Consider the following 115,343-nt stretch of genomic DNA (forward strand, 5'->3'; position numbering starts at 1 on the left):
GATCTCGGGGAGCACTTCATCCTACCAATGAGGAGAACCGAACGAATTTATCCACGAGAAGTGCGATCCAAGCAGGTCAAATACCCCGTAAAAAAAATGCCAGTCAGCTCTTAACTGACTGGCATTAGGCACGGGATGCCGCTCTTTTTTTGTCTCAGCTTACGCCGTGCGCCTCGGCAACCTTATCGAAATACTCCAGCACCTGTTTGGCATAGCCACGTTTTGCCAGATAATCCTGCGGAAAGAAATTCTTTTTAAAGCCGTAAGCGACCATGTCTTTTAACCGTTTCAGCGGAATATCTGCCGCCTGATTAGCGAGTTCGTACTCGCGTGTCACGGTGGTGCGCGAGACCAGGCGGTTGTCGGTGCAAATAACCGTCGCCAGGCGATGGTTAAACATATGCTTAAAATTGTGACGGGTCACATCACCTATGTTCGGATTGGTCTGTAAATTACTGGTAATGCAGACCTCAATAGCAATACGCCGGTCGGCAATAAACGAGGCAAGGTGACTGGCATAGCTCTCTTTATCAGTAATTGACGGATCCTGAATCATCTCCGGCGAGAACAGTGAGTAGCCATGACCTAACCGATCCGCGTAACACTGGGTTAGCGCTTCAAAAATACTCTCCGCACCGTAGGCCTCACCGGCATGGACAGTTTTGAGTAAGAAATTCTGATGCGCGTATTCATAAACGTCTTTAAAGTCGTGCGCAGGATAGCCCATTTCCTCTCCCGCAATATCCAGACCGACAATCGGCAGGCCTTCTTCGTCACGCAGGCGAATGCTGGCGCGAATCATTTCCATCGCGGCGATCTTGATGACCTGTTTCGGCTGATGATCACGTAAGGTCTGAAACAACTGAGAGTAGTAGGGCGAGAAGCCTTTTTTGCCGAACATGCGCATGGCGCAGTTAATAATACCGTAGTCAAACGGTGGCTTGTCACCGTTACGCACCTCGGGCTGACTATTGTACTCATCTTTCGCGCGTTTCAGGCCCGCGTTCGTGGTATGCATCACCCGGTCAAAGTCGATTCCGCGACTGGGATCCATCATCAGCTGCGGTGCGAAACGTACCTCGATATAAACCACGCCCTCGGCCAGATTATCGACCGCCAGTTCGTAGGCTGCCTGCTCAAGGTTCTCCATATCCCGCAACACTGCGCAGGTATACTGAAAGCCATTAAGGTATTCGCCTAAGTCGTTATAGCTTTCCTTGAAGACCTGCTCGTACAGACCTTCAACGGTGTAAGAGGGAAGTTCTACCTTGCTGCGTTTGGCCATTTCAATCAGCCCATCAGGGCGCAAACTACCGTCCAGGTGCAGGTGCAGGTCTGCCTTTGGCATGGCTTTTAAAAATTCATGCGAGTAACGCTGTGACATATCAACTCCTCTTATTCATTTGCGTTATAGTAGCAAAAATCATCTTTGCATTCAGCGTTTAAACTCAGTATAAACCTCAGTCAACAGCATTAGTTTAGCGGAAGAACCAACGATTATGGCCTCACTTTATTTTACTTACTCAGCCATGAATGCGGGCAAAAGCACCTCGTTGCTACAGGTTGCCCATAACTACGAAGAGCGTGAGCAAAAGGTTTTGTTATTAACGCCCGCGGTTGATGAACGTGCCGGCAAAGGTATGATAGCCTCACGTCTTGGGATTGACCGCCCGGCCCTGGCGTTTACTACGGGCACTGATCTTGCCGCATTGATTGAGGCGCGCCACGGCCAGAATACGATCGACTGCGTGCTAATAGATGAGGCACAGTTTCTGACTGAAATCCAGGTCTGGCAACTGACGAATGTGGTCGATCGGCTGGATATCCCGGTTATGTGCTACGGTATACGTACCGACGCTTTTGGCCACGCATTTCCTGGTAGTGCCATTTTATTGGCCGTTGCCGATAAAGTCAGTGAAATGAAGACCATTTGTTCTTGTGGCCGCAAGGCAACGATGAACCTGCGCATCGACGAACACGGTGAAGCCGTCAAAGTGGGTGAACAGATCGCCATTGGCGGAAATGAACGTTATATCTCGTGCTGCCGTAAACACTGGAAGGAAAAGTTAGGCTTACGCTGAAAGCCTGAACGTTATGGACGATGTCTGCTACGCTTATAAATGTTAGTTAAGCAAAGGGGTACATATGAGCCAGATTCCGGTGCCAGAGAACGAAACGGCACGCCTGCAACTGCTACACGAGCTGGAGCTTGTTGATAGCGAATCTGAACCTCTTTATGACAATATTACTGAGTTGGTCAAAGAGGTATTGGGCGTTGATGCGGCACTTATTACCCTCATTGATGAAGAGCGCCAGTGGTTTAAAGCCAAAGTTGGCATGTCAGAAACTGAAACCCCGCGTGAGCACTCTTTTTGCACCTATGTCGTAACGTCCGGCCAAACGATGGTGGTAGAAGATGCCCGCCAGGATCGTCGTTTTCAGGACAATCCCTACGTTATTGCTGAAAATGGCGTGCGCGCTTATGCCGGCGCACCTATTACCTTATTTGGCGAGTACCACCTGGGCAGCCTTTGTGTGGTGGCGACGGAGCCACGCAGTTTTAGCGCGCGCGAAGTGCGTTATCTGGAAATCCTCGCCGACTGGATCGCAACCACCATCACCGATCGCTACGAACTGAAGAATTACCGTGCCGAACGGGATATTTTAGCCCAGGGGCCCGTATGCGCAGTCGTCTGGCGCCTCGAACCCGACGTACATCTTAGTTACGTTGCTGAAAATGCTAAACGGGTTCTTGGTTATGACGACGATTACTTGCTGCGTCCCGACATCAATTATGAATCCATTGTCCATCCCGATGAGCGACAAGAGCTATTGGACCGTATGCAGCGGCTTATTGACGGCGAGGCCAGCGCGCTTGAAATGGACTACCGTGTGATTGGGCAAAAAAATGGCCAGGATGTTATTCGCTGGGTTTATCATTTTGCCCGCGCCGATCTTGATAAAGACGGCAACGTCTTACGGGTCCGCGGTTACTTGCTGGATGACAGTAAAGGTAAACTGCTTGAGCTGCAGTTACGTGAGACCAATCAAAATTTTGAATTGGCGTTAACCGCAGGTGACCTTTACACCTGGTCCTGGAACCTGCAGTCGAACCAGTTACACACTAGTCAGCCCTGGCAGCTGGTTTTGGGCTATCCGGGGGATACCCCGGAACGGCTTGACTGGCGTGAGCTAGTGCATGCGGAAGACTTTGAGTTACTGAAACACAATCTACGCAAGTATTTGAATAGTGGTGAAGAGCGCTTTGAGGCACGTTTTCGGATCCGCCACCGCGACGGGCATTATGTCTGGGTTCACAGTGTCGGTCGGCTGGTCGATACTGATCATGACGGGCGTCCGCTAAGAATGACCGGCATTCATCATGATATTTCTGAACAGGTGGCGAACGAGCAGTTTTTGCAGCAACAAGCCGAAATTCTCGAGCTGGTCTCGCATATTCAGCATGACTTTATGCTGGCAAAAGACTTCAGTGACGTCTGCGATGAGGCCTTACCTAAACTGATGCGGATGACATCTACAACGGTTGGCTTTGTTGGCGAGTTACCACCCGGCTCCAGCCGCTATAATTTGGTGCTGGCCCATGGCTTACGAATTGCAGCGGATCAAAAGCGAACCGAAGGCTATCAACAGCTGATTCGTCAGGGGCTCGAGGTTGAGGTAAGCGGTGATGTGATCGACAACGTCCTCAAAAAAGGCCAACCCCAGGTATGCCAGCAGCCAATTTCCAAACTGGAGCTACATTGTCAGCCGCCGGCTTTTCCGGAGTTAAAAAACGGCCTGGTATTGCCTTTGTACTTTAAGCGGGACGTGGTCGGGCTCATGATTCTTGGCAACAGTGACGAGCGCTTTAAAGCACACTTTTTAAACCTTTTACGGCCGATGCTCGATACCCTTGGTACCTTGATGCATATGCGTCGCATGGACGAAGAGCGCCGCGCGGCAGTAAATGAACTGCGACGTCTCGCCACCACGGATGAATTAACTGGTGTGGCCAACCGCCGGGTGTTCTGGGAGGCCGTTGAGCAGCGTTATGACGAATTTATGCGGTATGACGCCCCCATGTCGGTAGCGATCATTGACCTTGATCACTTCAAGAAGGTAAACGATTCCTTTGGTCATGCCGCAGGTGATGAAGTATTACGGGTATTTTGTGCACGCGCGAAAGAGCAACTGCGCGACATTGATTTGCTTGGACGTCTTGGCGGTGAAGAGTTTGCTGTGCTCTTCCCTTATACCAGTAGAGATGATGCGCTTAAGGCAATGGAGCGCGTTCGTAAGGCTGTGGCGCGAGCGTCGATAAACTTTGCTGGCAAAGAACTGCAGATTACGATGAGCGCGGGTATTACCGAGGTTCGCCGCAGCGACGACAAACTTGATCTCTGGCTGGCCCGCGCTGACGCAGCACTCTATCAGGCCAAAGAAAAAGGCCGTAACCAATGCGTTACGGGTTAAGCCGAGTAGGTTATACTAATTCTTATCGAAGACAGAAAAGCATCCAACGTACTTTGAGGTAAACATGCAGCAATTGACGCTTCCCCGCCCTGACGACTGGCACTTGCATTTACGCGATGAAGACTTACTGGCGACCACGGTACCGGCATCTGCCGAGGTTTTCGGCCGTGCCGTAATTATGCCCAACCTGGTGCCGCCGGTTACCACCGTTGAGCTGGCGATGGCGTATCGTGAGCGTATTCTTCAGCATTTGCCTGAAGGCAGCGACTTCCGGCCGCTAATGGCGCTTTACCTGACCCAGCAGACGACCGTAGAGATTGTCGAGCAGGCAGCGCAGAACGACGAAATTATTGGCTTTAAATTGTACCCATCAGGCGCGACAACGAACTCTGCGGCCGGGGTGACGGACATTGAAGCGTTAGATGCAGTCTTCAAAGCCATGGCTGAATTGCAGGTACCTCTACTGGTACATGGCGAAGTCACTGACAAGCAAATTGATATTTTTGACCGCGAAAAAGTTTTTATTGATACCAAATTACGCCCTTTGCTCGCGCGTCATCCAAAGCTTAAGTTGGTGCTGGAGCACATTACCACCAGCGATGCGGTCGACTTTGTCCTGGAGCAGGGACCGAACGTCGCGGCCACTATCACCCCGCAACATTTACTGATGAATCGCAATGACCTGCTGGTCGGCGGTATCCGCCCCCACAATTACTGCCTGCCAATTCTCAAGCGTCGTGAACATCAGGAAGCCTTGCAGAAAGCCGCAGTGTCGGGCAGTCCTAAGTTCTTTTTGGGGACCGACTCGGCACCCCATGGACAGTCGAAGAAAGAAGCGGCCTGCGGTTGCGCCGGCTGTTATTCCGCACCTGCAGCGTTACAGCTGTATGCTGAGTTTTTCGATCGCATGAATGCACTCGACAAGCTGGCTGATTTCGCCAGCCACTTTGGCGCTGACTTCTACGGTTATCGGCGCGCTACGGAAGAAGTGACCCTGCAGCGCGAAAGCTGGCAGGTGCCTGCTACTGTTGACACAGCAATAGGGCCGATGGTGCCTTATTGGGCGAATGAACAACTGAGCTGGCAATTAGTTTAATTAACAGTAATACTACAAAGCACTGTGAGGTATTGCAGTGCTTGTTTTTCCGGCAGAAAGTGTCAAACTTGCGTTAATAGGCCGCGTCCGGCATTAATAAAAATTATAAAGCTAGCAGGGACAAGAACTTGTTAAATCTATTTCGTGCGCGCAAGAGTAGCTCCTACACGCTCGCCTTTGCTTTGCGAAAGGCCGCGCTTCATCTGGCAGTGATTGAAGCGCCTGGCGACGACGGTGAGCCGAGCCTGGTGGTGAATGATGAAGTAGAGGTTAAAGACGAGGACTTCGCCACCGCAATTCGCAACATCTCGCATAACTATTCCCGCTATTGCCGCCATAACCCGGCGGTGAGTGTCATTCTGAGTGCCAACTATTATCAGAGTGTCGCGCTTGATCGCCCGGAGCTGGAGCAGCAGGAATTAGCCGAAAGTTTACGCTACAGTCTGCGCGACCTGGTGGCCTATGAGCCGCAGGACTGCGTTGCCGATTATTATGAACTGCCGGTGCAGGTTCCCGGGCAAAACAAGATTAACGCCGTCGCCGCCAGCAAGATGTTTTTAACGCCGGTCATGCAGGCGATTTTCGAGATCTCCGATAATGTCGTTGCCGTGCTCAGCGAAGAGCAGGCCATCGCCGAATTGTTTAGTGACATCGAAGAGCCTACCGTAGTTGCCTACCATCAACCTAATCAGCCCGCATTGCTGCAGGTTTACCGTGACGGAACCTTGCAGGTGAATCGTGCGGTACGTTCCCTCGAGAAGCTCAGTGAGTTGACGCCCGATGAAATAAAAATGGGCGGCCTACAACCATTGAGCGTTGAAATTCAGCGTTCTGGTGATTATTTCGAACGCCAGTTGCGGCAACGGCCGATCAGCGAAGTGCAATTAGCGTTGCCCCTAGCCAAGCAGGATGAAGTGACTGAGAACCTGAATAATGACTTAGGACTGACCATCAACTGGGCGAGCTACCCGCAGTGGGCGCGCGAGCTTGGCGCTGGTGATTACAGTGACTTCGCTGCCATCGGCGGCGCCTTAGTCACACTGAAGTTACAGGAGGGGGACGCATGAAGAACTATGCCAACCTCTATGTCGATGAGTTACGCCCGAACCGGGAATGGCTGACCTTCAACCGCTTCAGCGCTTATACGGGTGCCTTACTGGTACTCATCGTGGTGCTCTGGGTAGTGTTAACACTCATCAGTCAGCAACAAAATGAGGCCTACGTAGCCAGTTATCAGCGCGCCAACCAGCTCAATGCGGAATTGCAGGCAAAGCAGCGCCAACTTGATGCGGCCTTGAATGACTCGGAGCTCACCGAGCAACTGAACGACGTACAGCGCACGTTGAATTTGCGCCAACGTCTGTTGCTGCAAATGCAGCAGATAACCGGCCGCAACCAGTCGAGTTTTTCCGCATTATTTAGTGATCTTGCCGCCGTCGACCAGCCCGATGTCTGGTTACAGCGCATCTTATTGGCTGATGATCATTTAACGTTGCAGGGACATACTCTGTCCGCGCAACAGTTACCGGTCTGGCTGGCGGACTTCGGCCGTTATGACACGCTGCAAAATCGTCCTTTTGGCGTGTTCGAATTACGCGACGAAGGAGAACAGGGTCTGAGCTTCACGGTCGGTCATCTCAACCATGAACGTGAAGTGACCAATGCCCTCGGAGGACGACAACCATGACCCTATGGCAGAATCTACAATTGAAGTTCAATGCCATGCCGCAACGGCGACGCAAGTTCTGGTTTATTCTGACGCTGGCGTTTATTACGTATATGGGCGTTTGGGTGGTGTTATTACCACAGTTGCAGGCATATCTGAATGAGCAGGCGAAGCTGGAACAGCAGCAAACCACCAATCGTCTGACCCAGACCCAGATCGAAGCGCTGGAAATACGTCTGTCGGGTGATCCGCAGGCACCACTGCGCAACCGGCTGGAGCGACTGGAACAACAGCTCAGCGAGGTAAACGCCACCTTGCAGGCCGAAACCAATTACGTCAGCGCCGCCGATAACCGACAATTATTAAAGGCATTGCTCGGTCATGCCGAGCAGCTTGATGTGCAATCAGCGCAGGCATTACCCGCCGAGCGGGTCTATGGCGATGGAGAAGCGACCGCGGGGGCTATCTATAAGCATCGTCTGCAACTGGTCTTCCACGGCAATTACAACGAAGTCTTTGGCTACTTTCAGCGGCTGGAGCAGTTGCCCTGGTCATTTTACTGGCAGCGGCTTGACTATCGGGTGACAGATCATCCGCAAGCTGAGGTCATGCTGGAAATTTACACCTTGAGTCTGGAGCGTGACTATGTGGCGAGTTAGCGCAATCATAGCGGCGCTGAGCGTCATCAGTGCTGCGCAGGCACAGCAACTGAATGACCCGACGGCACCGCCGCAAGTGACACAGACCACGACGCCAGGTGCGATGACTCACGATTTACGCCTACAGGCGGTACAGCGTCGGCCGGAAGGCATCGTGGCCTACATTAACGGCCAACGACTGCAGGAAGGCGATACGCTACCACCTTATGCCATAACGAAAATAACAATGAATCAGGTGGTCGTGCGCCACCAACAAACCGGTGCAGAAATGACGCTGTTCATCTTTGGTGATGCATTGGGTTCAGGGGGACAGGAATAATGCGGATTGCAACACTTTTAGCGGCAAGTTTGCTGCTGGCGGGCTGTGCCCATCAACCGGAACGCTCGCCCGCAGAGGCACATCAGGCGTTGAACCAGGGCCAAAAGACAAAACCCACTGAGCGACCACCGCTACCAGAGTCAGTGCAGGCCACTTTGCGGCCTAATGCTCTGGTTACCGCGCAAGTCAGCGAACAGTTATTGGCGGAGCCACGGTTTTCAGTGAACGCCAATGGTATTCCGGCACAGGAGTTTTTCGCCGGGCTGGCCTCTGACTCACCCTATAATATTGTCGTGCATCCGGACGTAAGCGGCCAAATTACAGTCAGCCTTAAAGAAGTGACGTTGACCGAAACGATGGAAGTCATCGGCGATATTTATGGCTATGATATCCGTAAAGAGAACCGCATGATCCGCGTCTTTCCGGCAGGCTTGCGCACCGAGACTATTGCACTCGACTATCTGTCCCTGCAACGTATGGGGCTGTCGCAAACCAGCGTCAGTTCCGGTGGAGTAAAAGACAACGATCAGCAAAATGGTCTGTATCGCGGCGCCGGCACCTATAACAACGCACTTCTTGGCAATCAGGGTGGTCTTGCCGGACAGGGACTGCTACCCGGTAGCGGTTTGAATGGCCTGAACAGCGCCATGCAGACCAACGGCTCTTCCATAGCTACACAATCAGAGACCAACCTTTGGGGCGATTTAAAAGAAATCGTGCAGGGCATTGTCGGTGAAGGCAACGGGCGTCGTGTCGTGGTGTCACCCCAGGCAGGCCTGATTACCGTTACCGCATTACCCGGTGAACTGCGCGCCGCACGAGACTTTTTACGCGCAGCCGAGAGGCGTCTGCAACGTCAAGTGATTCTTGAAGCGCGTATTGTCGAAGTGGCATTAAACGATGATTACCAGCAGGGCATTAACTGGAGCGATCTGTTTAGTCTCGGTAATGCCAGTGGCAGTATTGGCTTTAGCGGTGGCAGCGTGCAGGGCACGAATGGCGTGTTTGGTATGTCGCTCGACGTAGGTGACTTCAGCGGCGTGCTGAATCTGCTGCAAGATCAGGGCAATGTGCAGGTACTGTCGAACCCGCGGGTGAGCGCGGCGAATAATCAAAAAGCGGTCATTAAAATTGGTGAAGATGAGTATTTCGTGACCGATGTCTCTACAACGACCGTCACCGGAACCGCGACAACTTCAACGCCAAATATTGAATTAACGCCGTTTTTCTCGGGCATCTCATTAGATATTACACCGCAAATCAGTGACACGGGCGAAGTCATTTTACACGTCCACCCGTCCGTTGTAGAAACCACTGAGCAGAACAAAACCGTGACGCTGAATGAAGAGTCATTTGTGTTACCGCTGGCGCAGAGCAATATTCGTGAGAGCGATACCATTGTGCGCGCGCGCAACGGCGAGATCGTTGTGCTGGGAGGGTTAATGCAAACCAGCTACACCGACAATGTGTCAAAAGCACCGGTGCTGGGTGATATTCCGGTGGTCGGCAACTTATTCAAGAACAAGCGTCGCAGTGAACAGAAAAAAGAGCTGGTGATTCTCATTCGACCTATCGTGGTTGGCGTGGATACCTGGCAACAGGAGCTGGAGCGTTCCAGCGAGCTACTCAAGCAGTGGTACAACGACTAAAGAGTAAGGCATGTATCAAGCGCACTTTGGACTGACAGAGCTTCCTTTTACCCTGACTCCGAATACCAGTTTCTACTGTGATCTCGAGAGTCATAAGGCGGCTTTTGAAGTGCTGGTGACCGCACTTGAGGCGGGCGAAGGGTTCATTAAAGTGGTGGGCGAGGTCGGCACTGGCAAAACACTGCTCTGCCGCAAGCTGCTCAATGAGCTGCCGGAGCGCTACGTGACTGCTTACATTCCGAACCCCTATCTGGAGCCACGCGAAATGCGTGCCCACATTGCCCGGGAGTTTCAGGTACCACAACCGGCAGAGCAAAGTGAGCAGTTACTTACCCAAGCCATTCAGGAGCGTCTGGTCGAGATCAGCCGCGCCGGTAAACTGGCGGTCATCATTGTCGATGAAGCTCAGGCGCTGCCAACGGAAACTCTGGAAGCATTGCGCCTGGTGTCTAATTTAGAGACCGAGTCACGCAAACTGCTACACATTGTTTTATTTGGTCAGCCGGAACTGGATGAGCGACTGGCAACCCGTGAACATCGCCAGCTGCGTCAGCGCATTACCTTCAGTTATACCCTGCAGGCGATGACCCTTCCTGAGATGGCTCGTTATATTTCGCACCGTCTGCATATTGCCGGATACGAAGGCCCGCCGCTGTTCTCAGCACGGGTGGTGCGGTTATTACATCAGGGCAGTCGTGGCGTGCCACGACTGGTTAATATTTTATGTCATAAGGTCTTACTGCTGTGCTATGGCGAGGGAGTTCATCGCGTGCAACCAAGCCACGTGCGTTTTGCGGTAGCTGACACTGAAGACGTCACACTGTCCGGGCGCTTGCGCTGGTGGTGGGCTGCTGCAGCTGTTTTGACCGCCATCGCTGTAGCCTGGTGGTCCTGGCAGCAAGGTTGGTTAGCGGAGTATCTGGTATGAGTGTGATCAACCGTATGTTGCGAGATCTCGACAAGCGTCAGCAGCAGGAACCTAAGTCGAGCTATACCCCGGCTGCCGCAGCGCCAACGCCCTTCCCGTGGGGCTGGATTCTGGGGGCTTTTGTGATTGCCGCAATCAGCGTAGTGGCGGTGATGGTAATTTGGCAATGGGCCAGCGACACCGAAGTGCAACAGCAAGCAGAACAGGTGACACCGCAACCGGTTCAGGTTAGCGAAACAGCCGATGTTGCAGATACGCCGGCGACCGTAGATGTGACGCCACCAGCACCGGCCGCAACACAGCCACAGCGACGGATGCAGCCCGAGCCTGTCGCAGCAGAACAAGCGCCGGCATCATCAGCGCCAGAGCCAGCATCACCAGATCCGGAGCCGACACCACCAGAGCCGGAGTTAGCAACGGCAGAAGTTGTCGATGACACCACTGCAACGCAGCAGATGGCAGTAGAGCGGGTGGAACTGACTGCCGCAGAACTGGCCGAAGTGAAACTGAAGCAGGCCCGGGAAGCGTTGCAAAAGGGCCAGCGCGAGCGCGCCGCCAGCTTGTTCGAACAAGTGATTGCCCTGGCGCCGGATCATGTCGCCGCGCGCAGTGAACTGGCGGCTTACTGGTATGGTCGCGGTCAGATTGCTGCTGCGCTTGCCGTGCTGGAGCAGGGCCTTGCCGCACAGCCGACCCAAAGTCGCTGGCAATTACTCTATGCGCGTATTTTGCTTGAGGGCGGTGCCTATCAACAAGCCTATCAGGCACTGGCCACGATCGACCTTAGTAGCGCACAAGCGAACGATTTATTGCAGTTGCGGGCCACCGCGGCAAATCAGCTGGGCTTGTTTGCTGAAGCGGCAACGGACTATCAGGCCTTGGCAGAGCGCACTGAAGAAGCGCGTTGGTGGCTGGCAGCTGCCGTCGCTTACGAAGATGCCAACGCCCGCGACGCCGCGCTTGAAGCTTATCAGCAAGCCTTGCAGCGAGGCGGCCTGAATCAGGACGCGCGCCGCTACGCTGAGCAGCGAATCAATTATTTAGGAGACCTGTAACAATGCGACCGCGATTAAAGATGCGCCTCGGGGACCTGCTGGTTCAAGAGGATATTATCAGCGAACAGCAATTGCAGCAGGCGTTGGAAGATCAGCGTCGCAACGGTCGCAAACTGGGTGTTACACTGGTCGATCTGGGCTTTATTTCAGAGCAGGAACTGCTTGAATTTCTCGCCCGTCAGTTAAACATTCCTTTCATTGAACTGAGCGATCGCAAGATTGCTGATGACGTGGTGAATCTGTTGCCAGAAGTACAGGCGCGGCGGCATCGCGCCCTGGTGGTCGAGGCCGATGACGAAGAAGCACTGGTCGCAATGAGTGACCCGGCCGATCTGACCGCAGTGGATGCGATTAGCCAGTATCTACAGCCGCGTCAGATAAAGCTTGCGGTTGCGCCTGATCATGAGTTGTTGGAAGCCTTTGATAACCTGTACCGGCGCACGAAAGACATCGCGCAATTTGCCAGTCAGTTGCAAACCGAATATGCCCGTGACGAAGCGGTGGATATTGCGGCTTTGTCGCTCGAAGATGATACCGATGACGCAACCGTTGCAAAGCTATTGCAGTCAATTTTCGCCGATGCAGTGCAAGTGCGAGCCTCCGATATTCATATTGAGCCTGACGACCGCGCGTTGCGCATCCGCATGCGGGTCGATGGCGTGTTGCAGGAAAACGTACTGAACGAAACCACCATCGCCAGCGCCCTGGTGTTACGACTCAAACTGATGGCGGGCCTGGATATTTCAGAAAAGCGCATTCCTCAGGACGGGCGTTTCCATATTAACGTGCGAGATCACGCCATTGACGTGCGGATGTCGACCATGCCAGTGCAATATGGTGAGTCATGCGTGATGCGTCTGCTTGACCAGTCTGCCGGGGTACTCGAGTTAGAGCAGACCGGTTTGCCGGAGCACCTGTTAAAGCGCGTCCGTAATCTTATTCATAAGCCCTACGGTATGTTAATCGTCACCGGGCCAACAGGCTCGGGTAAAACCACAACGCTTTACGGCGTATTAAATGAGCTGAATAAGGCCGAGAAAAAAATTATTACCGTGGAAGACCCGGTGGAGTACCGCCTGCCGCGTATCTCGCAGGTGCAGGTGAACAGTAAAATAGGACTAAGTTTCTCCCGCGTACTGCGCACCACGTTACGTCAGGATCCCGACATTATCATGGTGGGCGAGATGCGTGATGGCGAGACTGTTGAAATCGGCTTACGTGGCTCGATCACCGGTCACCTGGTATTAACCACCCTGCACACCAATGACTCTATTACCAGTGCCCTGCGGCTGATTGATATGGGCGCAGCCCCTTATCTGGTGGGCGCGGCGGTAAGAGGCGTGCTGGCGCAGCGGCTGATACGTAAAGTCTGCGACAACTGTAAGGTGAGTGATGAGGTTGAGCCGGGTGACCTGACCTTGTTACGCCGTATGTCATCGGAAGTACCTGAAGACGGTAGCGGTTTTGTACGGGGTAAAGGTTGCCGCAACTGTAATCACACCGGCTATAAAGGCCGCATCGGGGTGTTTGAGCTGCTGGAACTCAACGAAGAAATGGTCAATGCCCTGCGTGACGCCAATATGCGGGAGTTTGCCGCAGCGGCGCGCAACTCGCAGCATTTCCGCCCGTTGGCGTTGGCGGCGCTTGATTATGCACGGGAAGGTGTAACCAGCGTTGACGAAGTATTATTCCTGGCAGAAACCGTGGAAGAGGAAGAGCTTAAGGGCACGCTGACTGAAGACGCGGAGGACGCCCATGGCTGAGTATGACTATCGTGGTCGTGACGCTGCCGGTGAGCTGGTGACCGGGGCGCTGGAGGCGAATTCCGAGCGCGCCGCGGCAGATACGCTGATCCGGCGCGGGGTAACACCGCTGGCAATTCAGTTGCGTACCGCGGGTGACGAATCCACACCGTCATTTCGTTGGTTTGAGGACAAGATTACCCTTGATGATCTGATTGTCTTCACCCGACAGATGTACTCACTGACCAAAGCTGGTATTCCGCTGTTGCGCGCAATTGAAGGTCTGGCTGAGAATAGTCCGAAGAGGCGCATGCGTGTTGTGCTGGGGGATGTGGTCGAGCAACTTGAGCGGGGCCGCGAGCTGTCTTCTGCGTTGAGTCTGCATCCGAACGTTTTTCCGCGGTTGCTGGTGGCGGTAGTTCATGTAGGTGAAAATACCGGACAACTTGAGGAAGCGTTCGAGCAGCTTTCGATGTATTTCAGTAAGGAGCAGGAGACCCGCAAACAGGTCAAATCAGCATTGCGCTACCCAATGTTTATTATTTCAGCCTTGGTTATCGCAATGTTTATTTTAAATATCTGGGTGATACCCACGTTCGCCCGGATGTTTGAGCAATTTAACGCTGAGCTGCCATTACCGACCCGTATTCTGATTGGTGTGTCAGATTTTTTTGTCAGCTGGTGGCCTTTATTACTGCTGGCAATCGGCGCTGCGCTGGTCGGTGTTAAACGCTTCAAAGACAGTGAGCAGGGCCGGCGGCGATGGGATCGCTGGAAGACACGTATACCAATTTTTGGTGACATTGTCTTACGCAGCTTGCTCTCAAGGTTTTCCCGCAGTTTCGCGGTCATGTTGCGTGCCGGTGTGCCGCTCACCCAGTCACTGCATCTGGTCGCCGACGCGGTCGATAACGTCTGGATGCATGACCGCATTGAAGAGATGCGCCGCACCATCGAAAAAGGTGAAGGCCTGACCCGCGCGGCACAGGGCACCGAGTTGTTCACCCCACTGGTGATGCAGATGATCAGCGTCGGCGAAGAGACCGGCCGCGTCGACGAGTTGCTCAACGAGGTCGCGGATTACTATGAGCGTGAAGTGGATTACGACCTGAAAAGTCTCACAGCACGCATTGAACCCATTATGCTGGTCCTTGTCGCTATTATGGTTGCGATTATGGCACTGGGTATATTTACGCCAATGTGGGGTATGATGGACGCATACAGAGGGCGCTAGACATGCACAATAAAATAATGAAAACTAACCCTGAACACTGCAAAGAGGACGTGATTATGAATGCCGAGCAAGCACAGCATCAGCGCGGCTTTACCCTGATTGAGCTGATCATCGTGATTGTCATTTTAGGGCTGTTGGCGGCGTCGGCATTGCCACGCTTTACCAGTGTCACCGCCGATGCTGAAGACGCCGCGCTTGAAGGTGTCGCCGGCGGTTATGCCAGCGCCGTGAGCCTGGTGCGCGCAGAATGGGAGCTGCGTGGCCGACCCAAAGGTAATATTGATGGCTCAGGTGCAGTGATCGTTATGGACGGTGTGCCCGTAAACGTGGATGGCAATACCGGTTATCCGGTCAGCGGTAATACCAATCCCGCTGCCCATGATCAGAACATGAGCAGTGAAGACTGTCGCACATTAATGCAGGCTATTTTGCAGGGCGCCCCCACCGCGACCACCAATTACGCGTTGCTGGGGGAAAATCGCTATTACGTGACCCGCGAAAATAATGGCACCAACGATATTTGTGTGTATTATCTGGCCAATACCATTAAGAATCTGAATGCCGCACCGGCCGGTAACGATTATTTAAGTGTGGGGAATGCTTTTGTGTATAATCCGCGCACCGGTGGCGTGAGCATTTTTAGTAATAATTAATCGTTGAATTCGCATGCAGCTGATTTGCCAAACAAAAACATTACAGAAGTGCTTGCTAAAAAGCGGCAAGAAATTCTCCGATGGTTTTGTTATATTCAGCTCTACAATAAAGCAGAGACGCGGATAAGCAGTTTTTGGTTTGAGTAGTTTCGGGTTGTTATTTTTTTTATTAGGGAGAGGTTCATATGAAACGCCAACAAGGTTTTACATTAATTGAGCTGATTATTGTGATTGTCGTGCTGGGCATCCTGGCAGTAACAGCGGCTCCGCAATTTATCAATTTTTCTTCTGATGCACGTGAGTCAACCGTGAAAGGTGCTCAGGCTTCAATTCAGGGTGCAATGCAACTGGTCTACGCGCGTAGTCTTGTAAATGGTACCGAAGATCTGTCTGGCCAGACGGTGAGCACTGAGGGTGGCGATGTTGATGTCGAATTTGGTTATCCTGCCGCTGCTGTAGGTGGCATTGATGAGGCCGCAGGATTAAGCTCTGCTGACTGGACGCGTTATGATAGCACGGATTCAGGCGATCTTACTGCTAACCAGGCCGCATTTGCTCCGGAAGGCACGACCCCGTCTTTTGATGGCACTGACAGCTGCCACGTGCTGTATACAGAAGCAGCTAATGCAGATACCGCCGCAACAGTTTCAGTAAACGTCGCTGGTTGCTAAGAAAAGCACGCACTAAGCAAAATTAAAAAGGCGCTCCGAGAGCGCCTTTTTTATACCTTTACGTGTCAGTTACTGAGTTAAATCCCGCTCCACGGTTTTCCGGACATTGCCGCGATACTCGCCAAAGCCGCCAAAGGCTCTTGGGTTGTTAAAGGTATTGCCGTCGGCATCCTGCCAGGGGTATTGCAGGTAAGGTGGCGCGTTAAACTCGAAAATAAACTCCCCGCGGTCGGGCGTTCCTGTGGGTGGGTTCCAGAAAAGTGGCGAAGTGCCCACGGTTCCATCAGTTAACGTGCCAGCCGAGCCGCCAGCGCTGGTGGTGATAGGGTCAATGTACACAACCACAGCTAATTCTGCCGGCGCGTAGCTGGTGCACTGGTCATTCGTTTGAGTGACAAAAAGCTCACCGTTCCAATACTCTGCGCGCAGTGCGACCGGCAGATTCGCGGTTTCCGGCCCGTAGCTATTGTCCAGTGCCAGACGTCCGTAGACAAAGGTTAGCTCATCATTGAGTGGCACCGCATCACCACTTTGTGTGGTGAGCGTTTGTTGCGCGGAAGCAAAGCCGCGATTATCGATTTCACTGCTGACTTGCAGCCCCACCGCGACCGTATCATAGGGGCCATCGGGTGTTGCATCGGCACGTTTTTGCAAGGTGGCGTCGGAACTGGCGATGATCAGCTGCCCTTCGTTCCAGGTGTCAGTTAAGGTTGCCTGCCAGCGTGTCGCAAAGTTATCCGCGGCGGTGTCGGCAGGGGTATTACGTGCAACCGAGGTGAGTACTGCTGTGCCGTTGTAGTTCGCGCCGTAGTTGTACAGACGTAAACCGCCGACACTACGGGCCTCAACGGTGGCATCGAGGGTGGCGGCGTTGTGATCCATATAACTGAAGTCACCGGCGCTGCAGCTGTTACCGACCTGGCCCGTCAGCAGTACCAGGCGATCCGGATAAAAGCGCCCCACCGGACTTGATGGGCGCTCAAAAGCATCGCCGCCGCCAAGATAATCATCGCCTGGCAAGGCCGCGACGATATTAACGGTGCCTGCTTCATTCCATACCAGATCGTCCGACTGGTAGGCGCCGCTAAGACTGCTGCTCTGGCTAAAGCCGTCGTTGATCACGAGTTTACTGGCGTCGGCATTAGTGTGTGACGGCAACGGATAGGCCACCGAGTCGAATTGCGCGGTCACATTCACCGGTGACACTTCGTTGCCGAAGTTGGGAGTCACTACCCCGTTGGCATTGAAGCTACGAATGACCGCGCTGACCGACTCGCCGGCAGCGGCAAGGCCGGCGCCGGTATCTGTGGTCGCGGCCCACGGCTGCCCGCTGCTATCGAGCGCCTGTACCGACAGCGTGTAGGGTTTCACTACATAGTCCATCAGGCTGGTACCAGTGAGTTGTAACGCAGGATCATTGATCGCGCTGGTATCGCCAGGTTCGGCACTCAAGCTCACACGCGCGTGCATACGTAGTAACCCGACATCGGTGTAATTATTCGTCAGGGCGGCGCTGCCATTGCTATCAAAATTAAGGGTGACGGTGTTGTAACTGAGTGACGCTCCGGCATCATTTAGCGGAATGGCGGTACCGTTCACGGTATACGACTGACCCGCCTGACAACTGACCGGATTGGTACAAGAGACTGCGAGCTCGATGCTCTGCTGGCCGCTCAGCCGCGCTTCACAGGCACCGGTGGTGGTATTGGTGCGCACCGCGCGCAGGCGACTGGGAAAGTCTACTGCAGCAAAGGCGCCGGGAATTGGGCTTTGGCCATCGGCGGCGGTCACAATGAGCCCCGCGGTGTTAAATTCGACATTACAGTTGGTCGCGACATTGCCGCTACTGTCCACGCACTGCGTGGGCGCTGTTGGTGATGGCGAGCTGGCAGTGGTGCTGAGTGTGGCGGTACCGCCGTCAACCCAACGCAGTCCCGCGACGCCGCTACCATTGGTAAAACTAAGGGTGGCGTTGGCGCCGCTGCTACTAACAACATTACCGCCCTGCCAGCTGGGGCCGCTACCGCCGGCGCTAACATCGACGCTGGTGGAGCCGGTGTACAGTTGTGAACAACTGGCGTCGGCGCAGGCCAGCACCTCAACGACGGCACTGTAGCAGCTGACAATGCTTTGCGGATGACGAATACGCAGATGATGAATACTGGCTTGTGCATCACAGCCGATGGCGTCGAGTAGTTCGTCTTGCACCTCGGGACCGTAATTGAAGGTGGTATTATTGCCAACGTTCACTGTCCCGGGGGTCAAAATGCCGCCCTGGTAATTATTGTTGTTGCCCAGGGTCACCGAGGTGGTGTCATAAGGACTATAGATGAGACCATTAAAGTTAATAACCGTATTGCTGGCGTTGCCTTCGTTGAAATTGCCGAGATCAACGTAGGCATTGTCATAAAGATAAACAATAAGGTCGCCCACCGGTCCCGAGCTATTCATGAAAATATTGTTGTTACCAATGATGTAGTCACGGATAAATAATCTGACTTGTCCCTGCGGCTCAATATTAAGATAGGATCTATTGTCCATGTCCACTCGCTCAATAAAATAGTCTCCGGGTGCCATACGAACTTCTGAATCGTTGCCGTCGAGAATGAGCTCTTCAATATAGTAGGTGCCGCCACCGGTAAAGGTTACCAGCGGCGCCGCATTGCCTTGTTTGGCGGTTTCGATGGTGCCATAACTCCCGGCGCTGATGTTTTGCGCATTGGTCCGATCGGGTCCGCCGGTCATATTGCTTGGAAAAGTACTGGGATCCAGAGGGGGGAATTGCAGATTCACGATATCCACCTGGCCATCGGGTGTTGGTGTATTACCCGAACCCTCAATGTCGTTACCGTTAATTTCGGAGTTGTTACCGTAATTGAATCCGTTCTCGCCGATAATACCGTAATCCAGAAGGTCGCCGTATTGCTCGCACTGCGTGGGTGTCGGTGAAGATTGTGCCTGCGCTGGTGGCTGTCCGAGCAGGCCGACACTCAGCACCACCAGCGCAACACCCGTTGTTATGCCCATGCGTTTATTCAAGGCCATCACCGATCTCCACTAGAATACGTTTTGAGTAAGTAAAGCTACCTGCGTCACAACTGCCACCGGAAATAATCCGGATGTGGGTGCCACGATAAGGGCTGTTTAATTGTAGTTGATTACAACGCACTTCTGCCTGGCACTGGGTCAAACCTTCGGCAGTGAACGTATAGGTTCGGACTACGGGTGGCTCGGCGCTACTACGACTAGGACAGAGTGCGGTATTAAGTGTACTGTCCAACGGATAAAGCTCGGTCATTAATGCCTCGATACCGCTTCGGGCCGCCAGTTGCGCGCGGGTGCCTATGACATCACTGGCGACCGCAGTGGCGGTATCGTTCAGCGCACGCACCAGCGTAAGCCCCAGTAGTGCGACAATCAGTAACACAAACAAGGCGATAGCTAATGCGGCGCCGGCCTGTTGCCGTGACGTTGAATGGTTAGGGCACATTGGGAACATAGACCTCATGCGTGATCTCAATCGCAGCTGCGCCCTCCTCACTGGACGCAAAGGCAAAGAAGATTTGAATCAGATTATTGCGCTGCAACGTCGGCTCGCTCACTAGAAAAGGGCGTTGCCCGGGGCTCGCGTCATTCACCAGATCAACCGCCATGACTTCCTGGCTTAAAGCATTGGTTACCAAACTGCCAAGACTCGGCTGACTCAGGGTTAAAGGGTAATCAGTGAAACGGATCAGTTGCCCGGTCGCGCGATTCAGACACCAACTAACCGGCGCGCCACCAAGATAAAAAGAGCGACTCGGGCTATCAGTGAAAAATTCACCGGGAGACGCGCTCAGAGTCAGCGTACTGAGCCCGTTTTGCGGACTGTCATCAGCAGCGGCGGTGACCAATTTCCGCCGGCTTTCGTCATTGCCGTAAATGTATTCTGGACCAGTGGCATACACCAGTACATAGCTGCCGGCAACACTGTTCCCTGGCATGTAGGGGGTGACCACGACCATTGGGTTTGCCCCGCCAGGCCCCGGCCTTGGTAGTGACAAATAAACGTTGGTACCTTTTAACGGCATGTACTCCAGACAGTCGGCATTCGCCCGCGAACTGCGCGGCACCGAGTTACTGGCTTCGCGGGTCAGCCGCTCAATCGCGAAGCGCTGCTCGGCGACCAGCTGGGTACGTGCGCTTACTGAGGCGACAATCTCGCTGCCAATCCCCAGGAAACTGAACGAATAAATGGCCAAGGTGGCCAGTAACACCACTACCACGATAATTTCTATCAAGGTAAAGCCGCGGTATCGGTTCAGCGCTAAATTGTGCATTAGTAATTACCCACAATAGTAGCGAAGGTAAAGTCCTGCGACTGCGAGGTACGCAAAGTCACCTGTACCCGTTTGAAACGGGTAATTGCGCCCGCGCAGGTACCCTGTACGTCGCTGTAACAAACATCGATGGCGTAACTGAAGCCGCGGTAATCCTGCTCAATACCGGCACCGAACGCATCTTGCAGGTCGGGCTGGGTGAGGTGCAGCTGATGGTAATCGTCGACATCGTCAAAACGCTCGCGGCTTTCACCGTCAGGGCCCAGCGTGGAGCTACAGGCCGGTGCACCGCTTTCGCCGCAGCGCAAGCTGCCACCGGAGCGGTCACTGTTCTCGTCAAATGATTTACCCACAATCTCCTGCATAAATGCCTGTGCCAGATTTGCCGCGCGCACCTGCAACACGGGTTCAGCGCTACGCAGCGCCTGCGGGAAAATCAGCGTGGTAACCAACGATAAGGCAAAGGCAAGCACCACCACGCCAATGATCAGCTCAATCAGCGTAAAGCCGTTTTTCAGCGCGCGTGACGGTGTGCCGGTAGCTGCCGTCCTGGTGGTCTGCGTTATCATTCGTATTGATCTGTTTTTGATTGATTTATCGCCAGTTTATCAACAATCTTTGACTTGTTAAGTCAATACTATACTCTTTTTTAGTATTTCGCATCGCAACCCTGAGCGTGGCTATGACTCAAATGAAAAGTGTAAAGAACATGCAAGGCTTCTCGGTGATCGAGCTGATCATCGTTATTATCTTGCTCGGTATTCTTGCCGTTACCGCGGTGCCGGCGTTTTTAAGCCGCGATGGTATTGCGGAACAACGCATTCAACAGGAGCTGTTAAGCGCGTTGCGACTGAGCCAGGAGCGTGCCATGCAAGACGTTAACCAGCGTTGTTACGGTATTGAGTTTGCAGCGATGAGTATTCGCCCTTACGAATGTGGCACTGCTGTTCCGCCGGAACAGGTAATCTCAGTCGCCGGAGATGTAAATGTGACGGTCAATTCAAGCGTGCCAAATGCAAGTACACGATGGCTGTTCAACAGTTGGGGATGCCCGGTGTCAGAAAATCACACTGTGAATGCGGAACCTTGTGGCCAGAGTAGCGTCGAAATTGTCATCACCGGTACCACCATGCGGTACGTTTGTGTGCAAAGTCAGGGCTATATTCGCAGCGGTGCTTGCAGTACATAATTTCACCGTGATTAGCAGTGTCAAAGCAGGCAAAAAATATGCAATAATAGGCGTACAAAGAACGGAGCGGGCTTACTGGCACTTCTGACAGTTGCGAAAGTAAGCGCGTTTTCCCACCGACCAGACAGAATTAAAGACCAGTAAAGGGAACACCCCTGATGTTTAAGAAATTGCGCGGAATTTTCTCAAATGATCTTTCCATCGATTTGGGTACAGCAAACACACTTATTTATGTCAAAGACGAAGGTATTGTGCTGAATGAGCCGTCGGTTGTTGCGATTCGACAAGAGCGCTCGGGTGGCCCGAAAAGTGTTGCGGCCGTAGGCCATCAGGCCAAACAAATGCTGGGTCGTACGCCTGGCAACATTAAAGCGATTCGGCCTATGAAAGACGGTGTGATCGCCGACTTTTATGTGACCGAAAAGATGCTGCAGCACTTTATTAAGAAAGTTCATGACAGCCATTATTTCCGACCCAGCCCGCGTGTTCTGGTCTGCGTACCCTGTGGTTCGACTCAGGTAGAGCGACGCGCTATCCGTGAGTCGGCATTAGGTGCCGGTGCGCGTGAAGTCTATCTGATTGATGAGCCGATGGCGGCAGCGATTGGTGCGGGTTTGCCAGTGTCAGAAGCAACGGGCTCCATGGTCGTTGATATCGGTGGCGGTACCACTGAAGTCGCGATCATTTCACTGAATGGCGTGGTTTACTCGTCATCGGTACGTATCGGTGGTGATAAATTTGATGAAGCCATCGTCAATTATATCCGTCGTAACTTCGGCTCATTAATTGGTGAGGCGACAGCAGAACGTATCAAACACGAAATTGGCTCAGCGTTCCCGGGTGACGAAGTACGTGAGATTGAAGTGCGTGGCCGCAATCTGGCGGAAGGTGTACCACGGTCATTTACCCTGAACAGCAATGAAATTCTGGAAGCCTTGCAAGAACCCCTGATGGGAATCGTCAGCGCGGTCATGGTTGCCCTTGAGCAGTCGCCGCCGGAACTGGCCTCAGACATTTCCGAGCGCGGTATGGTATTAACCGGTGGTGGCGCCTTGTTGCGTGACCTCGACCGGTTGTTAATGGAAGAGACAGGTATCCCGGTGATTATTGCGGATGACCCACTCACCTGTGTCGCTCGTGGTGGCGGTAAAGCGTTAGAAATGATCGACATGCACGGTGGTGATCTGTTCAGCTATGAGTAATCCGCTATGAAGTCGCTGTTTGAACACGGCCCTTCATTACGCACGCGCCTGCTGCTGGCTCTGGTCGTAGCAGGGGCGCTGATGTTTCTCGACCACCGGCTGCAGACCATGCAGCCGGTGCGTTCGTTTTTAAGCACTGCTACCGCCCCGGTCCAGTATCTGGCTGTTTTACCTGAGCAAATCATGGACCGTCTGGTGTATCTGGCGACCACCCGCTCGGCATTACGCGAGGACAACCAGCGTCTGCGCGACGAGTTGCTGGGGCTGCAAATGGCAGTACAGCGGCTGAACTTTCTGGAGAACGAGAATGCCCGTTTGCGGCAACTGCTCGACTCCGAAGTACGCGCAGCCAGCCGGCGCATGGCTGCCGAAGTAGTGTCGGTTGCGACCGATCCGTTTTCCCATCAGTTAGTGATCAATAAAGGTTACGCCAGCGGTGTCTACGAGGGGCAGCCGGTGCTCGATAATCGCGGCATTGTCGGTCAGGTGGTGAACGTCGCGCGTACTACCGCGAGGGTGTTGCTGATTTCCGATCAAAGCCATGCTATTTCGTTACGCGCTGAGCGCAATGACATACGCGTAATTGCCCAGGGCACCGGTGATCTGAACCAGCTTGCGCTTAATTTCATTCCCCACAGCACCGAACTGCAGGAAGGCGATGTGCTGGTGTCGTCAGGTTTAGGCGGGGTGTTTCCTGAGGGCTATCCGGTGGCGCAAATCAGCGTGATTAACCGTGACGAGCGGCTGCAGTACGCAGAAGTTCTGGCGACACCTTTTGCTGAGCTGGATCGCGTTCGCACGCTCTTGCTGTTATGGCCAGCCGATGCCAGTGAAGCACCGATTTATGACGAGGCCGAGCCCGATGCCGAGGCCGCACCTGAGCCATTACCGCCGATAACTCAGGGAGTGAGCGATGTGGATTAAATCGGGACTGTTTCCGTTACTGCTAAGTTACCTGGTGGCGCTGGTGTTGACCGTCATGCCAATGCCGGCGGTGCTTGAACCCTGGCGCCCTGACTGGGTCAGTCTGGTGTTGATTTACTGGCTGATTGCGATTCCGCATCGCGTGGGCTTTGCTACCGTGCTGGTGATGGGCCTGCTGACCGATATTCTGATGGGGAGTACCTTTGGTATTTATGCCACGGCGCTGGTCATTATCGCTTATCCGGCCTTGCGCCATTTTCAGCGCATACGTAATTACTCACTGACCCAGCAAGCCCTGGTAGTAGCGGTGCTGGTGTTGGTGAAACGCATTATTGTCTACGAACTTGAACATCTGTTGAACGATGCCACGTTTAATTTGCCTTACTTATATCCAGTGCTGTCATCAGCCCTTATCTGGCCCTGGATCTTTTTGATTTTGCGCCGTTACCGGCGCCGTTATCTGATTCGCTAAGCGCAGGACGTCATTCATGCAATTATTTTTAGCCTCGGCCTCGCCGCGTCGACACGAGCTTTTACAGCTACTCGATCGTCCTTTTACGGTCGTCCGCCCACAGGTGCCCGAGCAACAGCAGCAGGGCGAATCGCCGCAAGACTATGTCCGTCGCCTGGCGCAAAGTAAAGCTGAGGCTGGCGCTGCCATGGTCAATACCGAGGCCGCTGTGATTGGCGCCGATACCATTGTCGTGGCGGCTGGCGAGGTGTTGGAAAAGCCGCGCGATGAAGCGGACTTTAAACGCATGATGCAGCAGTTGTCTGGCAGCAAGCATCAGGCGATGACAGCAGTGGCCCTGCACTATAATGGTGCAACTGAGGTGGTGTTAGTCACCACAGTGGTGCAGTTTAAGTCGTTAACGGCTGCGGAGATCAGTGCTTACTGGCAATCAGGCGAGCCCCGCGATAAAGCCGGGGGATACGGTATTCAGGGGCGTGCTGCGAAGTTTGTCACCCGCATTGAAGGTAGCTATTTGGCGGTCGTCGGACTACCGTTATATGAGACGGAACAACTGATTCAAGCGGTTGAGAATAAAGCGAAGAATAAAGCAAAGAGTAAAGCGAAATGAGCGCTGAAATACTAATGAACGTGACCCCGACCGAAACCCGGGTAGCGTTGATCGAAAATGGAATTTTGCAGGAAATTCATATTGAGCGTCAGGCCAAACGTGGCCTGGTGGGCAATATTTATGTCGGCAAAGTCGCGCGTGTACTGCCGGGTATGCAGGCTGCGTTCGTTGACATTGGCCTGGATAAAGCGGCTTTTTTGCACGCCTCTGATATTGTCTCACCGTTGTCCGCCGCTGAAGGCGTGACGCCACGCCCTGAGCTGGCGCCTGACATTGCCACGCTGGTGCGTCCGGGGCAACATATTTTGGTGCAGGTAGTAAAAGACCCGCTGGGTACCAAGGGCGCGCGTCTGACTACCGATATTACCATTCCGTCGCGCTATATGGTGCTGATGCCGCAATCACCGCATGTCGGTATCTCGCAGCGAATTGAAGATGAGAGCGAGCGTGAGCGTTTGAAAAGCGCCGCGTTGCCGTACTGCGACGAAGACGGTGGCTTTATTGTACGTACCGCCGCTGAGGGCGCCAGTGACGCAGAATTGCGTAGCGACGCCGCATTTTTACGCCGCTTGTGGGACACCCTGCAAAAGCGCCGCAAGGGCATGCGCAAAATTGGCATAGTCTATGAGGATCTCAATCTTTCCTGCCGTATTCTGCGCGACTTTGTGGGTGACGAGATTGAACGTATCCGCGTCGACTCAAAGATCACTTACGAGGTATTGCAGGAATTCGTTACCGAGTTTATTCCGGAGCTGACGCCGGCCCTTGAGTACTATGCGGGTGAGCGGCCGATTTTTGATATGTTCGATGTTGAAAATGAAGTGCAACGCGCGCTTGATCGCAAGGTTGAACTCAAATCGGGTGGTTCGATTATTATCGATCAGACCGAAGCCATGACGACCATTGATATCAATACCGGTGGTTTTGTCGGCCATCGCAATCTCGAAGAGACGATTTTTAATACCAATATTGAAGCCACCCAGGCCATCGCACGGCAGCTACGACTGCGTAATCTGGGCGGTATTATCATTATCGATTTTATTGATATGCAAAACCCCGATCATCGTCGCCGCGTGCTACACAGCCTTGAGCAGGCGCTCGCCAAAGATCGTGCCAAGACCTCGATTAATGGTTTTACCTCATTAGGTTTGGTAGAGATGACCCGCAAGCGTACGCGTGAGAGCCTCGAACATGTGCTGTGCTCTGAGTGTCCGGTGTGTAATGGTCGCGGTACCATGAAAACGGTGGAGACCGTATGCTATGAAGTCATGCGCGAAATTGTGCGGGTGAATCGTGCCTATGCCGCCGATCATTTTGTCATTTATGCCTCTGCTGCGGTGGCTGACGCCTTACTCAATGAGGAATCTCACGCGCTGGCAGAGCTCGAAGTATTTATTGGCAAACAGGTTAAAGTCTCGATTGAACCGCTCTACCATCAGGAGCAGTTCGACGTGGTGATGATGTAAAATTATGTGGCGAGTTTCGTTTAAAGTAGCTTATCGGACCCTGCTCTACACTGCGGCAACCACGCTGGTGTTGTTCGCGGTGCTGCTAAGTATACTGCGTTACCTGCTGCCACAATTGCCCGATGTCACCACCCAGGTCGAAGATTTTTTTGCCGAAAACTACGCCGTTGAACTGACTATTTCGCAACTCGGGGCGGACTGGAACGTAGCCGGACCGCAACTGATTCTGCAGGATATTGAAGTACAGCGGCTGGACGGTGAATCAGCACAGTTACAACTGAACGAAGCGCGGGTCATATTTAATTTCTGGCAGAGCCTGCGTACCTGGTCGCTGAAGTTCGAGCAGATAGCCCTTGCCGATTTGCATGTCACCTATGATCTACGGGATTCCTCGTGGGGCGGGAACAGTGGCGTGGCCAATGATCTACCGCGGTTTTTCCTCAACCAGCTAGATCAGGTGACCATCCAGGACAGCACGCTGGAGCTGATAAATCTCGTGGGTGTCCGCCGGGCGATTGAAATTGAACAACTGAGCTGGAACAACCAGGGGCGTTCGCACCAGGGTATCGGCAGTTTACGTATTGCTGAGCTGGCGCCAAACTCGCTCGACGTCATTATTGACGTAGAGGGCAATGACCCTGCTGACCTCGCCGGACAAATTTACATTAAAGCGAAGAACCTCGACATTGCCGGTTATCTACAGCAAAAGATCATTGATGCCGAAGTGTCGCAGGCCGAGTTTAACTTCACCTTGTGGCTGAACTTCAGTGCCAGTGATTTTCGCAACGGCATTTTGCAACTGGGACGCAACGAGCTGCACTGGCAGGTGGACGACCGCCGCCATCAGTTAGTCATCCCAAAAGGGTTATTAGAGCTACGACCGCATGAAGACGGCTGGCTGGTCAATAATAACCCCATCACCTTTATTCAGGATCGCACCACCTGGACGCTGCCGACAGTAAGCTGGCTGCAAACCCCCGAGTTGTTTGCCTTCAGTGCCGAGGCGGTACCGGTAGCGCCGCTGCTGCAACTTGCCTCACTGGCTGGCAGCGAGGGTCAGCAATGGGCCGACCAGCTGAAACAGGCGGAGCTGCAGGGCGAACTCGATATCCATCTGCAGCAACCATTACAACAACCGTTGCAGTGGCAAGCTAGCGCGCGTCAACTGGCCTGGCAGGAAATGACCGGCGTGCCCGGACTTAACGGTGTGGCCTTGCAGGTTCGGGGCCAGGACCGCAAGGCCCGGTGGCAACTCAGTGGCGAAGCGATTCCGCTCGAAAGTGATAGCCTTGTCGCGGGCGCGGCCTGGCAGTTGCAACGGCTGCAGTTAGGCGGTGATCTGGATTGGTCCGATGCCGGCTGGCAGGTGCAGGTGGACGCTGACAGTCGTGCTGATCTTGAGGGCTTGCCGTTGCGCCTGGCGGCGCGCTTAGACTACCGTGATCGGCTGTACATTGCCGCGCGCCTAAGTGATGCCAGTGAAGCGCCGATACCCGCCGCCGTGTTGCGTCGTTACTTACCGGAAGTCATGGGCGGGCAACTGCATGACTATTTACAGACCGCTTTGCTGGAAGCCAACGCCACCGATCTGGCAATGGTCTGGCGCGGGCCGCTGAATGAATTTCCCTATCATGATGGCACTGGTGTGTTTCAGGCACAGGCGACCCTGCAGGACCTGGTGTATCGCTTTCAGCCGGACTGGCCAGCCATTAATGACGCCACCACCTATGTGCACTTTGCCAACGAGCGGATGCACATTTTGACCGAGAATGCACTGTTAGAAGGGGTCCAGCTGGAACGGGTCGATACGGTCATCGATGATATTCTGGCCCGACCGCTTAGCTTATCGATTCGCGCGGGCATGAAAGGTGAGGGGGCAAGACTGCAACCGATCTTTGCCGCCAGTCCGCTGGCGGACAGTTTGGGACAGGCGTTCGGTGAAATTCAGCTGGCAGGACAGTTCATTGGCGAGCTGGATTTAACCATCCCGCTGGATGGTAGCAACCAGGTCACGGCGAAAGGCTATGTAGACCTGAACGATAATGACCTTTATGTCGCCGCAATCGATCAGCGCTTTCATGATTTGCAGGGCCGTATTCGTTACCAGAATGAGGTGATAAACGCCGAGCAGTTGCAGTTGTCGTGGAATCAGTTACCGCTGGCGGTTGATCTGCAGGGTGGGTTGCGTGAACAGGATTATCAGGTGCGGCTGGATGTCACCGCCGACTGGTCAATGAATAAGCTGGCCACGCGGCAGCCATTGACCACTGAGCTGGCCAGTGGCCAGTTACAGTGGCAGGGCAAGCTTGCGTTGTCGCTGCCGCAGCAAGGGGGCTATTCGTTCCATTGGCAACAGCAGTCAGAACTAGAGAATTTTGCCTTGCATCTGCCAGCCCCATTGGCCCTGGATCAGGGCGAATCCATGCCCTGGCAGCTCCAGGTCTCAGGCGGTCCACAAAGTCTGCTAATCAACAGTACATTGGGCGAACACAGTCTGCTCGAGCTGCAATACAATGCCGATGCCAGTGAGCTACGCCAGGGGTATGCGCGTATCGGCGATCGGGTCAGTCAACTGCCGAACCCTGATCTGATTGGCCTGAATCCGCGCTTTGCGATGGAAATCGGGCTGGGTGACCTTGATGCACAGGTCTGGTTGGATAAGCTCGGGACATTACGTCAGTGGTTGGCGGCGCAGAGCACAGGTTCAGTAACGAACGGGCACACCATTGCGCAACCAATCCCCGATGTCATTGAAGTGCAGGCCGACCGTATTTTCTTTGGTGGCCATCAGTTAACTGAGAATTCACTGGTAGTGTGGCCACAACAGGAGCCACAGGCCGAACAAACCATTGATACCTGGCGTTTTAAATGGCGCGCCCGGGAAGCTGCTATGCAAGGCACCTACTGGCCGCAGGAAGCCGCCCAAGGTGAGCGCATTGAGGTGAATGCCGACTACCTGGAGCTGGCGAAACCGGAAGCCGAGCCGCAGGAGGTTGCCACAGAGCTGGTAGAGGACACGCAGCAACTCGCCGGTTTCAGTCGCTGGCCACGGCTGGTTTTCGACTGTAAACGCTGCCGTTACGGTGCCTATCAGCTTGGCGAAGTCGCTTTTAATTTGGAACCCGAGGCACAGACGCTGCGCATTACCGATATTCAGTTGCGTAACGACCAGCACCAACTGAATGCCGAGCTGGAATGGAACCTGGCCACCGCAGAACAAGACGCGCGTACGGCGTTTAGTGGTGAGTTTAACAGTGATGATTTTGGTGACTTTCTGAGCGATTATGAAATCACTTCAATTATTCAGGACAGTCCGGCGCAGTTCGACTTCGCGCTTAACTGGCAGGGCGCACCTGACGAATTCAATGTCGCCAGCTTAAATGGCAACATGGACTGGCGCTTAGGTCAGGGCTATCTGAGTGATGTCAGCGACGGTGGCGCACGTATTTTTTCAATGCTGAGTTTGGAAAGTATTTTGCGCAAGTTGCGCTTCGATTTTCGCGATATCTTTGCTAACGGCATGTTTTTCACCGAATTCGTTGGCCAGTTCGAAATTGACGACGGGGTGGTTAAAACTGACGGCGCGCGCATGAATGGCGCCGCCGGTGACATGGAAATTACCGGCCAGAGTAACCTCGTCAACAACAGCCTTGATTACGAATTATTCTTTGTGCCGAAAGTGACCTCCAGTCTACCGGTTATTCTGGCCTGGATGGTCAATCCGCCGTCAGGTCTGGCAGCGCTGCTCATCGACCAGATGTTGCAGGACGCACAGGTGATCAGCCGGCTTGAATATAAAATTACGGGCACCATTGATGATCCGGTGGTGAAAGAAATTTCTCGCGCCAGTCGCGAAGTGGACATTCCCGTTGACCAATTGCCGCAGCAGCAGGAGGACCCCGATGTCGAAGCAGAGAATAGTGCAACTGACAGCGGTACAAATGACCAGCCAGCCGGACCCGCAGCAGAATCTGGCGCAAATTGAACAATTACTGCAACAACTGCCGCCGGAACGGCCCCAGCTCGTAGTATTGCCAGAGGCGTGTTTATGCTTTGGTGCGGGCGACAAACGCCAGCGTGAACTCGCCGAACAGCCCGGGAGTGGTCCCATGCAGCAGCGCCTGAGCGCGTTGGCAAAAGAACATGGCATTTATCTTCTGGCAGGTACGGTGCCGCTGGTGGAGCAGAAGGATGACGACAAGTTCAGTGCCGCTTCATTAGTTTACGGCCCCTCTGGTGAATGTTTGGCGCGCTATGACAAAATTCATTTGTTCGACGTGGATGTCGCAGACAGTACGCGAACCTATCGTGAGTCGGCATGGACGCACGCCGGTGAAAAAGTGATCACTGTCGACACCGAGTTTGGCCGGCTGGGGCTGGCAGTATGTTATGATGTGCGCTTTCCGGAACTGTTCCGGGCATTGCGCGAGCAGGGCGCTGAAGTGATCGCTTTGCCCTCAGCTTTTACCCGCGTTACCGGCGCTGCGCATTGGCATGTTCTGGCGCGGGCGCGCGCCATCGAGCAGCAATGCGCGCTCGTGGCTGGCGCCCAGGTCGGAACCCATGCGAACGGTCGTGAAACTTATGGCCATGCACTGGTGGTTGACGCATGGGGTAAACTATTAAGCGAATGTGACGGCACGCAAAGTCCATGCCTGGCAAGTGCGCGTGTTGATTTAACAGAACTGGATGAAATACGGCGCAATATTCCTGTCGCCAAACATTTTGCCAGTAGTAAGAAGGTAATTCATGAGTGAACAAAATCAGGTCATTCAGCAGTTAGTGACCGCCAACGAGCTTGATATTGAAGGTTTGCAGCAACGCCTGGCAAGCATTTACACCGGCTCGATTGATTATGCTGACATTTACTTGCAGCACAGCACCAATGAGTCATGGGTGCTTGAGGACGGTATTGTGAAATCCGGCAGCTTTCATATTGAAAGCGGGCTCGGCGTGCGTGCTATCCATGAAGATAAAACCGGCTTTGCTTACGCCGATGAAATTTCAGCGTCGGCACTGGCACAAGCGGCTAGCGCAGCACGCGGCATCGCCAACGCAGGCGCTGACAAAAAGCTGAATGTGGGCCAGCAGGTCGCGGCCCCCTCGCGCTACCAGGGACTCAATCCGTTGAGCAGCCTGGATGAAGCTGCGAAAATCAGCTTACTGTGTGAAATCGACGCCTATGCACGCTCGCTCGATAGCCGCGTGGTGGAAGTCATTGCCAGCGTTAACGGCAGTTATGATGAGGTGCTGGTGATCGCCACTGACGGCACCCTGGCCACCGATATCCGGCCGCTGGTGCGGGTTAACTGCACCGTGCTGGCAGAGCAGAATGGTCGTCGTGAGCGTGGCAGTGCCGGTGGCGGTGCGCGGGTCGATTATCAGTACTTTTTTGCCGCCGAAGCGGCCGCGGAAAGCGACAGCAATGCCTTACCGCGTTGGCAGACCTATGCCAAAGAGGCGGTACGGCAGGCGATCGTGAACCTCGACGCGCGTCCGGCTCCGGCCGGAACCATGCCGGTAGTGCTTGGCGCTGGCTGGCCGGGCGTATTACTGCACGAAGCCGTTGGTCATGGCCTGGAAGGCGATTTTAACCGTAAAGGTGCGTCAGCGTACTCAGGCAAAATCGGTGAAATGGTCGCATCTGAACTTTGCACCATTGTCGATGACGGTACCCTTAGCGACCGTCGCGGCTCATTAAGTGTCGATGACGAGGGCACTCCCGCTGGCTATAACGTTCTCATTGAGAAAGGGCGTCTGGTTGGCTACATGCAGGACAAAATGAATGCCCGGCTGATGGGTGTTGCTCCGACGGGCAACGGCCGGCGCGAGTCCTACGCCCATTTGCCGATGCCGCGTATGACCAATACCTATATGCTCGGCGGTGATGCTGCGCCGCAAGATATTATTGCCAGCGTGAAGCGTGGTATTTACGCACCACAGTTTGCCGGCGGCCAGGTCGATATTACCTCAGGTAAATTCGTGTTCTCGGCCTCCGAAGCCTATTTGATTGAAGATGGAAAGATCACCGCACCGCTGAAAGGGGCGACGCTGATTGGTAATGGTCCTGACGCTATGCGCCAGGTGTCCATGGTAGGTAATGACCTGGCGTTAGATACCGGCGTTGGGGTCTGTGGTAAAGACGGCCAGAGCGTACCGGTTGGCGTTGGCCAACCGACGTTAAAACTGGACGCACTGACCGTAGGTGGCACCGCTTAAGCGGTTGCCACCTCACGTAAGTATTTAAACAGCTCGCGGGCAGCAGCCGGAGGTTTGCCCTGTTGTTGCTGCTTTTGCGCTTGCCGGTAGAGCTGACGCAGTTTTTGCCGGTCAGCCAGCGGATAGGTTTCGACAAAGTCCTGAATGGCGCTGTCGCCGTCCGCGAGAATGGCATCGCGATATTTCTCGAGCTGATGAAACAAAGCATTTTGCTCAAGATGCGCATGCTCAAGCTCATGCAGTGCCTGCTCAATCGGCGCTGTGTCACGCTGGCGCATCATTTTGCCAATTTGTTGCAGTTGCCGGCGAAAGCCCTCGCGCTTATTACGAATGCGCTGAGCTAACTGAATGGCGTCAAGCAGTTCGTCATCCAGCGGCAGCTTGGCAAGCTTACCGGCCGGCAGGTCGACAAGTTTGGTGCCAAGCGCTTGTTGCGCTTCTGCTTCACGTTTAAGTTGAGATTTACTGACCAACTGATCATCGTCTTGGTCAAAGTCGTGACTATCTTGCATGGTATGTCCTCTGTGCTACCTGCGTAGTTTAACAGGCAACTGACCAGGCAACCAATGGAGTTTAGTTTGAAACCAGAATTAGCCGATTTAAAAACCGAGCTTGCCGATGTGAAGCAAGCCGTCGCCGACGCGCTGAGTTATGGCAAGAAGCTCGGCGCCAGTGCAATGGAGTGTGCCCTGACCCGTAGCCGGGGCATCAGCGTAGAAACCCGTCTGGGTGAAGTTGACACGGTAGAGTTCAATCAGGACGGGGCCCTGGGCATTACCTTGTACCAGGGCCAGCAAAAAGGTTCTGCTTCGACCACCGACTTATCTGCGGCGGCAATTCGCGCCAGTGTTGAAAAAGCGCTGGATATTGCCCGTTTTACCTCGCCTGATCCCTGTGCCGGCCTGGCGCCTGCCGAGCTGATGGCCTATGACAATCCTGATCTGGAACTTTGTCATCCCGGTGAGCAGTCGGCCGATTATGCTCTTGAGCAGGCGTTGCAATGTGAGCGTCACGCCCTGAATCTTGATGAGCGCATCGTTAATTCCGACGGTGCCAGCTACAGCAGTCACGTGGGTTATCGCGTCTACGGCAACAGCCATGGTTTTTTGGACGGTTACCTGCAGTCACGCCATGCCATGAGCTGTTCGTTAATTGGTAAGCAGGGCGATGCCATGCAACGCGATTTCGCCTACACCGTGGCGCGCGCGACCGGTGATCTGGAGAGCCCTGAGTATGTGGCGGAGCAGGCGGCTTACGAGACACTGGCCCGGCTGGGTGCGCGCAAAATCAACACCGCTAAAGTGCCGGTCATTTTCCGTGCCGATATTGCCAACAGCCTGTTTGGCCATTTTGTCGGTGCCATCAGTGGCGGCAACCTGTATCGCAAATCGAGCTTCTTGCTGGATCATCTGGGCGAACAGGTCTTACCCGACTGGCTGACCATTACCGAAACCCCGCACTTGTCGGGGGCGTTAGCAAGCTCGCCTTTTGATCATGAAGGGGTGGCCACACAGAACCGTACCATGGTCGAAAACGGTGTATTGCAAAGTTACCTGTTGACCAGCTACGCCGCGCGTAAACTGCAGATGCAGCCAACCGGACACGCCGGCGGCATTCATACCTGGCAGCTGACACAACAGCAGCAGAGTTTAGCTGACCTGTGTCGCACCATGGGCACCGGCCTCTTGGTCACGGAAGTGATGGGGCAAGGCGTCAATCTGGTCAACGGCGACTACTCGCGCGGCGCTGCCGGATTCTGGGTTGAAAATGGCGAAATTCAGTATCCGGTGGAAGAGATTACCATTGCCGGTAACCTGAAGGACATGTTGCGTAACATTGTCGCCATTGGCAATGACACCGACCTGCGCCACGGTGTGCGCACTGGCTCGGTGTTACTTGAGAGTTTGCACGTGGCCGGGAACTAACCCGGCCATAGTTGTGCTGACAGACTTATCCTAACAACAGGGTGGCCGTGCCAAGGAAGGCAAAAATACCGACCACATCGGTGACTGTGGTCAGAATCACGCCGCCGGCCAGCGCCGGATCAATATCGAATTTTTTCAAGATCAGCGGTACGGTCACGCCTGCCAGGCCCGCGGCCAGCAGGTTGGCCATCATCGCGAAGGCGATGATTCCCCCTATGACCAGATCTTGTTTCCAGATAGCGACTACTGCGGCAATCAACAATGCCCAGATGACCCCGTTGAGGGCACCGATCGCCAGCTCTTTGCCGATCAGCCAGCGCTGGTTACTGGCCCCAATATGACCCAGTGCCATACCGCGAATGACCAGTGTCAGGGTTTGCGATCCGGCAATCCCGCCCATGCTCGGTACAATGGTATTTAAAATGGCCAGAACAGCCATTTGCGCAAGAATATCCTCAAACATGGAGCTGACTGCGGCAGCCAGTAACGCGGTGACCAGATTCACCGCCAGCCACACTGTGCGGCGTCGGGTACTTTTTAGTACCGGCGCGAAAGTATCTTCGTCGTCCTCAAGACCGGCCATACTCAGCATTGAGTGCTGCGCCTCTTCGCGAATGATATCAACCACGTCATCAATGGTGATACGGCCGAGCAAGTGATTCTCAGAGTCAACCACCGGCGCTGAGATCCAGTCCTGGCGTTCAAACAGCTTGGCGACTTCGGTTTCATCCATGTCAACCGGAATGCTCTGCACGTCGGCTTCCATCACCTCACCGACCAGCTTGGCGGGGTCAACGGTGACCAGTCGCGAGATGGAAATCTCACCGATAAACTGGTCATCACGGCTGACAACATACAGCTTGTCGGTGGCCTCGGGGAGCTCGCCTTTTAACCGCAGGTAGCGCAAGACCACATCAATGGTCACATCCTGACGCAGCGTGATGGTATCGGTATTCATCATCGAGCCAGCGGTTTCGTCCTCGTAAGAGAGGGCTTTTTCCGCGCGATGGCGATCCTGCTCATCCATCGACTTGAGTACTTCCTGGTAAACCTGTTCCGGCAGACCACGAAGAACGTAAGCCAGGTCGTCGGTGTCCATGCCTTCAGTAGCGGCGGCCAGCTTCTCTGGCGCCATCTGGCGAATGACCGACTTTTGTACTTCTTCCGAGAGTTCTTCAAGAATATCGCCGTGCTCATCGGCATCGACGAGTTGCCAGATAATCGCCCGGGCTTTAGGTGGGGAAGACTCGAGCAGGAGTGCTACGTCCCATGCGGGCAGGTTATGTAACTGCCGGCGCGCCTGCACATACATGCCACGGGCGAGCGCTTCGGTCACGTCCTGGAGCCGTTGTTCGGCAAACTCTTTTTCGGCGACTTCTGGAAGCATGGTGAAAACTCCTATGGATATGAGGAGTTTATCTTATTTAGTGAGCGGCGTCAGCAGGAAGATGCGCGTCAGGCGTCTTCGTCAAAGCGTGCTTCAATTAAAGCCGCTATGGCGTCAACCGCCGGTTGCGCCTCGGGGCCCCGGGCGACAATGTCGATCTCTTTGCCCTGACCACTGGCCAGTAACAACAAGCACATGACGCTGGAGGCGTCGACTTCACGGCCGTCCTGAACAATGGCAACCCGGGCGTCAAACTTATGTGTCAGCTTAGCAAGTTTGGTAGCTGCCCGGGCATGTAAGCCGAGCTTGTTCTGAATAATGACAGTCTTTTTGACTTGCTGGCTCATTTGCGACGAAACCCCTCACGATGCCGGACCTGCACTTTAAACTCATGACCACTAAAGCGCTCGGCCAGCTGCTCGGCAATGTAAACCGAGCGGTGTTGGCCACCGGTGCAGCCTATACCAATGGTCAGGTAGCTGCGGTTACTGCGCTGAAAGTGCGGCAGCCAGGTACCGAGAAAAGTTTCCAACTGATAGATAAATTTAGTCACTAAAGGCTGCTGCGCAAAAAAGTGCTGCACCGCCTGGTCACTGCCGGTTAACGGCTTAAGTTCAGGCTCCCAATGGGGGTTTGGCAAAATACGCGCATCGAAAGCGTAATCAAGGTCAGGCGGCAGTCCATATTTGTAACCAAATGACTGGAACACGACGATCAGTCGCGAGGCGGCGCGGCCTAAGACCCGTTCGCTGACCTGCTCACTCAACTGATGCACACTGAGTTCGCTGCTCTCAATCCGCCAGGTTGCCCGTCCTGCCAGGGGCTCCAGTAACTTCGATTCCATCTGCAGTGCTTCGCTAAGCGGCATTTCATCACGCGACAGCGGATGCAAACGGCGGGTTTCACCAAAGCGTTGCAGCAGAACTTTATCGTTGGAATCGAGAAACAGAATCTCAGGCTTAATGTTGTCGGGGAGAAAATCGAGCGCGTCGCTCAGATCGTCATGATTGTCCGGTAAATTCCGTACATCGACACTGACGGCGACATTTTCGTAGCGGTCCTCGATAGCATGGACCAAGGTTGGCAGCAGCATGATGGGTAAGTTATCGACGCAATAGAATCCAAGATCTTCAAGTACCCGTAGGGCGATGGTCTTACCCGAACCTGAACGACCACTTACGATAATCAGTTGCATGGTCAGCCGCAGTTGTCGTCAGTGAAAAGTTGATAAAGTTCCTGATCATTTTGCGCGTCACGTAATGCGCGGGTGCAGGACTTATCGTTCAGTCGCTGCGCGACGGCAGCCAAGGTTTGCAGGTGCTGCTCGTGCTCTTCTTCGGGCACCAGCAGGGCAAAAACGATATCGACGGGCTGGTTATCAATGGCATCAAAGTCTATGGGCTCTGCCAGCGTCATTAAAATCGCTACCGGCTTGTTGGCACTTTGCAGGCGGCCATGAGGAATCGCCACGCCGAGGCCAATGCCTGTGCTGCCAAGACGTTCGCGGTTGAGCAAACTTTCAAACACGTCAAAGCTCGTGGTACCGGAAAGCCGTGGGGCAGCCAGCTGGCCGATCATTTCTAAAACTTTCTTCTTACTTGAGCCCGCGACTGCACGACGGGTGCAGTCGGGGCTTAACAGAGTGGATAAATCCATGATTTAGTGGCGTTTCATCTTTTCTTTATGTTTAATGACCTGGCGATCGAGCTTATCAATAAGACCGTCAATCGCCGCGTACATATTTTCGTGCTCTGAATCAGCGAAAATCTCGCCGCCGTTTACGTGCAGCGTAGCTTCCGCTTTTTGGGTTAACTTTTCAACATTTAAAATCACATGGACATTGGTGATATGGTCAAAGTGGCGCTCAAGCTTTGCAAACTTGGTGTTGACATAATCCCGCAACGCGTCAGTTATCTCAATATGATGACCAGTCAGATTAATTTGCATAACATCTTCCTTCTTTTGTCCAAGTTTCAAATTAGACGTTTGCGCTGACTCGAGGGCGGTATATTCAACGCCTCACGATACTTAGCAATCGTCCGTCTAGCGACCTGAATACCCTGATCTGCCATGAGTTGCGTGAGCTTATTGTCACTCAGTGGCTTTTTCGGATTTTCAGCAGCGACTAGTTTCTTCAGCAATGCCCTGATTGCGGTTGAAGAGCACTCTCCTCCCTGCTCAGTGGCTAACTGGCTGGAGAAGAAGTACTTCAATTCAAACACACCTCGGGGCGTATGCATATACTTTTGTGAAGTGACTCGGGATACGGTGGATTCGTGCATCTCGATAGCCTCAGCTATGTCAGCTAAGATCATCGGCTTCATGGCTTCTTCGCCATGTTCGAAAAAGGCTTGCTGGCGCTGTACGATGCTGCTCGCAACCTTCAGCAGGGTTTCATTGCGGCTCTCGATACTGCGAATGAACCACTTGGCTTCTTGTAGGTGTTGACGGATGTAAGTCATGTCCTCGCTTGCTCGGGAATCCTGTATTAACGCAGCGTAACTGCCGTTTACTTTTAGTTTAGGCAAACTTTGCGGATTTAGCTCAACCATCCAGCGATTATTTTGCTTGCGCACCACCACATCAGGAATCACGTAAGCGTCATCGGCGGTGCTGAAGCATTCACCGGGACGCGGCTGCAAATGCTGGATAATACTTAGGACCTCGGTCAATGCCGCTTCGTTCAATCGAAGTGCCCGGGACAGCGTGCGATAGTCGCGTAAACCAAGCAGTTCAACGTGATCGCGGACCGCCTTTTTGGCAGCGTCAAGATAAGGCGTCTGTTCAGGCAACTGTTGTAACTGCAACAACAGGCATTCGCTGACATCACGGGCGGCGACGCCAAGCGGGTCAAAGTGTTGGATACGTTTTAACACGACCGCCACTTCACTTTCTTCAATCGGTTCGTCAAGCTGCTGATTCAGTGCCTGGGTAAGTTCTTCCAACGTGACTTGCAGATAGCCGGCCGCATCAATGGCATCAATGATGGCCAGGCCAATTTGTTCATCGGTGGGTGTCATGTGAGCCAGCTGTAGCTGCCAGCGGAGATGGTCGTGCAGGGTTTCCTGGCTGCAACCATAGGTCATGGCATCGTATTCGGCGTCGTTCTGGCCGACCGCGCCCATTAAATCAGCAGTGTAATTCTGATCCCACTCTTCGCTGACTTCGACTTCGTCGTCACCATGTTCACGTAGTGGGTCGTCGACCTCTTCCTGCTCCAGCAGTGGATTTTCTTCCAGTGCTTGTTGTACTTCCTGCTGCAGTTCAAAGCTCGACAGTTGCAACAGGCGAATGGCTTGCTGCAGCTGAGGCGTCATCGACAGCTGCTGAGTATATTTTAATTGCAAGCCTTGTTTCATTCAGCACCACCTGCGAATAGCAACCACGCGGCTATAATGTGAACTGATCGCCTAAGTAGACGTCTTTTACCTGTTGGTTATTTAAAATAGTATGGGCGTCACCCTCAGCAATCAACTGCCCATGACTGACAATATACGCATGCTCACACACCGAGAGGGTTTCGCGCACGTTATGGTCAGTAATTAACACGCCTATACCGCGCTGACGCAGATGTTCGATAATCTTTTTGATATCGATGACTGAAATCGGATCGACGCCGGCAAACGGCTCATCGAGCAGAATAAACTGAGGTTCGGCCGCCAGTGCGCGGGCAATCTCGACCCGGCGCCGCTCACCGCCCGAAAGGCTCATGCCCAGACTATTGGCAATATGGCCGATGTGAAATTCTTCGAGCAGATTATCGAGCTTCTCTTCACGGGTATTGGCATCAAGCTCCTTACGGGTTTCCAGAATCGCCATAATGTTATCGCGCACCGTCAGCTTGCGAAAAATCGAGGATTCCTGTGGCAGGTAGCCAATACCACGTCGCGCGCGCTCGTGCATCGGTAACAATGAGATATCCTGTTCATCGAGCAGGATGCGCCCTTTGTCATGATTCACCAGCCCGACAATCATATAAAATGTTGTGGTTTTACCGGCGCCGTTAGGGCCGAGCAGGCCAATGACTTTGCCGGACTCTACAGTCAGGCTGACATCTTTGACGACCTGACGTTTTTTGTAAGACTTAGCGAGATGTTCAGCGATTAATCGGCTCATTGTTATCGTCGTTCTTTTTGCTCGGCTGAAAGATAGTGGTGACACGATCGCTGTCATCTTCACCACGAGAGGCACGCATTTGTTGCGTCGCGAAGTTATAAATAATTTCGTGTCCCCGAATCAGGCTATCGTCCTGAGTGACCTTAACATTCCCCGACATGGTCAGAAGCTGCTGACTTTCGTCATAGCGGATCACCTGAGCTTCGGCACGAATAATGCTGCCATCTTCAAGTTCCTGACGATAGGTCGCCGGATTACCCTCGGCGGTGAAAGAGCGCGTGCCGGTAGCCTCGTCCTGTGCTACCTCAAGGTGGTCAGCAGTAATTCTCAGGGTGCCCTGAGTAATCACCGCATTGTCTTCAAAGACTGCGATCTTGTTTTGAATATCAAACCAGTCGCGCTCAGAGCGTATTTCAATATTCTGCTCGAAGTCAGCCTTACCCTGCGCCAGAACTGTACCGTTCGAGACGCCAAGCAGGGCGATGACCAGCAGGGCAAACTTAAGGCTGCGGTAGGCGGGTGTAAATGGTTTGTACATGTTCATTTAATTCCAAAGTTTCGGCGCTGAGATCGGCAATCATACCATTTCCGCGCACTAAAAAGTTTTTCCCGTAAATAGTTACCGGCTCATCAGTTACCATGGTTTCAGCCAGGGTGTCGATGGTCAGATAGCTGGTTTCAACGCGTTCCAGATAATCATCGTCGGTCAAATGTGTAATGACGATATCGCGCTCCAGCACTAGCGTTTTATCGTCGTAAAAAGAGCCCTGTTCGGCTACTACCTGCCACTCGCTTCCATCTTCGCTGACCCGAACACGGTATTCAGGCGAGGTGAGCTCCGTGAGTCCAATTGGACTGTAGTGCGTCATTTTGGTTGCATTAATTCGATGGACCAGCTTACCTTCGGCGTTGTAAACCCGGGTACGCAAGCCTTGGGCAATAAAGTCAGGGGGTACTTCCCGAAACTGCGGATTAATGGTGGCATCCTCATCCGTGTCAAAGGGACGCCAGATGAGCAGCGCTCCGAGAATGAATAAAATCGCCAGAATCCAGCTGAGTTGGCGGTTCATACGCTGGCTCCGCCCTGCAGTTGCAAGTGCCCCTGACTGAGTAAAATGAGATCACTTAATTCGCGCACGGCGCCAAAGCCACCGCGCATGCTGGTAATGTAATCAGCCTGTTGTTGCACCCAGGGGTGCGCATCCTGCGTTGCGACACCAATGCCGGCGCGCTGAATCATCAGTACATCGGGCACATCATCGCCCATGCTGGCAATGGCGGCATCCGTTAAATCATATTTACTGGCCAGTTTCTGGTACACCGCAAGTTTTTCTGTGGTGCCCTGATAAATCTCCGTCACGCCCAGCGCGCGCATGCGCTGCTCGACAATGTGCGACTGGCGGCCGGTAATAACGGCAACCTGGACGCCGCTATTGAGCAGTGCCTTAACGCCAAAGCCGTCGCGGGTATGGAAAGCTTTGAGCTCTTCACCGTCATTGCCTAAATAAATACGGCCGTCGGAAAATACGCCGTCGATATCAAAAATCACCAGCTTAATGGCTTGCAGGCTGACAAAAAGTGACTCGCTGATATCACCGTACCAGGTGCTGATCGTTGCTTGTGGCATTACATTACCCCCGCTTTTAGCAGGTCATGCATGTTCAGAGCTCCGACCGGCTTTTGCGCATCATCAACTGCAAACAGACCGTTAATTTTACGGTCTTCCATCAGTTTTAAGCCTTCGGCAGCAAGCACGTCGGCACTAATCGTAATAGGATTACGGGTCATGACCCGGTCAATTTGTGCTTGGTGTACGTCAATACGCTGGTCCAGAATGCGGCGCAGGTCGCCGTCAGTGAAAACGCCCACCAGGCGTTGCTGCGCATCAACAATGCCGGTCATCCCCAGACCTTTACGTGACATTTCCAGCAATGCATCACTCAGACTAGCATCGGCGTTTACCAACGGCATCCGCTCGCCTTTGTGCATGACATCGTGAATATGCAGTAGCAGACGTCGGCCCAGACTACCGCCCGGATGGGACATGGCAAAGTCATCGGCGGTAAAGCCCCGCGCATGCAGCAGTGCGACCGCCAGCGCGTCACCCATGGCCAGCGTGGCGGTGGTTGATGAGGTCGGCGCCAGTCCGAGCGGGCATGCTTCTTGCTCGACGGCGATACAAATATGCACATCGGCAAGTTCAGCCAAAGTCGACTGCGGATTGCCAGTCATACTAATCAAATGCGCACCACGGCGTTTTATCAGCGGCGCAATACTGAGCACCTCGCCGGTCTCGCCAGAATTGGAAATGGCCAGCACCACATCATCTGAGGTGATCATGCCAAGATCACCGTGGCTGGCTTCACCGGGGTGAACAAAAAAAGCAGGCGTGCCGGTAGAGGCGAGGGTGGCTGCGATTTTACCGCCAATGTGGCCGGATTTGCCCATGCCCAGCACGATCACCCGGCCTTTACAGGCAAGCAGACACTCACAGGCGCGGGTAAAGTTCGCATCCAGATAACGCTTCAGGTCACTCACTGAGCGCGCCTCGATGTCCAGCACCGACGCGGCAAGTGAGGTAAATGTTTCGGTTTTCGCAGCAGTCATGGCAAACCCTAATCTGAACTTTAAAGTTGCAATAAGCCAATGATAACCGATCGATTCTGCAAATGCAGACGTAAAACTGCAGGTTATAAATGATTTGTCACAAAATTTACCGCCGCGAGCTAGGGTATGCCTTCGTTTTCAGGTAAACTAGGCGGTCTGAAACGTAAGGAAGAACCAGTTATGACAAGCGCTAACGCGGATGATCTCGTCGTCATTGAAAATCTGGACTTCGCGCATAATTATGGTGCGAAAGAGGTCTTTAACGGCCTGAATATGAAGATCCCCCGTGGCAAAATTACAGCCGTCATGGGGCCCAGTGGTATTGGAAAAACTACATTACTACGCCTGATCGGCGGTCAGCTCAAGCCACAAAAGGGTTCCATAAAGTTCGCCGGGCACAATATCCCGGAGCTGTCTCGCTCGGATTTGTATGAACAGCGTAAACGCATGAGCATGTTGTTTCAAAGCGGCGCTTTGTTCACTGATCTGTCAGTGTTCGACAATATTGCCTTTCCGTTACGGGAACATAGCGATCTGAGCGAAGAGATTATTGAAACCATCGTCCTGTTGAAACTTGAGGCGGTAGGTTTGCGCGGCGCCCGGCACCTGATGCCGGCCGAGTTGTCCGGCGGTATGTCCCGTCGCGCGGCGCTGGCGCGCGCCATCGCGCTCGACCCTGAACTGATCATGTACGATGAGCCGTTTGCCGGTCAGGATCCGATTTCGATGGGCGTCATTGTGAAGCTGATTAAATCGCTCAATAGCTCGTTGGGTATCACCAGTGTTGTCGTTACCCACGACGTGGCTGAGGTGCTGACCATTGCCGATCAGGTGTTCATTGTCGCCGACCAAAAGGTGGTGGCGTCTGGCTCACCTGAGGAGTTAAAGCAGTCGGATGATCCACTGGTGCAGCAGTTCCTTGAGGGTGAAGCTGACGGTCCTGTGGCTTTTCATTATAAAGCGCCAAGCCTGGCCAAAGAGGTATTAGGGAAAGATATCAACGAAGGGGAAGGTCATGCTGGATAAGGTGGCAGCCTTAGGAAAGACAGTTTTAGATAACATTGCCGGAGCTGGCAAAGCCATGGTGATGCTGGTGCGGGCATTGATAGGTAAGCCGCAGCTTCGCAAGTCATGGCCGTTACTGATGCAGCAAATGTACTCAGTGGGTGTGTTGTCGCTCATCATCATTATTATCAGTGGACTGTTCATCGGCATGGTGCTGGGCCTGCAGGGCTACAAAATTTTGGTCGATTTCGGGGCCGAGCAGAGCCTTGGGCCCATGGTTGCGCTCTCATTGCTGCGCGAGTTAGGACCGGTGGTGACGGCGTTGTTATTTGCCGGCCGCGCCGGTTCAGCACTGACCGCTGAAATTGGTCTGATGAAGGCGACTGAACAGCTGTCGAGTTTGGAGATGATGGCCGTCGACCCTTTACGTCGCGTTATTTCGCCACGCTTTTGGGCCGGTTTTTATAGTATGCCGCTACTGGCACTGATTTTTTCTGCCGTAGGTATTTATGGCGGTTATCTGGTCGGTGTGCGCTGGCTGGGTGTTGATGAAGGCGCGTTCTGGTCGGTGATGCAGTCGAATGTCGAATGGGGCCAGGACATTTTAAACGGCATTATTAAGAGTTTAGTTTTTGCATTCGTGGTGACCTGGATTGCCCTACATAAAGGCTATCATTGTGTGCCTACTTCGGTGGGTATCAGTCGGGCCACGACATCAACGGTGGTCACCGCCTCGCTGGCGGTGCTGGGTCTGGATTTTGTTCTTACTGCACTGATGTTTGGATAATAAATTATGGAATCAAGAAATACGCAGTTAGCGGTTGGTTTTTTTGTCATTATCGGCGTTCTAGCCTTGTTGTTCCTGGGCTTGCGCGCCGCTAATACCAGTTTTTCGGCCAATGGCGAGACATATAAATTATATGCAAAGTTTGACAACATCGGTGGTCTGAAAGAGCGCTCACCGGTTAAAGTAGGCGGTGTGGTCGTCGGAAGGGTCAGCAACATTACCCTCGACGGTGAGTATTATGAACCGTTAGTCGAAATGACCATTAGTAAGAAGTATGACGAATTTTCGAATACATCGTCGGTCTCAGTACTTACCTCGGGGCTTTTAGGCGAACAATATATTGGCCTCAGCCCCGGCTTTATTGACGATACCGTAGAAATGTTAGATGACGGTGACTACATTCAGGACACGAAATCGGCGCTGGTGTTAGAAGACCTGATTGGTCAGTTCTTATTTAGCCAGGGCAATGATTAAGGAGTAGGCATGAAAAGCTTATCGGCACTCTTGTTGACAGCGTTGTTGGTGGTCACGGGAACTGCACAGGCAGAGTCTGATGTGGTGCGTGGCGAAAACCCTTATGAGCTGCTTCAGCGGGTAGCGAATAAAACCGCTGAGCGTATTGCCAATGAACGTTCTAAAATTAATGAAGATCTCGACTATTTGCGCACCATCATTCGCGAAGAACTGTTGCCTTATGTCGATGCCACCTATGCCGCGAAACGCGTGCTTGGCCGTAACCTGAAGGACACGACGGCAGAGCAGCGTCAGGAATTTTATTCGGTATTCCGTGATTATCTGATTGCCACCTATGGCCGTGCATTTACGCAATATGACGAAGACAAACATCACTTTGAGTTCGAGCGGGCGCGGGAAGTGGAACCGGAAGATCGTATGGTCGAAGTGAAAACCCGTCTGATCGAAGAAGGTCGTCCACCTATTCGTTTGGACTTTAAAATGCGCTACGACGAAGACGAGCGACTTTGGAAAGCTTACGACCTCGTGGTTGAGGGGGTCAGCCTGCTGAGCAGTCAGTCAGCGGAGATTTCCTCAGTGATCCGCAGCCGCGGTATTGATGGGACCATTGAGCTGTTGCGCGAGAAAGCAAAACAGCCTATTCAGCCTTATGACGAAGGGCAAAGTTAAACCATGGCCGACGCGAAATTAAGCTGGCAGCACGACAACGGCAAGCTCGCCTTCGATGGTGAGCTGACGCGCGCAACCGTGCCTGCAGCATGGGAGCAGCGTGATAGCTGGCAAAGCGAAGCTGGCGACCAGTTGCAGGTTGATTTGTCCGAAGTGGAGCATGTGGACTCCGCTGGTGTGGCAATGCTGCTACAGTTAAAGAAGTACCTGATGCAAAAGGATTGTGAACTAACTATTCTGAATCCGAGTCAACAGTTTAAAGCAATTGTCGAAGTAAGCGGTGGAACAGATCTTCTGGAACTTGCGTCTGAAGAGTAATTGCGTAACCATCCTTACCTGTCACTCAAGTAACCATAAATGAAAGACTCATGACCAGCGAAGACATTAAACAACTGCTCAATGACGCACTGCAACTTGATGAAGTTGTGGTAAAAGTAGACGGTAGTCACGCAAACATTACTGCCGTCGGCGAACTATTTGCCGACCTGAGCCGAGTGAAAAAACAGCAAACTGTGTACGCACCTCTCAAAGAGCTAATCGCCAGTGGCGAGCTTCATGCGGTTTCAATCAAAACTTATACCCCTTCGGAATGGCAACGCGAGAAGAAACTCGCAATGCTGAGCTAACAGAGAGTCTGGCGTTATGCAAAAATTTGTAATTACTGGCGGCGAGAAGCTGCACGGTGAGGTTGTGATCTCAGGCGCAAAAAATGCTGCGCTACCGATTTTGATGGCTAGCCTGCTGGCGACCGATGATGTCGAGATCAACAATGTTCCGGCCTTACAGGACGTGCGCACCTCATTAAAGCTGCTGGCCGATCTCGGCGTGACGCACACTCAGCTTGATGCCAATAGTTACCGCATTCACCCGCAGCAACTGACAAATCACATCGCCAGCTATGATCTGGTAAAAACCATGCGCGCTTCCATTCTAGTGCTAGGGCCATTGCTCGCACGCCACGGCGAAGCACAGGTTTCCTTGCCTGGTGGCTGTGCGATTGGGGCACGCCCGGTGAACCTGCACATTGAAGGACTGCGTCAGATGGGCGCGCAAATTACGGTGGAAAATGGTTACATCAATGCCACCGTCGACGGCCGGTTACAAGGCGCCCAGATTCTGCTCGACACGGTCAGTGTGACTGGTACCGAAAACTTAATGATGGCCGCCACCCTGGCAAGCGGTGTGACGACTATTGAAAACGCGGCGCGTGAACCTGAAGTTGTCGATCTGGCTAACTTTCTGAATGCAATGGGCGCAGATATTCGCGGCGCGGGTACTGACACCATTGAAATTCATGGCGTCGAAAAATTAGGTGGCGGTAGCTACGCCGTGCAACCTGATCGCATTGAAACCGGTACCTTTTTGGTCGCGGCATTAGTGACCGGAGGCGATGTCACCTGTAAGAATACCGACCCGGGCATGCTCGACGCGGTGCTGAAAAAACTCACCGAGGCCGGTGCGACGATTACCAAAGGTGACGACTGGATTCGACTGCAGGCGCCCCAACGGCCGAAGCCGGTGAATATTATCACCGCGCCGCATCCGGCATTTCCGACCGATATGCAGGCTCAGTTCTGTGCCCTGAACGCGATTGCTGATGGTTCCGGCTGGGTGCGCGAGACGATCTTTGAGAATCGTTTTATGCATGTTCCTGAACTGCAACGTATGGGCGCGCAGATTGAACTTGAGGGGAATACCGCGATAAGCAAAGGGGTTGCGCAACTGGCCGGTGCTCAGGTCATGTGTACCGATTTACGCGCTTCAGCGTCACTGGTAATTGCTGGCTTGGTGGCCAAAGGGCAAACCACGGTCGAGCGTATTTATCATATCGACCGTGGCTATGAGGCCATTGAGAAGAAACTCACAGCGCTGGGCGCGAACATCGAGCGTCAGGATTAACCCCGCCTGTTAATAACTGAGCTTACTGATGGTAACAGTCGTCGTAAGCTCAGTATTGTCACGAATAAAACGTACTTCGAGTTCCGTTCCTGGCTTTGTATTGGAAATCAGAGCCAAGCCCTCAGCAGACGACGCGATAGGTTGTCCGGCAATTTCAATAATATAATCATCCGCCCGCAAACCTGCGCGATCGGCGGGACTGTTCGGGTCGACTCCGGTAACCAAAATACCCGGTTGTTGCTGCGATTGTGGACGGTCACCGGTATTCACGCCAAGATACCCGCGTACCACTTCACCTTCTTCAATGAGCTTCGTCATGATGTCGTGGGCGAGTACATAGGGGACGGCAAAATAAATGCCTTCCACGCCCTGACCTGCCGGACCGCGAAACTGCGCGTTATTAATACCAACCAGATAGCCTTCGCTGTTAACCAGCGCACCGCCCGAGGCGCCCTCATTAATTACAGCATCCATCTGTAACAGGTCGGCATGGCTGTTGATCACGCCCATACGGCCGCCGGTGGCGCTGATAATACCTTGTGTGATGGTTTGCCCGAGATTGAGCGGATTACCTATAGCAAGGACGACATCGCCCACATTGGAACGTAACTGCAAGTCCTGCGGAATAATCGGCAGGTTATCAAGCTCAATGCGCAATACCGCCAGGTCGGTGACCGGGTCAGTACCAATCACCTGCGCGCTGGTTTGCCGACCGTCCTGCAAGGCTACCTGAATGCTACTGACATTTGCGACCACGTGTGCGGCGGTCAGAATATGACCGACATTGTCCATAATTATGCCCGAACCCAGTCGCAGGACGGTATTGGGACGACGGTTATAGTAGGAACCTCGTACTTCTGACAGACTGTAAATATTCACCACCGCCGGGGCCGCGCGATTGACGGCTTTGGCAAAAGACATCGGTTGGTCAGGTGTGACTCGCTCGGCCTGCCAGGCGCTGATAAGCGGCTGAAGCCAAATGACGAACGCTGCAACAACAAGCCCAAGAATCACCGAACGTATGACGTAGCCGATCCAACTACCTGACTTGCGTTGTTGCATGAGGACATCCATTAGCGAATTGATGTGACGATAAAAATTAGCATAACACTTCTGGAAAAAAGAAGGCAGCCCTAAAGAGCTGCCTGTAAATTATGCGCTGTGTGCAGTCAATGTTTGCTGCTGTTAAACGATATGGGGTTAGCCACCGCGTAATACAAGGTAAAGCGATGAATTTCCGCGCTGAATATTCAGTGCGACCACACCCTCAGCGTTGTCCAGTACGTTGCGCAACTCAGCGACCGAGTTCACGCCCTGACGGTTGACCGCAACAATGATGTCATCTTTGCGTAAACCATAACGTGCTGCCATTGAACCTTCTTCAAGCTCAGTGATGGTAATGCCACCACCGTCGGCCGGTGCCAGCGTTGCGCCTTGCAGGGCGGGGTGCAGCTGCTCAGCCTCTACTGAGGTTTCTTCTGCGGTAAGCGTTACTGAGAAGGTCTGGGTATCGCCGTCACGCAAGACGGTAATATTGATTGGCTTACCAATACCGAGCGTCTTCACCCGTGCGGTTAAATCACCAAAGCTACGGATCTTCTCACCATTGACGCCGACAATAACGTCGCCTGACTGCAAGCCAGCTTTTGCAGCCGCGCTCTCAGGCAGAACCTCGGCAATGAAGGCACCTTGCTTGGCATCCAGATTCAGGGCTTCCGCAATATCGGCTGTCAGATCGTTACCACGAACACCTAATACGCCGCGGCGCACTTCGCCGAACTCAATAAGCTGCTGTACCAGAGCTTGCATCATATCTGACGGAATGGCGAAACCGATACCAATGTTGCCGCCGGTCGGGCCTAAAATAGCGGTGTTAATGCCAATTAACTGACCATCAAGGGTGACCAGTGCACCGCCTGAGTTACCGCTGTTAATGGCTGCGTCGGTCTGGATGAAATTCTCAATTTCTTCAATGCCCAGACCGCTGCGACCCAGCGCACTGACAATACCGGAGGTAACGGTTTGTCCGAGGCCAAAGGGGTTACCGATCGCAACGACAAAATCACCGACACGCAAATCACGCGAGCGGCCAATTTCAACTTCAGTCAGGTTCTCGCCGTTTTTAATTTTCAGCAGGGCGATATCTGAGTTCGCATCTGTACCGATGACTTCAGCATCAAACTGCTCACCATCTTTCAGGGTCACTAATATCTCAGTAGCGCCCTCAATCACATGGTTATTGGTCACCACATAACCGTTTTCGGCATCAATAATTACGCCTGAGCCCAGCCCCCGGAAAGGTCGCTCCTGAACTTGCTCACGCGGACCATTGGGGCCAAAGAAAAAGCGGAACATATCGGGAATACGTTGCCGTACTTCGCGACTGCCCTTCACAGAAATATTCACTACCGCAGGGGTAACTTCTTCCAGCATGGGCGCCAGAGTTGGCGTTTCATCTTTGTCGCTGAAGAAAGGGATATTGGCCTGCGCGCTTGTGCCAAGCGCCAACACGCCGGTGAGGGTGATAACTGCTAATAATTTAAATCTCATAGGGTACAGACTCCTTTAATCATCACGACCATGCTTTAGGGCATGCGTGCAAGTAAAGACCGACCCTATTGAGATAAGTTCAGCTCACGAATGTTTCAAGATGTTTTTTCAGTTGAGCTGGAAAAAAGACCGCTCTTTTTTTCAGAGTAATCCCGCGGCGGCTGTTCAGCCGTCTCTTGCTTACCCTTCGAGCTGTCTTTTTGCAGCTGACTGGCCATGCGTAACTGGCGCATGGTGTCCTCTGCAAAAAAAGGTAGACTCGGTTGCGTTTGCTCGCGCTGCAGCAGGTCAGAGCTATGGTTCAAATAAGCTTTCAGTTTTTCCTGGGTTTCTTCCAGTTGTTCAACCAATGCGGTCGCGGTGGCAAAATGCTCGGCGACTTCCTGCTGATACGAAGCCAGTTGTTCACGGCTTTGCTGTACTTCAGCATTCAGGCGCGCCTCATCAGAGTGCTCTTTCAGCCAGTAGCGGGCAACAAAGAAGCCAACAACAGCCCCTGCCAATACTAAAAGAATGCCAATGATTGCATTCATAAAAACTCCTTAAAAACGCGATTCACATGATAAACTAGACCCCCATAGCATAATCCAGAATAGGGTCGAAGTGGTAGTGACAACGCAAAACATCACCCCATTGAGCAAATATGAAGCAGATCTGGCCTCGGGAGGCTTTACTCCGGACGCCGCCCAGCGTCGTGCTGTGGAAGAGCTGCAACGACTATATGATGAACTGCTGGCACATCGTACCGACGCCAACGCAGGCTGGCTGTCGCGCTTGAAAAAACGCTTCGGCAAAGAGCCCGCCACGCCTCAGGGTATTTACTTCTGGGGTGGCGTGGGGCGCGGTAAGACCTATTTGGTCGATACCTTTTACGACACGCTACCATTTGACGAAAAGCTACGCGTGCACTTTCACCGCTTTATGCATCGGGTACACAAAGAGCTGAAAGAACTGAAAGGCAAGAGCGATCCGTTGCCGATCATTGCCGACAAACTTGCCAGCGAAGCCCGGGTGATTTGTTTTGATGAGTTTTTTGTGCAGGACATTACCGATGCCATGATACTGGGCACCCTGATGCAAGAGCTGTTCAGCCGCGGCGTCGTTCTGGTCGCTACCTCAAATATTGAACCCGACGACCTTTATAAAAATGGACTGCAACGGCAGCGGTTTCTGCCCGCTATCGAGCTGATTAAAACCCATTGCACTATTATCAATGTCGACAACGGCATTGATTACCGCCTGCGCACCCTGACCAAAGCAGAAATCTACCACTCACCGCTCGATGCCGAAGCAGATCAGAACCTGAAACGTTATTTCACCCAACTGGCACCTGATCACTGCAGTCGTAATACCGACGGCACCATTCGTATTAATGGCCGTGACATTCCGGTACGGCTGGAGTGCGACGATGTGGCGTTATTCGAGTTCGAGGCCATCTGTGGTGGACCGCGCTCGCAAAATGACTACATTGAGCTGGCGCAGCTGTACCACGCTGTGCTGATCAGCAACGTGCCGCAGCTCGGCAGCCATAACGAGGACGCCGCGCGCCGTTTCCTCGCCCTGGTCGACGAATTCTATGAGCGCCGCGTCAAGTTGATCCTTTCAGCCGCGGTGCCGCTGGAACAGATCTACAGCGAGGGCAAACTGAAGTTTGAGTATCAGCGGTGTATTTCGCGCCTGCAAGAAATGCAAAGTCACGACTACCTCGCCCAAGAGCACAAACCCTGATAAGAGCAAAGGCGTTATTGGATAATAGATATTGGATATTGGAAAGCCGTCAACCAATAACTAATATCCAGTAACCAATAACTAATATCCAGTAACCAATAACGTCTTCGCTCTTAGTTGATCTTTTGAGCGGTTTTCCCTATAATCCGCGCAGCCCACGTTACAGGTACAACTAACCAGTGTGTGGCACAGCCACAGCGGTTGTTGTGGTTCGCGGGGAAGCCCGGAACTACTGTCGTGAACCTTTAATAAAGAGTATGTTTCAATGAGTACATTTGTTGCAAAACCAGAAACTGTACAACGTGACTGGTATGTTATTGACGCTGAAGGCAAAACGTTAGGTCGTCTGGCGACTGAAGTTGCGCGTCGCCTGCGCGGTAAGCATAAGCCTGAGTACACTCCTCACGTCGACACTGGTGATTACATCATCATCGTTAACGCTGAGAAAGTTGCAGTTACTGGCCGTAAGGCACAGAACAAGATTTATTATTCACACTCTGGGTATCCAGGTGGTATCAAGGAAATCAACTTTGAGAAGTTGATCGCCAAGGCACCAGAAATGGTCATTCAGAAAGCGGTGAAAGGTATGTTACCTCGTGGTCCACTAGGTCGTGCCATGTTCCGTAAACTGAAAGTATATGCAGGCGCAGAGCACAACCACGTTGCTCAGCAGCCTAAACAACTTGAAATTTAAGACGGAGCATTAAGAAAATGGCAGAGAATCAATACTACGGTACTGGTCGTCGCAAAAGCTCTACTGCACGCGTTTTCTTGCGTCCGGGCAGCGGCAACATCAGCATCAATAACCGCACTCTCGAAGAATACTTCGGCCGTGAAACCGCACAAATGGTTGTTCGTCAGCCACTTGAGCTGGTTGACATGGTTGAGAAATTCGACTTATACATCACTGTAAAAGGTGGTGGCGCAAGTGGTCAGGCGGGCGCAGTTCGCCACGGTATCACTCGTGCATTAATGCAATACGACGAAGCCCTGCGTGGCGACCTGCGTCGTGCTGGTTACGTAACTCGTGACGCACGTCAGGTTGAACGTAAGAAAGTTGGCTTGCACAAAGCTCGTAAGCGTCCACAGTTCTCGAAGCGTTAATTGCAAAAGTTACCGTTTACGAAACGATACGTTTTCGAATACGAAAAACCCGGCCTTTGTGCCGGGTTTTTTGTCTTTGACCTTGTAAAAATCAGGGTATTTCTTTATCATCTGAAAGCATTTTTTTGCCGATTGCCTCTGCGCAACAGTGCAAGCAATTCTAACGCAGCAGCTAATTACTGACTTCGCGGCCAAGTCCCGCGGAGCGTCCAAACTGGAGAGTAAGTGGATGAGCAATGCGCCTGTAGATAAAGGCCGCCGTCGTTTTCTGACTGTCGCAACCTCTGTGGTTGGTGCAGCAGGCGCGGTGGGTGTTGCCGTTCCTTTCATTGCGTCGTGGAACCCAAGTGCGAGAGCTAAAAACGCGGGTGCGCCAGTGGAAGTGAACATCGGAAAAGCCGAACCGGGTCAGATGATCCGTGTGGAATGGCGTGGCCAGCCGGTCTGGGTGGTGCGTCGTACGCCGGAAATGTTAGCAGGGCTGGATGGTCTCGCTGATCTTTTACGTGACCCGAATTCAGAAGAGCCTCAACAACCTGAGTATGCGCAGAACCAGTACCGTTCACGCAGAAAAGAATACTTTGTTGCGGTCGGTATTTGTACGCACTTAGGTTGCTCGCCGCAGTATCTGGAAGATACGTTCGCTGAGCAGGTTGAAGGTGTCAATGCCGGTTTCTTCTGCCCATGTCACGGTTCAAAATTTGATATCGCTGGTCGCGTATTCGAAGGCGTTCCTGCACCATACAATCTGGTGGTTCCGCCGCATTACTATATCGACGATAACACCATTCTCGTGGGTCAAGACGGGGAGCAAGCCTGATGAAAAATCTTATCGCATGGTTTGACGAACGCATTCCGATGACCAAGACATGGAATATCCACCTGGCGCAATACCCAGCTCCAAAAAACTTTAACTTCTGGTACGTCTTTGGTGCGCTGGCGATGTTGGTGCTGGTTAATCAGATTCTGACCGGTATCTGGCTGACCATGAATTACGTGCCGTCAGCAGAGGGTGCATTTGCCTCTGTTGAATATATTATGCGCGACGTCGACTACGGCTGGTTACTGCGCTATATGCACTCGACTGGCGCCTCGGCCTTCTTCGTGGTGGTGTATCTGCACATGTTCCGCGGCATGATGTATGGCTCGTACCAGAAGCCACGCGAATTGCTGTGGGTGTTCGGTATGCTGATCTTCCTGGTGCTCATGGCCGAAGCATTCATGGGTTATCTGTTACCTTGGGGACAAATGTCCTATTGGGGTGCGCAGGTTATCATTTCACTGTTTGGTGCTATTCCAATTATCGGTGACGACCTGACCCTGTGGATCCGTGGTGACTACGTTATCTCCGGTGCTACCCTGAACCGCTTTTTCGCGCTGCACGTCATCGCACTGCCGCTGGTACTGGTCATTCTCGTGTTCCTGCATATTATTGCACTGCACGAAGTGGGCTCCAATAACCCGGAAGGCGTACCTATTAAGAAGAAAAAGGGCTCGGTCTCTGAAGAAGAGAAACCAAACTTCAAGTTCCATGAGCGCTTCACCAAGAAGTATGACATTGTCGACTCTATTCCGTTTTACCCATACTACGTGGTGAAAGATCTGGTTGGCGTCGGCATCTTCCTGTTCTTCTTCTGTTACGTAATTTTCTTCGCTCCGGCGATGGGAGGCTTGTTCCTTGAGCCACCAAACTTTGAACCGGCGAATCCGCTGAAGACCCCAGAGCATATTGCTCCGGTGTGGTACTTCACGCCGTTCTACGCAATTTTACGTGCGGTTCCGGATAAGCTCCTGGGTGTTATCCTGATGTTTGGTGCGATTGTAGCGCTGTTCCTGTTGCCATGGCTTGACCGCGGCAAGGTGCGGTCAATTCGCTACCGCAGCGGCTTCCACAAGCTGAACCTGACCATTTTTGCAGTTAGTTTTGTGGCGCTAGGCTACTTAGGTCTGAAGCCCGCGACTGAGGTCTACACCTTATTCTCGCGAATCTTCACCTTCTTGTACTTCGCTTTCTTCGTACTGCTGTTCTTCTACAGTAAAAACGAAAACACGAAGCCAGTTCCAGAGAGGATTACTAAGTGATGAAACAGTTTCTGAAAACGACTCTTCTGGTAGCCGCTACAATCTGGTCAGTTGCAGGTTTTGCAGCTGACCCGACGGTGCCACTTGATGAAGCTAAAGTTGATTTGCATGACAAAGCCTCTTTGCAGCGCGGTGCACAACTTTTCATGAACTACTGTCTGGGTTGCCACTCCATGGAGTACCAGCGTTATAACCGTACCTTTAATGACTTAGGTATTCCGCTGGAATTGGGTATGGAAAACCTGCAATTTACCGGTGAAAAAGTAGGTGATCTGATCACCAACGCCATGCCAACTGAAGCTGCTGAAAACTGGTTTGGTACGGCTGCACCTGATTTGACTCTGGTATCACGTGTCCGTGGTGCGGATTGGATTTACACCTATCTGCGTACATTCTATGTCGACGAGTCACGCCCGTTTGGTGTCAACAATGCTGTGTTCCCGAACGTGGGTATGCCGCATGTGTTACAAGAGCTGCAGGGTGTGCCACGTAAAACGACTGAAGAGCGCATGATCGACGGTGAAATGCAGGACGTTTATGTTGGCATTAAAACCGACGGTAGCGGCATGCTAAGTGAATCTGAATACGACCAGGCCATGTTAGATTTAACTAACTTCCTGGTTTATACCGGCGAACCTATGTTGCTTGAGCAACGTCGTATGGGTTGGTATGTATTCGGTTTCTTATTGGTCTTTACAATTTTAGCTTGGTTACTGAAGCGCGAATTCTTTAAAGACGTGAAGAAATGATGGAGAAAGACATGTCGGTTGCGGCAAATAAGCGGTCAGTGATGACCTTGTATTCAGGGCGTAATGACTTACGTAGTCATCAAGCCCGAATCGTTTTGGCTGAAAAAGGCGTGAGTGTCGAAATCACTTATGTCGACAGCGATCAAATGCCAGAAGACCTGTTGCAGTTAAATCCTTATCCGGATGCGCTGCCAACGCTGGTTGATCGCGAGCTTGTGCTTTATAACGCCCATATCATCATGGAGTACCTTGATGAGCGATTCCCGCATCCGCCATTAATGCCGGTGTACCCAGTGGCTCGCGGTACCAGTCGTTTGATGATGTATCGCATTGAACGCGACTGGTACAGTCTGGCTGACAGCATCGAAAAAGGTGGCAAGGGCGTTGAGGCCGCGCGTCAGGAATTACGTGAAGGAATTCTGGCGCTGGCACCTATTTTCGCCGATACACCTTTCTTCATGAGTGAAGAATTCACCTTGGTGGACTGCTATCTGGCGCCGCTATTATGGCGTTTGCCAAGCTATGGCATCAGCCTTGAAGGTGCTGCCGCGAAAGCTGTTAAGGCATATATGTTGCGCGTGTTTGAGCGTGACTCCTTCCAGGACTCGCTGACCGATATCGAGCGGGACCTCGGCCGGTGAGTGAGCTGAGTGCAATGTCGGCACGCCGCCCGTATATGTTGCGGGCGGTGTACGAATGGCTGGTGGACAATCAGCTGACCCCGCATCTGGTGGTTGATGCAAATCAACCTGGTTGTCAGGTGCCATTTGAGTTTGTCCAGGACGGTCAGATTGTCCTGAACATTGCGCCTTCAGCAGTAGGTAATCTGCAACTGGCCAACGACCGCGTTGAGTTCAACGCCCGCTTCTCGGGTAAGCCTCATCATGTCTATGTGCCGATGGTGGCCGTAGTAGCCCTGTACGCGCGTGAAAACGGCGCTGGCACCATCTTTGAAGAAGAGCCGCAACTCGAAGAACTCACCCCTTCTGAAACGCCCGAAGCACCGAAACAAGGCCCATCGGACGTCATTCAAGGCAGGGGAGAGGGCAAGGGCGAAGGCAAAGGCGACAAAGCCAGCAAAGGCAAGCGCCCCAACCTCAAAGTTATCAAATAACTACGAGAGCGTTATTGGATACTAGATATTGGTTATTTAAAACCAATACCCAGTATCCAATATCTAATAACCAATAACGTTTTTGCTCTTAAGTCTCGAAGGCGTCGATGACGCGTGCTACCCCGTTTGTGTTACGTGCAATCTCTATCGCCTCGCGCGCCATCTGCCGATCAATCAAGCCCATCAGAAAAACTTCGCTATTTTCCGTAACGACTTTAATTTTACTGGCATCGACATTCTCGTCGGTGACGTACTTGGCTTTGATTTTACTGGTGATCCAGCTGTCATTGCTGATGGTCTTCAGGCTAATGACCGGCGCGACGCGCAGCTCGTTATGTACCCGCTGCACGCCCTCAACTTCGCGGGCGATGCGGGCGGCGAGCTCAGCACGGCCATGGCTGGGTACCTGACCGAGCAATAAGACCGAGCGGTTGAACGAAACCACCTGCACGCGGCTATCCTCGAGGCGCTCTTCCCGTTTAAGCTGCGCGATGACTTTAATTTCTATGGCCTGATCATCGACTTGTGTGCCCACGGTGCGCGAATCGGTTGCCGAGGAAATGCCAACGGCGGTCGCTCCCACTAACGCGGCCGTACAACCTGTCAACGTAAGTACTGCGGTCAATGCCGCCGCGGCAAAACGAATACGCTGCTTCATGGGTTATCCTCCTGTGGGAAAATCTGTTGTTCAGCAAGGCTACAAAGCATATTGACGAGTTGTAGTAAGTGCTCGCTTACCCGTGCGGTATTACGCGACGGAACGCGAATTTCAACGTCGTCAGGTCCGAGCAGTCCAGCCACGTCCTGATCGGCTTCATTGGTCAGTGCGATAATCAGCATATCGCGACTCACTGCAGCCTCCATGGCGCGACTGATGCGCGGCGCCTGGTTCCCGGCATTGAGTACGACTAACAGGTCATTGGGTTGTCCGGCGGCGAGAATCTGCTGCGCGAAAATGGTTTCGTGCTCATTAGCACCGTAATCAGCATGTAAAGCGTTGACCGGAAAAGGTGGCCGCTCGAACTGTAAGCCGGTCAGCATAATATGAGCAAAATGGCGGGCGCTGGCATGGGCCATGCTCTCGCCACAGCAATAAATCTTCTGCCCGTGCAGCAGCGAGTCGACTAACAACTCGGCAGCGCGCATCAGCGGTTCCTGTAACAAATCAGCGGATGCAATCTGAGTTTGAATGCACTCAGTAAAAATAGCTTTAACCGGCTCTTGCATAAGTCCTCATTAAAAAGCATCGGGCAACCAGTGTAACTGTGCTGGCTGCTGACAGATGGCTACGACATCAAAGCGCATGAGCGTCTGATGCTCATCAAGATTGTGCGATAGTAAATAAAATTGTGCGCAGCGTCTAATGCGCTGACACTGCGCCGGGGTAATTTGTTCTACCACGGTCGCAAAATCTTCATTACTGCGGTATTTGACCTCAACGAAAACCCAATGTTCGCCGTCGCGCATGATCAAGTCAATTTCACCCAGCTGACAGCTGAAATTTCGTTCGACCAGTTTGAGCGCGGCGCTCTGTAAGTGCGCTAAGGCTTTATCTTCGGCCTGGTTGCCGCTGGTTTTCGGTAACATCCTTGTTCACCTCTTAGCAGAAAAGACTAAGGCATCGTCAACGGTTCACTGGTAGGCACGACTTCATGGCCGTCGTAACGGGCCCAGTCCAATTGTCGCTGCAGCGCGTCTGGCTGCCACTTTAAGGTTCCGGTCAGGCCCTCAAGGTAAATACCGGGGATGGCCGCCATTTGCTGCTGACGTAGCGTTAGCAATACAGCGTCGTGACCAAAGGCCGCAAGACGGGCAAGGTTATACCCCCAGTGGCTGCGCTGTTGTAACAGCTGCTGCAGCCGGCCGTACTGGGGGTGATCCGGTAACAACCAGGGCAGCTCGGTGAAGCGCACATTATCAAGATCGTTCTCGCTCAGCGCATCGCCTTTGATATGACTGGCGGACGTCGCATACACCGGAATAGGCTGCATGAACGGCGAAATGTTGACGTCAATAAAGGGTTTCAGCAAGCGTGTCTGTTCAATACTGCCGGGCAGGAAAATAACATCAAAATCAGCGCGACTACGGGCTTCGGCGTCGACCAGAATTTTGCCAGCGGTTATCTTAACCTGCCAGATGCGTGCTTCACTGGCAGCGACGCCAAGTTTCTCCTGAACGATGGCTTTCATGTCATCAGGCGTACGGTACAGACCGCTCTCAACAGTGCTCTGTGGCTGCTGTTGTTGAAAGGCGTCACTGAACACCGCAATGGCTTCACGCCCGCGTGCCGAGTCCGCCGCCAGCACCAGTGGTTGCCGGTAACCTTTCGCGGCAAAGGTTCTGGCCACTTGCTCATATTCCGTCTCGGGCGCAAGGGCGTACCACAGCGTCGGCGTCGCATTTAACTGCTGCAGCGAGTTGAGTGCCACCCAACGGACGTTGGCGACGGCATCGTCGGACACCTGGCCAATATTATCTTTTAGCAAAGGGCCAATCAGCGTATCAGCGCCGGTGCGCTGTAATTCTTCGGCCAACTGCGCAAAGTCGAAGCTAAAGCTATCGCGCACGGTAATTTGCAGGTTTGGCTGGTCTTCTAACGCCATGACCATACCATCAAGCACAGCCTGCCCCTGCTCGGCATAGGGCCCGCTCAGCGGCAGTAGTACCAGCGCTTGTTGCTGCTTTGGCGAGCGCAGCACCGCTGCGACCCGTGCAGCAATTGCCTGGCCCGGGTGATCAGCATGTCGCAGTTGCCAACCTTGTAAGGCACTGCTATCCAGCCCTTGCGCCTGCTGATGCGCGGCTTTAAGTAAGGCTAGCCAGCTCTGCGCCGCGTTGCTGCGTGCCTGCAGTTCGTCAGGCTTGGGGGCTTCGCGTAAGAAGCGCCAGGGGTCGTCCGTTGGCTCCGCTTGTCCACCGGCGTCGAGTAGGGCCAGTTGCATGTGGGCGGCCTGTTGTGGTTGTTGCAGTTGCCAGGCAAGATCGCGCGCCAGCCTTAAGCCGGCGGTGTGGTAAGTACTGCCGGAAAGCTGAGGAAGTAGAGGTTGTAGTTGTTGCTGCGCGACCTCGTAGCGGCCCTGACTTGCCAGCCAGCGCACCTCGGCTAACTGCAGCTGCCGGCGTTGACTCGCCGTAAGCTGTTGTTCGTGGCGCTCTATTTCGCTGAGTAACGCCGCGCTGGTCTGCCACTCATTGGCCTGCTGCAACTGTTCCACCTCATGCAAAAGAAAGCTGAGCTGTTGCCCAACCGTAGGCAGCGCACTCAGCTCTTCAAGCAGGGTGTTCAGGGTGCGCGCGGAGCTGACCACTTCGGTCTGTTCAAAGCCGTTGGACTGCGTGGGCGTGTCGCTTACTTGTTCACGCTGCTTACCGGGGCTGGCACAGGCACTTAACAGACAAACAAGCATGCACAGGGTTAACTTCTTTGGCACAATAGCGGGGTTCACCAATGGTTACTCATTATCAGCTGGCTCATGGGCATACTATAAACCCAGGACCGCGGTGAAACAACGTAACGGACCAATTCTTACAGGGGGTTAACATGTCGCAAACGCAGCCCGGAACTTTATATATCGTGCCGACACCCATTGGTAACCTCGGTGACCTGTCTCCACGCGCGCAACAGGTGCTACAGGAAGTGGCGGCCATTGCTGCTGAGGATACCCGCCATAGCCGGCAATTATTGCAGCAGTTTGCGATTCAGAACGAGGTCTTTGCCCTGCATGAACACAATGAGCGCGAGCGCGCCGCGGCGGTGGTGGAGCGTCTGCAAGCGGGTGACTCGCTGGCGTTAATTAGTGATGCTGGTACGCCGCTTATCAGCGATCCTGGCTATGTGCTGGTGCAGCAGTGCCGGGCGCAGGGCATTACCGTGGTGGCACTACCCGGGCCTTGCGCTATCACCACCGCGCTGTCAGCCGCAGGACTGCCCACCGATCGGTTTACCTTCGAAGGGTTTCTCCCCGCCAAGCCACAACAGCGCCGCAAGGCACTGGAAGCCTTACGTAGTGAGACCCGCACTATGGTTTTTTATGAATCGCCGCATCGCATTCTGGCGACTTTAAGCGACCTGCAGGACGTGATTGGCGCTGAACGCACGCTGGTCATGGCCCGTGAGCTGACCAAACGCTACGAAACCTATCTGAGCGGTAGCGTGGCAGAGGTCTTAGCACGGGTGCAGGACGATAGTAATCAGCAGCGCGGTGAAATGGTACTGGTGCTCGCTGGCGCGCCGCAACAGGAGCAGTCAGGCGATAGCCAGGCGGCGTTACAGACGGTACAGATACTGCGGGCGCATCTACCACTGAAAAAGGCCGCCGCCTGCGCGGCCGAGATCCATGGCCTGCGCAAAAATCAGCTCTATCAACTGGCGCTCGAGCAAGATAACACGTAGAATGCGCGCCAGAGTTAGCCAGACAATCGCTGCTTACCAGGCTTTGCCTGCGTAAGGGGAGGAAAGTCCGGGCTCCATAGGGCAGAGTGCCAGATAACGTCTGGGCGGCGTGAGCCGACGACTAGTGCAACAGAGAGCAAACCGCCGATGGCCTGCTTGCAGGCACAGGTAAGGGTGAAAGGGTGCGGTAAGAGCGCACCGCGCGGCTGGTAACAGTTCGTGGCACGGTAAACTCCACTCGGAGCAAGGTCAAATAGGGGTTCTTTGGCGCGGCCCGCGTTGAACCCGGGTAGACTGCTTGATCGTGCAAGTAATTGTACGACTAGACGAATGATTGTCCACGACAGAACCCGGCTTACCGGCTAACTCGCCGATTATGATCCCGACAGAAGGCAACAAAGGTTTCCAGGCGCATACTGTGGCCGTAATAGAAACCTTGCTGATAGTGACAGTCTTTGGTGCGCAGGAAATTCGCCTGTGAGGCTGTCTCTACGCCTTCTGCGATCACTTCCATATCGAGCGTGTGCGAAATACGTATCAGCGCGTCAACAATTGCCGTCTGCTGCTTGTTCTGCGGCACATCCCGTAAAAACCCGCGATCAATCTTAATCACATCTATCGGATACGAGCGCAAGTAGTTCAGGCTTGAATAACCGGTACCGAAATCATCAATCGCCAGATGCACGCCCGCGGCGCGCAAACGCTTCAGGTTCACCAACTGTCGCTCTTTGTTGCGCATCAGCATCGACTCGGTGATTTCCAGCATCAGTTTATCAGCTGGCATGCCGGCTTCCTCAAGTTCAGCCAGCCACTTGTTGGCCGCTTCCTTGTCATTAAACTCGCGCGGCGAGCGGTTGACGGCGATGGTCAGATCCAGGCCTTCTTCCGTCAGCGTTTGATAATCACGCATCACCTGTGCCAGCACAAACTCACCCAGGGCGACAATCGAGCCGGTCTTTTCGGCAATTGGAATAAACTCACCGGGAGAAACTTCGCCGCGCTCGGGATGCTGCCAGCGGATCAACGCCTCACATCGGGTCACCAGACCCGAATCGGTGGCAATGACCGGCTGATACTCGACGTGGAACTGCTCTTCTTCGAGCGCGTTAATCATCTCATGGTGCAACGCAATGTGTTGTTCGGTACTGCGGCGTAGCTGCTCATCAAAGAAAGAGACGGTCAGCGAACCGGTCGACTTTGCCGCGTACATTGCCAGTTCGGCACACTTGATTAACTGCTGCGCTTCGTTGGCATCGGCAGGGAACATTGAAATGCCGACGCTGGCAGTAATATTGATATGGTTCTGCTCGATATCGGCGGTGTTCATCAGATTATTGATGAGTACTTTGGCGTAGCTCTCAGCTTCGGAGGCGTCTTTGATGTTGGTCAGCACAATGGCAAATTCATCGCCACCGACGCGGGCAAGCAAATCGCCTTCATCCAGATCGCCCTGCAGCCGCTCGGCCACATGTTGCAGCAAGGTGTCGCCAATATCATGACCAAGCGCGTCATTGATATCGCGCAGGTGGTCAAGGTCGAGCATGATCATGGCAAATACCTGATCGCCATCGTGCGCGCCAAGAATCTTAATTTCCAGCTGTTGCTGGAAGTGCTGTCGGTTGGCCAGCTCGGTCAGCGGGTCAAACCGTGCCTGAAAGCTAATGGTATGAACGGCCAGTCGCAGGCGGTGCTGGGTAAAGATAAGAATGGCGAACGCCGCAACAATGACCGCAGTCAGGAATGAGCCGGTGAACCAGATCGCATCCAGGTTATGGCCAGGCGCTATCCAGCTGCCATAGCGCGGCGCGACGGCCAGCTCCCAGACGTCACCAGGCACGTGTAGCTGAGTCACCATAGGATCAGCGGTCATAACTTCCGGCACCCCGGCAATAATCTCCGCACCGCGAGTCGGGGTACTCCGCTGTAACAGAAATTTGTATTCCGGGTGGTCATTAAATTCGACGGCTTCAAACAGGTGCTCGTGGTCAATCACCAGCGAAGCAATGCCCCAGAAACTGCCGTCAGTATGAAATATCGGTAACCGTGCAATAAAGGCTTTGCCACCTTGCAAAAGATTCACCGGCGAGTTCAGCAAAATGTCCTGACTGGCAATGGCACGCAGAATTTCGTGAATCTGGTCACTGACCTCGCGGTAGTCGACCCCGATGAGTTTGGTATTGCCAGTGCTGGGATGCACGAAGCTGATGCGCAGATCAGGAGCCAGCGCCAGATGACTGATATCCAGATCAGAATTAAGGAATTCGTCGATTATTTTTTGCAAGCGCATGCGATCAGGCGTATCTTGCCAGAAAATTTCCGGCTTCAGAGCCCGCAACACCAGCACGTTGGCCTGTATGCGCTGCTCAATGCTCGAGCGCATCGAGCTGAGATGCTCAAGAGCGCGGCGCTTTTCCGACTGAACTTGTTGCTCGCGGGCATTATCGACCACCATCATGACCGCATACACCATTGCCAGTGCAATCAGAAATAATCCGATGAGATCACGAACCAGTCGCAACTTCGCCTTACGCGGCGTCATTGCCTGATTTCGCTTGGTTAAGTGGCTGATAAATTTACGCAATTTAAATGGCTATTATTATTGTTATTACCTGCGTACGCATCATCTAGCACATTGGCTACCGCGTCAAGTCCCGTCGCACACCGCAAACCCGGTATTTTTTCTTGACAGTGGGAAAGAACGCCACCTAGACTGTCACATTGTGGGGATTTGTGGGTAATAGTGGATCAAATTTTATGTTTCGTGGTGCAGCAGCATTAAGTCTGGATGACAAAGGCCGTCTGGCGATACCAACCAAGTATCGCAAGAGCCTTATGCTGGACTGTGAAGGCCAGATGGTTTTCACCATCGATATCAAACAACCATGTTTGCTGCTGTATCCGTTGCCGGAATGGCAAATCATTGAGCAAAAACTTACCACCTTATCAAGCATGAACCCCGCAGAGCGTCGTCTACAGCGCTTGTTACTGGGTCACGCCGAAGACTGCCAGATGGACAAAAACGGCCGCATTCTGATTGCGCCAACGCTGCGTCAACACGCAGATTTGGAGAAAAAGATCATGATTGTCGGTCAGCTGAATAAGTTCGAACTCTGGTCTGAAGCGGCATGGCAGCAGCAAATTGCCAGTGACATGGAAGCGGAACAACAAGACGACTTGGCACTAAGTGAACGACTACAAGACTTCTCATTATAATGACAAAAGCGCCGCAACATGTCTCGGTGCTGTTACAGGAGTCCATTGAGGCTCTTGCCATCAGACCGGACGGAATTTATCTTGATGCCACCTTCGGAAGAGGGGGGCACTCACGCGCCATTTTGTCGCAACTGAGCCCCAATGGCCGGCTTATTGCCCTCGACCGCGACCCCACCGCGATCGCAGCAGCGCAGGCCTTTGCCAATGATCCCCGCTTTACCATTATCCACACGCCCTTTTCACGTCTTGATGACGTGCTGGATGCGCAGCAATTGCGTGGCAAACTTGACGGTATTTTATTTGATCTTGGCGTCTCATCCCCACAACTTGACGACGCCGAACGTGGTTTTAGCTTTATGCGCGAAGGCCCGCTTGATATGCGCATGGACACCAGCAGTGGCGAGACGGCTGCTGATTTTGTCAACCATGCCAGTGCGGACGATATTGCCTTTGTACTTCGCGAGTACGGCGAAGAGCGTTTCGCCTGGCGTATCGCGCAGGCCATTGTCAAACAGCGCGAAACCGAGCCCCTGACCACCACCAAGCAGCTTGCCGATTTGATTGATCAGGCCGTGCCTTTTAAAGATAAGCACAAGCATCCGGCGACCCGCAGCTTCCAGGCGATTCGTATTCACATTAACGGTGAACTACAGGAAATTGAGCAGGCGCTGACAGCGGCAGTAAGTGGTCTGAAGCCGCGTGGCCGGCTGGCGGTGATCAGTTTTCACAGCCTTGAAGACCGCCTGGTGAAACGTTTTTTACGCGCTCAGAGCAAGGGCAAAGAGATCCCTGCCGGTTTGCCGTTACGCGATGATCAGATTGATCGGGGTCAGACCGTGCGGTTGATTGGCAAAGCGCAGAAGCCCAGCGCGGCAGAAATTCGCGAAAACCCACGGGCGCGCAGCTCGGTGTTACGCGTGGCAGAGAGGTTAGCTTATGACCAATAGCCGCGTACCCAGTTTATTAAGCGTACTGTTCAGCGACCTGCGGCAGCAAAAGCTGGTGCTGTTGCTGTTTATCTGCATTATCGGCAGCGCGTTCAGTGTCATTTATGTGGCTCACGCCAATCGTTTGCTCACCATCGAGCGCGACGAGCTTTTGTCGCAACGCGACCAGATTGATATTGAGTGGCGTCATTTGCAGATTGAACAAACTGCGTTAACTGAACACAGTCGGGTCGAGCGCATCGCCAGTCAACGGCTGGACATGGTGCGTCCCGAGGGCGAACAGGAGGTGCTGGTCTCATGGCAGTAACACCTCGTAAACGTACGCAAAAGAAAGCCTTGCAGCCTCACCTGGGCCAGGGCCGCTTTTACTTTGCGTTGTTCGTGGTTTTTGCTGTGTTTACCAGCCTGGTGGCACGGGCTGCTTATATTCAGGTGATTGAACCTGAACAGCTGATTTATGAGGGCGATCGCCGTTCGTTACGGGTTGACCCCACCGAAGTTCAGCGCGGCACTATTGTTGATCGCCATGGTCGCGAGCTGGCAGTGAGCGTGCCGGTACAAACGGTCTGGGCTGATCCCAAGCGCGTACATGAAAGCAATGGCCTGGCCAATCGTGAACGCTGGCTGGCGCTGGCAGAGGTATTTCGTACCGACGTTGATACCTTATTGGGGCGGGTGGAAGATCCCAGTCGCCGTTTTGTTTATCTGGAACGTAAGGTAACCCCCGCGGTGGCCGACTATGTGCGCCAGTTAGGCATTCCGGGAGTTTATCTGAAAACGGAATCGCGGCGTTTTTACCCGGTGGGTGAAATTGCTGCGCATCTAGTGGGTTTTACTGATATTGACGGTCGCGGCATTGAAGGCTTAGAAGCGGCCTATAACGAGGTTCTTACAGGGAAGCCGGGAGAGCGGCTATACCGCAAGGATGCACAAGGGCGGGTTGTTGAAGAAGTGCGGGTCACCGCTGCAGAACAACCAAAACAACTGACGCTGAGTATTGATCAACGTTTACAATCACTGGCCTATGCCGAGTTAAAAAAAGCCGTGCGCTATCATCAGGCAACCTCGGGTTCAGCAGTGATCGTCGACGTGAACACCGGCGAAGTGCTGGCCATGGTCAACAGCCCGTCCTTTAACCCGAACAACCGCAGCGACTTGCAGCCGCATCGCATGCGTAACCGCGCGATTACCGACGCTTATGAGCCGGGCTCAACCATGAAACCCCTGGTGGTGTTAGCCGGCCTGGAAGCGGGCGTGATCAGCCAGGACGAAGTGATTGACACCAGCCCGGGCTGGATGCGCATTGGCGGACGTCGCGTCAGCGATCCGATAAACCGGGGTGAGCAAAGCATTACCGAGATTTTACAGAACTCCTCCAATATGGGGTCGTCCAAAATAGCACTGCGCACCGGCGTAGAGCAACTGCTGGCGACTTATGCCGCAGTAGGATTGGGCAACGATACAGGAATCGGCATGATTGGAGAGAGTTACGGCGTGCTGCAACACCGCACCCGCTGGTCAGAGTTTGAAATTGCCACTTTGTCGTTCGGCTATGGTTTGACCGCGACCACCTTGCAGCTGGCGCAGGCCTACAGCGTGATTGCCAATGGTGGCGTGCATCGCCCGCTGACCATTCAACGGCTGGAAGAGGGACAAATATTGCCCGGCACCCAGGTGGTTAAGCGCGAGAACGCCGAGGCGGTATTGCATATGCTTGAGCAAGTGGTCGCCGACGGCAGTGCTAAAAATGCCCGCGTCCCGGGCTATCGGGTAGCCGGTAAGACCGGTACCGCGCGTAAAGCTGTCGCCGGTGGTTACGGTGACGAATATGTGACTTTATTTGCTGGTGTCGCGCCGGTCAGCGATCCGCGTATTGCGGTAGTCGTGACTATTAATGAGCCGGGTGGCGACGACTATTACGGCAGTACGGTTTCGGCGCCGATTTTTGCTGAAATCGTCGGCGATGCGTTGCGTGCCATGAACGTCGCGCCTGACCATCTGGAAGATACACAGTTACGCGTGGCAGGTTTTGCCGGGGGGAGCAATGATTAGCTTGGCCCGGTTGCTGCCTGACTACCCCATGCGCCTGCCTGCAGTGACTGTAGGTGGCCTGAAACTTGACAGCCGCAGTGTCGCCAGTGGCGACGCTTTTGTTGCTGTCCCCGGTTATCAGGTCGATGGCCGCGACTTTATCAGCAGCGCCATTGCCAACGGCGCCAACGCCGTACTTTGTGAATCCGACGGCTTTGGTATTAGCGAGCATGACGGTGCCGTGGTGGTCGAAGTACCGCAACTGAAATCTAATCTTTCGGCGGTGGCGGCACGCTTTTATGGCGAGCCGGCGCGGCAGTTAAAGGTCATCGGTGTGACCGGTACCAATGGCAAAACATCGGTGACGTATCTGATAGCGGAGTTATTGCAAAACCTCGGCGTAAAAGCGGGGGTGATAGGCACCACGGGCAGCGGTTTCCCGGGCAAATTAATGCCGGAAACGCATACCACACCAGACCCTGTCGCTGTACAACAACGCCTGGCAGCGTTGCGCAGTGAGGGCGCAGAGGTGGTGGCGATGGAGGTTTCTTCTCACGCCTTGGTGCAACGCCGGGTCGAGGCCATTCCCTTTGCCGTTGCGGTGGCAACCAATATCAGCCGCGATCACCTGGACTACCATGGCACCATGGCCAACTATGCCGGCGCCAAGCGCCGCCTGTTTACCGAGCTCGACAGCGCGACCGCCGTACTCAATGCCGACGATGGCGCGCTCAACGCCTGGTTACCGGATCGCCCCGACGCCTGGCGCTTCAGTTTACAGGCGCAGCAGCATGAACGTTGCGTGTATGCCAGTGACATTCACTATGGCGATACGGGGACAGAATTTACCCTGATGGTGCCCGCAGACAAGGCGCGGCAGTCCTACCGGGTGCAGTCGCCACTACTCGGCGAGTTTAACGTCTATAACCTGTTGGCGGCACTGGTCGCCGGCGCCCAGCTTGGGTACGACTGGGCTGAGCTTTGCCAGGCCGCGACACAGGTAAAACCGGTTCCGGGTCGCATGGAGTCGTTCCACGCACCGGGTCGACCGCTGGTGATTGTCGATTACGCGCATACACCTGACGCCTTACAACAGGTGCTCAGCGCCGTGCGCAAGCATTGTCAGGGCGAGCTTTGGTGTCTGTTCGGCTGTGGTGGCGATCGTGACCGCGGTAAACGTCCGCAAATGGGCAGTGTTGCCGCTGCGAACGCGGACCGGCTGGTGGTGACGGACGACAACCCGCGCACCGAAGATCCACAACAGATTGTTGCCGATATTCTGGCCGGTATTACCGATCACCCCCAGGTAACCGTGGTGCCAGGACGGCGTGATGCGGTGGCACAAACCATTGCCACGGCAAAACCAGAAGACGTAGTGGTATTGGCCGGCAAAGGCCATGAAGATTATCAGATCATTGGTCATGAAAAAGTGGCCTATGACGAGCGCGCGTGGGTAGCCCAAATCATGGGAGGCGAACATGATTAAGACCGATTTGCAGTGGATTTCCCGGGCGGTCGACGGTCAGCTGTTTGGCGATAACTCAGCCATTGAGGCGGTCAGTACCGACACCAGAAACTTGCCGCAGGGCTGCTTGTTTATTGCCTTGCAGGGGAAAAATTTTGACGCCCACGACTTTGTCGCGGACGCCGTCGCCAAAGGTGCCAAGGCACTGCTCGTGCAACGCAAGGTACCATTGCCGGAAGGGCAAAACGTGCCCCAGGTCGTAGTGCAGGATACCCGTTACGCGCTTGGCCAGTTGGGCGCGGCAGTGAAGGCGAGCGTGCAGCCGAAAACCATCGCGATTACCGGCAGCAGCGGTAAAACCACCGTCAAAGAAATGCTGGCGGCAATTTTACGTACCCAGGGTAACGTGCTGGCTACGGCCGGCAACTTTAATAACGACATTGGAGTACCGCTGACGTTATTGCGGCTGGAACCCGAGCACGATCTGGCGATTATTGAGCTCGGTGCCAACCACCAGGGTGAAATTGGCTACACCACGCGCCTGACCCAGCCGGACGTGGCCATTATCAATAATGTCGCGCCGGCACATGTGGAAGGCTTTGGTAGCGTGCATGGCGTATTTCGCGCCAAGACTGAAATTTTCAAAGGTCTGAACGCTGACGGGCTGGCACTGACGCCGATCCGTTCTGAGTTTGCACCAAGTTGGCAAAAGCAAATCACCCATTGCCAGCATTTGACCTTCGGCCAGGATGCGGACGCCGCCATCTATGGCAGCGATGTTGAAATAGACGAGCAGGGCTGTGCCAGCTTTACGGTACGCATCAGTGCCGAGCTGACGGGGCGCGAACAAACCGGCCGGATACAGCTGAACCTGCCAGGTTTACACAACGTTGACAATGCGCTGGTAGCAATTGCGGCAGCGGTTAAGGTAGGTTGTCCGCTCGCTGACGCTCAGGCGGCACTGGCTGCCTTGCAACCGGTGCCCGGGCGTATGCATGTAATGCCGTTGAGTGCTGACATCAAGCTAATTGATGACAGCTACAACGCCAATGTGGGCTCGGTTAAAGCAGCACTCGATATGCTTTCGGTCTACAAAGGTCTGCGCATTATGGTGCTTGGCGACATGGGAGAGCTTGGTGAGCAGGCGCGCCAGTATCATGAGGAAATTGGCGCCTACGCCATTCAGGCCGGTATCGATAATTTATTTACTCTGGGTGTGCTCAGTCAAAGCGCCAGCGAAGTCTTTAATGGCCGCGGCGGGAAACACTTCTCACAAATGCAGGAACTGGTCGAAACCATTCTGGCGACGACTCAGCAATCGTCGACGCCTATCACCATTTTGGTGAAAGGCTCGCGCAGTGCGCATATGGAACAGGTGATTGCAGCGCTGAAAGAGCGCGCTGATGAGCTGCACCCAAGCTTAAACGAAGAAGGAACACAAGCATGCTAGTTTGGCTAGCTGACTATCTGACGCAATTTGCCAGCGGCTTTAACGTCGTCTCGTATCTGACGATGCGCGCTATTCTGAGCGTATTGACGGCGTTATTAATCGCGCTGTGGATGGGCCCCCGGCTGATCCGCTATCTGCAACGCCTGCAAATTGGTCAGTCGGTGCGTGATGACGGTCCGCAATCGCATTTGAGTAAGGCCGGCACGCCGACCATGGGTGGTTTGCTGATTATCGCGGCGATTTTAGTGTCGACGCTGCTCTGGGCTGACCTCTCCAACCGCTACGTGCAGGTGGTAATTGCCGTCGTGATCGGTTTTGGCCTGGTGGGTTTTGTCGACGATTACCGCAAAGTCGTGCAAAAAAATTCACGAGGCCTGCCGGCGAAGTGGAAATACTTCTGGCAGTCGGTGATCGCTACCGGCGCGGCGGTCTTCCTGTACGCCAATGCTACCGTTGGCGCTGAGACCCAGCTGTTGGTGCCGTTTTTCAAAGACGTCATGCCACAGTTAGGCTTGCTGTATATTCTGCTGGCTTATTTTGTGGTGGTGGGCACCAGTAACGCCGTCAACCTGACTGACGGCTTAGATGGTCTTGCCATTGTGCCGACCATTATGGTCGCCGCGGCGCTGGGTATCTTTGCCTATGCCTCTGGCAACATGAATTTTGCTGAATACCTGAATATTCCACACCTGCCGCTGTCGGGTGAACTGCTGGTGGTGTGTACTGCGATTTGTGGCGCCGGCCTTGGTTTTTTATGGTTTAACACTTATCCGGCACAGGTATTTATGGGCGATGTCGGCTCGCTGACGCTGGGCGCCGCGCTGGGCATTATTGCCGTGATGGTGCGGCAGGAACTGATTCTGTTCATCATGGGCGGCGTGTTCGTGATGGAAACCGTGTCGGTGATGTTGCAGGTGGGCTCGTACAAGTTACGTGGCAAGCGGGTATTCCGCATGGCGCCCATTCATCACCATTATGAACTGAAAGGCTGGCCCGAGCCGCGCGTGATTGTGCGCTTCTGGATTATGTCCTTAGTGTTTGTACTCATTGCTCTGGCGAGCCTGAAGCTACGTTAACCTGAAGGAGACGAAGTGAACTACCTTGCTGCACTGCACAATTATGAACTTATCGGAGTGGTCGGTCTCGGCCAGTCCGGTTTGTCGACCGTGCGTTTCTTACTGCAGCAAGACATTCGCCCGGTCGTCTTTGATACCCGTGAGCAACCACCGCAGGCCGCACAACTGCAACAGCTTGATAAAACCCTTGAGCTGCATTGCGGCCCCTTAGACATTGCCACCTTGCTGGCGTGTGATCTGCTGGTGGTCAGCCCCGGTCTTGATTTGCGTATGCCGGCATTACAAATGGCGCGTGACGCGGGCATCCCGCTGGTGGGCGATACCGATATTTTTGCGCAGTTCGCGCAGGCGCCGGTATTAGGCATTACCGGCTCAAACGGCAAGTCGACGGTGACCAAGCTTACCGGCGAACTGTTAAGTGCTGCGGGTATGAATGTAGCGGTCGGCGGAAATATTGGCATTCCGATGCTCGATATTATTGCGCCGGATGTCGACGTGTACGTATTAGAGCTGTCCAGCTTTCAGCTCGACACCATGCATGATCTCAAGCTGCATGCGGCAGCACTGCTAAATATCAGCGATGATCACCTGGATCGCTATCAGGACCGCAGTCATTACGCCGCCTCGAAACAGCGCATTTACCAGCATGCCGGTCAGGCCGTTTGGAACCGTGAGCAGCGTATTACAGCACCGCAGTATCTGCCGCTTGCGCAGCAACTGAGCTTTGGCTCCGACGCGCCGGATACCGAACGGCCCGGTTTATTTGGCCTTGGCCTGGACGGTGACACGCCGACGATACAGTTCGCCGGCGAAGTCCTGCTGCGTGCCGACGAACTGCAACTTACCGGTGTGCATAACCTTTTGAATGCACAGGCGGCGCTGGCGCTGGTACATAGTCTTGAAGTACCGCTCGAACAGGTCCTCGATAGCCTCCGTAACTTCACTGGCCTGCCGCATCGCTGCGAACTAGTGACCGAGCATAATGACGTGCGGTGGGTGAACGACTCGAAAGCGACCAATATTGGTGCCGCCGAGGCAGCCATTGCCGGGTTACGCCCGCTGGTAAAAGGCAAGTTGATTCTGATCGCCGGTGGTGACGGCAAAGGTGCCGATTTCAGTACCTTCCGCAGCGCGCTACAACAGGTAGACGAGCTGATTGTGTTCGGCCGCGACGCTGAACGTATTGCTCAGCATCACCCACAGGTCACGCGGGTCAGTAATCTTGCTGAGGCAGTGCAGCGCGCGGCGCAGCTTGCCACCGCGCAGAGCACCATATTACTGGCGCCGGCCTGTGCCAGTCTGGACATGTTTAAAAATTACGAACAGCGCGGTGAGACATTCAAAGCCGAGGTGTTAAAACAAGTTGCGGAGGTGGCCCATGGCTGAGTCCGTGAAGCGCCAGGAGCAGCAACTTGAACTGGGTATCCAGTCGGCAACCTCCAATGCCCGTAGTAGCTGGGAGCGCATGCGTGACTGGTGGCTGCCAGAAGAGCATGTCCTCTATGACCGGGTGTTGTTGTGGCTGTCGCTGGGCTTGCTGGCGTTTGGTTTTGTCATGGTTAGCTCAGCTTCGTTCCCAATCGCCGAGCGCTTAACCGATAACCCGTTTCACTTTGTCATTCGCCATAGCATGTATCTGGTGCTCGGACTGAGCCTGCTGGTGACGGTCATTCAGGTACCCGTAGCCTGGTGGCAAAAAGGCAGCGGGCTGCTGCTCATTGGCGCGCTGGCAGCCTTGCTGCTGGTGTTGATTGTCGGGCATGAAGTCAACGGCGCGCGGCGCTGGATAAAAATCGGGCCGATGACGCTGCAGGTGGCCGAGCTGGCGAAGTTCTTTTTTGTGATTTACCTGAGTAGCTATTTGGCGCGGCGTATCAATCTGGTGCAGGAAAATATCCGCGAGTTTATTAAACCACTGGTGGTGCTGTTCTTCTTCGCGATTCTGCTGCTCATGCAGCCGGACTTTGGCTCACTGGCGGTGATGGTCAGCATTGCCGTGGGTATGTTGTTCCTGGCCGGCGCGCGGCTATGGCAGTTCTTTGCGATTATTATTGTGCTGGCCTTTGGTCTGACCTTACTGATCATTAAAGAGCCCTACCGGATGAAGCGGGTGACCTCGTTTCTTGACCCATGGCAGGACCCCTTTGGCAGCGGCTATCAGTTAACGCAGTCACTTATGGCCTTTGGCCGCGGCGACTGGCTGGGACAAGGTCTGGGCAACAGTATTCAGAAATTACAGTATCTGCCCGAGGCACATACTGACTTTATTATGGCCGTGGTCGGCGAAGAGCTGGGCTTTGTCGGCATTTTCGGCGTGCTGGTCGCGGTATTTGCCATTGTGGTGCGCGCCATGTGGATTGGTCGTCGCGGCTTGCAGCGCGATCACCGTTTTTCTGCCTTCATTGCTTATGGCATTGGCATCTGGTTCGCATTTCAGGCGTTGGTTAATATCGGCGCCGCGGCAGGTCTGTTGCCAACTAAGGGGTTGACATTGCCACTTATTTCCTATGGTGGCACCAGCTTATTGGTCAGCTGTGTTGCTTTAGGTTTATTGCTGCGTATTGATTATGAGCTGCGTCGCACGTCACTGAAAGTGGCGCCGCGCACCGGCAGTCGCACACACGCAAAACGGCGGAGGGCAAGGGCATGAGTCGTATCGTGATTGCTGCCGCCGGCACTGGCGGACATGTATTTCCGGCGCTTGCGGTGGCGGAAGAGTTACGTGCCCGCGGTCATGAGATCACCTGGCTGGGCACCACCGAGCAACGTCTGGAAGCGCGCGTCGTACCCGCGGCTGGGTTTGCATTACAACAAATCTCGATGCAAGGCCTGCGTGGCCATGGTCTGGCGCGCAAGCTAATGATGCCGCTGCGCATGTTAAAAGCGATTGGGCAATGCCGTAAAATCTACCGCCAACAGCAGATCGATCTGGTGGTCAGCTTTGGTGGTTACGTATGTGGACCGGCGGGCCTGGCAGCGAAGGCGGCCAATATTCCGCTACTTGTACACGAGCAAAACGCCGTTGCCGGCATGACCAACAAACTGCTGGCGCGTTTTGCTCAGCACGTCATGGTTGGCTTTGCTGGCGCGCAAAACCAGTTACCCGGCGCCGAGGTTACCGGTAATCCGCTGCGGGCGGACTGGGCGCAGGCACCGGTTAAGCGTGAACAAGATGACAAGATTAAGCTGCTGGTTGTGGGCGGCAGTCTTGGCGCTCAGGCACTGAATCAGGCTCTGCCACAGGCGATGCAGCGTTTGCTCCAGGGCCAGCAGATACAACAGTTAGAAGTACTGCACCAGTGCGGTCAGGGACGCGTGGCAGAGGTCCAGCAAGCCTATGCCGACAAAGGCATCGACAACGTTGAAGTGGTCGAGTTTATTGACGCTATGCACGCGGCTTATGCGCAAGCCGATGTGGTTATTTGCCGCGCCGGCGCGCTGACGGTCAGTGAACTGGCAGTGGTGGGTACGCCAGCGATTTTCGTGCCCCTGCCCCTTGCGGTAGATGATCATCAGACGGCCAACGCCCGCGAGCTGGCCGATGTTGGTGCAGCAGTTGTGCTGCCACAACCGCAGTTAACCGAGGTAACCCCCTTGGTAGAGATTTTACAACAGTGGCTGGCGGACCCGCGCCGGCTGGAAAAAATGCGTGCGCAGGCAGAGAAGGCCGCGCGCCCTAATGCCACCCAAGTGGTGGTGGAACGATGTGAGCAGTGGTTATGACAACAGCAGCGACGACAACAACGCCTTTTACCGTAGTCAGCGTGCCGGAAATGCGCCGGGTACGGCGTATTCATTTCGTCGGCATTGGCGGCGCAGGTATGGGTGGCATTGCCGAAGTACTGCTGAACCAGGGCTATGAGATCACCGGCTCGGATCTGGCGGAAAACGCCAATACCGATCGCCTGCGCAGCTTAGGTGCGAAGGTTTTTATTGGCCACAGTGCCAGCAACGTTGAAGGTGCTGATGTAATTGTTGTCAGCTCAGCGATTCGCGCTGACAACGAAGAGTTACAGGCAGCGCAGGCGGCGTTTATCCCGCAGGTGCGCCGTGCCGAAATGCTGGCCGAGCTGATGCGGTTTCGTCACGGTATTGCCGTCGCCGGCACCCACGGCAAAACCACCACAACCTCCCTACTGGCGAGTGTGTTCGGCGAGGGGCAACTGGATCCAACCTTTGTCATCGGTGGCTTGCTCAACAGCGCTGGCAGCAATGCCCGCCTGGGTTCCAGCAAATACCTGATTGCCGAAGCAGATGAGTCCGACGCGTCGTTTTTGCACCTGCAGCCGATGGTGGCTGTGGTGACCAATATCGAAGCCGACCATATGGACACCTATGGCGGTGACTTTAATCGTCTGCTCGACACCTATATCGACTTTTTGCATAACCTGCCGTTTTACGGACTGGCAGTGATGTGCGTTGACGACCCGGTGGTGCGCGAGCTGCTGCCGCGTATTGGCCGGCAGTTTATTACCTACGGTTTCAGTGACGACGCTGACGTGCGTGGCAGCGATTATCAGCAACGCAGCGGACGCAGTCAGTTTACCGTACACCGCAAAGGCCGTGAGCCGTTGCAGGTGACCGTGAATCTGCCAGGCCGGCATAACGCTTTAAATGCTTTGGCGGCGATTGCCGTCGCCACCGACGAAGGCATTGAGGATGATGCCATGCAACGTGCGCTGGAACAGTTTGGTGGTATCGGTCGTCGCTTCCAGTTACTTGGCGACTATCCGCTTGAGCGTGAAAGCGCGAAGGGCCAGGTTATGCTGATTGACGATTATGGCCATCATCCCACCGAAGTTGCCGCCACCATTGCTGCGGCCCGTGCTGGTTGGCCTGATCACCGTTTGGTGATGGCGTTTCAGCCGCATCGCTTCTCGCGCACCCGTGATCTTTACGATGAGTTTGTCTCGGTACTCTCGGAAGTGGACGTGCTGTTATTACTCGACGTTTACAGTGCCGGCGAGGCACCGGTGCAGGGCGCAGATAGCCGTGCCTTAAGCAAGTCCTTGCGCATGCGCGGTAAAGTTGAGCCCATTTATGTCGGCGACCGCGGCGAGCTGATGCAGGTGCTGGCAGACATACTGCAGCCCAATGACATGCTGCTGGCGCAAGGTGCCGGTAATATCGGTGCCATCGCAAAAGATCTGGCTGGCACCGAGCTGCAACCCGATGCGCTACGCAGTGCAGGCCAGCAATTTAAGGAGACGCAGGCATGAGTGAATTTGGCAAAGTAGCTGTGCTCCTCGGCGGTGATTCAGCCGAGCGTGAAGTGTCACTGCGCTCCGGACAGGCTGTGACAAAAGCACTGCGCAATGCAGGTGTCGACGCGCACCCATTTGATCCGGCGCATAATCCGCTGGCCGAGCTAAAAGAGCAGGGCTTTATGCGTGCGTTTAACGTGCTGCATGGTCGTGGTGGTGAAGATGGCACCATTCAGGGCGCGTTACATTACCTTGGCATTCCCTACACCGGTAGCGGCGTGTTAGCGTGCGCGCTGGCCATGGATAAAGTCAAAACCAAGCAGGTCTGGCAGGCCTCAGGCTTACCGGTCGCGCATAGTACGGTCATCCGCCGTGGTACCGAGCACAATTACGCCGAATTATTAGCGGAACTCGGTGGCAAGGTCATGGTGAAACCGGCTCAGGAAGGCTCAAGCATTGGTATGAGCTCGGCTGATAGCGCCGTCGCGCTGGAACAGGCGGTAGCGCTAGCACATCAGTTCGACAAAGAAGCACTGATTGAAAGCTGGCTTCCGGGACCTGAATACACCGTAGCAATTCTGGGTCAACGGGCATTACCGGCCATTCGCCTGGAAACCAGTCACGAGTTTTACGATTACGACGCGAAATACCAGGCCAACGATACCAAATATCATTGCCCGGCGGGTCTTGCAGAGGTCGAAGAGCAAGCCTTGCGGCATTTGGCTGAAGCGGCGTTCCGTTGCCTTAGCGGCAGTGGCTGGGGCCGTATTGATGTGATGTGCGATAAGCACGGTAACTATCGTTTGCTGGAGGCGAACATGGTACCGGGCATGACCGAAAAGAGTTTAGTGCCAATGGCGGCGCGTGCTGAAGGATTAAGCTTCGAGCAGTTGGTGGTTGAGATTTTGCGCCACAGCGAGGGCTGAGATGGCGGCAGCGTCACGGGTTCCGGGTTGGCAGTTTTGGTCAGGGCTGGCGTTCTTTGTCATGGTGGTGGCCGGAACTTTTGCCGGCATTGGCTGGTTGTATTACACCGCGATGGACGCGCAGGAAGTACCGCTCAAGCGGCTGGTGGTGCAGGGTGAGTTGCAGTATGTCACCCCCGCCGATGTCCGCACTGCCTTGTTAGGCGAGCCGCTGGGGAGTTTTTTCTCAGCCGACGTGGACGAAATAAGAGCGCGGGTGGAAGCCATGCCCTGGGTGGCAAAGGCGTCGGTTCGCAAGGAATGGCCGGACATTTTGAAAGTGTTCGTGGTTGAGCAGGCGCCGCTGGCGCATTGGAATGCCAATCAGCGTGATGACGCGCTGCTGAATCAGGAAGGCAAGGTGTTTTACGCCAACAAGGAAGTGCTGGGTGAGGGAGCCACAGAGTTGCCTTACCTGGCGGGGCCGGAACATGCGGTAGCGCAGGCAGTTAAGCATTACCGCGAGCTGAATGAGTTGTTGCAGATGAATGGCTTTGCCATTGCGCAGCTGGAACTTAGTCAGCGCTTCTCGGTCGAGCTGATGTTACAAAATGGCATTGTACTGCGCCTGGGGCGCGAGGCACTGCTAGAGCGGATACAACGGTTTATTGATTTGTATCCACAATTACAGGCGCACAAAGAGGCGCCCATAGATTCGATAGATTTACGGTATGACACCGGTGTCGCAGTTCGCTGGCGCGACCCGGAAGAACAACAACAAGAGAGTTCATAGGCATGTCAAAAGCAACAGAACGCAACATGGTCGTTGGTTTAGATATCGGCACGAGCAAAATCGTGGCGCTTATTGGTGAGGTCATGCCTGACAATGAAATCAGTGTCATTGGCGTGGGCGCGTCACCGGCGCGTGGTATGGACAAAGGTGGCGTGAACGACCTTAACCTGGTGGTGCAGTCGATTCAGCGCGCGGTCGAAGAAGCAGAGCTTATGGCTGATTGCCGTATCGCCTCGGTTTACCTGAATATTTCGGGTCGCCACATTGCTTGTCAGAACGAAAGTGGCATGGTGCCCATCAATGAAGCTGAAGTCACTCAGGATGACGTCGACAGCGTCATTCACGCCGCCAAGTCGGTGCCCATTGCGCAGGAACGTCGCATTTTGCATGTGTTACCACAGGAGTTTGTGATTGACTCGCAAGAAAGCATCAAGAGCCCGATTGGTATGTCGGGCGTGCGCATGGAGTCCAAAGTTCACATTGTTACCTGTGCTAATGACATGGCGAAAAACATTGAAAAGGCGGTGGAGCGATGTGGCTTATCCGTCGATCGGCTGATTTTCTCGGCGCTGGCGTCAAGCTACTCGGTTCTTACCGAAGATGAAAAAGATCTCGGCGTAGCGCTGGTTGATATGGGTGCCGGTACGATTGATATCTGTATTTACACCGGCGGCGTGCTGCGTCACACCGCGGTGATTCCGGCGGCCGGCAACCAGGTGACCAGCGACATTGCGAAGATCTTCCGTACGCCGCTGAACCATGCCGAGGAAATTAAGACCAAATACGCCTGCGCGCTCTGTCAGCTGGTCAGCAAAGATGACAATATTGAGGTGCCATCGGTGGGCGGACGCCCGTCACGGGTCATGCAGCGCCATATTCTGGCAGAGGTGGTCGAGCCGCGCTATCAGGAGCTGTTCGAACTGATCCGTGATGAGATCAAACAAAGCGGTCTCGACGACCAAATTGCGGCAGGCATTGTGCTGACCGGCGGTTGCGGCCGCATGGAAGGCGCGATTGAATTTGCCGAAGAAATATTTCAGATGCCGGTGCGCTTAGGCGAGCCACTGGGCATGCAGGGTCTGAGCGATTATGTGCAGGACCCGACCTATGCCACCGCAGTAGGTTTACTGCGCTACGGGCAACAAGACTTGCAGGCGCGGCAGGATGAAACGCGCGATAACAACGTGATCGGTATGTGGAAACGCGTTCACGGTTGGTTCAAAGGTGAATTTTAATAAAAACAACACTTTGGAAATATTTTTTGGGGTAGTACACTAAGCAGGTAAAAGGAGAAACACTATGTCTGAAGTATTTGAAGTACTCGACAATTTTGACAGCGATGCAGTCATTAAGGTGATCGGTGTAGGTGGCGGCGGTGGTAACGCCGTTAAGCACATGATCAGTGAATCGATTGAAGGGGTGCAGTTCTTAGCTGCAAACACCGATGCGCAATCATTACGTAACCATGGCGCGCACGTAACTATCCAGTTGGGTGACGATATCACCAAGGGACTGGGTGCGGGCGCCAACCCTGAAGTGGGCCGTCAGGCGGCTGAAGAGTCGCGCGAAGAAATCAAAAAGCACCTGGAAGGCGCTGACATGATTTTTATCGCCGCAGGAATGGGTGGCGGTACCGGTACCGGTGCGGCACCGGTAGTGGCTGAAGTTGCCCGTGAACTGGGTATTCTGACCGTGGCGGTGGTGACCAAACCCTTCCCGTTTGAAGGACGCAAGCGTATGGCAGTCGCCGACGAAGGTATCGCGCAACTGGCGCGCTATGTTGACTCGCTGATCACCATTCCTAACGAGAAGCTGCTGAAAGTACTGGGCAAAGGCACCAGCCTGCTCGATGCCTTCAGTGCCGCGAACAACGTGTTACTGGGCGCAGTACAGGGTATTGCTGATTTGATTACCCGTACCGGTCTTATCAACGTTGACTTTGCCGACGTACGCGCCGTGATGCGTGAAATGGGTACGGCCATGATGGGTACCGGCGTTGCCCGCGGTGAAGAACGCGCGCAGGAAGCGGCGGAAATGGCCATCAACAGCCCGTTACTGGAAGATATTGATCTGTCTGGCGCCCGTGGCGTATTGGTTAATATTACCGCAGGTCTGGACATGAGCATTGACGAGTTCGAAACCGTCGGTAGCACAGTGAAAGCCTTTGCTGCTGAAAACGCGACCGTCATTGTGGGAACTGTTATCGACCCTGACATGTCAGAAGAGATGCGTGTCACTGTTGTTGCGACCGGTATTGGCGCAGAGCGCAAGCCAGATATTTCGCTGGTGAACAATGGCCGTGAGAAGAGCCGTGAGTCGTACAGCAGCCGCAGTGCTGGTTACCACGGTGGTGGCGCAGCAACGGCACGGGTACTTGATACTGACAGCGAAGAGATGGAGCAGGAAGAGTACGACGTGCAAAGCGAGAAGCCAGCAGCGAAGCCGCAGGCACAGGGCAATAAAGATATGGACTACCTGGATATTCCGGCATTTTTACGCCGTCAGGTGGACTAATCGAAAAAAGGCATTGCGGCAATCGCTGTAAATGTTTCGTAAAACCGTGAGCTAAATTGCGATTTTTACGAATCTTCGGTAAACTATTGCGCCTTTAACTGGTCAGACGAGATAGTGAGAACGAAATCGAATGATGAAACAACGTACCATTAAACAGCCTATTGCAACCACGGGTGTGGGCTTGCACAAGGGCAACAAGGTTCAGTTAACACTGCGCCCGGCACCGGTCAATACCGGTCTGGTGTTCCGCCGTGTTGATTTGCAGCCTGCTGTGGATATTCGTGCCGATGCTGAATTGGTGCGCGATACCCGCATGTGTACCTGTTTGATTAACGATGACAATGTCCGGGTTTCCACCGTGGAACACCTGCTTGCCGCGATTGCAGCAATGGGCATTGATAACCTCATTATTGAAGTCGACAGCCATGAAATTCCAATCATGGACGGTAGCTCGCATCCTTTTATTTACCTGCTACAGAATGCGGGCATCGAGGAACAGGGCGCAGCGAAAAAGTTTATCCGGATCAAGCAACCGGTTCGTGTTGAAGAAGGTGACAAGTGGGCGGAACTGCTACCCCATAATGGTTTCCGTATCGACTTTGCCATCGACTTCGACCACCCGGCGATTGCCGACACCAACCAGGTTGTCAGCATGGACTTTAGTACGCAGAGCTTTCTGAAGGACATCAGTCGTGCACGTACGTTCGGCTTTATGAAAGATATCGAGTTCTTACGCGCCAACAACCTGGCTTTAGGTGGCAGTTTTGACAATGCCGTGGTGCTTGATGAGTTCCGCATCTTAAACAGCGATGGTTTGCGCTATGACGACGAGTTCGTGAAGCACAAGATCCTCGATGCAGTGGGCGACTTGTACATGGGTGGCCATGCGATTTTAGGCCACTTACGCGCCTTTAAATCCGGCCACGCCCTGAACAACCAGCTATTGCGCGCCGTACTACAAAATCAGGAAGCCTGGGAGTTCGTCACCTTCGAAGACGAAGCTGCCGAGTCACCCATCCGCTTCGCCAGCCCGGTCGTCGCATAATTGCGTAGCCCGTAGTAGAACTACGGGCTACGCGTCATATTTATCTGCCAGCGCCAATAATTGTGAGCGCAATGGCTCTTCGCAAAGCGCGGCCTGTTCACGTAATTTTCTTACCGTATCTGATTCATTTTGTGCAGGTTTTGGCTGCGCCGGCGGTGGTGGCGTAGCGCTGGCTTGACGGCCGGGGCGGATGCGGATCTCGAGCCGGGTAATCGCAGGCGTAGCATGAGTTTGAAAATACGTTATAATGCGCTCTTGTTCGGTTTTTATCCGCTGCCCAACGGCGGCCGATGAAACCTTAATAATGAGGGACGGTGCGCTTACCGCAACCACTTCACACTGGCTTATAAGCTCGGCTAACGGCTGTTTTGCGAAACAGTCGCGCATTAGCTGTTGCCAGCGCTGATGTTGCTCGGTAAAGTCAGCAAATTGCTGCAAGCGCTGGCTGCCAAGCAGTTGGTCAAGTTTCTTCGGGCGCTTACGGGGCATCGTTCAAGTCTTACAATTAGCAACGAGAGGTTGCATGAGTTTAACAGTCTTCTATAAAGGCTCCAAAGTTAAATTTGGAGTGCGCTTAAGCCGCCGGCGCTTGCTGAGCTTAAGTGCTATTCTGGGTGTGGGCCTGTTAGCTCTTAGCCAGCCATGGCAGTACCTGGGCGGTCTTGATACCGAGCAGGTGCGTAGCAAGATCAGCGCCGAACAACTGGCGCTGGCGGCGCAGTCTGAAGTGGTTCAGCAGATCAAGGCCGATACCGAGAAAAAGCTCACCGCCATGACCATGCAACTGGGTGAAATGCGCGCTCAGTTACGCCACCTGGATCTGATGAGCGAACGCCTGGCACAAACTGCCAGTATTGACGTAAGTGATCTGCAACAAAGCAACGCCGCGACCAACGCAATGGGCGGTCCCGAGGCCTCCATTTTAGATGCGCCAAAAGTGCCGGCCAGCGACGTCATCGCTGACATCGATTTATTGTTAAGCCAGTTAGCCGACAAACAAAATCAGCTCAGCACCCTTGAATCCGTGCTGCTGCGTCATCATATCTCTGCAGAGAGTTTCGTTGCCGGACGTCCGGTCGACGGTGGTTGGCTAAGTTCACACTACGGCATCCGTAAAGACCCGTTTAACGGCACTCCCACCATGCATAGTGGTATCGATTTTGCCAACCTGGCTGAAGACGCCGGTGTGTTCGCGACAGGCGCGGGCGTCGTGACCTGGTCGGGTGAGCGTTATGGTTATGGTAAACTGATTGAAATTGACCATGGCGGTGGACTGAAGACCCGTTATGGCCACTGTGCCGAACTGTTAGTCAACGAAGGTGATGTTGTCACCCGCGGCCAGCAGATCGCCAAACTGGGCAGTACCGGTCGTTCCACCGGGCCGCACGTGCATTACGAAGTGTTACGCAACGGGCGTCACATAGACCCGAGTCAGTATGTTTATCGTGAAGCGCAATAAGCGCTTCACTGTCATTTAACTACAGGATCATAGAATCACATGTTAGGTAGTCTATTCCGCAAAGTATTTGGTAGTCGTAACGACCGTATTCTGAAAGGATTGCAGAAACAGGTAGCGGCGATTAACGCGCTTGAGCCAGAATTTGAAGCCCTCAGCGACAGCGAACTAAAACAAAAAACAGCTGAATTCAAAAAACGTCTGGCCGATGGCGAAAAGCTTGATGACATTCTGGTCGAAGCCTTCGCAACCGTCCGTGAAGCCAGTAAGCGCGTGTTTAACATGCGTCATTTCGACGTGCAGCTTATCGGCGGCATGATCTTAAACGATAACCGTATTGCCGAAATGCGTACCGGTGAAGGTAAAACCCTGACGGCAACCCTGTCGGCTTATCTGAACGCCCTGAGCGGCGAGGGTGTCCACATTGTTACCGTGAACGATTACCTGGCCCGTCGTGACGCCGAAACCAACCGTCCGCTGTTTGAATTCCTCGACATGAGTGTTGCGTTTAACGTGCCGGGCATGTCGCATCAGGATAAACAAGAAGCCTACCGCGCCGACATTACCTACGGTACCAACAACGAATTTGGTTTTGACTACCTGCGCGACAATATGGCGTTCTCACCGAAGGAACGGGTGCAGCGCAAACTTAATTACGCGATTGTCGATGAGGTTGACTCGATTTTGATCGACGAAGCGCGTACGCCACTTATCATTTCTGGTGCAGCAGAAGACAGTTCTGAGCTGTACATCAAAATGAATGAAATTGTGCCGTTACTGCAGCGCGCCGATGAAGAAGATACCGAAGAGAAACGTGGCGAAGGCGACTTCACCATTGATGAGAAAGCCAAACAGCTACATCTGACCGAAAACGGCCAGGAGCATGTGGAAGCCATTCTGAAAGAGCGTGGCATGCTGGGTGAAGACGAGTCACTGTACTCTGCCGCGAATATCACCTTGCTACACCACGTAAACGCTGCCTTACGTGCCCATCATCTGTTCCAGAAAGACGTTGATTACATCGTCAAAGAAGGCCAGATAGTGATTGTTGATGAGCACACCGGGCGTACCATGGAAGGCCGGCGCTGGTCAGAAGGCCTGCACCAGGCGATGGAAGCCAAAGAAGGCGTGAAGATTCAGAACGAGAACCAGACGCTGGCGTCGATTACCTTCCAGAACTACTTCCGTCTGTATGACAAACTATCGGGCATGACTGGTACCGCCGACACTGAAGCCTTTGAGTTCCAGTCGATTTATGGTCTTGAGACCGTGGTCATTCCGACCAACCGGCCGATGATTCGTGATGATCGCCCGGATTTAATTTTTATCAGTGCCGAAGAGAAATTCGAAGCCATTGTCGCTGACATCGAAGCCTGCCGCGCCAAGCAGCAACCGGTACTGGTGGGTACCATTTCGATTGAAAGCTCTGAGCTGCTGTCGAATTTCCTGAAGAAGAAAAAGATTCCTCATAAGGTACTGAACGCCAAATTCCACGCCAAAGAAGCGGAAATCGTCGCTCAGGCTGGTATGCCAGGCGCGGTGACTATTGCCACCAACATGGCCGGTCGTGGTACCGATATCGTGTTAGGCGGTAACCTGCAGGCTGAAATTGCCGACATGAACGAGCCGTCGCAGGAGCAAATCGACAAAGCCAAAGAAGAGTGGCAAAAGCGTCATGATCTGGTGCTTGAGGCCGGTGGTTTACATATTATCGGTACCGAGCGTCACGAATCACGCCGTATTGATAACCAGCTCCGTGGTCGTTCAGGTCGTCAGGGTGACCCGGGCTCATCACGTTTCTACCTGTCACTGGAAGACAGCCTGATGCGTATTTTCGCCTCTGAGCGCATGGCCGGGCTGATGAAACGGCTGGGCATGAAGCGTGGCGAAGCCATTGAACACCCATGGGTGACCCGCGCGATTGAAAACGCGCAGCGCAAAGTCGAGGGGCGTAACTTCGATATCCGTAAGTCACTGCTTGAGTTTGATGATGTTGCCAATGATCAGCGTAAAGTCGTTTACGAGCAGCGTAACGAGCTGCTTGATGAAGGCGATATTTCTGAAACCGTCAAAGTCATTCGTGGCGACGTGATAGACCAGGTGATTAGCGAGTACATTCCGCCGCAATCACTGGAAGAAATGTGGAACGTTGAAGGTCTTGAAGAGCGTCTGCGTTCTGACTTTGATTTGCAGTTGCCAATTCAGAAGTGGCTGGACGAAGACGACAAGCTGCACGAAGAAAATCTGCGCGAGAAGATTACCGAAGAACTGGAAAACGCCTACGCGCAAAAAGAGCAACAAGTGGGCGAGCAGGTACTGCGCCAGTTCGAAAAGGCAATTATGCTGCAAAGCCTTGACCAGCATTGGAAAGAGCACCTGGCAGCCATGGATCATCTGCGTCAGGGCATTAACCTGCGTAGTTACGCGCAGAAGAATCCAAAGCAGGAGTACAAGCGCGAAGCCTTTGAGTTGTTCTCGGATATGCTTGAAGCGCTGAAACTCGATGTCGTGACCATTCTGAGTAAAGTACGTGTGCGCGCCGAAGAAGATGTTGAGGCGGTTGAACAAAAACGCCGTGAACAGGCCGAGCGTCTGGCACAACGTCAGCAGTTTACTCACGAAAGTGCCAGCACCAGTGGTGCCGGTGACGCGCAGGCTAGTGGCCCGGCAGCTACTGCTTCAGCCACCGCAGCGGCGTCAGCCACGCCACGCGTCGGCCGTAATGAACCCTGCCCGTGTGGCTCAGGTAAAAAGTACAAGCATTGCCATGGCAAGCTCTGATCCTGTCCACGTAGCCGTCGGCGTAATTGAGAACGCCGACGGTGACATTTTCATCAGTAAACGCCACAAAGACCTGCATCAGGGTGAGAAATGGGAATTCCCAGGTGGCAAAGTTGAAGCCGGTGAAACCGTTTATGACGCACTGGTGCGTGAACTCGGTGAAGAGTGCAACATTGAAGTTAAAGCTGCGTCACCGCTGACTGTCATTCATCACGATTACAACGATAAGCGCGTTATGCTCGATGTCTGGCGTGTTACCGCATTTTCAGGCGACGTAAGGCAGTGTGAAGGGCAGGAATGGCTCTGGGTGCCTGTTTACGCGCTGCAGGCCTATCAGTTTCCTGAGGCTAATCAGGCGATTATTGATTTACTGGAAAAGCCGCTCTAAGCAGCGGCTATGGACATAGCGCCAATTCGAACTCCACATCGCTTTCATACGATGCTTTGCCCTGCTGCGGCGCATTACTTAAAAACCGAATGCTGAAGCGTTGCTTGTGGCCGCTTATCACCGGGTAGGCAGGCACACTGTCCGGCACCCGAATACGTAACAGACTCAATGGCTCAGTGCTTTCCTGCAGCAAGCCTCCTTCGGCAACGACCCATTGGAAATGTGCCTGACCGCGCAGTAATTCGAGCTCAAGCTCAAGCCCTTCAAACAGTACCGCAAACTCGCTCCACCAGCGCTGGCAGTCTTCGTCACGACGTTGCTGTGACTGATGCAGCCAGTAGTGCAGTTGTGGCACGTCAAAATTACAGGTACCGCCAGGCATACCAAAGCGCTGTCGGGTCACGCTTAGCAGGCGATCCTGCTTCAGGTGACTACCGATGCGGGTCATAGGCTGAATGGCTTGTGAGGCTTTTTTCACCCGGCTGGCGAGGGCTTCGACCTGTTGTTGGTTCACGTCGGGATGTTGCGACCAGACCTCCAGTTGCGCGCGGCGGCGATCGAGATCTTTTTGCACATCGGTGCGCACATCACTGCGCTCGCAAAGCTCTAGAATGGCAAACAAGGCGTCAAAATAGCGGCTGTAGTCGCGCGCATCCACCGCCACGTCCGGTTTTAACAGCTGTTTCAGGTGTTCAAGGCGCAGGTAGGTACGTACCCGCTCGTGTAAGGGGTACTCGTAATTAATCGTGTGCACATCGGTTTGATCAGTCATCCGCTCTATCATAGCGGCTTCCTGTTCGGTTGCAACGCTTTGAAACAGGTCTGATTGGTAGCTCATCTCAACTCTGGGACCGTTTATCGGTCTTCTTTTGTTTTTAGTTCTGCGTTTTTCGCGTTTTTCACATCTTCGGCATCTTTGGCATAGCCCAGATACTTCTCGTGCAGCTCACGAACCTGCGCGGGCAAGGTATCGGGTTTGCCTTCATTGTTAATGATATCGTCGGCGGCTGCAAGTCGCTCCTCGCGTGACGCCTGTGACCGCAGAATCTGCTCCACCTGTTCAGCGCTGACATTATCGCGCTGCAAGGTCCGCTGGCGCTGGGTTTCTTCACTGACGTCAACCACCAGTACCCGGTTGCAATACTTAGTGAGATTATTTTCAACCAACAAGGGGGCGGACAAAATGACATAGGGTGAGTCAGCGGCCTCAAGCGCTGCCAGAATTTGTTCGCGGATAAGTGGGTGAGTGAGATCATTCAGCCACTGCTTCTCATCTGGCTCGGCAAAGATTTTCTCGCGTAACCAGGCACGGTTAAGCTCACCGCTCTCAAGTAACGCCTCTTTGCCGTAGCGTTCGCCGACCGCGCTCAGCGCTTTGCCACCTTTGTCCATGATATGACGGGCAATCACGTCGGCATCGACGACTTTAATACCATGCTGCGCGAACAGATCAGACACTGTAGTCTTTCCCGAACCAATGCCGCCGGTTAAGCCAAGTACCCACATCAGACGCGCACCAGGCCCCAGTACCATTGCAGTAACTGTTCGCCCCAAATCATCGCAATCACGCCGCCGCAAATAAGAAAGGGCCCAAATGGAATAGGTTGCCCCTGACCTTTTTTCGCGGCCAATTGCAGCGTAATACCAATCACCGCGCCACTAAATGCTGACGCCAGTACAATCACCGGTAACATCTGATAGCCTGCCCAGGCTCCGAAGGCCGCGAGCAGCTTGAAGTCACCGTAGCCCATACCTTCTTTGCCGGTCAGCAGTTTATAGGCCCAGTACACCGACCACAGGAACAAGTAGCCGGCAATCGCGCCAATGACCGCATCGGCCAGGCTAACCGGACCGCCGGCCCAGGCCACAAACAGACCCAGCCAGAGTGTGAAATAGGTCAGTTGATCGGGTAGCAGCATGTGGTCATAGTCGATGAAAAACATGGCTATTAGCAGTCCGGCAAAGACCATGTAGTAAAGCGCTGGCCAACTGAAACCCTGATACCAGACAATGGCGGCAAAGAAGACCGCGGTAAGCATCTCGATGGCGGGATAGCGCAACGAAATACGCGCGTTACAGTGACGGCATTTACCTTTTAGCAGCAGCCAGCTGATGACGGGAATATTGTCGTACCATTTAATCGCATGCCGACACTTCGGACAATGAGAGCCCGGCGTGGAAATATTAAAGTTCGCCCGTTTGGGTTCTGGCTGACCGGTGACTGCAGCGCAATCGCGTTCCCATTGCCGCTGCAACATGACCGGTAGACGACCGATCACCACATTCAGAAAACTACCAACCACCAGACCTAAAACTAAACCAAGTGACGAAGTAAGACCGCTGTACGCCGGATAAATAGCATACAGATCAGGAAACTGCTCCAGCATTAGCCCACCACTGCGCCAAGGTTAAAGATAGGCAGGTACATGGCAACAATCAGGCCACCTACCAACACACCAATGACCACCATGATCATCGGCTCAAGCAGCGCGGTCAGGTTATCGACCAGATCATCGACCTCGCGCTCGTACACGTCAGCCACCTTGGCCAACATATCATCCAGTGAGCCCGACTCTTCGCCAATGAAAACCATCTGATTCGCCATGGTAGGGAACACATCGGCATTCACCATCGCCGTGTGCATTTGCATGCCCGAGGTCACGTCCGCCTGTACCCGGAAAATTGCATCACGATACACCGAGTTACCCGAGGCACCCGCCGCCGATTCCAGCGCGTTGATGAGTGGCACACCCGCCGCGAAGGTGGTAGAAAGAGTTCGAGCAAAGCGAGCGACGGCTGCTTTGTGGAGGATCATGCCAACGACGGGGATCTTAAGTGACAGAGCCTGAACTTTGTCGCGGAACTTATTGCTTTTAACCATGGCTCGGCCAAAGAGAAAGCCAGCAATAATAAACCCTACGAGTATATATATCGCATAGGCCTGCACCAGTTCCGATAAATTGACGACAAACTGTGTCATAGCCGGTAACTCAGCACCGAAGTCTTTAAAAACACTTTCGAATTGTGGAACCACATAAACTAGAAGAATCATGGTAACCACGATCGCAACCACAATAACTGCGGCTGGGTAAACCAGTGCCTTTTTGATCTTCGCTTTTAAAGCTTCAGATTTTTCGCGATAGGTCGCAATCCGATCGTAAATCGCCTCGAGGGAACCAGACTGCTCACCTGAATCAACAAGATCACAATAAAGGGGGTCAAATACTTCAGGATGCTTGCGCAGCGATGCCGCAAGAGGCGAACCAGAGCCGACATCATCAGCAATCGTCAACATTAGATTTCTAACACGAACATGGTCGGTACCCTTTGCGACCATTTCCAAGGCTTGTAATAAAGGGACACCGGCTTCAAGCATCGTCGCTATTTGGCGGGTGAAAAGGGCAATATCGCTACCCCTGATTTTTTTATAACCCAAAAGGGGCTTTGCTTTTTTCTTAACGGAGCGGGGATTGATGCCTTGATCACGCAACTTTGCACGAATCTCTTTTTCACTATCACCGCGCATTAAGCCTTTAACTTTCTGGCCCCGGCGATTCAGGCCCTGCCATTGGAACTCACTGAACGCTTCTAATTTTGATTTTTTTGCTGCAGTAGCCATAGTAAGTCCTTTATTTTATGGGACCTAAGAATTGGTGACGCGATTTGCCTCTGCGAGACTTATTGTGCCGTCAGCGACCTTGCGAAGAGCCGACTGTCGTAATGAATTATAGCCTTCTTTGCGCGCCTGACGGGCAATTTGCAATGAGCCTGCGTTTTCCATAATAAGCTCTTGAATCGCCTCTGTCACCGGCATTACTTCGTATACGCCTGTACGACCTTTAAAACCGCCCGTACACTGGTCACAACCAACCGCCTGTTGCAAATTTAGATGAGGAATTTGCTCTTCCGTAAATCCTTGGCGAATTAACTCCTCTTTCGGAACTTCCTCTGGCTCTTTACACTCATTGCAAAGTCGACGAGCTAGCCGCTGCGCAATAATCAATGTAATCGAGCTCGCGATGTTATACGAGGGAACCCCCATATTCATAAGACGGGTCAGCGTTTCTGATGCTGAGTTTGTATGCAAGGTCGAAAGCACTAAGTGACCGGTCTGCGCAGCTTTAATCGCTATTTCAGCTGTTTCCAGATCACGAATCTCACCGACCATGACGATATCTGGGTCCTGCCGTAGAAATGAGCGAAGTGCATCGGCGAAGGTTAACCCCGCTTTTACATTAATTTGCACTTGATTAATACCGTGCAGGTTAATTTCAACAGGGTCTTCCGCCGTTGAAATATTCACTTCCGGTGTATTAAGAATATTCAGACCGGTATATAGCGAAACGGTCTTACCGGATCCGGTAGGGCCTGTCACCAAAATCATACCTTGAGGTTTTGTTAACGCATTCTCGTATAGCTTCTGTTGCTCAGGTTCATAGCCAAGCGACTCAATACCCATCATGGCTGCGGCGGCATCCAGAATTCGCAACACGATTTTCTCACCATACATTGTCGGTAAGGTACTAACCCGAAAATCAATCGCGCGGTTTTTCGATAGGCGTAACTTAATACGACCGTCTTGGGGTAAGCGCCGCTCAGCAATATCCAACTGAGACATAACCTTCAATCGCGCAGCTATTCGTGCGGAGAGCGCAAAAGGAGGCCGGGCTATCTCGTGAAGAACCCCGTCAATACGGAATCGAATGCGATACTCGCCTTCATAAGGCTCAAAGTGTAAGTCGGATGCTCCCCGCTTTATGGCATCAAGCAACATCTTATTAATGTAGATAACTATTGGAGCATCGTTCTTACCATCAACGGTGACCGCGCCGCTTTCATCTCGTACCTCTCCGTCAGCATCGATTTCGCGGAGTTCCTTCTCATCCTGTTCGGTAACACCGAGCAAGGAGCTTTCATTTTCTAATAATTTATCAATCAGTTTTTGTAGCTTGTCTTCTTCGACAAGCACTGCTTCAGCTTGCAATCGCGTACGGAACTGAAACTCATCAAGCGTTTCAATCCGAGTGGGGTCTGACACAGCGATATACAAGACATTGCCACGCTGATACAGGGGAACAGCGTGATTTTTACGTATCAAACGCTCATTGATAAATTCCGGAGGGATAAGCTCAGAGTTAAATGAATCCAGGTCGAGCCACGGAGAGTTAGACTCTTGATAACAAAACGCTGCTAGCTCACTGGCCTGGATTAACTTCCTTTCGATGAGAACACTAGTGAACGGTAACTTTGTTTCCCATGCATACTCACTACAACTTTTAAGTTGCGCTTCAGGAATTCGTCTGTCACGCAGCAGTAGAGCTGCTAGAGAATGATGTAGCATGGAGCAATATGCCAAATGGGGTAAAAATCAGGGGATCGAAACGCTCGATCCCCAAAAAATATTCTAAGCTTTCTCGGTTTCGTTTTTATCAGACTTAAGGGGTTGTTGAGCCGCCAGAAGCTGCTACCGAAGCTGAGTTCGTGACTGAGCCAGCAGTAATGCTTTCTTGCGTAGTGCAACCGTCGACTCGATCTTGGTCTGTACAGTGGATATTCCAGTCAATATTGTTACCGCCAACAGCGATAGGAACGAGCTCAACGACAATATTGCCGCTGGTAGAAGCACCACCGGGACCATTAGTTGCGTCTAGTTCAGCATGAATAACCCCATCTGATACGACTGTTTGAATGACACCTGAAACATCATCAGCATCAGCTATATTTTCAGGAATGCGATTATTGTCAGCGCTACAGCCCGTAAACTGCCCGGTACTTTGATAACAAAGGGATACAGCTTGCTTATAAGTTGATAACGCTGAAATACCAGTACTAGCTCTTGCGCGCTGTGTATAGTCAGTATAAAGAGGAATGGCGACGGCCGCCAGGATACCGATGATTGCAACAACAATCATCAATTCGATTAAGGTGAAACCTTTTTGTACTTGCGCTTTCATGTCAAATCTCCCGAAAGTAACGTAAGCAATTCAATTGTTATTGTTGTCCGGTGTGGCAATCCTTTGTTGGTTGTCACACCAACAACAACGTACTCTGCACTAGCCGAAAGACTGTGGTTGCGCCAGCGACCGTGAAAAGTCGAAAAGCCACGCCATCCACCAGACTTTAGCCTGCAGCCCCGCTATCCGCCAGCGTCTTTACACTCAAAGACTGAAAAGCGCCGGTAGGGACCGGAGGTTTTGCGTCACCGCCTCTCGACGGTTTTGCCTTTTAAAGCATTTGCCTGGCATCCCACTGGCTCGCATGTAGCCTAGCCTGCGGTTTGCGCACTGCCTTGTAAACATAGCAGATGTAAGGGAATCGTCAATACTTACAGATCTGAAATTCGCAGGGAAAGATCAACGGCTTGTATATGTTTCGTGAGGGCGCCTGAAGAAATGTAATCAATTCCGGTACTTACAAGACGCTCAAGCTGCTCTGCTGTTACATTTCCGGACACTTCAAGACGCACATTTTTTGACTTCGTTTTAACGGCTGTATGAATATCGTCATAGTCAAAGTTGTCTAACATGATAATATCAGCACCAGCGTCGAGCGCCGACTGATATTCCTCGAGGTTTTCGACTTCAACTTCGATCGTTTTTTCCGGATTCAATCGGCGCGCCTCAGCTACGGCTGCGGCAATCGAGCCACAAGCCATAATGTGGTTCTCTTTAATCAGGTAAGCATCGTACAAGCCGACGCGGTGATTACTGCCGCCGCCACAGACCACAGCGTACTTCAGCGCCGTGCGCAGACCCGGAATGGTTTTGCGGGTATCAAGCAGACGGGTATTCGAGCCGGCCAGATGTTTCACGTACTGTGCGGTGGTGGTCGCCACGCCGGAAAGCGTTTGCAAGAAGTTAAGCGCGGTGCGCTCACCGGTCAGTATGGCCCGCGCCGGACCACGTAGCTCGCAGAGTAAGCTGTCGGCTGTCACCTTATCGCCGTCAGTAACATGCCAGGTCAGCGTGACTTCGCTACCTAGTTGCTCAAACACTTCATTCACCCACTCCACGCCGCAAATCACTGCGTCTTCGCGCGTAATAATACGACCGTAAGCCTGCTGCGTGGCCGGAATCAGCTGTGCGGTGATATCCAAATCACCGCTCATGCCGTTCAGATCCTCTTGTAAGGCACGGCTTACCATGTAGTTACGATCGGCAGCGAGCAGTTCGGGTTGTACGCGAGTGTCCATTGTTGCGGCTCTCTTAGTGGGCGAATAATAGTGGGCGAAACAAGAGCGTATTGTAATGGCTGGCGGCTGGGGTGACAATGTTAGCTATGCAAGCCTGATAAAACACAAAGGAATCAACATTGGAAATCAGTGCCGGTCAACTGCAGGGGGTTGAGCAGAAGTTATCGCCCCATCATAACGAGCGTCCTGACGCTCAGGATATCAGTGTCCTGATTGTGCATGGCATTAGCCTGCCAGCCGGGGAGTTTGGTCAGCCTTATATTGATCAGCTTTTTATGGGTACGCTTGATCCAAAAGCACACCCAAGCTTCGATGTGCTCGAAGGATTACGCGTGTCGGCGCACTGTGTGATTCACCGTGACGGCCGCATCGTCCAATATGTGCCCTTTCATTTGCGTGCCTGGCATGCCGGCAAGTCGCATTATTGTGGGCGCAAGGGCTGTAACGATTTTACCGTCGGTATTGAACTTGAGGGAACGGACACCGAGCCCTACACTAAAGAGCAGTATCAACAACTTGCAAAGGTTGCCGCAGCACTGGTGCGCACCTATCCGGCACTGACACCGCAACGCATTGTCGGCCATCAACACATCGCGCCGGTGCGCAAAACCGATCCGGGCCCGGCTTTTGACTGGCAGTATTTTAAATCGCTGCTGAACGAGGAACTGTAAATGCAATTATTGGCAATTTTATTGGCATATTCCTTAGAGCGTACAGTAACGCTAAGTCGCAACCTGCACTGGCGCCGTATTGTCTTACGCTGGCAGCATTGGCAGACCCGGCAAACGCAAATGGGGCGCGGCGGCGACGCTCAGGAAAAAGTGAGCGAATGGCGCCAGCATCTGCTTGGCGAAGTCGTCTGGGCAGTGCTACCGGCGCTGATCATTAGCTTCATTGTGGCTTTATTAGACTCGTTTCTGGTGTCGTTCGTGGTGGGCGTGCTGGCACTGCTGGCCACCATGCAATGTCGCGAGGCGCGTGATGCTTACAAAGCCTATTTAGAAGCCGCCAACAGCGGTGATGACGATGGCTGCGCGCAGCAGTTACGCATTTTACGCCACGCGGCAGCACGGCATGAGGCCGCCTCAGTACATGAGCTCTTGATCTGGATTCACCTGCGCTATTATTTTGCAACCTTGTTATATTATGTCCTGTTTGGTGTGTTCGGCGCGTTGGTATATGCCACCTTACGCGATATGAAGCACCCGCGTAATAAGTCCTGGAAACAGTTGCAGCTGGTGGTGAACTGGCTGCCGACCCGCATCATGAGCTTTGGCTTTCTGATGGTCGGTAATTTCAGCAAAGCATTACCGGTCTGGCTCAATTCCGTCGGCAATCGCCCACAGAATAACTTCGAGGCGCTTGCCAAAGTGGCAAATGCGGCTGAGGATCTGACTCCCAAACATGAGGACGACGTCACCTCAACTGCTCTGACCAGCGTCGCGCTGGTGAAGCGTAACATGCTGTTCTTTATCGTTTTATTGGCAACTATGACGATAGCTGGCTGGGTCTAAAAAAGAAAAGGTTGGGTTCGCCCCCGTTTTCGACTAAAATGCGTTTGGTAAGACCAATGACCCATTAATGAAATGCGAGAGTGTTATTGGATATTAGTTATTGGATATTAGTGAATTCACCCAATAACCAATATCCAGTATCAAATAACGCCTTAAGGTTTTCAAAAACGATGGCTTTTGACCGCATACAACCGACCAAACTGTCCGACGTGATCATGCAACGCATTGAAGCCATGATCGTCGACGGTACCCTGGAAGCTGGCGCGCGCTTGCCGTCGGAGCGCGATCTTGCGCATCAGTTTTCGGTGTCGCGGCCGAGTCTGCGTGAGGCCATTCAGAAGCTCGAAGCACGCGGTTTACTTGAGCGACGTCAAGGCGGCGGCACCTATGTTTGCGATAATATGCAAGCGCGCGTGGCGGAGCCCTTGCTTGAATTGCTAACACAGCACCCGGAATCGCAGTTCGATCTGCTTGAGTTTCGTCACGCGCTCGAAGGCATCTCGTCGTATTATGCGGCCATGCGCGGTACACCAAATGACTTAACGCACATTGAGCAGGCGTTCACTGCTATCAAAGAAGAGCCCGGCGCTGATCTCGCCGCACAGGCACAGGCGCTCACCGAATTTAACCTGCGCATCTGCGAAGCATCGCATAATGTGATCCTCCTGCATCTGGTGCGCAGTATGCAGCCACTGTTACAAAAAAATATTCAGCAAAACCTGCAGGACCTGGCACATAAGCCGGGCGTCATGCAGCAACTTCACGAACATCGGCAGCAGATTGTCGCTGCCATCAAAGCTGGCGAACCTGAACAAGCGCGCGAAGCGTGCCATCAGCTGCTAGCCTTTATTGAACACGCGTTATTGACCTCGAATCGCGAACAGTCGCGCATTCAACGGTCTTTACGTCGAACGCAAACTGGGTAAGGAAAGAGTATGACCGACCATTTTAAAGACGATCTGGATCCACAGGAAACGCGCGAGTGGCTTGACGCCCTCGAAGTCGTCCTTGAAGAAGATGGCCCCGAGCGTGGCCATTTCTTGTTGGAGTCGTTGATTGAAAAAGCCCGCCGTAGTGGTGCTTACTTGCCATACGCAGCGACGACCGCGTACCTGAACACGATTCCGGCCAGCCAGGAGCCGACCATGCCAGGTGACCAGAGCATGGAAGCGCGGGTACGCGCCGCTATTCGCTGGAATGCATTGGCTATGGTACTGCGCGCTTCGAAAAAAGAGCTGGAGCTGGGCGGCCATATTTCAAGTTTCGCGTCATCGGCGATGATTTACGATGTCGGCTTTAACCACTTTTTCCGCGCGCCAACTGATGAAGACGGTGGCGATTTCCTGTTTATTCAGGGCCACGCGTCTCCGGGTATTTATGCCCGTGCTTATTTAGAAGGTCGTATCAGTGAAGACGAACTGAACAACTTCCGTCAGGAAGTTGACGGCGAGGGCATCAGCTCTTACCCGCATCCGAAACTGATGCCTGATTTCTGGCAGTTCCCGACCGTTTCAATGGGGTTAGGCCCGATTCAGGCCATTTATCAGGCGCGTTACCTGAAATATTTAACTGACCGTGGCATTAAAGACTGCTCTAAGCAGCGCGTTTACTGCTTCTTAGGTGACGGTGAGGTGGATGAGCCAGAAAGCTTAGGCGCCATTGGCCTTGCGACCCGCGAAGGGCTCGACAACCTGACCTTTATCGTGAACTGTAACCTGCAGCGTCTGGATGGCCCGGTTCGTGGTAACGGCAAGATCATTCAGGAACTTGAAGGTACCTTCCGCGGCGCTGGCTGGGAAGTTATTAAAGTGATTTGGGGTCGCTACTGGGATCCGCTTCTGTACCGTGACACCGAAGGTAAGCTTGCCCAGATCATGCAAGAAACCGTCGACGGTGAATACCAGAACTATAAAGCCAAAGGTGGTGCCTACACCCGTGAGCACTTCTTCGGCAAGACCGAAGAAACCAAAGAAATGGTCGCCAACCTGTCAGATGAAGATATCTGGCGTCTGAACCGTGGTGGTCACGATCCGGTGAAAGTTTACGCTGCTTATCATAAAGCAGTAAACACTAAGGGTCGTCCTCAGGTCATTCTGGCGAAAACCGTGAAAGGTTACGGCATGGGCTCTGCGGGTGAAGGTAAGAATATTGCCCACCAGGTGAAGAAAATGGACATGGAAGCGATTAAGCACTTCCGTGACCGTTTCAATATTCCCGTAAAGGATGACGAGCTGGAAGATATTCCATTCTACAAATTCCCGGACGACAGCCCGGAAATGAAGTACATGCGCGAGCGTCGCGAGGCCTTGGGTGGCTACATGCCAAAACGTCGCGCCAACACCGACGTGGAATTGGAAATGCCGCCACTGAAAGCGTTTGAGTCGGTACTCAAAGGCTCAGGCGATCGTCAGATCTCAACCACAATGGCATTTGTGCGTGTACTGACGGCGCTGCTGAAAGACAAGAAGATTGGCAAGCGCGTGGTGCCGATTATCCCTGATGAAGCCCGTACCTTTGGTATGGAAGGCTTGTTCCGTCAGGTCGGTATCTACTCAAGCCAGGGTCAGAAATACGAGCCGCAGGATGCCGATCAGGTCGCTTACTATCGTGAAGATAAAGAAGGCCAGGTGTTACAGGAAGGCATTAATGAGCTTGGCGCCATGGCCTCTTGGGTGGCAGCTGCAACCAGCTACTCGACCAACAATGTGCCGATGATTCCGTTCTACATCTATTACTCAATGTTCGGTTTCCAGCGCGTGGGTGACCTGGTCTGGGCCGCTGGTGACAGCCAGGCGCGTGGCTTTTTGGTCGGTGGTACCGCTGGACGCACCACGCTTAACGGTGAAGGCTTGCAGCACCAGGACGGTAGCAGCCACATTCTGTTTAATACCGTACCAAACTGTGTCACGTATGACCCAACCTTCGGTTACGAGATTGCAGTCATTGTGCAGGACGGTTTACGTCGCATGTACGGCGAGCAGGAAAACGTGTTCTATTACATTACCGTGATGAACGAAAACTACCATCAGCCGGAAATGCCGGAAGGGGTAGAAGAGGGCATCATCAAGGGTATGTACGAGCTTGAGAAGCACGAAGCCAAGAAAACCAAGGCAGAAGTGCAGTTGCTTGGCTCGGGCACTATTTTACAGCAGGTGCGTGCTGCGGCAGAAATTCTTGCTGACAAGTATGGCGTGACCTCAACCGTTTATAGCGCGACCTCGTTTAACGAGCTGGCGCGTGAAGGTCTGGATGTGGATCGTTACAACATGCTTAACCCGACCAAGAAAGAAAAAGTTGCTTATGTAACTAAGCTTCTTGAGAAGGCTAAGGGTCCAACCATCGCCGCAACCGATTACCAGAAATTGTATGCTGACCAGATCCGCGCCTGGGTCCCTACGCCTTATCGCGTGCTGGGTACCGATGGTTTTGGTCGCTCAGACAGTCGCGAGAATCTGCGTCGTCACTTCGAAGTGAGTGCTGAGTACATTACCGTTGCTGCGTTGGCTGAGCTTGCAAAAGCTGGCGATATCGACAAGAAGGTGGTTGCTCAGGCAATCAAAGACTTCGGCATCGACGTCGACAAAACCAACCCACTTTACGCATAAAACAGGGGAGCGCAGACGACTATGGCAGATTTAAAAGAAGTACACGCCCCCGATGTCGGCGGCGAAGAAGTTGAAGTCATCGAGGTTCTGGTCAGCAAAGGCGACAGCGTCGAAGCTGAAGACGGCCTGATCACCGTTGAGAGCGACAAAGCCTCAATGGACATCCCGGCACCGTTCGCCGGCAAAGTCGACGAAATCAAAGTCAGCGTCGGTGACAAGATCTCCGAAGGCGACCTCATCGCCATGCTGGCCGCCGCTGACGAAGGCTCAGACGACGAAGACGAAGACTCGGGCGACGACGATTCGGACAATGGCGGTGACGGGGACGACGTAGCCCGTAGTTCTACTACGGGTGAAACCTCCGACAAAGAAGATGCCGGTGACGAAGAAGAACCCACCGACAAAGACGAAGACAAAGACAAAGATGACTCGGGCGAAACCGAAGTCATCGAAGTCAAAGTCCCCGACATCGGCGGCGACACCGACGTTGAAGTCATCGAAGTTCTCGTCTCCGAAGGCGACAGCATTGAAAAAGAAGATGGCCTGATCACCCTCGAAACCGACAAAGCCACCATGGACGTGCCAAGCCCTGAAGCCGGCACCGTCAAGTCCGTGGAAGTCAACACCGGTGACAAAGTCAGCGAAGGCTCGCTGGTCATCACCCTGGAAGTAGCCCGTAGCTCTACTACGGGTAAAAAGTCGGAAGAAGAAGACGAGGGTGAATCAAAATCTTCGTCGGCCGAATCAAAATCTTCGTCGGCTGACGCCGATGCATCTTCTGGCGAAGATGCAGAGGGGGCAGCCCCGTCCGGGTCAGCCCCTTCAGACGAAGAGGAAGGTCGTGTCACCGCATCCGGTGAGCGCAAAGCCCCACCCGTACCTGATCACCCACTCGACAAAAAGGGTAAAGCCGAAGGCCTTGCCTACGCATCGCCGGCAGTACGCCGTCTGGCGCGCGAGTTTGGTGTGAACCTGAACGAGGTGAAAGGCAGCGGTCGCAAGGAACGTATCCTCAAAGAAGACGTGCAGGAATACGTGAAATACGAACTGTCACGCCCGAAAGCAACAGCTTCGGCGGGTACCTCGAAAGGCTCCGGTGGCTTACAAGTCATCGCGCCACCGAAAGTCGACTTCAGCAAGTTCGGTGAAATTGAAGAAGTGCCATTAACCCGTATTCAGAAAATTTCGGGACCGAACCTGCACCGCAACTGGGTGACCATTCCACACGTTACGCAGTTTGACGAAGCCGATATTACCGAGCTCGAGAACTTCCGTAAGCAAGAGAACGAGCTGCAGGCCAAGAAGAAAGACGGCGTGAAGATCACCCCGTTGGTATTCATCATGAAAGCGGTCGCCAAAGCGCTGCAGGAGTATCCGGTCTTTAACTCCTCACTGGCAGAAGACGGCGAGCACCTGATCATGAAGAAATACATTCATATCGGTATTGCGGTGGATACTCCGGGAGGCCTGGTCGTACCGGTCATTCGTGACGTCGACAAAAAAGGTATCTACCAGCTGTCTGAAGAACTGATGGATGTCAGCAGCCGCGCGCGTGACGGCAAGCTGAAGTCGCAGGACATGCAGGGCGGTTGTTTCTCAATCTCAAGCCTGGGTGGCATTGGCGGTACGGCGTTTACGCCTATCGTGAACGCCCCGGACGTCGCTATTCTGGGCGTTTCGAAGAGCGAAATGAAGCCTAAATGGAACGGTGACGAGTTTGAGCCACGCCTGATGTTGCCAACCAGCCTGTCATACGACCATCGTGTGATTGACGGCGCGGTTGCCGCACGTTTTAGTGTGTATCTGTGCAATGTCCTGTCGGATATCAGAAAACTCATCCTATAAATTAAACAAATCGCGCGGAGGCTGTTATAATCCGCCCCGCGCGAAATTTAACCGAATTCAACGAAATTCTACGAAAGTAAGAGGTCGTCATGAGCAAAGAAATTAATGCCCAAGTGGTCGTACTCGGTTCAGGCCCTGGGGGTTATTCAGCAGCCTTCCGTGCTGCCGATTTAGGTTTAGATACCGTACTTGTTGAGCGTTACAGCACGCTAGGTGGTGTATGTCTGAACGTTGGCTGTATTCCGTCAAAAGCATTGCTGCACCTTGCCAAGCACATTGAAGACGCTAAGCACATGGCGGCAGAAGGCATCGAATTCGGCGAGCCAAAAATTGATCTCGACAAAATTCGTGAGCACAAAGAAAAAGTCGTTGGCCAGCTGACCGGCGGTCTGGGTCAAATGTCGAAAATGCGTAAGGTGAAAGTGGTCACCGGTAACGGTGAATTCGCCAGCGACAAGAAAATGAAAGTGACCGACAACGACGGCAACGAAACCATCGTGAACTTTGAGCACGCGATTATCGCTGCTGGCTCGCAGTCGATCAAACTACCTTTTGTACCTCATGACGACGAGCGTATCTGGGACTCAACCGACGCCCTTGAACTGCGCTTTGTACCTGATCGCATGTTGATTTTGGGTGGCGGTATTATCGGTCTGGAAATGGGCTGTGTCTACGCGGCACTGGGTTCAACCATCGACGTGGTTGAAATGACCGATCAGCTGATTCCACCTGCTGACAAAGACATCATTAAGCCGTTCACTAAGAGCATGAAGAAGAAGTTCGATAACATCATGCTGAACACCAAAGCGGCGAAAGTGGAAGCCAAGAAAGACGGCATTCACGTGACCTTTGAAGGTGAAAACGCACCTGAGAAGCCGGTCAAGTATGACGCTGTACTGGTTGCTGTTGGCCGTTCGCCAAACGGTGACAAAGTAGGTGCAGATAAAGCCGGTGTTGAAGTTACCGACCGTGGTTTCATTAACGTCGACAAGCAAATGCGCACCAATGTGAAAAACATCTTCGCCATCGGTGACCTGGTTGGCCAACCAATGCTGGCTCACAAAGCCGTGCACGAAGGTCACGTTGCTGCTGAAGTTATCTCTGGTATGAAGCACTACTTCGACCCGAAAGTGATTCCTTCAATTGCGTACACTGATCCAGAAGTTGCATGGACCGGTCTGACCGAGAAAGAAGCGAAAGCGCAAGGCATCGAATACGAAACAGCGGTATTCCCATGGTCAGCATCTGGCCGTGCCATTGCACAGGGTTCGACCGACGGCATGACCAAGCTGTTGTTTGACAAAAACGAGCGCATTATTGGTGCTGCAACCGTAGGTTCAAACGCCGGCGAATTGATGGGTGAACTGTGTCTTGCTATCGAAATGGGCTGTGATGCAGAAGACATCGCGCTGACCATTCACGCACACCCAACGCTGCACGAATCAGTTGGCCTGGCCGCGGAAGTGTTTGAAGGCTCGATTACCGACCTGCCAAACAAGAAAGCGAAGAAGAAGTAACCCGTAGTTCTACTACGGGTCCAACCCTCGTACACCGCGATGGTTGGAACGAACACCTCGCTAATGACAACAAACACCGCGCTGGCTCAGCCACCGCGGTGTTTTTTTTGCACGCTTTCAAGTTGTACACCCGCCCGTGATGCCGTAAGGTAATGAAGTACTTCGCAGACAAACTTTTTTACAGAAGAAAAGGAGCGAGTTATGGCGAACGAAGGTTATCATGAACCCTACGAGCTGCTCTCGGATGAAACCCGTGACATGCATCGTGCCATTATTTCCCTGATGGAAGAGTTAGAAGCCGTCGATTGGTACAACCAACGCATTGACGTCTGTAACGACGAAGAGCTAAAAAAAATTCTGATTCACAATCGTGACGAGGAAAAAGAGCACGCGGCAATGACGTTGGAGTGGATCCGTCGCCGGGACAAAAAGTTTGACGAAGAATTAAAAGAATACCTATTCACCGACGACGTGATAGGCCATTAACGACAACACCGTTATTTGATATTTGATATTGGTTATCCAGTAACTAATAACCGATATCAAATAACGTCTTTGCATTATTGAATGAGGAAGTTATGCGTAAAGTTAGTACTTTGGCGCTGAGTGTCGCACTGGCACTTGGAGTTGCCGCCTGCTCACCGCAGTCCAACCAGACCGAAAACAACACCACCGAACAGACTCAGGCCGATGCCCAGCAACAACAGCTGACCTCAGGTCTTGATATGAACGATTTCAACACCAGCGTGCGTCCTCAGGACGATCTGTTCACCTATGTAAACGGTGGTTGGGTAGAGCGCACTGAAATTCCGGCGGATCGCTCACGTATCGGCTCGTTTAATGAGCTGCGCGACGAAAATCAGGAGCGCCTGCGTAAAATTATCGAAACCGCAGCCGCCAGCTCACCTGAGCCAGGCTCCAACGCTGACAAAATCGGTGACTTCTTCAATAGCTACATGGACGTTGAGCGTCTGAACAGCCTTGGCTACGAGCCCATTGCTGCTGACCTTGAGGCTATCAATAAACTGAAAAACCATGATCAGGTCGCTGCTCAATTCGCGCAAATGGCACGCTTCGGTATCAGCTCGCCATTCGGCTTTTATGTATATGCCGATGCGAAAAACCCGGAAATGAACGCCATGTACATGAGCCAGGCGGGCCTTGGCCTTCCTGATCGCGACTATTACCTAAAAGACGAGGAAAAGTTCGTCGAAATTCGCGAAGCTTATACCTCGTACATGACCGATATGCTGGCGCTGGTTGGTTATGAACAGGACGCTGCCAAAGCTGCCGCCGAAGCAGTACTGGAGCTGGAAACTAAGTTAGCCGAAGTGCAGTGGAGCCGCGTTGAAAGCCGTAACGCAGACAAAACCTACAACAAAAAAACCATGGACGAAGTCAAAGCGTTACTGGGTGACTTTAACCTGGGCGCCTACACCGAAGCCGCTGGCATTGCCACCGTGCAGGACGCTGTAGTACGTCAGCCTTCTTACTTCGAGAGCTTTGGCGCTATGTTTGCCGGCGTGCCACTGGACACCTGGAAACATTACCTGAGCCTGCGTCTGGTCAACGGCTTTGCCGGTGCCTTAAGCGAAGAAATCAGCGACCGCCGTTTTGCCTTCTACGGCAAAGTACTTAACGGTACCCCTGAGCAAGAGCCGCGCTGGAAGCGTGGTGTCAGCGCCACTGATGATGCCCTTGGCGAGGTGTTGGGCCAGCTGTATGTTGCTGAATACTTCCCGCCAGCGGCAAAAGAGCGCATGGAAACCCTGGTCGACAACCTGATTAAAGCTTACGGCGAGTCGATTAAAGAACTTGAGTGGATGAGCGAAGAGACCAAGCAAAAAGCATTGGAAAAACTGAGCAAATTCACTCCGTACATTGGTTACCCAAGCGAATGGCGCGACTATTCGGCGCTGGTCGTATCTGAAGACGACTTAGTGGGTAACTACAAGCGCTCAGCTGCGTTCGATTATCAGGAAAACATCAGCAAAATCGGCCAGCCGGTGAAAGAAGAAGACTGGGGCATGACGCCACAGACCGTGAACGCTTATTACAGCCCGGTACGTAACGAGATCGTGTTCCCGGCCGGCATTCTGCAACCGCCGTTCTTTAACATGAACGCTGAAGATGCAGTCAACTATGGCGGTATTGGCGCGGTCATTGGTCACGAGATCGGTCACGGTTTTGACGATCAGGGCTCAAAATACGATGGCGACGGTAACCTGCAAAGCTGGTGGACTGATGCCGACCGTGAAGCCTTTGATGAACGCGGCGCAATGCTGGCAGCCCAGTACGACTTATATGAGCCGATCGAAGGCGTATTTGTGAACGGTAAGCTGACGCTGGGTGAGAACATCGGCGATCTGGCAGGTGTGACCATCGCTTATAAAGCCTATAAAGATTCGTTAAACGGTGAAGAGTCTCCGGTACTTGACGGTTTTACCGGTGAGCAACGTGTATTCCTGGGCTGGGCGCAGGTCTGGCAGACCAAGCAGCGTGACGAATACACCCGTAACCAGGTGCTGAGCGATCCGCACTCGCCTGCTTACTATCGGGTAAACGGTACCGTGGTCAACGTTCCGGCATTTTATGAAGCCTTTGACGTGAAGCCAGGTGACGAGCTGTACTTACCACCTGAAGAACGCGTGACTATCTGGTAATAATTGGGTTACACTGTCGCCATGAACGTCATGATTCGAATGCTCATTCTGGTTTTGTTGCTGGTGCCGCTTAGCGCACCAGCCGCCACTGCTGCGCCTGGCGCGGCGGTGCATGCCAGCATGGATATGAGTATGGAACATCACGCCATGGCGGCAGAGCATGCCTGTTGTGACGACAGTGAGATGGCCTCGGTTCACGCCAGTGCCATGGCCGAACACATGTCCTGTGATGGCAGTTGCAGTGACTGCCAGCATTATTGTGGCGCGACCGCAGTCGCGCTATTACCTTCTTTTTCTGCTACCGCGGCGCTACCTGAAGTGCAGCGCTGGCAGTATCATCCCGCACATCTTCTGACCCGTAAGGACCGTCTCGAGCGTCCACCTATGCCTGCAAACGACTAAGCGTTTTTCCCTAGTTCGTTTTTTGCAGGAGTAAGTTATGTTTTTACAACGTTGGATTGTGGGTCTACTGGCCCTGACTTTGTTCGCTGGCAGCGTGGCGGCTCAGGATCATAGTGATCATTCGCAGCATGGCTCTGATCAGCACACCGCCGAACAGCATCAGTTGACTGAGCAAACCCCGGCCGAGCGCCAGTTACAGGGCGACGAAGAGGTGCAGTACGTGTGCCCGATGCACAGTCACATTGTGCGTGACGAGCCCGGTACCTGCCCGATTTGTGGTATGGATCTGGAACCGCAGCAGCCCACAGTCGAAGTCAATGTGCAGATTAGTGGCCAGATGCAGCAAAACCTCGGCATTACCACCACCATGGCCGAGCGAACCACCTTATGGCGCTATTTACCCACCCTGGCCACGGTGCAGTGGAATGACAATGCCCGCTGGCATGTGCATCCGCGGGCTTCAGGCTGGCTGGAAGAGCTGCAGGTCCGCAGTGAAGGTCAGACCGTTGCCGTGGGAGACCCCCTTTATAGTATCTACAGTAAAGAGTTGGTGGTGGCTCAGCAGGACTTTTTGCAGGCGGTCGATGCGGTAGATACCTTAAGCAAAGCCCAGGCGCAGCGGCTGTTGCGCGATGGTCGTCTGCGACTGGAGCTGTTAGGTTTTACCACTGAGCAAATCGCCCAGCTTGAGCGCAGTAAAGAAATCTTCTACCGCCTGCCGGTCTTCGCTAAGCACGCGGGTGTTGTAACCTCGCTGAATGTTGCCGAGGGCATGTACGTCGAGCCTGGTACTGAGGTGATGACCATTACCGGTGACAATAGTGCCTGGCTGATTGCCGATGTTCCTGAGCGCTACACCGACTGGCTGCGACCTCAGGCTCCGGCCGATGTTACCTTGCCGCAGGCCGGCCTGAACGCGTATGAGACCGAAATTGATTACATCTATCCGGAGCTGGACGCGCAGGCGAAAACCCAACGTGTGCGTATTCAACTGCCGCAAGGTATTGACCCTGCACAGATTCATGTGGGTATGCAGGCACAGGTTGAGCTTTATGGCGGGCCGAAGCGTGACGTGATCGCTATTCCGGTAAGCGCGTTGATTATGACCGGCACGAGTAACCGCGTCATTGTGCAGACCGCTGACGACACCTTTGAACAGCGCGATGTGCACGTGGGCTTGGTGGTGCGTGACGAAGCTGAGATTATGCACGGGCTTGAGGTGGGCGAGCGTGTGGTCACGTCCGGACAGTTCCTGCTCGACTCTGAGGCCAGTCTGAAAGCCAGTCGCTTAGGTGGCAAGCCGCAGCAAAGCGGAGGCGCGCATGCTCACTAAAATTATTGACTGGAGCCTTGCCAACCGCATGCTGGTGCTGATTGGCGCCTTATTTGCGGCATGGTTTGGCTGGCGTGCCATGAGCACAACCCCGCTGGATGCGATTCCTGATCTGTCCGATGTGCAGGTCATTGTGAAGACCCCTTATCCGGGGCAGGCGCCACAGTTGGTCGAAGAGCAGGTCACCTGGCCGCTGGCGAACCTGATGCTGGCGGTACCTGGCTCCACCGAGGTGCGTGGCTTTTCGTTCTTTGGTGATTCGTATCTTTATATTCTGTTTGAAGAGGGCACCGACATTTACTGGGCGCGCAGCCGCGTGCTTGAGTATCTGAATCAGGCATCGGAGCGACTGCCTGCGGGTATTACTCCACGCCTGGGACCGGACGCCAGTGGCGTCGGCTGGGTATTTCAGTATGCCCTGGTGGATCGCACCGGACAGCGTCACCTCGGTGAGCTGACCAGCCTGCAGGACTGGTTCTTAAAACAAGAGCTGCAAAGTGTGGCCGGTGTTGCCGAAGTTGCGACCGTAGGTGGCATGGTGCAGGCCTATCAGGTTGTGGTTGACCCGTACCGCCTGCAAAGCTATGGCCTAACGCTGGAGCAGGTGCGCTCTACCATTACCAGCGCGAATCAGGAAGTTGGCGGCGGTATCGTCGAGATGGCGGAAGCCGAGTACATGGTACGCGGCACCGGCTATATCCAGTCGCTGGATGATCTGCGTGAGCTACCCTTACCGGTGCGTAGCGCCGCAGGTAACGCTATTACTCTTGCCGATGTCGCGACCGTACGTCGCGGGCCGGAAAGCCGTCGTGGTATCGCCGAGCTGAACGGCGAGGGCGAGGTGGTTGGCGGTATCGTGGTGATGCGCCACGGTGATAATGCACTGGCGACCATTGAGCGGGTGCGCGATAAGCTAAAAACCCTGCAGCAAGGCCTGCCTGACGGCGTGGAGATTGTACCAACCTATGATCGCTCGAACCTGATCCACCGGGCGGTCGACAACCTGACCAATAAGCTGCTGGAAGAAATGGCGTTTGTGGCTTTGGTCACGGTGCTGTTCTTATTGCACATGCGCTCGGCCATGGTGGCGATTATTACCCTGCCACTGGCGGTGTTGATGAGCTTTATCGTCATGCGCTGGTTAGGTATTAACGCTAACATTATGAGCTTAGGCGGTATCGCCATTGCCATCGGTGCACTGGTGGATGCAGCTATTGTGATGGTCGAAAATGCCCATAAACACCTGCAGCATTATCGTGAGGAGCATGGTACCGAGCCTAAAGGCGAGGTGCACTGGCGCCTGATCCGTAACGCCACGGTCGAAGTAGGCCCTGCGTTATTCTTGTCGCTGTTGATTATTACCTTAAGCTTCGTGCCGGTGTTTTCACTCGAAGCGCAGGAAGGGCGTTTATTCGCGCCGCTGGCTTACACCAAAACCTTTGCCATGGCTGCGGCAGCGTTACTGGCCATTACCCTGGTGCCGGTGCTGATGGGCTATTTCGTTCGCGGTAAAATTATCAGCGAGGAACGTAATCCGCTGACCCGCGCGCTTATCTGGCTGTATCGTCCGTTATTGCGCGGCGTGTTAAAGTGGCCGAAGATGGTTATTTTGCTTGCCGCGGTCGTGACAGTAAGTGGTTACTATCCGTTGAGTAAAATGGGCAGTGAATTTATGCCGACTATGCAAGAGGGCGATTTGCTGTACATGCCGACCACCATGCCGGGCATTAGTCCCGCAGCGGTCGCTGAGTTGTTGCAGCGCACCGACCGGCTGATCAAACAGGTACCCGAAGTGGAACGCGTGTTCGGTAAGACCGGGCGGGCCGATACCGCGACCGATCCGGCTCCGCTGACCATGCTGGAAACGACCATTCAGCTGAAGCCGCAAAGCGAATGGCGCGAAGGGGTAACCTTGCAGGACATTATCGCCGAGCTTGACGCTACGGTGAATGTGCCGGGTATTACCAATGCCTGGGTACAGCCGATTAAAACCCGCATCGACATGCTCTCGACCGGCTTGAAAACGCCGCTGGGGCTGAAAATTGCCGGGCCTGAGCTTAGCGAAATTCAACGCATCGGCGGTGAGTTAGAAGAGCGTCTGTCAGGTTTGCCAGGGGTGGCTTCGGTATTTGCCGAGCGCCCGGCGGCGGGGCGTTATCTTGAAATCCGTCCGCGTTTAGCCGAAGCGGCGCGTTACGGGCTTGACCAGGCGACCATTCAGCGGACGATTCAGTTTGCCATCGGCGGCGCGCAAATAGCCGAAACCGTTGAAGGCACCGAACGCTATCCCATTACCTTACGTTATCCGCGTGAGCTACGTGATCATGTTGAAAGCATCCGTCAGTTGCCACTTTACAGCGCCAGTGGTGCCTGGGTAACGCTGGAGCAGGTTGCGGACATTCAGGTGACCGATGGTCCGGCGATGATTCGTAGTGAGAACGCGCGTCCTACTGGTTGGGTGTTTATCGACGTCGACAGTACCACGTCGGTGGGCGATGTCATTGCCGCCGCTGAGCCGGTGTTGGCGGGTTATCAGCTACCGGCGCGCTATGCGTTGTCGTGGTCCGGTCAGTACGAGTCGATGGAACGGGTAAAAGCGAAGCTGACGCAGGTGGTACCGGCGACGCTGGCGGTCATTCTGGTGCTGCTGTATTTCACCTTCCGCTCGTTCAAACAGGCCGTACTGATCATGGCAACCCTGCCGCTGGCAATTACTGGCAGCCTGTGGTTCATCTGGTTACTGGGGTACAACCTGTCAATTGCTGTTGGCGTAGGTATGATTGCCCTGGCCGGAGTGGCCGCCGAGTTTGGCGTGGTGATGATGCTGTATCTGAACAATGCCTGGAAGAGTCGTAAGCAGCGCACCCGCGCGTCACTTTACGATGCCATTGAAGAGGGCGCAGTACTGCGCGTGCGGCCGAAAGCGATGACGGTCATCACCATTATTGCCGGTCTGCTGCCAATTATGCTGACGCAGGGCACCGGTAGTGAAGTGATGCAGCGCATCGCGGCCCCCATGATTGGTGGTATGGTCCTGGCGCCGTTGTTGTCATTGCTGCTGCTACCGGCGGTGTACTACCTGTGGCACCGCCGTAAATTAAGCTGATCAGCTATCAGCCACTGATGACGCTCTGGTTGTGTCGGTGCGCGGCACCCGCATGACCAGGGCGTACATAACTGGCACCACAACTAAAGTGAGTAGCGTGGCAAAGCCCAGTCCAAACATAATGACCACCGCCATGCTGACAAAGAAGTCATCGAATAACAGCGGCACCATGCCCAAAATGGTGGTGACCGCTGCCATGACCACCGGTCGTACCCGGCTGACCGCAGCATCTTCTAAGGCTTGCAAAGCGCTTTTACCCGCGGCCGATTCCACCCGGATCTGCTCCAGCAGCACCACGCCATTTTTGATCAGCATGCCCGACAGACTTAAGAAACCCAGTAGTGCCATAAAGCCAAACGGCTGGCCGGTTAATGCCAGACCCAAAGTCACGCCGATAATGCTAAGTGGCACCGTGGTCCACAATACGCCGGCCTGACGAATCGAGCTAAACAGCAACACGGTAATGATAAACATCACCACAAAGGCCAGTGGCAGTGCCTGGAATACGGCGCCGGTGGCTTTTTTCGAGGCTTCGTGTTCGCCACCCCATTGCAGCTGATAACCGGGGGGTAAGGGAATTGCTTCAATAGCGGGACGAATGCGTGCCAGCACCATCGCTGCGGTTTCCTCGCCGAAAATATCGTGATCAGCCATGACCGTCAGCGTGCGCTTACGGTCACGGCGTAAAATAAGATAGTCCTCGGCGACCAACTCCATGTTCAGCACCACCTGGGCCAGCGGCACGTTTTGCTGCAAGGCCTGGGAATACACCTGTAACTCGTGCCAGTCGGCAATCTCACGCCGCTCAGCTAATGGCGCCTGAACCACGATGGGTAATAGTTTGGTGCCGTCACGGAATAAACCAACGGTCTGGCCGCTGAAATTGCGCTTTAGCACGCTATCGACATCGGCTTTGGTGATGCCCAGTCGTCGTGCCGCAGCTTCATTGAAAACCGGCTGCAATACCTTGGTGCGCTGCCGCCAGTCATTACGCAGGTTATAAATGCCGGGGTCGTCGCGCATCACCGCTTCCGCCTGCGCGGCCAGCTGGTGTAACACATGCGGGTCGGGACCACTGAAGCGCGCTTCTATTTTTGCTGCCTGGGAAGGGCCCATCTCGACCGGCTTGAACTTGTATTCGACGTCGGGTTGATGGGTGTTCAGGTACTGCGTGAGGCCTGCGTCGATCTGTCGCAGCTGCGAGCTATCAGCCGCGCGCAGTATCAGCTGACCGTAACTTTCGTATGACTTTTCCACCATGTAGGTCAGGGTAAAACGCGGCGCGCCGCGACCCACGGTACTGGCGACATAGGTCAGTTGCGGATAGTTTTCGCGCAGATAATCTTCGAGCTCACCGACACGCTCGGCGGTCACGCGAATATCCGTACCCTGGGGGTACCAGACATCGACAAATAGCATTGGCGTGGTCGAGGGCGGGAAGAACGACTGTTTCACCGTGGTAAAACCGGCGATGGCAATACCCAGCAGGAGCAACATGAAAAGCATGGTGGTTTTACGCCAGCGCAGAAAACGCCGCAGCAAGCGACGATAGCCGCGAAAGACCCAATGCTGATAGACGTGGTCGTCATCTTCGGGCTGCTCTTTGGCGCTTAGTGCCCGGGCATCGCGCCGATACAACAGATTGCCTAAGAAAGGCGTCAGCGTAATTGCGGTAAACCAGCTTAAGAAAAGCGAAATAAACAATACCCAGAACAGCGAATTCGCATACTCGCCACTGGCGTCTTCAGAAAGTCCAATGGGCGCAAAGGCAATGACCGCGACCGCCGTGGCGCCCAAAAGCGGCCACATGTTTTGTTGTACAATCACGCTGGCGGCCTGAATACGTGACAAGCCACGGCGAATTCCCACCAGCATTCCTTCGGCAATAACAATGGCGTTGTCCACCAGCATACCCAGCGCAATGATCAGCGCGCCCAGCGACACCCGTTGCAACTGAATGTCCATAAGATACATGAAAATAAAGCTGCCCAGCACGGTGATAAGTAACACCCCGCCAATCAGTACCCCGCTGCGCAAGCCCATGGTCAGTAACAGCGCAATGACCACAATGGCAACGGCTTCAGCCAGGTTTAGCAGGAAGTTTTGCACCGAGGCGTCGACCTCGGCCGGCTGATTGTAGATGTAGTGCCACTGCATGCCGATCGGCTGCGCGTATTTAAGCTCTGCCAGTCGTTGTTCAACGCGCTGACCGACTTCGACTACGTTCACATCGTCAGCAAACGAAATGCCGAGCCACAGCGAAGGCTCGCCATTAAAACGCACCAGATGTGAGGGAATTTCTTCATAGTCGCGGCGCACTGAAGCGACATCTCTTAACAGAATGCGCTCATCCGCGCCCGGATTGCTGATCATCAGGTTGGCAAGATCGGTAACGGCGGCAAATTCGCCGGTGGTGTGTAAGCGAATACGCTCCTCACCGCTGAGGACACGGCCGGCGTCGCTGACCAGGTTCTGGGTTTGCAGTAGATTGATGACCTGTTGCGGTGGAATGCCAACGTTGGCTAACTTACTGCGGGAAATCTCAACAATCACCTGCTCCTGCTGTTCACCCGCTACCGTAACCTTGCCGACGCCCTCGACCAGCACCAGTTCGCGGCGCAGAAAGTCGGTATAGTTTTCAATATCTTCATAGCTGTAGCCCTGACCGGTGACCGCCAGCATAATGCCATAGACGTCGGCAAAGTCGTCGCGCACCATGGGTTGCTGTACGCCAGGTGGCAGTTGCCGCGTCACATCATTCACTTTGCGGCGCAACTCGTCCCATATCTGCGGCATTTCATGGGCGCGCAGAGTGGTTTTCATGTCAATGGTGATTTGACTGAGGCCAGGCTTTGAGATGGAGCTGATATGGTCGATGTTGCCCAGTTCCTGCAGGGCGTTCTCGATGCGGTAGGTGACCTCTTCTTCTACCTGCTGCGCCGTGGACCCCGGGTAGGCGGTAATGACCATGGCTTTTTTTAAGGTAAACTCAGGATCTTCCAGCCGGCCAATGTTAGTGAGCGCCAACACTCCGCCCACCAGAAGCAGAATCAGCAGCATCCAACTGGAGGTACTGCGGCGGATACTATAACGTGCGATATCCATTACAGGCCTGGCTCCTTCACCCAGGGCCGCACACGCTGCCCTTCGCGTAAGGCATAGACGCCCGCCACCACAATCTGCTCGCCCTCGGCCAGACCACTGATAATTTCGATATGCGCATCGGTGACCGTACCGACCTCAACGGTGCGTGGGTGCACGGTTTGCTGTTGCGGGTCAAACACCCACACCTGGTACGGCGCGCTGACTTGTTTTTTCGTGTCTGAAAAGACCGCACTGGTCGGCACCAGCAGACCTGAACTGGGCTGGCTGGCTACGGCGCTCGGGTCGACGCGGACCGTTGCCGACATACCCGGCAGCACGTTAAATGTGGTCGGCGCAGGCATGGTAAAGACCACCTTATAAGTATTGGTGGCCGGGTCCGCGGTCGCGTCCCACTCTTTCAGACTGGCCCGGAAGGTCTGTCCGGGCGCTGCCGCGAACAGAACCTGCGGCTGATAGTCAGTGCGCCGCTGCACTCTGGCGAACAACTGCTCAGGCACATTGATGCTGATATCGATGGCGTGGTTCATTTGCAACGTAGCGATAGGGCGTTGTGGCTGCACGGTTTCAAATGCTTCAACAAAGACATGCGCGATGGTGCCGGCGAAGGGCGCGCGCAACTCGGTATAACGTAAATTAGCTTTGGCGGTTTCCAGATTAGCCTTGCTTACCTGCAGGTTGGCTTTAACCTCGTCGAACTGCTGCGGCGAAATCACGCCTTGCTCCACTAAGTTCTCGGTGCGATTGTACTGAGCCTGGGCAAGCTCGTAACGTGCCTGGGCCTGATCCACGAGCAACTGAAAATCGGTGGGATCAAGCCGGGCAATTAAATCACCCTTCGCGACGTCGGTGCCAGGCAGCGCTGGGAACTCAGTAATCTCGCCGCCGACACGAAAGGCCAGTCGGGCCACTTTGGCGGCTTCAATGACCGCAGGAAACTCCCGATAGCTTTGCGTGCTGCCTGAGCCGACGGTAAAGAGTTTCACTGGTTGTACGGTCTGAACTGTTTCTTGTTGCGCTGGCGCGTCACTGCAGCCCGCCACTGCGGTCAGCAACAACGTTAGTATGAGTAATGTTCGGCTGAACATGAGAACACTCCGTGGATCGCGCTAAAAAGATACTGTTAGTTTAGGCATAACCAATATAAAGTAATACTGAATTAAAATTAAAAAGATAATAAGTAATACTTAAGGTGTTTTCTGATGAAGCTCAGTCAGCTTGAAATGTTAGTCCATCTGGCAGAAACCGGTTCGGTGCAGGGCGTCGCGGAGCGTATGCACCGCACTCAGGCGGCGGTCAGTATGGCGCTGCGCAACCTCGAAGAAGATGTCGGTTTTACCTTGTTTGATCGTAGCGGCTATCGGTTGACCTTGTCGTCGCGCGGCAAGCAGTTCCTGCGTCAGGCGCGCGAGGTGGTCAAACAACAACAACGGCTGCAGTCGCTGGCGCAGCAACTGGAAACCGGCGCCGAACCGCAGTTGCGCATTACCTACGACCATACCTGCGCACCCGGTGTGTTATTCCCGGCGATTCAACAGGTGCAGCGCGCCTTTCCTGCCACCGAGTTATTGTTAAGTGGCGACTCGCAACTGCGTGGCTTACGCAAGGTGCGTGAGGGCGAGGCCGAACTGGCGCTTTGTCCCTGGCTACCAATTTTTCGTCAGTACGGTGACTTTGAAACCGCGGGCGTGCGGGCGTTCGAGCTGCTCGTGGTTTGCACGCCGAATTTGCTCGCGAGTTTAGGCAAGGACGTCTTACAACGTCATGATTTACTCGAACTGCCGATGCTGATCCCTCAGGATCAGGACGTGGGCATTGATTTGGATAAAATCATTCGCATGCCGGGTCAGCAACGAATTCGGGTCAACGACTCGATTACCCAACGTGAACTTCTGCTGGCCGGGATGGGCTGGGGCATTATTCCGGGCGATCTGGTCGGCGACGCGATTAAGCGCAAGGCGTTGCAACGAATTGATATTCCCGGCTTTATGACGCAGGTGAACCTTGAGGTTCACCTGGTAAGGTCCGCCGAGCACATTGCTGGCCCGGCGGAAGAATTGATTTGGCGGCAATTTAGCTAGGCCGCCGCGTTACAGATGTAGCCCTAGCGCTGCACCGTAAGTGAACTCAATAAGCGTGCCCTGTGGCAAGCTAATTTCAACGCGTGCGATTAAGCCATAATCACGCACCGCGTAAGCTGCTCCATCGAGTGCTGCGGCAATGTCTAAGACCTGTTTCGCCTTAAGATCTGCCATAATCTCGGCCTGCGCAATCGCAACGTTTTCTGCGATACTGCCTTTAAATGCGTCGGGTTTATAGGTGTAGCGATAAGTTTGCTGCGCCTTGACTGCTGGCTCGCGCTCAAGCTTATCCTGAGATTCAAATGCCGATACTGCGGGCGTCCAGACTGCGGCTAAAAATGCCGCACTACAAATGATTTTTACTGCGTTGTTGGAAAAAGTGTTCATGTTTAGGCCCCCCCGTAGAACCTATCTATTAGGATAGTTCACAGACGGGAAAGGTTTAGATGGTAGCGGATTTAATTCGCAACCAGTTGTAAGTAGATGTAATAAAGTTTGACAAAAACTAGTTCTTGGTCTTGTTGCTATTCATAACGTTTATGCTAAAGATTACCTTTTATGCCCTCGTATGAATTTTAAT

General features: G+C 53.6%; 107 protein-coding genes, 1 other RNA gene, 1 pseudogene and 1 riboswitch. Of the genes and pseudogenes, 73 read left to right on the top strand and 36 right to left on the bottom strand.

Annotation, left to right across the window (positions count from 1 at the left end; genetic code table 11):
- Window positions 1-154: 154 nt before the first annotated feature.
- Complete coding sequence (locus CWI71_RS02960; protein ID WP_126753779.1) at window positions 155-1,384, bottom strand: adenosine deaminase family protein; 1,230 nt, start codon at window positions 1,382-1,384, stop codon at window positions 155-157.
- Window positions 1,385-1,499: 115 nt separating this feature from the next.
- Between CWI71_RS02960 and CWI71_RS02965 the strand changes: the two genes are divergently transcribed.
- From CWI71_RS02965 to CWI71_RS12125, 14 genes are all read left to right on the top strand, one after another.
- Window positions 1,500-2,081, top strand: coding sequence for a thymidine kinase (locus tag CWI71_RS02965; protein WP_126753780.1), 582 nt, complete (start codon window positions 1,500-1,502; stop codon window positions 2,079-2,081).
- A 64-nt stretch (window positions 2,082-2,145) separates the two neighbouring features.
- Entirely contained in the window at window positions 2,146-4,473 is a 2,328-nt protein-coding gene (locus tag CWI71_RS02970) for a sensor domain-containing diguanylate cyclase (protein ID WP_126753781.1), read from the top strand.
- A 64-nt stretch (window positions 4,474-4,537) separates the two neighbouring features.
- The gene (pyrC, locus tag CWI71_RS02975) at window positions 4,538-5,569 is read left to right on the top strand and encodes a dihydroorotase (RefSeq protein WP_126753782.1); all 1,032 of its coding nucleotides are present in this window, start codon (window positions 4,538-4,540) and stop codon (window positions 5,567-5,569) included.
- Between the two features lie 128 nt (window positions 5,570-5,697).
- Window positions 5,698-6,636 (top strand): hypothetical protein, encoded by a 939-nt coding sequence (locus CWI71_RS02980; protein WP_126753783.1) that lies wholly within the window; start codon window positions 5,698-5,700, stop codon window positions 6,634-6,636.
- Window positions 6,633-7,256 (top strand): hypothetical protein, encoded by a 624-nt coding sequence (locus tag CWI71_RS02985; RefSeq protein WP_126753784.1) that lies wholly within the window; start codon window positions 6,633-6,635, stop codon window positions 7,254-7,256. Before CWI71_RS02980 ends, CWI71_RS02985 begins: the two co-directional genes overlap by 4 nt.
- A complete protein-coding gene (locus tag CWI71_RS02990) occupies window positions 7,253-7,894 on the top strand; it encodes a hypothetical protein (protein WP_126753785.1) in 642 nt (213 codons plus the stop codon). The genes CWI71_RS02985 and CWI71_RS02990 overlap by 4 nt, the downstream gene beginning before the upstream one ends.
- A complete protein-coding gene (locus CWI71_RS02995) occupies window positions 7,881-8,213 on the top strand; it encodes a hypothetical protein (protein ID WP_126753786.1) in 333 nt (110 codons plus the stop codon). The genes CWI71_RS02990 and CWI71_RS02995 overlap by 14 nt, the downstream gene beginning before the upstream one ends.
- The gene (gene mshL / locus CWI71_RS03000; RefSeq protein ID WP_126753787.1) at window positions 8,213-9,862 is read left to right on the top strand and encodes a pilus (MSHA type) biogenesis protein MshL; all 1,650 of its coding nucleotides are present in this window, start codon (window positions 8,213-8,215) and stop codon (window positions 9,860-9,862) included. The genes CWI71_RS02995 and mshL overlap by 1 nt, the downstream gene beginning before the upstream one ends.
- Before the next feature lie 10 nt (window positions 9,863-9,872).
- Window positions 9,873-10,790 carry an ExeA family protein gene (locus tag CWI71_RS03005; RefSeq protein WP_126753788.1) on the top strand — a complete coding sequence of 306 codons (918 nt, stop codon included), beginning with the start codon at window positions 9,873-9,875 and terminating at the stop codon, window positions 10,788-10,790.
- On the top strand, window positions 10,787-11,845 hold the full coding sequence (locus CWI71_RS03010) for a tetratricopeptide repeat protein (protein WP_126753789.1): 1,059 nt from the start codon (window positions 10,787-10,789) through the stop codon (window positions 11,843-11,845). Before CWI71_RS03005 ends, CWI71_RS03010 begins: the two co-directional genes overlap by 4 nt.
- Window positions 11,846-11,847: 2 nt before the next feature.
- Entirely contained in the window at window positions 11,848-13,608 is a 1,761-nt protein-coding gene (locus CWI71_RS03015; protein ID WP_126753790.1) for a GspE/PulE family protein, read from the top strand.
- Window positions 13,601-14,821, top strand: coding sequence for a type II secretion system F family protein (locus tag CWI71_RS03020; RefSeq protein ID WP_126753791.1), 1,221 nt, complete (start codon window positions 13,601-13,603; stop codon window positions 14,819-14,821). The genes CWI71_RS03015 and CWI71_RS03020 overlap by 8 nt, the downstream gene beginning before the upstream one ends.
- 56 nt (window positions 14,822-14,877) lie before the next feature.
- Window positions 14,878-15,474, top strand: a complete 597-nt coding sequence (locus tag CWI71_RS03025) for a prepilin-type N-terminal cleavage/methylation domain-containing protein (RefSeq protein ID WP_126754016.1) — start codon at window positions 14,878-14,880, stop codon at window positions 15,472-15,474.
- Window positions 15,475-15,659: 185 nt separating this feature from the next.
- A complete protein-coding gene (locus tag CWI71_RS12125; protein WP_126753792.1) occupies window positions 15,660-16,145 on the top strand; it encodes a prepilin-type N-terminal cleavage/methylation domain-containing protein in 486 nt (161 codons plus the stop codon).
- A 69-nt stretch (window positions 16,146-16,214) separates the two neighbouring features.
- On the opposite strand, the gene CWI71_RS03035 is transcribed toward CWI71_RS12125, so the two are convergent.
- From CWI71_RS03035 to CWI71_RS03050, 4 genes are read right to left on the bottom strand one after another with little or no spacing between them, the layout of a single operon-like run.
- Complete coding sequence (locus tag CWI71_RS03035; protein ID WP_126753793.1) at window positions 16,215-19,190, bottom strand: DUF6701 domain-containing protein; 2,976 nt, start codon at window positions 19,188-19,190, stop codon at window positions 16,215-16,217.
- Window positions 19,177-19,635, bottom strand: a complete 459-nt coding sequence (locus CWI71_RS03040; RefSeq protein WP_126753794.1) for a hypothetical protein — start codon at window positions 19,633-19,635, stop codon at window positions 19,177-19,179. Before CWI71_RS03040 ends, CWI71_RS03035 begins: the two co-directional genes overlap by 14 nt.
- Entirely contained in the window at window positions 19,625-20,464 is an 840-nt protein-coding gene (locus CWI71_RS03045) for a PulJ/GspJ family protein (RefSeq protein WP_126753795.1), read from the bottom strand. The genes CWI71_RS03040 and CWI71_RS03045 overlap by 11 nt, the downstream gene beginning before the upstream one ends.
- A complete protein-coding gene (locus tag CWI71_RS03050) occupies window positions 20,464-21,033 on the bottom strand; it encodes a type IV pilus modification PilV family protein (protein WP_126753796.1) in 570 nt (189 codons plus the stop codon). Before CWI71_RS03050 ends, CWI71_RS03045 begins: the two co-directional genes overlap by 1 nt.
- A gap of 113 nt (window positions 21,034-21,146) precedes the next feature.
- On the opposite strand from CWI71_RS03050, the gene CWI71_RS12130 reads away from it, so the two are divergent.
- The 9 genes from CWI71_RS12130 (at window position 21,147) to tldD (ending at window position 32,546) form a co-directional block, all read left to right on the top strand.
- The gene (locus CWI71_RS12130; RefSeq protein WP_126753797.1) at window positions 21,147-21,653 is read left to right on the top strand and encodes a prepilin-type N-terminal cleavage/methylation domain-containing protein; all 507 of its coding nucleotides are present in this window, start codon (window positions 21,147-21,149) and stop codon (window positions 21,651-21,653) included.
- 158 nt (window positions 21,654-21,811) lie between these two features.
- On the top strand, window positions 21,812-22,855 hold the full coding sequence (locus CWI71_RS03060) for a rod shape-determining protein (RefSeq protein WP_126753798.1): 1,044 nt from the start codon (window positions 21,812-21,814) through the stop codon (window positions 22,853-22,855).
- A 6-nt stretch (window positions 22,856-22,861) separates the two neighbouring features.
- The gene (mreC, locus tag CWI71_RS03065; RefSeq protein ID WP_126753799.1) at window positions 22,862-23,779 is read left to right on the top strand and encodes a rod shape-determining protein MreC; all 918 of its coding nucleotides are present in this window, start codon (window positions 22,862-22,864) and stop codon (window positions 23,777-23,779) included.
- A complete protein-coding gene (gene mreD / locus CWI71_RS03070) occupies window positions 23,769-24,251 on the top strand; it encodes a rod shape-determining protein MreD (protein ID WP_126753800.1) in 483 nt (160 codons plus the stop codon). The genes mreC and mreD overlap by 11 nt, the downstream gene beginning before the upstream one ends.
- Before the next feature lie 16 nt (window positions 24,252-24,267).
- Entirely contained in the window at window positions 24,268-24,861 is a 594-nt protein-coding gene (locus CWI71_RS03075) for a Maf family protein (RefSeq protein ID WP_126753801.1), read from the top strand.
- Entirely contained in the window at window positions 24,858-26,327 is a 1,470-nt protein-coding gene (gene rng, locus CWI71_RS03080) for a ribonuclease G (protein WP_126753802.1), read from the top strand. Before CWI71_RS03075 ends, rng begins: the two co-directional genes overlap by 4 nt.
- Before the next feature lie 4 nt (window positions 26,328-26,331).
- Window positions 26,332-30,312 carry a YhdP family protein gene (locus CWI71_RS03085; protein WP_126753803.1) on the top strand — a complete coding sequence of 1,327 codons (3,981 nt, stop codon included), beginning with the start codon at window positions 26,332-26,334 and terminating at the stop codon, window positions 30,310-30,312.
- Window positions 30,230-31,084: a carbon-nitrogen hydrolase family protein gene (locus tag CWI71_RS03090; protein ID WP_241967602.1), complete on the top strand. Its 855-nt coding sequence runs from the start codon at window positions 30,230-30,232 to the stop codon at window positions 31,082-31,084. The genes CWI71_RS03085 and CWI71_RS03090 overlap by 83 nt, the downstream gene beginning before the upstream one ends.
- On the top strand, window positions 31,077-32,546 hold the full coding sequence (gene tldD, locus CWI71_RS03095) for a metalloprotease TldD (protein ID WP_126753804.1): 1,470 nt from the start codon (window positions 31,077-31,079) through the stop codon (window positions 32,544-32,546). The genes CWI71_RS03090 and tldD overlap by 8 nt, the downstream gene beginning before the upstream one ends.
- On the opposite strand, the gene yjgA is transcribed toward tldD, so the two are convergent.
- Complete coding sequence (yjgA, locus tag CWI71_RS03100) at window positions 32,543-33,058, bottom strand: ribosome biogenesis factor YjgA (protein ID WP_126753805.1); 516 nt, start codon at window positions 33,056-33,058, stop codon at window positions 32,543-32,545. The two genes, tldD and yjgA, sit on opposite strands and share 4 nt — an antisense overlap.
- Before the next feature lie 54 nt (window positions 33,059-33,112).
- On the opposite strand from yjgA, the gene pmbA reads away from it, so the two are divergent.
- Window positions 33,113-34,471 (top strand): metalloprotease PmbA, encoded by a 1,359-nt coding sequence (pmbA, locus tag CWI71_RS03105; protein ID WP_420849281.1) that lies wholly within the window; start codon window positions 33,113-33,115, stop codon window positions 34,469-34,471.
- 25 nt (window positions 34,472-34,496) lie between these two features.
- Here the strand turns inward: pmbA and mgtE are convergent, their stop codons facing one another.
- The 11 genes from mgtE to CWI71_RS03160 all read right to left on the bottom strand — a co-directional run bounded on the left by mgtE (window position 34,497) and on the right by CWI71_RS03160 (window position 42,581).
- Window positions 34,497-35,858: a magnesium transporter gene (gene mgtE / locus CWI71_RS03110; protein WP_126753807.1), complete on the bottom strand. Its 1,362-nt coding sequence runs from the start codon at window positions 35,856-35,858 to the stop codon at window positions 34,497-34,499.
- Window positions 35,859-35,926: 68 nt separating this feature from the next.
- Window positions 35,927-36,205, bottom strand: a complete 279-nt coding sequence (locus tag CWI71_RS03115) for an HPr family phosphocarrier protein (RefSeq protein ID WP_126753808.1) — start codon at window positions 36,203-36,205, stop codon at window positions 35,927-35,929.
- A complete protein-coding gene (gene rapZ, locus CWI71_RS03120) occupies window positions 36,202-37,053 on the bottom strand; it encodes an RNase adapter RapZ (protein WP_126753809.1) in 852 nt (283 codons plus the stop codon). The genes CWI71_RS03115 and rapZ overlap by 4 nt, the downstream gene beginning before the upstream one ends.
- 2 nt (window positions 37,054-37,055) lie before the next feature.
- Window positions 37,056-37,514 (bottom strand): PTS IIA-like nitrogen regulatory protein PtsN, encoded by a 459-nt coding sequence (gene ptsN, locus CWI71_RS03125; RefSeq protein WP_126753810.1) that lies wholly within the window; start codon window positions 37,512-37,514, stop codon window positions 37,056-37,058.
- Between the two features lie 3 nt (window positions 37,515-37,517).
- Complete coding sequence (hpf, locus tag CWI71_RS03130) at window positions 37,518-37,805, bottom strand: ribosome hibernation promoting factor (RefSeq protein WP_126753811.1); 288 nt, start codon at window positions 37,803-37,805, stop codon at window positions 37,518-37,520.
- 26 nt (window positions 37,806-37,831) lie between these two features.
- Window positions 37,832-39,217, bottom strand: coding sequence for an RNA polymerase factor sigma-54 (locus CWI71_RS03135; protein WP_126753812.1), 1,386 nt, complete (start codon window positions 39,215-39,217; stop codon window positions 37,832-37,834).
- Between the two features lie 31 nt (window positions 39,218-39,248).
- Complete coding sequence (lptB, locus tag CWI71_RS03140; protein ID WP_126753813.1) at window positions 39,249-39,974, bottom strand: LPS export ABC transporter ATP-binding protein; 726 nt, start codon at window positions 39,972-39,974, stop codon at window positions 39,249-39,251.
- A complete protein-coding gene (lptA, locus tag CWI71_RS03145; RefSeq protein ID WP_157981041.1) occupies window positions 39,955-40,512 on the bottom strand; it encodes a lipopolysaccharide transport periplasmic protein LptA in 558 nt (185 codons plus the stop codon). The genes lptB and lptA overlap by 20 nt, the downstream gene beginning before the upstream one ends.
- Window positions 40,475-41,044, bottom strand: a complete 570-nt coding sequence (lptC, locus tag CWI71_RS03150; protein WP_126753815.1) for an LPS export ABC transporter periplasmic protein LptC — start codon at window positions 41,042-41,044, stop codon at window positions 40,475-40,477. The genes lptA and lptC overlap by 38 nt, the downstream gene beginning before the upstream one ends.
- Window positions 41,041-41,601 (bottom strand): 3-deoxy-manno-octulosonate-8-phosphatase KdsC, encoded by a 561-nt coding sequence (gene kdsC / locus CWI71_RS03155; RefSeq protein WP_126753816.1) that lies wholly within the window; start codon window positions 41,599-41,601, stop codon window positions 41,041-41,043. The genes lptC and kdsC overlap by 4 nt, the downstream gene beginning before the upstream one ends.
- Window positions 41,601-42,581 (bottom strand): KpsF/GutQ family sugar-phosphate isomerase, encoded by a 981-nt coding sequence (locus tag CWI71_RS03160; RefSeq protein ID WP_126753817.1) that lies wholly within the window; start codon window positions 42,579-42,581, stop codon window positions 41,601-41,603. The genes kdsC and CWI71_RS03160 overlap by 1 nt, the downstream gene beginning before the upstream one ends.
- A 180-nt stretch (window positions 42,582-42,761) precedes the next feature.
- On the opposite strand from CWI71_RS03160, the gene CWI71_RS03165 reads away from it, so the two are divergent.
- From CWI71_RS03165 to murA, 7 genes are read left to right on the top strand one after another with little or no spacing between them, the layout of a single operon-like run.
- Window positions 42,762-43,607 (top strand): ATP-binding cassette domain-containing protein, encoded by an 846-nt coding sequence (locus CWI71_RS03165; RefSeq protein ID WP_126753818.1) that lies wholly within the window; start codon window positions 42,762-42,764, stop codon window positions 43,605-43,607.
- On the top strand, window positions 43,597-44,373 hold the full coding sequence (gene mlaE / locus CWI71_RS03170; protein WP_126753819.1) for a lipid asymmetry maintenance ABC transporter permease subunit MlaE: 777 nt from the start codon (window positions 43,597-43,599) through the stop codon (window positions 44,371-44,373). Before CWI71_RS03165 ends, mlaE begins: the two co-directional genes overlap by 11 nt.
- A gap of 6 nt (window positions 44,374-44,379) precedes the next feature.
- Complete coding sequence (mlaD, locus tag CWI71_RS03175) at window positions 44,380-44,847, top strand: outer membrane lipid asymmetry maintenance protein MlaD (RefSeq protein WP_126753820.1); 468 nt, start codon at window positions 44,380-44,382, stop codon at window positions 44,845-44,847.
- Between the two features lie 9 nt (window positions 44,848-44,856).
- The gene (locus CWI71_RS03180; RefSeq protein WP_126753821.1) at window positions 44,857-45,516 is read left to right on the top strand and encodes an MlaC/ttg2D family ABC transporter substrate-binding protein; all 660 of its coding nucleotides are present in this window, start codon (window positions 44,857-44,859) and stop codon (window positions 45,514-45,516) included.
- 3 nt (window positions 45,517-45,519) lie between these two features.
- The gene (locus CWI71_RS03185) at window positions 45,520-45,834 is read left to right on the top strand and encodes an STAS domain-containing protein (protein WP_126753822.1); all 315 of its coding nucleotides are present in this window, start codon (window positions 45,520-45,522) and stop codon (window positions 45,832-45,834) included.
- A 50-nt stretch (window positions 45,835-45,884) separates the two neighbouring features.
- On the top strand, window positions 45,885-46,142 hold the full coding sequence (locus CWI71_RS03190; protein WP_126753823.1) for a BolA family protein: 258 nt from the start codon (window positions 45,885-45,887) through the stop codon (window positions 46,140-46,142).
- 16 nt (window positions 46,143-46,158) lie between these two features.
- A complete protein-coding gene (gene murA, locus CWI71_RS03195) occupies window positions 46,159-47,415 on the top strand; it encodes a UDP-N-acetylglucosamine 1-carboxyvinyltransferase (protein ID WP_126753824.1) in 1,257 nt (418 codons plus the stop codon).
- 9 nt (window positions 47,416-47,424) lie between these two features.
- Here the strand turns inward: murA and CWI71_RS03200 are convergent, their stop codons facing one another.
- The 3 genes from CWI71_RS03200 to CWI71_RS03210 form a co-directional block, all read right to left on the bottom strand.
- Window positions 47,425-48,477, bottom strand: coding sequence for a trypsin-like peptidase domain-containing protein (locus tag CWI71_RS03200; RefSeq protein ID WP_126753825.1), 1,053 nt, complete (start codon window positions 48,475-48,477; stop codon window positions 47,425-47,427).
- Between the two features lie 138 nt (window positions 48,478-48,615).
- Window positions 48,616-49,965, bottom strand: coding sequence for a DegQ family serine endoprotease (locus CWI71_RS03205; protein ID WP_126753826.1), 1,350 nt, complete (start codon window positions 49,963-49,965; stop codon window positions 48,616-48,618).
- 95 nt (window positions 49,966-50,060) lie between these two features.
- On the bottom strand, window positions 50,061-50,498 hold the full coding sequence (locus CWI71_RS03210; protein ID WP_126753827.1) for a Z-ring associated ZapG family protein: 438 nt from the start codon (window positions 50,496-50,498) through the stop codon (window positions 50,061-50,063).
- Window positions 50,499-50,589: 91 nt separating this feature from the next.
- On the opposite strand from CWI71_RS03210, the gene zapE reads away from it, so the two are divergent.
- From zapE to CWI71_RS03250, 8 genes are all read left to right on the top strand, one after another.
- Entirely contained in the window at window positions 50,590-51,693 is a 1,104-nt protein-coding gene (gene zapE, locus CWI71_RS03215) for a cell division protein ZapE (protein WP_126754018.1), read from the top strand.
- Between the two features lie 265 nt (window positions 51,694-51,958).
- Complete coding sequence (rplM, locus tag CWI71_RS03220; protein WP_126753828.1) at window positions 51,959-52,387, top strand: 50S ribosomal protein L13; 429 nt, start codon at window positions 51,959-51,961, stop codon at window positions 52,385-52,387.
- Between the two features lie 17 nt (window positions 52,388-52,404).
- Entirely contained in the window at window positions 52,405-52,797 is a 393-nt protein-coding gene (gene rpsI / locus CWI71_RS03225) for a 30S ribosomal protein S9 (protein WP_126753829.1), read from the top strand.
- 229 nt (window positions 52,798-53,026) lie between these two features.
- Entirely contained in the window at window positions 53,027-53,617 is a 591-nt protein-coding gene (gene petA, locus CWI71_RS03230) for a ubiquinol-cytochrome c reductase iron-sulfur subunit (protein ID WP_126753830.1), read from the top strand.
- Entirely contained in the window at window positions 53,617-54,879 is a 1,263-nt protein-coding gene (locus tag CWI71_RS03235; protein ID WP_420849282.1) for a cytochrome b, read from the top strand. Before petA ends, CWI71_RS03235 begins: the two co-directional genes overlap by 1 nt.
- On the top strand, window positions 54,879-55,628 hold the full coding sequence (locus tag CWI71_RS03240; RefSeq protein WP_126754019.1) for a cytochrome c1: 750 nt from the start codon (window positions 54,879-54,881) through the stop codon (window positions 55,626-55,628). The genes CWI71_RS03235 and CWI71_RS03240 overlap by 1 nt, the downstream gene beginning before the upstream one ends.
- An 11-nt stretch (window positions 55,629-55,639) precedes the next feature.
- Window positions 55,640-56,269, top strand: a complete 630-nt coding sequence (gene sspA, locus CWI71_RS03245) for a stringent starvation protein SspA (RefSeq protein ID WP_126753832.1) — start codon at window positions 55,640-55,642, stop codon at window positions 56,267-56,269.
- 5 nt (window positions 56,270-56,274) lie between these two features.
- Window positions 56,275-56,742, top strand: coding sequence for a ClpXP protease specificity-enhancing factor (locus tag CWI71_RS03250; protein WP_241967618.1), 468 nt, complete (start codon window positions 56,275-56,277; stop codon window positions 56,740-56,742).
- Window positions 56,743-56,830: 88 nt separating this feature from the next.
- On the opposite strand, the gene dolP is transcribed toward CWI71_RS03250, so the two are convergent.
- From dolP to CWI71_RS03270, 4 genes are read right to left on the bottom strand one after another with little or no spacing between them, the layout of a single operon-like run.
- Window positions 56,831-57,400, bottom strand: coding sequence for a division/outer membrane stress-associated lipid-binding lipoprotein (gene dolP, locus CWI71_RS03255; RefSeq protein WP_126753833.1), 570 nt, complete (start codon window positions 57,398-57,400; stop codon window positions 56,831-56,833).
- Entirely contained in the window at window positions 57,397-57,969 is a 573-nt protein-coding gene (locus CWI71_RS03260; protein ID WP_126753834.1) for an SIS domain-containing protein, read from the bottom strand. The genes dolP and CWI71_RS03260 overlap by 4 nt, the downstream gene beginning before the upstream one ends.
- A 9-nt stretch (window positions 57,970-57,978) precedes the next feature.
- A complete protein-coding gene (locus CWI71_RS03265; protein ID WP_126753835.1) occupies window positions 57,979-58,329 on the bottom strand; it encodes a YraN family protein in 351 nt (116 codons plus the stop codon).
- 26 nt (window positions 58,330-58,355) lie between these two features.
- On the bottom strand, window positions 58,356-60,173 hold the full coding sequence (locus CWI71_RS03270; RefSeq protein WP_198678714.1) for a penicillin-binding protein activator: 1,818 nt from the start codon (window positions 60,171-60,173) through the stop codon (window positions 58,356-58,358).
- Window positions 60,174-60,283: 110 nt separating this feature from the next.
- Between CWI71_RS03270 and rsmI the strand changes: the two genes are divergently transcribed.
- Both rsmI and rnpB read left to right on the top strand, forming a co-directional pair.
- Entirely contained in the window at window positions 60,284-61,135 is an 852-nt protein-coding gene (rsmI, locus tag CWI71_RS03275) for a 16S rRNA (cytidine(1402)-2'-O)-methyltransferase (protein ID WP_126753837.1), read from the top strand.
- A 10-nt stretch (window positions 61,136-61,145) separates the two neighbouring features.
- An RNA gene (gene rnpB / locus CWI71_RS03280) (RNase P RNA component class A) lies at window positions 61,146-61,509 on the top strand.
- Between the two features lie 107 nt (window positions 61,510-61,616).
- Here the strand turns inward: rnpB and CWI71_RS12155 are convergent.
- Window positions 61,617-63,302: pseudogene (locus CWI71_RS12155) on the bottom strand (putative bifunctional diguanylate cyclase/phosphodiesterase); the annotation flags it as partial.
- Here CWI71_RS12155 and CWI71_RS12095 point away from each other — a divergent pair.
- The 17 genes from CWI71_RS12095 to lpxC all read left to right on the top strand — a co-directional run bounded on the left by CWI71_RS12095 (window position 63,201) and on the right by lpxC (window position 81,778).
- On the top strand, window positions 63,201-63,626 hold the full coding sequence (locus tag CWI71_RS12095) for a hypothetical protein (protein ID WP_241967605.1): 426 nt from the start codon (window positions 63,201-63,203) through the stop codon (window positions 63,624-63,626). The pseudogene CWI71_RS12155 and the gene CWI71_RS12095 sit on opposite strands and share 102 nt — an antisense overlap.
- 263 nt (window positions 63,627-63,889) lie before the next feature.
- Window positions 63,890-64,348, top strand: a complete 459-nt coding sequence (gene mraZ, locus CWI71_RS03300) for a division/cell wall cluster transcriptional repressor MraZ (RefSeq protein ID WP_126753839.1) — start codon at window positions 63,890-63,892, stop codon at window positions 64,346-64,348.
- A complete protein-coding gene (rsmH, locus tag CWI71_RS03305) occupies window positions 64,345-65,295 on the top strand; it encodes a 16S rRNA (cytosine(1402)-N(4))-methyltransferase RsmH (protein WP_198678722.1) in 951 nt (316 codons plus the stop codon). Before mraZ ends, rsmH begins: the two co-directional genes overlap by 4 nt.
- A complete protein-coding gene (ftsL, locus tag CWI71_RS03310) occupies window positions 65,285-65,602 on the top strand; it encodes a cell division protein FtsL (RefSeq protein ID WP_126753841.1) in 318 nt (105 codons plus the stop codon). The genes rsmH and ftsL overlap by 11 nt, the downstream gene beginning before the upstream one ends.
- Window positions 65,593-67,347 carry a peptidoglycan D,D-transpeptidase FtsI family protein gene (locus CWI71_RS03315; protein WP_126753842.1) on the top strand — a complete coding sequence of 585 codons (1,755 nt, stop codon included), beginning with the start codon at window positions 65,593-65,595 and terminating at the stop codon, window positions 67,345-67,347. Before ftsL ends, CWI71_RS03315 begins: the two co-directional genes overlap by 10 nt.
- Entirely contained in the window at window positions 67,340-68,812 is a 1,473-nt protein-coding gene (murE, locus tag CWI71_RS03320) for a UDP-N-acetylmuramoyl-L-alanyl-D-glutamate--2,6-diaminopimelate ligase (protein WP_126753843.1), read from the top strand. Before CWI71_RS03315 ends, murE begins: the two co-directional genes overlap by 8 nt.
- A complete protein-coding gene (locus tag CWI71_RS03325) occupies window positions 68,805-70,241 on the top strand; it encodes a UDP-N-acetylmuramoyl-tripeptide--D-alanyl-D-alanine ligase (protein WP_126753844.1) in 1,437 nt (478 codons plus the stop codon). Before murE ends, CWI71_RS03325 begins: the two co-directional genes overlap by 8 nt.
- Window positions 70,235-71,317, top strand: coding sequence for a phospho-N-acetylmuramoyl-pentapeptide-transferase (mraY, locus tag CWI71_RS03330; protein WP_126753845.1), 1,083 nt, complete (start codon window positions 70,235-70,237; stop codon window positions 71,315-71,317). Before CWI71_RS03325 ends, mraY begins: the two co-directional genes overlap by 7 nt.
- Window positions 71,318-71,332: 15 nt before the next feature.
- A complete protein-coding gene (murD, locus tag CWI71_RS03335; RefSeq protein WP_241967607.1) occupies window positions 71,333-72,703 on the top strand; it encodes a UDP-N-acetylmuramoyl-L-alanine--D-glutamate ligase in 1,371 nt (456 codons plus the stop codon).
- Window positions 72,696-73,967, top strand: coding sequence for a cell division protein FtsW (gene ftsW / locus CWI71_RS03340; RefSeq protein WP_126753846.1), 1,272 nt, complete (start codon window positions 72,696-72,698; stop codon window positions 73,965-73,967). Before murD ends, ftsW begins: the two co-directional genes overlap by 8 nt.
- Window positions 73,964-75,040 carry an undecaprenyldiphospho-muramoylpentapeptide beta-N-acetylglucosaminyltransferase gene (gene murG / locus CWI71_RS03345; protein ID WP_126753847.1) on the top strand — a complete coding sequence of 359 codons (1,077 nt, stop codon included), beginning with the start codon at window positions 73,964-73,966 and terminating at the stop codon, window positions 75,038-75,040. Before ftsW ends, murG begins: the two co-directional genes overlap by 4 nt.
- Entirely contained in the window at window positions 75,037-76,536 is a 1,500-nt protein-coding gene (murC, locus tag CWI71_RS03350; RefSeq protein WP_126753848.1) for a UDP-N-acetylmuramate--L-alanine ligase, read from the top strand. Before murG ends, murC begins: the two co-directional genes overlap by 4 nt.
- Complete coding sequence (locus CWI71_RS03355) at window positions 76,533-77,447, top strand: D-alanine--D-alanine ligase (RefSeq protein ID WP_126753849.1); 915 nt, start codon at window positions 76,533-76,535, stop codon at window positions 77,445-77,447. The genes murC and CWI71_RS03355 overlap by 4 nt, the downstream gene beginning before the upstream one ends.
- Before the next feature lies 1 nt (window position 77,448).
- Window positions 77,449-78,219: a cell division protein FtsQ/DivIB gene (locus tag CWI71_RS03360; RefSeq protein ID WP_126753850.1), complete on the top strand. Its 771-nt coding sequence runs from the start codon at window positions 77,449-77,451 to the stop codon at window positions 78,217-78,219.
- 2 nt (window positions 78,220-78,221) lie between these two features.
- Window positions 78,222-79,454 carry a cell division protein FtsA gene (gene ftsA, locus CWI71_RS03365; RefSeq protein WP_126753851.1) on the top strand — a complete coding sequence of 411 codons (1,233 nt, stop codon included), beginning with the start codon at window positions 78,222-78,224 and terminating at the stop codon, window positions 79,452-79,454.
- Window positions 79,455-79,518: 64 nt separating this feature from the next.
- Window positions 79,519-80,733: a cell division protein FtsZ gene (gene ftsZ, locus CWI71_RS03370; RefSeq protein ID WP_126753852.1), complete on the top strand. Its 1,215-nt coding sequence runs from the start codon at window positions 79,519-79,521 to the stop codon at window positions 80,731-80,733.
- A 130-nt stretch (window positions 80,734-80,863) separates the two neighbouring features.
- Complete coding sequence (gene lpxC, locus CWI71_RS03375) at window positions 80,864-81,778, top strand: UDP-3-O-acyl-N-acetylglucosamine deacetylase (protein ID WP_126753853.1); 915 nt, start codon at window positions 80,864-80,866, stop codon at window positions 81,776-81,778.
- Between the two features lie 27 nt (window positions 81,779-81,805).
- Here the strand turns inward: lpxC and CWI71_RS03380 are convergent, their stop codons facing one another.
- Window positions 81,806-82,267 (bottom strand): DciA family protein, encoded by a 462-nt coding sequence (locus CWI71_RS03380; protein ID WP_126753854.1) that lies wholly within the window; start codon window positions 82,265-82,267, stop codon window positions 81,806-81,808.
- Window positions 82,268-82,301: 34 nt separating this feature from the next.
- Here CWI71_RS03380 and CWI71_RS03385 point away from each other — a divergent pair, with 34 nt between their 5' ends.
- The 3 genes from CWI71_RS03385 to mutT are packed head-to-tail and all read left to right on the top strand — an operon-like array spanning window position 82,302 to window position 86,403.
- Entirely contained in the window at window positions 82,302-83,237 is a 936-nt protein-coding gene (locus tag CWI71_RS03385) for a M23 family metallopeptidase (RefSeq protein WP_126753855.1), read from the top strand.
- Between the two features lie 39 nt (window positions 83,238-83,276).
- The gene (secA, locus tag CWI71_RS03390; RefSeq protein WP_126753856.1) at window positions 83,277-86,015 is read left to right on the top strand and encodes a preprotein translocase subunit SecA; all 2,739 of its coding nucleotides are present in this window, start codon (window positions 83,277-83,279) and stop codon (window positions 86,013-86,015) included.
- Window positions 86,002-86,403 carry an 8-oxo-dGTP diphosphatase MutT gene (gene mutT / locus CWI71_RS03395; RefSeq protein WP_126753857.1) on the top strand — a complete coding sequence of 134 codons (402 nt, stop codon included), beginning with the start codon at window positions 86,002-86,004 and terminating at the stop codon, window positions 86,401-86,403. The genes secA and mutT overlap by 14 nt, the downstream gene beginning before the upstream one ends.
- A gap of 7 nt (window positions 86,404-86,410) precedes the next feature.
- Here mutT and zapD read toward each other — a convergent pair whose 3' ends face one another.
- From zapD to nadC, 7 genes are all read right to left on the bottom strand, one after another.
- The gene (gene zapD, locus CWI71_RS03400; RefSeq protein ID WP_126753858.1) at window positions 86,411-87,241 is read right to left on the bottom strand and encodes a cell division protein ZapD; all 831 of its coding nucleotides are present in this window, start codon (window positions 87,239-87,241) and stop codon (window positions 86,411-86,413) included.
- Window positions 87,242-87,258: 17 nt separating this feature from the next.
- Window positions 87,259-87,912: a dephospho-CoA kinase gene (gene coaE, locus CWI71_RS03405; RefSeq protein ID WP_126754022.1), complete on the bottom strand. Its 654-nt coding sequence runs from the start codon at window positions 87,910-87,912 to the stop codon at window positions 87,259-87,261.
- Window positions 87,909-88,790, bottom strand: a complete 882-nt coding sequence (locus tag CWI71_RS03410) for a prepilin peptidase (RefSeq protein WP_126753859.1) — start codon at window positions 88,788-88,790, stop codon at window positions 87,909-87,911. Before CWI71_RS03410 ends, coaE begins: the two co-directional genes overlap by 4 nt.
- The gene (locus CWI71_RS03415; protein ID WP_126753860.1) at window positions 88,790-90,022 is read right to left on the bottom strand and encodes a type II secretion system F family protein; all 1,233 of its coding nucleotides are present in this window, start codon (window positions 90,020-90,022) and stop codon (window positions 88,790-88,792) included. Before CWI71_RS03415 ends, CWI71_RS03410 begins: the two co-directional genes overlap by 1 nt.
- A gap of 24 nt (window positions 90,023-90,046) precedes the next feature.
- A complete protein-coding gene (pilB, locus tag CWI71_RS03420; RefSeq protein WP_126753861.1) occupies window positions 90,047-91,744 on the bottom strand; it encodes a type IV-A pilus assembly ATPase PilB in 1,698 nt (565 codons plus the stop codon).
- Window positions 91,745-91,838: 94 nt separating this feature from the next.
- A complete protein-coding gene (locus CWI71_RS12135) occupies window positions 91,839-92,357 on the bottom strand; it encodes a pilin (RefSeq protein ID WP_126753862.1) in 519 nt (172 codons plus the stop codon).
- A 169-nt stretch (window positions 92,358-92,526) separates the two neighbouring features.
- A riboswitch (cyclic di-GMP riboswitch) is annotated at window positions 92,527-92,636 on the bottom strand.
- Window positions 92,637-92,728: 92 nt separating this feature from the next.
- A complete protein-coding gene (gene nadC, locus CWI71_RS03430) occupies window positions 92,729-93,595 on the bottom strand; it encodes a carboxylating nicotinate-nucleotide diphosphorylase (RefSeq protein WP_126753863.1) in 867 nt (288 codons plus the stop codon).
- A 119-nt stretch (window positions 93,596-93,714) separates the two neighbouring features.
- On the opposite strand from nadC, the gene ampD reads away from it, so the two are divergent.
- From ampD to CWI71_RS03485, 11 genes are all read left to right on the top strand, one after another.
- Window positions 93,715-94,266 carry a 1,6-anhydro-N-acetylmuramyl-L-alanine amidase AmpD gene (gene ampD, locus CWI71_RS03435; RefSeq protein ID WP_126753864.1) on the top strand — a complete coding sequence of 184 codons (552 nt, stop codon included), beginning with the start codon at window positions 93,715-93,717 and terminating at the stop codon, window positions 94,264-94,266.
- The gene (ampE, locus tag CWI71_RS03440; protein WP_126753865.1) at window positions 94,267-95,109 is read left to right on the top strand and encodes a regulatory signaling modulator protein AmpE; all 843 of its coding nucleotides are present in this window, start codon (window positions 94,267-94,269) and stop codon (window positions 95,107-95,109) included.
- A gap of 170 nt (window positions 95,110-95,279) precedes the next feature.
- The gene (pdhR, locus tag CWI71_RS03445; RefSeq protein WP_126753866.1) at window positions 95,280-96,035 is read left to right on the top strand and encodes a pyruvate dehydrogenase complex transcriptional repressor PdhR; all 756 of its coding nucleotides are present in this window, start codon (window positions 95,280-95,282) and stop codon (window positions 96,033-96,035) included.
- Between the two features lie 9 nt (window positions 96,036-96,044).
- Window positions 96,045-98,714 carry a pyruvate dehydrogenase (acetyl-transferring), homodimeric type gene (gene aceE / locus CWI71_RS03450; protein WP_126753867.1) on the top strand — a complete coding sequence of 890 codons (2,670 nt, stop codon included), beginning with the start codon at window positions 96,045-96,047 and terminating at the stop codon, window positions 98,712-98,714.
- A 21-nt stretch (window positions 98,715-98,735) separates the two neighbouring features.
- Window positions 98,736-100,559 carry a dihydrolipoyllysine-residue acetyltransferase gene (gene aceF, locus CWI71_RS03455; protein ID WP_126753868.1) on the top strand — a complete coding sequence of 608 codons (1,824 nt, stop codon included), beginning with the start codon at window positions 98,736-98,738 and terminating at the stop codon, window positions 100,557-100,559.
- An 89-nt stretch (window positions 100,560-100,648) separates the two neighbouring features.
- A complete protein-coding gene (gene lpdA / locus CWI71_RS03460; RefSeq protein ID WP_126753869.1) occupies window positions 100,649-102,076 on the top strand; it encodes a dihydrolipoyl dehydrogenase in 1,428 nt (475 codons plus the stop codon).
- Window positions 102,077-102,277: 201 nt separating this feature from the next.
- The gene (locus CWI71_RS03465) at window positions 102,278-102,562 is read left to right on the top strand and encodes an encapsulin-associated ferritin-like protein (protein ID WP_126753870.1); all 285 of its coding nucleotides are present in this window, start codon (window positions 102,278-102,280) and stop codon (window positions 102,560-102,562) included.
- Between the two features lie 92 nt (window positions 102,563-102,654).
- Window positions 102,655-104,739 carry a M13 family metallopeptidase gene (locus CWI71_RS03470; RefSeq protein WP_126753871.1) on the top strand — a complete coding sequence of 695 codons (2,085 nt, stop codon included), beginning with the start codon at window positions 102,655-102,657 and terminating at the stop codon, window positions 104,737-104,739.
- 30 nt (window positions 104,740-104,769) lie between these two features.
- Window positions 104,770-105,141 carry a hypothetical protein gene (locus tag CWI71_RS03475; RefSeq protein WP_126753872.1) on the top strand — a complete coding sequence of 124 codons (372 nt, stop codon included), beginning with the start codon at window positions 104,770-104,772 and terminating at the stop codon, window positions 105,139-105,141.
- 37 nt (window positions 105,142-105,178) lie between these two features.
- Window positions 105,179-106,474 carry an efflux RND transporter periplasmic adaptor subunit gene (locus CWI71_RS03480; protein WP_126753873.1) on the top strand — a complete coding sequence of 432 codons (1,296 nt, stop codon included), beginning with the start codon at window positions 105,179-105,181 and terminating at the stop codon, window positions 106,472-106,474.
- Window positions 106,464-109,580, top strand: a complete 3,117-nt coding sequence (locus CWI71_RS03485) for an efflux RND transporter permease subunit (protein WP_126753874.1) — start codon at window positions 106,464-106,466, stop codon at window positions 109,578-109,580. Before CWI71_RS03480 ends, CWI71_RS03485 begins: the two co-directional genes overlap by 11 nt.
- Here the strand turns inward: CWI71_RS03485 and CWI71_RS03490 are convergent, their stop codons facing one another.
- Entirely contained in the window at window positions 109,581-112,685 is a 3,105-nt protein-coding gene (locus tag CWI71_RS03490; protein WP_126753875.1) for an efflux RND transporter permease subunit, read from the bottom strand.
- Window positions 112,685-113,770, bottom strand: a complete 1,086-nt coding sequence (locus CWI71_RS03495; RefSeq protein ID WP_126753876.1) for an efflux RND transporter periplasmic adaptor subunit — start codon at window positions 113,768-113,770, stop codon at window positions 112,685-112,687. The genes CWI71_RS03490 and CWI71_RS03495 overlap by 1 nt, the downstream gene beginning before the upstream one ends.
- A gap of 114 nt (window positions 113,771-113,884) precedes the next feature.
- On the opposite strand from CWI71_RS03495, the gene CWI71_RS03500 reads away from it, so the two are divergent.
- On the top strand, window positions 113,885-114,763 hold the full coding sequence (locus CWI71_RS03500) for a LysR family transcriptional regulator (RefSeq protein ID WP_126753877.1): 879 nt from the start codon (window positions 113,885-113,887) through the stop codon (window positions 114,761-114,763).
- Window positions 114,764-114,772: 9 nt separating this feature from the next.
- Here the strand turns inward: CWI71_RS03500 and CWI71_RS03505 are convergent, their stop codons facing one another.
- Complete coding sequence (locus tag CWI71_RS03505; RefSeq protein ID WP_126753878.1) at window positions 114,773-115,150, bottom strand: hypothetical protein; 378 nt, start codon at window positions 115,148-115,150, stop codon at window positions 114,773-114,775.
- Window positions 115,151-115,343 lie beyond the last annotated feature (193 nt).

The sequence above is a fragment of the Pseudidiomarina insulisalsae genome (assembly GCF_003987065.1).
GTDB lineage: Bacteria > Pseudomonadota > Gammaproteobacteria > Enterobacterales > Alteromonadaceae > Pseudidiomarina > Pseudidiomarina insulisalsae.

Bases quoted from the DNA above. Each gene is read 5' to 3' on its own strand.
- CWI71_RS03050 (WP_126753796.1), bottom strand. From the start codon at position 21,033: ATGATAACGCAGACCACCAGGACGGCAGCTACCGGCACACCGTCACGC.
- mutT (WP_126753857.1), top strand. From the start codon at position 86,002: ATGGCAAGCTCTGATCCTGTCCACGTAGCCGTCGGCGTAATTGAGAAC.
- CWI71_RS03495 (WP_126753876.1), bottom strand. From the start codon at position 113,770: ATGTTCAGCCGAACATTACTCATACTAACGTTGTTGCTGACCGCAGTG.
- CWI71_RS03185 (WP_126753822.1), top strand. From the start codon at position 45,520: ATGGCCGACGCGAAATTAAGCTGGCAGCACGACAACGGCAAGCTCGCC.
- mraY (WP_126753845.1), top strand. From the start codon at position 70,235: ATGCTAGTTTGGCTAGCTGACTATCTGACGCAATTTGCCAGCGGCTTT.
- mlaE (WP_126753819.1), top strand. From the start codon at position 43,597: ATGCTGGATAAGGTGGCAGCCTTAGGAAAGACAGTTTTAGATAACATT.
- CWI71_RS03240 (WP_126754019.1), top strand. From the start codon at position 54,879: ATGAAACAGTTTCTGAAAACGACTCTTCTGGTAGCCGCTACAATCTGG.
- CWI71_RS12130 (WP_126753797.1), top strand. From the start codon at position 21,147: ATGACTCAAATGAAAAGTGTAAAGAACATGCAAGGCTTCTCGGTGATC.
- aceF (WP_126753868.1), top strand. From the start codon at position 98,736: ATGGCAGATTTAAAAGAAGTACACGCCCCCGATGTCGGCGGCGAAGAA.
- murA (WP_126753824.1), top strand. From the start codon at position 46,159: ATGCAAAAATTTGTAATTACTGGCGGCGAGAAGCTGCACGGTGAGGTT.
- pyrC (WP_126753782.1), top strand. From the start codon at position 4,538: ATGCAGCAATTGACGCTTCCCCGCCCTGACGACTGGCACTTGCATTTA.
- CWI71_RS12135 (WP_126753862.1), bottom strand. From the start codon at position 92,357: ATGAAAGCGCAAGTACAAAAAGGTTTCACCTTAATCGAATTGATGATT.
- CWI71_RS03380 (WP_126753854.1), bottom strand. From the start codon at position 82,267: ATGCCCCGTAAGCGCCCGAAGAAACTTGACCAACTGCTTGGCAGCCAG.
- nadC (WP_126753863.1), bottom strand. From the start codon at position 93,595: ATGGACACTCGCGTACAACCCGAACTGCTCGCTGCCGATCGTAACTAC.
- lptC (WP_126753815.1), bottom strand. From the start codon at position 41,044: ATGAACCGCCAACTCAGCTGGATTCTGGCGATTTTATTCATTCTCGGA.
- CWI71_RS03200 (WP_126753825.1), bottom strand. From the start codon at position 48,477: ATGCAACAACGCAAGTCAGGTAGTTGGATCGGCTACGTCATACGTTCG.
- dolP (WP_126753833.1), bottom strand. From the start codon at position 57,400: ATGAAGCAGCGTATTCGTTTTGCCGCGGCGGCATTGACCGCAGTACTT.
- CWI71_RS03025 (WP_126754016.1), top strand. From the start codon at position 14,878: ATGAATGCCGAGCAAGCACAGCATCAGCGCGGCTTTACCCTGATTGAG.
- CWI71_RS03205 (WP_126753826.1), bottom strand. From the start codon at position 49,965: ATGAGATTTAAATTATTAGCAGTTATCACCCTCACCGGCGTGTTGGCG.
- ftsZ (WP_126753852.1), top strand. From the start codon at position 79,519: ATGTCTGAAGTATTTGAAGTACTCGACAATTTTGACAGCGATGCAGTC.
- CWI71_RS03325 (WP_126753844.1), top strand. From the start codon at position 68,805: ATGATTAAGACCGATTTGCAGTGGATTTCCCGGGCGGTCGACGGTCAG.
- CWI71_RS03060 (WP_126753798.1), top strand. From the start codon at position 21,812: ATGTTTAAGAAATTGCGCGGAATTTTCTCAAATGATCTTTCCATCGAT.
- CWI71_RS03005 (WP_126753788.1), top strand. From the start codon at position 9,873: ATGTATCAAGCGCACTTTGGACTGACAGAGCTTCCTTTTACCCTGACT.
- CWI71_RS02970 (WP_126753781.1), top strand. From the start codon at position 2,146: ATGAGCCAGATTCCGGTGCCAGAGAACGAAACGGCACGCCTGCAACTG.
- CWI71_RS03415 (WP_126753860.1), bottom strand. From the start codon at position 90,022: ATGGCTACTGCAGCAAAAAAATCAAAATTAGAAGCGTTCAGTGAGTTC.
- CWI71_RS03010 (WP_126753789.1), top strand. From the start codon at position 10,787: ATGAGTGTGATCAACCGTATGTTGCGAGATCTCGACAAGCGTCAGCAG.
- pmbA (WP_420849281.1), top strand. From the start codon at position 33,113: ATGGAGTTTAGTTTGAAACCAGAATTAGCCGATTTAAAAACCGAGCTT.
- ftsW (WP_126753846.1), top strand. From the start codon at position 72,696: ATGGCTGAGTCCGTGAAGCGCCAGGAGCAGCAACTTGAACTGGGTATC.
- CWI71_RS03470 (WP_126753871.1), top strand. From the start codon at position 102,655: ATGCGTAAAGTTAGTACTTTGGCGCTGAGTGTCGCACTGGCACTTGGA.
- murG (WP_126753847.1), top strand. From the start codon at position 73,964: ATGAGTCGTATCGTGATTGCTGCCGCCGGCACTGGCGGACATGTATTT.
- sspA (WP_126753832.1), top strand. From the start codon at position 55,640: ATGTCGGTTGCGGCAAATAAGCGGTCAGTGATGACCTTGTATTCAGGG.
- CWI71_RS03360 (WP_126753850.1), top strand. From the start codon at position 77,449: ATGGCGGCAGCGTCACGGGTTCCGGGTTGGCAGTTTTGGTCAGGGCTG.
- CWI71_RS03090 (WP_241967602.1), top strand. From the start codon at position 30,230: ATGTCGAAGCAGAGAATAGTGCAACTGACAGCGGTACAAATGACCAGC.
- CWI71_RS03135 (WP_126753812.1), bottom strand. From the start codon at position 39,217: ATGAAACAAGGCTTGCAATTAAAATATACTCAGCAGCTGTCGATGACG.
- CWI71_RS03020 (WP_126753791.1), top strand. From the start codon at position 13,601: ATGGCTGAGTATGACTATCGTGGTCGTGACGCTGCCGGTGAGCTGGTG.
- mgtE (WP_126753807.1), bottom strand. From the start codon at position 35,858: ATGCTTCCAGAAGTCGCCGAAAAAGAGTTTGCCGAACAACGGCTCCAG.
- petA (WP_126753830.1), top strand. From the start codon at position 53,027: ATGAGCAATGCGCCTGTAGATAAAGGCCGCCGTCGTTTTCTGACTGTC.
- CWI71_RS03465 (WP_126753870.1), top strand. From the start codon at position 102,278: ATGGCGAACGAAGGTTATCATGAACCCTACGAGCTGCTCTCGGATGAA.
- CWI71_RS02985 (WP_126753784.1), top strand. From the start codon at position 6,633: ATGAAGAACTATGCCAACCTCTATGTCGATGAGTTACGCCCGAACCGG.
- zapD (WP_126753858.1), bottom strand. From the start codon at position 87,241: ATGAGCTACCAATCAGACCTGTTTCAAAGCGTTGCAACCGAACAGGAA.
- rsmI (WP_126753837.1), top strand. From the start codon at position 60,284: ATGTCGCAAACGCAGCCCGGAACTTTATATATCGTGCCGACACCCATT.
- murE (WP_126753843.1), top strand. From the start codon at position 67,340: ATGATTAGCTTGGCCCGGTTGCTGCCTGACTACCCCATGCGCCTGCCT.
- CWI71_RS03040 (WP_126753794.1), bottom strand. From the start codon at position 19,635: ATGTGCCCTAACCATTCAACGTCACGGCAACAGGCCGGCGCCGCATTA.
- pdhR (WP_126753866.1), top strand. From the start codon at position 95,280: ATGGCTTTTGACCGCATACAACCGACCAAACTGTCCGACGTGATCATG.
- CWI71_RS03035 (WP_126753793.1), bottom strand. From the start codon at position 19,190: ATGGCCTTGAATAAACGCATGGGCATAACAACGGGTGTTGCGCTGGTG.
- mreC (WP_126753799.1), top strand. From the start codon at position 22,862: ATGAAGTCGCTGTTTGAACACGGCCCTTCATTACGCACGCGCCTGCTG.
- CWI71_RS03500 (WP_126753877.1), top strand. From the start codon at position 113,885: ATGAAGCTCAGTCAGCTTGAAATGTTAGTCCATCTGGCAGAAACCGGT.
- aceE (WP_126753867.1), top strand. From the start codon at position 96,045: ATGACCGACCATTTTAAAGACGATCTGGATCCACAGGAAACGCGCGAG.
- CWI71_RS02995 (WP_126753786.1), top strand. From the start codon at position 7,881: ATGTGGCGAGTTAGCGCAATCATAGCGGCGCTGAGCGTCATCAGTGCT.
- ampE (WP_126753865.1), top strand. From the start codon at position 94,267: ATGCAATTATTGGCAATTTTATTGGCATATTCCTTAGAGCGTACAGTA.
- CWI71_RS02960 (WP_126753779.1), bottom strand. From the start codon at position 1,384: ATGTCACAGCGTTACTCGCATGAATTTTTAAAAGCCATGCCAAAGGCA.
- CWI71_RS03180 (WP_126753821.1), top strand. From the start codon at position 44,857: ATGAAAAGCTTATCGGCACTCTTGTTGACAGCGTTGTTGGTGGTCACG.
- secA (WP_126753856.1), top strand. From the start codon at position 83,277: ATGTTAGGTAGTCTATTCCGCAAAGTATTTGGTAGTCGTAACGACCGT.
- rpsI (WP_126753829.1), top strand. From the start codon at position 52,405: ATGGCAGAGAATCAATACTACGGTACTGGTCGTCGCAAAAGCTCTACT.
- CWI71_RS03490 (WP_126753875.1), bottom strand. From the start codon at position 112,685: ATGGATATCGCACGTTATAGTATCCGCCGCAGTACCTCCAGTTGGATG.
- CWI71_RS03385 (WP_126753855.1), top strand. From the start codon at position 82,302: ATGAGTTTAACAGTCTTCTATAAAGGCTCCAAAGTTAAATTTGGAGTG.
- CWI71_RS03075 (WP_126753801.1), top strand. From the start codon at position 24,268: ATGCAATTATTTTTAGCCTCGGCCTCGCCGCGTCGACACGAGCTTTTA.
- CWI71_RS02990 (WP_126753785.1), top strand. From the start codon at position 7,253: ATGACCCTATGGCAGAATCTACAATTGAAGTTCAATGCCATGCCGCAA.
- CWI71_RS03505 (WP_126753878.1), bottom strand. From the start codon at position 115,150: ATGAACACTTTTTCCAACAACGCAGTAAAAATCATTTGTAGTGCGGCA.
- lptB (WP_126753813.1), bottom strand. From the start codon at position 39,974: ATGAGCCGATTAATCGCTGAACATCTCGCTAAGTCTTACAAAAAACGT.
- CWI71_RS12125 (WP_126753792.1), top strand. From the start codon at position 15,660: ATGAAACGCCAACAAGGTTTTACATTAATTGAGCTGATTATTGTGATT.
- lpxC (WP_126753853.1), top strand. From the start codon at position 80,864: ATGATGAAACAACGTACCATTAAACAGCCTATTGCAACCACGGGTGTG.
- mreD (WP_126753800.1), top strand. From the start codon at position 23,769: ATGTGGATTAAATCGGGACTGTTTCCGTTACTGCTAAGTTACCTGGTG.
- mraZ (WP_126753839.1), top strand. From the start codon at position 63,890: ATGTTTCGTGGTGCAGCAGCATTAAGTCTGGATGACAAAGGCCGTCTG.
- CWI71_RS03210 (WP_126753827.1), bottom strand. From the start codon at position 50,498: ATGAATGCAATCATTGGCATTCTTTTAGTATTGGCAGGGGCTGTTGTT.
- ptsN (WP_126753810.1), bottom strand. From the start codon at position 37,514: ATGGATTTATCCACTCTGTTAAGCCCCGACTGCACCCGTCGTGCAGTC.
- yjgA (WP_126753805.1), bottom strand. From the start codon at position 33,058: ATGCAAGATAGTCACGACTTTGACCAAGACGATGATCAGTTGGTCAGT.
- CWI71_RS02965 (WP_126753780.1), top strand. From the start codon at position 1,500: ATGGCCTCACTTTATTTTACTTACTCAGCCATGAATGCGGGCAAAAGC.
- rng (WP_126753802.1), top strand. From the start codon at position 24,858: ATGAGCGCTGAAATACTAATGAACGTGACCCCGACCGAAACCCGGGTA.
- ftsL (WP_126753841.1), top strand. From the start codon at position 65,285: ATGACCAATAGCCGCGTACCCAGTTTATTAAGCGTACTGTTCAGCGAC.
- CWI71_RS03115 (WP_126753808.1), bottom strand. From the start codon at position 36,205: ATGAGCCAGCAAGTCAAAAAGACTGTCATTATTCAGAACAAGCTCGGC.
- CWI71_RS03315 (WP_126753842.1), top strand. From the start codon at position 65,593: ATGGCAGTAACACCTCGTAAACGTACGCAAAAGAAAGCCTTGCAGCCT.
- CWI71_RS03265 (WP_126753835.1), bottom strand. From the start codon at position 58,329: ATGTTACCGAAAACCAGCGGCAACCAGGCCGAAGATAAAGCCTTAGCG.
- CWI71_RS03085 (WP_126753803.1), top strand. From the start codon at position 26,332: ATGTGGCGAGTTTCGTTTAAAGTAGCTTATCGGACCCTGCTCTACACT.
- CWI71_RS03260 (WP_126753834.1), bottom strand. From the start codon at position 57,969: ATGCAAGAGCCGGTTAAAGCTATTTTTACTGAGTGCATTCAAACTCAG.
- ftsA (WP_126753851.1), top strand. From the start codon at position 78,222: ATGTCAAAAGCAACAGAACGCAACATGGTCGTTGGTTTAGATATCGGC.
- rapZ (WP_126753809.1), bottom strand. From the start codon at position 37,053: ATGCAACTGATTATCGTAAGTGGTCGTTCAGGTTCGGGTAAGACCATC.
- lpdA (WP_126753869.1), top strand. From the start codon at position 100,649: ATGAGCAAAGAAATTAATGCCCAAGTGGTCGTACTCGGTTCAGGCCCT.
- tldD (WP_126753804.1), top strand. From the start codon at position 31,077: ATGAGTGAACAAAATCAGGTCATTCAGCAGTTAGTGACCGCCAACGAG.
- CWI71_RS03015 (WP_126753790.1), top strand. From the start codon at position 11,848: ATGCGACCGCGATTAAAGATGCGCCTCGGGGACCTGCTGGTTCAAGAG.
- CWI71_RS03165 (WP_126753818.1), top strand. From the start codon at position 42,762: ATGACAAGCGCTAACGCGGATGATCTCGTCGTCATTGAAAATCTGGAC.
- CWI71_RS03235 (WP_420849282.1), top strand. From the start codon at position 53,617: ATGAAAAATCTTATCGCATGGTTTGACGAACGCATTCCGATGACCAAG.
- CWI71_RS03485 (WP_126753874.1), top strand. From the start codon at position 106,464: ATGCTCACTAAAATTATTGACTGGAGCCTTGCCAACCGCATGCTGGTG.
- CWI71_RS03475 (WP_126753872.1), top strand. From the start codon at position 104,770: ATGATTCGAATGCTCATTCTGGTTTTGTTGCTGGTGCCGCTTAGCGCA.
- CWI71_RS03160 (WP_126753817.1), bottom strand. From the start codon at position 42,581: ATGACTGCTGCGAAAACCGAAACATTTACCTCACTTGCCGCGTCGGTG.
- lptA (WP_157981041.1), bottom strand. From the start codon at position 40,512: ATGTACAAACCATTTACACCCGCCTACCGCAGCCTTAAGTTTGCCCTG.
- CWI71_RS03410 (WP_126753859.1), bottom strand. From the start codon at position 88,790: ATGCTGGAGCAGTTTCCTGATCTGTATGCTATTTATCCGGCGTACAGC.
- hpf (WP_126753811.1), bottom strand. From the start codon at position 37,805: ATGCAAATTAATCTGACTGGTCATCATATTGAGATAACTGACGCGTTG.
- CWI71_RS03480 (WP_126753873.1), top strand. From the start codon at position 105,179: ATGTTTTTACAACGTTGGATTGTGGGTCTACTGGCCCTGACTTTGTTC.
- pilB (WP_126753861.1), bottom strand. From the start codon at position 91,744: ATGCTACATCATTCTCTAGCAGCTCTACTGCTGCGTGACAGACGAATT.
- rplM (WP_126753828.1), top strand. From the start codon at position 51,959: ATGAGTACATTTGTTGCAAAACCAGAAACTGTACAACGTGACTGGTAT.
- mshL (WP_126753787.1), top strand. From the start codon at position 8,213: ATGCGGATTGCAACACTTTTAGCGGCAAGTTTGCTGCTGGCGGGCTGT.
- mlaD (WP_126753820.1), top strand. From the start codon at position 44,380: ATGGAATCAAGAAATACGCAGTTAGCGGTTGGTTTTTTTGTCATTATC.
- CWI71_RS03045 (WP_126753795.1), bottom strand. From the start codon at position 20,464: ATGCACAATTTAGCGCTGAACCGATACCGCGGCTTTACCTTGATAGAA.
- CWI71_RS03190 (WP_126753823.1), top strand. From the start codon at position 45,885: ATGACCAGCGAAGACATTAAACAACTGCTCAATGACGCACTGCAACTT.
- kdsC (WP_126753816.1), bottom strand. From the start codon at position 41,601: ATGCCACAAGCAACGATCAGCACCTGGTACGGTGATATCAGCGAGTCA.
- murC (WP_126753848.1), top strand. From the start codon at position 75,037: ATGACAACAGCAGCGACGACAACAACGCCTTTTACCGTAGTCAGCGTG.
- CWI71_RS03355 (WP_126753849.1), top strand. From the start codon at position 76,533: ATGAGTGAATTTGGCAAAGTAGCTGTGCTCCTCGGCGGTGATTCAGCC.